This window comes from Mucilaginibacter terrae (genome assembly GCF_042679325.1).
GTDB classification, from domain to species: domain Bacteria; phylum Bacteroidota; class Bacteroidia; order Sphingobacteriales; family Sphingobacteriaceae; genus Mucilaginibacter; species Mucilaginibacter terrae.
The window spans coordinates 172,596-287,938 of sequence record NZ_JBHTMJ010000003.1; the positions used below are offsets into that span (position 1 = coordinate 172,596).

Here is a 115,343-nt window from a genome sequence, read left to right on the forward strand (position 1 = left end):
TTTTCCCCATGTGGTATTGCTATCTCCCATATCGTAAATGCTGCCATCAATAGCGTCAAAGTAATCCACATTGCCCGAGAGTACGGTTATGCTGGCGGTGCTATCGTCCACACTACCGAGTTCGCCAATGCCATAGGGGATGATCTCCATACCATCCTGCACTACTTTGGCCGCATAGCGGGTGTAAGGCAGGTTGGTAGTAAAGGCCACGTCATCGGGGTAACCTAATATTTGGCGGTTACGTTGCGTAAGCGGCAGCTTAAACTGGTTGCTGGTATTGCCCTGCTGGTTCTTCACCTCGGCCAGGTTATTAATTTGAAAGGTAAGCGCAATGGGGCTGTCGTCGGTTAAATCGACCAGGGTATCGTTGAGGAAGAGTTGAAGCATGAGTTTATTGATGTGCAAATGTGCTGGTATGCAGATGTGCAAATGATTTTTAAATAAACATTAAATTAAATAGTTAAAACATTAAAAGAGTAAGCGACTTGCCCTTATCCGCACATCCGCACATCCGCACATCCGCACATCCGCACATCCGCACATCCGCACATCCGCACATCCGCACATCCGCACATCCGCACATCCGCACATCCGCACATCCGCACATCCGCATTATTGTGTTTGTATATTCAAGCCCGGCAGGTTAAAGGTGATGCTGAAGGGGGCCTGGCCGTTACGGGTTTCGTACTCGGCAAAGGTGGCGGTGTTGAGCACTACGGTTTGCCATTTTATGGGATTATTGCTCACCAGCATTTGTACCTTGGGCGAGTATTTAATGGATTGAAGCCCCTTAATATCGGCTACCGACAGATCTTCGGCCATTACTTTCATTTTAACACCAGCACTTTTGCTGATCACGTCTTCCATGGCATCCTGGTTGGCCCAATCAATAATGTGGTTTTTAACGATCACGGCGTTCTGTACGTCTAACGTTACTTCCTGGTTATGTACAAAGCGATAATAGTTCCAGGAGCCTGTAAGGCCTATCCAGCGCAAATAAACCGATTGGAGGTTGCCCGCAGTATCCACCCTAATGGTTTGTGTTTGGGTAACAGTGTGTATGGTGTTCCCGGCATCGGCATATTTTAGTTCGATATTAAAATAATGTACGCGATTGTTAAAGGCGGTGTTGATACGCAAACGGTTCAGGCCTATGTGCTGCGCGATGCTTTGGGTAATAGGCTCATTGGTTACCGGCTGCCTAAAGATGACCAGTTTGCTATTGTCCTGGTTAAGCAGGAATGAGCTGTCCTCGTTGAGCAGGTAAGTGTTCTCCACACTATCGGGCAGGGGCTGGCGGTTAATATCCAACGGGGTAATTTCGCAGTACACGTTTTGCCCGGCCAAGTCTTCGCTGTAAATAAAACCAATATCGAATGGATAGCCTGCGCTGTAAGCAGGTTCGGCAAAGTCGGTTATCCAACGGGCACGTTTGCTGGCACCATCAACGCTTTTAAAGGGGACGAAAGCTGCCATGTTGCCGCCATGCGCATCGCCCAGTTGGCGGGCGGCGTACAAAGCGTAATAGGGTTGAGGTATATTTATATAAGCTGGTTCGGTATCGGTTCCGGTGGCTACATTTTGCCAAACCTCAGCGTAGCTAACGGTGTAGCTGGCACTCAGGTTATCATCGCGGTAATTTACCTGGGTGTTATCGCTATCGTCTTTTGCTCTTAGCAAGCTTTGTAAAAAGCTGGAAACATCGGCCTTAACCAAGCCGCTGCTGTTTGGCCTGTGTGTGGCTTTAATAGTTTCCACCTGCCCGGTAATTTTATCCTGATAAGTAATTTGCGTACGTACCTGGTAGTAGGGGCGCAATTTATTAATGTTGATATAACCTCCTGTAACCGTGCTGGCCATGTACGACATGTTGATGGTAATTGTGCTGCTGCCCAAATTAACACTTAGCACTTTGTAAACCCCGTTGTAAGCGCCGGCATTAATATAAACCCAGTCATCGGCGGCTAAAATAACTGCGCCTGCACCTAAGGCACCGTTAACTATAAAAGTTGCGTTGTGTGAGGCATCGGCATAAATGAGGGAAATACCAAAATCGCGCCGTTGATAGGTGAACACAACCGGGTTAAAGGCAGCACTCCAGCGACTAATATTACCGTTGCCAAGGTTGACGGTTGGATCGGATAGTAATAAATTTGCAACCGAAGGCAGGCTAAAGTTTTGGGCCACTATGCAACCGCGGGCATCTCTTACAGTAGCCGTGTACCCACCACCCGCTAAATTATTAAATGTAGCCCCGGGTTGGTAATCGCCGGTGTTAAGCCTGTACTCCAAAGGCCCTGCGCTGGTGCTGGCATTAATGGTAATTTGCCCGTTGTTACTACCTGTATTACTTTCTTTTTTATCAATAACGATGCTATTAATAGTAGCATCACAAACTCCCGGGGGTACGTAGGCACCGTTGTTTTCTATCACATTACCTACAATAATTACATCGAACGTGTACACAAAATCTTGCCCCGCCTCATACAATAGTGCATCGCTGAAAAGCTTGGTTTTTAAACCTATTAAAGTGGCTGTGCCTATCGGTCCGGGTACGCCATCATAATATTCCTGGTAGTTTACAGTGGCATAATTACCTGGCACTTTGGTGCCGTTTTCGTCGCGCACCTCAATGTAAACATCGGCAAACCGCTGGTAGTTATTTTGAACTTCATTGCCAAGGAATTGATTGGCTGGATTATCGTCCAAACTAACTGGCGAAGAATTATCGACACTTGGCTTTACTATACGAGTGCGTGCGTAGGTAATTTCGGCATATTTAGCCATAGGTTACAAAGGGTAGGGTGTGTAAAAAATTTAGTTATAATTTTCAAAACCCAGCGTTTGCAGGGTGAGGTTTAAGCTTACCCCGGTGGTGTTTACATCGTATTTGTTGTAAACAGGCAGGCATTTGGCCTTACTGCCGGCCATTACTTTAAAATGGCGGGCGGGGCCATCGGTATAACGCGCTGTTTTTACTAAAAATTCATTAGCTAAATGCAGGGCTTGGCTCACATAAGTTTCATTATCGGCCGTGTACTGGTCAAAGCTGGTTTTAAACAAAAATTCGAGATATACCGTAAACGTGTTGCTAACCGATCCATTAATGGCCGGCGACAGTTCGATCGACTGTAACGGGTACATAAAAATGCAAGGGTAGGCTTCATCGTCGGCCAGTTGATTGAGCTCATTGGCGGTGCCGTAAACAAAGCCCGGTGTGCTCGTTAATGTTTGGGTGATGTTGTAGATGTGATTGCGTATGGGCATGGGTAAATTAATGAGTGAATTAGTGAGTGGTGAATGAGTTAATGATGTGTAGATGCGGGGATATGCAGATGTGCAAATGCGGGGATGTGCAAATGTGCAGGTGAAGAAAAATTTTGCTGATGCTCAAACCTTATTTACAGCAGGGTATTCTTACTGACCACTGACCACTGACCACTGACCACTGACCACTACTTCTGCGCTTGTAGCAGCTCGGCGTAGCGCTTTTGAAAGGCCGATTCGGTTTTGTTGAGCAGCAGTTTGGTAAGTACGCGGTTATAAGGTAAATTGAGAATGATTTGCCATTTGGTTACATCGCCTCCGGCGAGTGCGTTCACCGTGTTAATGTACCGAAACGGTCCAAAATCTTTAATGCCCGCCCGCTGTTCCAGCGGCGAAACAGGCGATGCCAAAAGCCGGTTTTCGGCCTCGATAAGTTTGGATAGTTCAAAAAAAAATAGCGTGCTATGGGCAATACATCGGTGACCGGCAAGCGTTCTACTTCGCCTGTAAATTCGGCCGCTAATTCTTCATCGTACGGCTTGCCCGTTACCTTGCTGTAGAAATAATGAGCCAAAACCTGGCTGCAGGTTTGCAACGATGGATTGAAATTTTGCTGCCAGTTTTCATCGCCATGCAAGGCAATATGTTTGCTGATTTCCTCGGCAATAATATCCCTCGAAGCCATGAAAGCACCCGCCGGTTCAACCGATAAATTTTTCATGACTTTCACTTTTTGAGGCTTTCCATCAATAGAAAAAGTTACGGTTTGAGGGATGGCTTCACTGTTATAAAGTTCTTTAATTTCCTGGGCCAGCATCAGCACCTGATCGTTAAAAACCTGTAGCTCGGCAAAGCTTTTTACCTGCTGCAAATCATGCAGCGGCACCCCCGAAAGGATGTGGATAGCCTGCAGATCGTCCAGCTTGTCGGCCGCCTGCATGGCCATTAATTGTCCCAGTTGCAGTTCGTGTAAAGTGGTGGGTATGCTAACTTGTAATTTGCCGGTTAAGGTTTGAAGTGTTTTTTGAATCATGGGGTTTGTTCATTGGTTCAGTTGTTCATTGCTGAACATCGGGTTATGTGCATGGCTATTGTATCGGTTTTATAGATATAATCGTTCTTCGTCCCTATTTAGGGATGGGGGCGGTTGACTTGTGCAGTGGCCGGGAGGGGTTTGATGGATTGCCATGCGAGCTGGCGAAACCCCTCCCTGCCCTCCCCAGGGAGGGATGAAAACTTACTCTCCGCACCAAACCCCCCCGCCCCGCAATCAAAAACCTCGAAACCTCCTTACATCATCCCCAACGCCTCATCGCCCCAAACCGTTTGCGGTTTCCAGGGCAGGCGGGAGCGGGTTTGGCCGGTACTGCTCACTTGTAGTTTGTTTAAGGCCACGTAGCGTAGCGGATCTATCAGGTGGTTCCAGCTATCGGTAGGTACGTTGAGGGGGTTGCCCGATGCATCTACCTTCCACTGGTAACGGCCTAACTCTTTACGCAAATTGGTGCTGCTGCGGGTTACGTTAATGCGGTAACGGCGTAAAATATCTATGGATAGCTTAATGCTGTCGTTCCCTTTTTTGGCCGGTACTATATTCCAGCCCAGCCGCCGCAGTTCTTCAATGGATTTAGGTTCGGCACTGTCGGCCACCATTTCGGTGTTCTTGCTCATACGCAGGGCTGCCATGCGCTTATGGAGATCGGTGTTGGTCAATTGGGTTTCGTACAATAGTTCGTTCACCCATAGTTCACCGTTTTGCAAATAGACTTCCAGCAGGCCCGTTTCATCATTGCTGAAGCCAAAATCGAGCCCGTAGGCAATGCGTTTGGCTTGTGCAGGTACTTTTTCGCACAGCAACCAGTTGTTGAGCACCACGCCCCTTATTTTGCCGGTTAAGCCACGGGCATATACTTTCCATTGCTCCTCATCCTCGTTTCGCACTTTCTCAATCTTTTCACGGATGGCATCTTCTAAAAAAGGATTATGCCGGTGGTCGGAAATCAGCAGTTGTACGCCCTCGTGGCCTATTAGCTTATCATGCACCCAAAAGGATGCATTGGGGTTATAATCTAAAAAAATACGCTTACGCGTACGCAGGGCCAGCTCGGTGTAAATGGCGTAGGTAATGCCATTTGCTTCGTTCACAAAAAGGTAATCGCGCTTACCACTTTTGGCATCCTGCGCATCATCGTAACTTTTAAATTCCAGCAATGAGCCATTATGAAACTCATAGATCCGGTCTGATTTGTTAAACGACCTGATCATGCTTTGCAACTCGGCCGAACTGCTTACAATGCTCTGTGCATCGCGCATGGCCCCGGCTTTAAGGTTCGGTATATCCTGACTAACCACGGTAATTACCACTTTAGGCTGCTCGCAAGCCAGTGTAAACAGCACCTGTTCAATAGCATAGGTTTTGCCCGAACTGGTACCGCCCTGGTTAACCACCACCTGCGCCTTGGCATTATAATTATGTTTAAAAAGAACTGAAGTTTGCATGGTGGAAGTTGAAAGTGAAAAGTTTAAGGTTTAAAGTTTTCGGTGATTTGAAGATTAAAAGTTACGCAGAAAAATTTAGCGCGTTGTAAGGAGAATTACCACTTGCATTTAACTTTCAACTAAAGGGTCACTTCCTGTTCGCGGGCGGCAGGAGCGGGCCCGGTTTCCAGGATCTCTATCTTAATAGTTATGTCGCTTACAGGTGCATCACCGGTTGGTTTATACAGCCAGCCTAAACTTTTAAGGGCAAAAATAGCCCCGGTTGCAGGTTGCTGGTGTAACATTTTTTCGTACTCCGCTTCAATTTGGAGCCTGGCGCGTTTGAGTATGGCAGCAAAGCGTCCGTTTTTTTCGTAAGCTTCAAAGGCTTGCAAGCTTTCAAACCCCAGGTGCAGGGCCAGTCCGCTCAGGGTAGGTGGCTGCGGTTGTCGGTCCCAAACTTTTTGTTCGCGTATTTCGGGCGGACTTTTAGCCGTGGGCTTAAAAGGCAGGCTTTCGGTATGGTGCTCGCCTTGTATCCATTCAAAATAGTCGGTAATGCAATGGGTAATGTGTTCGGCCCTGTTAAATAAAATGTATTTGTTCTTCATTATGATAGGAGTGCCGGTTGGCATAAGGAGAATGTAAAAGTAAGCAAAATAATTGAGAAATGCAAATATTTTTAGCAAATAGTGAGTAGTAATGGAGGTTTGTGAGTAGTTTGCAGATAGTATTAAAATGATAACTTTGCTTAAACCGTTTACCGGTTGCAAAAGGAAATGGACAGAATATACTTATCAGAAGCTAAGCTCAAAGGTTACCGCACTATTAAAGACCTATCGGTAAAGTTCAATCCCGGGTTGAATATAATTATTGGTAAGAATGGGAGTGGAAAGACCAACTTTTTGACATATTTGGACAAAGCAATTACTTATGATTATAATGACATTTTCAATAGTATTACATATTTGAAATTTGATGGTAGAATAAATTTCGAGGTAAATGTTAGTAAAGATGCTACTTTAGGGAATTTGACTTCTCATTCTACGTTAGCACAATTAGGAAACATCAAAGCAAAATATGAGCTTAAAATCAATGGGGACGAAATTGAGCCCAACTATGCTTATCAAAATTTGACATCAAATAATGAACTCAATTTTAATTCAATATTTATAACACATGGAATTCGAAGTAACGACAACAATTTCATAATTGCATCGCCATTTTCATTCGAGTATTTAAATTTTGTCAATGAGCTATTTCCAAGTGCACTAAATAGATCTAATCCCTTTTTTTTAAGATCTGTCTTGTTTGACTTATCAATGAATCTATTCGAGTTTGAGGAAGAGAAGTTATTGTTGCATAAGAATACGGAATACATTCAGCAATTCGTTTTGAAATCATTGAATTATTATTGTGATTATATTAACGAATCGATAGGAGAGTATCTTCCAATAGAAAGAATTAGAATAAGTTCATCATTAAAAGTTTATAAAGAACAAGATTCAATAAAAGTTGATAATATAATTTTAGAATATTATGTTAACAATTTTTGGTTGCCATTCTCAAGTTTATCAGATGGAACAAAACGAATGTTTTGTATTTATTCAGATGTAATTGCTACTTTAAGCCTTGATGACACTCTTCCTGCCAATGATAAAATCATCCTCCTCGAAGAACCCGAACTCGGTATCCATCCTCACCAGTTCGAACAAATCATGACGTTCCTAAAAAAGATGTCTAAAGATGTTCAAATTATTTTAACCACGCATTCGCCGCAGGCATTAGATATTTTAAGCAAGGACGAATTGGATGCCTTGCACATTTGCGAATACCACCCCGAAACGGGTACCACCTTAACCAGTTTAAGCGAAGGGCAAATAGATAAAGCCAAAGCCTACATGGATAGCGAGATGTATTTAAGCGATTACTGGCGTTATTCAGACCTCGAAAAATAGCATGAGAATTGGCCTGGTGGGAGAAGCACCACACGATACTAATTGTATTGGCGTATTGCTTAATCAGCTTTACCCTGATATCGAATTTTTCCCGCTCATCAATCAAATTCGTGGTTCGCAACTGGATTGCCCGCAGCCTACTAAACGGTTATTGCGTGTGGAGTTTAAGTTTGAAAAGCCTGACCTGGTGATATTTATTCGCGATTTGGATGGTTTGGCACATGAAACGGATAAGATAGACCAAAAGAAAGCGTACTATGCAGAGTACCGTACTGTGGTTGACAACCGAGCCATATTGCTGCTAAATATTTATGAAATAGAGGCCTTGATATTAGCTGATATGGAAAAATTTGGCGTTATGTATAATTGTGAGGTTCCTGCTGTTGCTGATCCATCTGCCATAAAAGAGCCAAAGGAGTATTTAAAGCAATTGAGCAGGAAGTACTCAGAATCGCATAACCTTCAGGTTTTTCAAAGTTTGAACATTGAAGCAGTAGCTGCCAACTGTAACTATTTTAGTCGATTTTTAAAGGACTTTAAAACACGGGTAATTTAATTATCTTAAAAACGAAGTTTTAAAAGCCGTAACAATTACAGACCTTTGCATTATTATGAGGCCCGGAGATAAAGTAATTTGCATTAACGATAAAATAGACGCTGAAAAAGCCGAAGAAATCCGTCGTGACTTTGAGATATGGATCACTAAAGACAAGGAGTACACCATCCGCGAGATCCTGGATAATAGCGGCATTGTAACCGGTGTGCTGCTCGAAGAAGTACATAATTTCCCCAAGTTTTTTAACCTCATTAACCGCTACCAGGAACCTGCTTTTGCTATATGGCGTTTCCGTAAGCTTAACTACGCCACTGCCCAGCAAGCCGAAGAGCATACCGAAAAACTGGTAGAAGTTGGTCGCCCTGCTAAAGAAGAGGAAGTCCAAAGTCCGAAGTTTTTGGATAATAAAGTTACGAAAAATGAAACAACAATCTGTGTTGCAATTCCCTTTACTGACTACTGACTACTGACTACTGACTACTGACTACTGACTACTGACTACTGACTACTGACTACTGACTACTGACTACTGACTACTGACTTACAGACATGATGATCCGCCAAGCTACTTTACAAGATATTGATTCTATAATGGAACTTATTGCACAGGTACTGCCTATTATGCAGGCTACGGGTAATTTGCAGTGGGACCATACTTACCCTAACGCGGCGGTTTACACGAGTGATGTGGAAGCCGGGCAGCTTTGGGTAGCTGATATTGATGGTGCCATAGCCGGTGTTATAGCTGTAATTGTGAACGAGCAAGAAGCAGAGTACGCACAGGTTCCAGGCTGGGATATTACTGAACCTTGTATTGTAGCGCACAGGTTGGCAGTAAGTCCGCACATGCAGGGTAAGGGCATTGCAGCCCAGTTATTACAGCAATGCGAGGTGATAGCTATTAAAAATAACATTGGTTTGGTAAGGTTGGATACTAATACCGTTAACCGCCCCATGCAAAACCTTTTCTTAAAATTAGGCTATAAATTAGGTGGCGAAATTGAACTAAATAAACGCCCCGGTATGTTATTTATGGCCTTTGAAAAGCGTTTGGATCCGCAAATAATTAGTTAAACTAAGTTTAAAATCTGCTTTATCTATAAAATAACTGGTTTAATCTCATTTATGATTTATATACTATTCGGCATAGTTGTAATCTTAAAAATTTAGATCATGAGCGTAAGTTTCATTTTCTATTAATTGCGTGAGTATATTTTTAAGTAATGCTTCGCGGGTCCATTGTTGTTCGGCAGATGTGGCATCGTGCTGGTACCAGTGCAGGGGCGCGCTAATAGGGATGCGGGTTGTGTACAGGTATTTCTTTTTGGGGTGCATGCGTATGCCTTCGTAACTATTCATGTTTTCGGCCTTAATAAGCTTGGTTAAATGGCTTACGGTTATGTTAAGTTGCAGGCATTCGTCGAGGGTGTTCTTATAGTCCTGCTTGTCTTCCAGCCAAAGGGTTAGCGTTTGGCCGTTCAGTTCATGGTCGGCAATGGCAATGCGGCTATAGTTATAATCAACCGAAATTATGAGCCACCAAAGCTCATTGCGTGTTTTTTGATTCATTTTTATCATGTGAGTATTTTATTGCGTTGTTGTAGGGGTGTAGAAGGAATAGGGTGCACTTTACTTATAAGGGTTGATATACTATCAGTTTAAGCCTGTCGAAAACTTATGAAAGCGTACAAGTTTTCAACAGGCTCAAACTCAAATATTAAGAAAAATGTAATCACATTAATAAATCTAACTTGCACCAATTATTTAAAAGCTGGATACCAACCGGGCAGGTATTGCTGAATAGCGGTTATTTCCTGTTCATACTTTTGGCAGGCCGCCTGGTAACCAATGTAGCGTAATTTAAGTTTGCGATGTACCGTTTTGCCTGGTGTACTAACTGGCGTTACTATACCGGCATTATTTTGAAGTGCAGAGTAGGCGAGATGCATTGCTTTGGATTTGTGTTTTAATCTTTTTTTGTTGGCTAAATAGAATGATAACCGGTGAATTACCACCGGTTCTGATCATCAAAATTTCTTCAAATTTGTATAATTCAATTATTTTGTATTTCTTTGAATTATTACAGAACAAATATAAAGAAATTTCTGTATTATTGTCAAGAAAAAGTTATCCACATAATTTAAAATTTATGGAAAGCACAATTAAAGCAGGAAAAATTAAGACTATCCGTCCCGAAACATTGGAGTTTATTATTATTTATAACCAGTTAAAGGGTAAAGCATTTAGTGGTAATGCAGAGCTGGCAGAAGTGCTTGGTTTTAATTCGCCAAGTTCTATTACAGAAATAATAAAGAGCCGACAAAATATAGACACAGAAAAACTGCGTATTTTTAAAGAAAAATATCAGTCGTTTTTGGATGGTACCGCTGTTGCCACTACCCTTAACGTAACTAAGCCGTACTTGGGCATACCCATGTTTGAGGTAATTGCAACCGCATCAGGAGTGGAAGTGTACAACGATATAAACGACACGCAGCCTGTAGGACACATGTATTTTCCTGGTATTGAAGATTGTGATTTTGCTTTACCTGTTTGGGGTCACTCCATGTATCCTTATTTAGAAAACGGCTGCTGGGTGGCTTTAAAAGTTATTCATGATAAAAAGATATTGCCGGGCGAGGTATATTATATTGAATGGGGCGATTACCGGATGTACAAGCGCCTGCTGGCTACCGAAAAAGACGATGAGTTAATAGCCCACTCCGATAATACTACCGAAATGATAGCTGGTCGATTGAAGTATTCGCCCTTTGTGATCAAAAAATCGGAAATTAAAAAGCTTTGTTTGGTAAAGGATATTCACAAGAAGCACAATCATTAAATTATATTTGAGATATGAACATAGATGATGCTCCTATAGAAATTCAGAACAGCCGCACTAAACTGGCAGGGTTGTTTGTTATCTCGCTCTTATTTGTATCGGTAGGGTTATGGATGGCGCTTAAACCGCAGGGCTCTTTGTTTGGTAGTTTGACCATGGTGCGTGTTGTGGGTGTGGCGGCCATTGTGTTTTTTGGGCTGGCCTGTGCCTTTATGCTTAAACAATTAGGCAATAAAAAACCGGTAATTATCATTTCGGCCCATGGTATTACCGATCGTTCCAGTGCAACCAGCGTGGGTTTTATTCCTTGGGAAGATATAACCGATATAAGGGAGACCATGGTCATAAACCAAAGTTTTATGACCATTGATGTAAAGAACCCTGAGCATTACATAAGCCAGCAAACTAATGCTGTAAAACGTAAGTTGATGCAGCTTAATTTCGATAAGTATAATTCCTTAATCAGTATATCGGCCAACTCTTTGCAGTGCAAGCATTTTCAGCTCAGGCATTTGTTACAAAGTGAATTTAAAAGCTATCAGGCCCGGAAAAGCCAGGCCCGATAGTCCAGTATTATATCTCTTATTTGTTGCAGTCGGTTGGTTTCAACTCAATAGAAAACGGTGCCGTCATATCTGTAAACTCGCGGCCGGTAGTAACATCTGCTTTCAGTGGCTTTTGATACAAGCCGGTGTGGTTTAATTTGAAAGATACAGGAATACTATCGGTCATTCCTTCCTGCATAAATATCCAGGTAGCCTGTATGGTTTTATCAGCACGCATATTGCCGGTAAGCGTGCCTTTACGACTATCTTTTTCAAAAATAGAGCTTACCATTTTACCGCTCACCTTGTTGTTTTGTATGTGCAGTTGCACGTAAAGGGTATCTTTCATTTGCTTGCCGCTTACCTGAAGATAGCAGCCATCTTGCGTACGTTTGGAGATCTTGCCCTTTTTAACCTTGGCATTAGTAGTGTCGGCTTCGGTACCCGATTGCGACGAACTTTGGCAGGCAGATAATAAACTTAAACCTGCAAGTAATAGGGCCACGCGCTTGTAGGCCGTTTTAATAGTTTTCATGAATTAGTTTTAGCGTTGAACTTAATTTGTTATTACTTAACCTTACAACATGCTTTTTGTTGTTAAAATATGTAATATGACACTGTTAATACGCAACTAAACATTCAAGTGATACACGCTGTTGTTGGTTTACCTCCGATAGGTTAAGATGCATTCATGGATATGCTCACATTTCCCTTTTATAAGCAGGAGCAACATTCGAAGATAAATAGCTTTACAGCAAGAAGCAATGCAATTAACTTATTTGATTTTTTTCTTGTTGAATGAGCGGATCAGGTTACCGAGGGCGCTAATATTAAAAGGCTTTTCTAAAAACCCATTGGCACCGCTTTTTTTGGCTAATTGTTCGAGGTTGGGCATGGTAGACACTAACAATACGGTAATATGTTGTAAGGCAGGGTCGGCTTTAATAAATTTACACCATTCGCTGCCTCGTTTACCAGGTAGCAGCTCATCCATTAAAACCAGATCGGGTTTAATTTCATGAAATCTTTCGGCTATTGAACCGTCTTCAGATGGTATAACTTCGTAGCCGTCATCTTTAAGTATAATATCCATGATCTCGCTAATATCAGGATTATCCTCTATTACTACAATTCTCAATTTTATATTATTAATTAACTTTATTTAATTTAACACAAATATAGCTATAATTTTGAGAGGTATGTTATTAACCTTTAACTTATAATCTCTTTTAAGCAAAACTTGAGGCTATGTAATATACAAGCAATATATTGTTATTCACTAATTATGGCTTGTTACTTACAGGCTATGTTTATGGGCATAACTGGTAAGTTTTACAATATTATGGAACCAGTGTGTTACCTATTGAAACATACATGGCAAAAAACCGCAGCTGCCTGGGCAACTGCGGTTTAACATTTAAACAAACTAAACTTGATAATTATTTGGTTTCAGCTTTCTTTTTAGCAAAATCGCCGGCTTTAACAATACTAATTTTGCTGGTATCGTAATACTTTTTAGCAGCAGCGTTAATTTGCGCGGTGGTCAGTTTACTAATGGCATCATCCATTTTTTGCCAAAAGGCAATATTCTCGCCATAGTAACTGTAAGCGTTTAAGGTACCGTTCAACACATTATCCTGAGCTAAGCTTACACTACGCGATTGCAGGTAACCTTTTTTAGCTTCGGCCACTTCTGTATCAGTAAACCCATCCTTAACTACTTTTTCAATTTCCTCTTTAAAGGCAACATCCAGTCGGCTAACGTTTTCGGGTGCATAAATGGCATAAAACTGGGTGATGCCTGTATTTTGATCAAAGTAACCGGCAGATACGCCCGAACCTACACCATAGCTGATACCCTCTTTTTGACGGATACGTGAAGCCAGACGCGAGTTAAGAAAGCCACCGCCAATAATGTAATCGGCCATCAGCATGGCCGGGTAATCGGCATCTTTCATGCTTAACTTCAGCGGCTGTAGGCCAATAAAGAAAGCGTTGGCTTTATCGGGGGTTTCAATGTTTTTGTTTATGGCAGGCACATCCTTGGTTTTAGGAATTAAGCGGGCAAATGTTTGCGGGCTTTTCCAGCTACCGTACTCCTCATTAATCAGGCTTTTAGCTTGTGCGGCATCAAAATCACCGGTAATAGATATAAAGGCGTTCGAGGCACCATAAAAATCTTTATAAAAACTTTTTACATTGCTTTCGCTTACCGCTTTGGTCATGGCTATGTTTTCATCAATGGTTGAAACATAACGCGGGTCGCCTTTAGGGTAGGCGTTTAAGTAGCGTTGCAACTCGTTTATGGCAATGCTTTGTGGCTCGCTGCGGCCCTGCTCAATGCCGGCAATGCTTTGTTGTTTTAATTTCTCTAATTCATCGGCCGGGAAAGTAGCCTCTTTCAAAATTTCGTTAACCAGTTTAAATACCGGCGTAAAATTAGTTTTATCGGTAGTTATACTAACCGACAGGCTGTTAGCGCCACCACCAAAACCTACACGGGCTTTTAATTTATCCAGCTCGTCTTGTATTTGCTGACGGGTTTTGTTTTTGGTGCCCTTGTTGAGCATGGATGCGGTAAATGATGCAATAGTACCTTTGTTTTGTACAGATGCTTCGTTACCAAAATAAAATACCATGCTGGCCACTACCGCTTCGCCGCGGGTTTGCTTGGTTAACATGTTTAAAGTAACGCCACCCACTTTAGTGGTAACCAAACGTTTTTGAATGTTAGCCGGTGATGCATCAAATGCCTCACCCTGTGCAATAGTTTGCGAACCGGTGTAGCCTTTCAGCATCTTAGCCAGATCGGGCGTTGCAGGTACTTCGGTACGGTCGGGCTTTTCGGTTGGTACAAAAATACCCATTGTACGGTTCGATGGTTTAAAGTATTTATCGGCCACACGCACCACATCGCCCGGGGTAACGTTCTTTAACTGGTCGCGTTGGTAAAATAATAAGCGCCAGTCGCCCTGTGCAATATACTCGCTCAGGTTTAAGCCCACGTTTTCGGATGAGTTTAAGCCCAGGTCAATATTTTTTAATTGCTTGTTGCGTATCCGCTCTACTTCTTGCGCGGTGGGTTTCTCGGCCGAAAATGTTTCTACCGTGCTTAGTAAAATATCTTTGGCTTCATCCAGGTTTTTGTCTTTAGGTACTTCCACTTCAAACATGGCCACACCGGGGTCGGCTGTTTCGTAATCGTAACCACCCACATCAGTAGCCTTTTTGGTTTCCACCAGTTTTTTATACAAGCGGCCCGACGGCTGATCGGTCAATAGTTCAATTAAAACGTTAAGCGGCTGTGTATCGGGGTGTGGGCCCGATGGTACATGATACCCGGTTATCACATCCTGTATGTCGCCCACGCGGCGCAGGGTTACCAAACGCTCGCCATCCTGAGTTGGCTCAACGGTATAAACCGGAGGCAATACACGGGTAGGCTTAGGTATGGCGCCAAATTTTTGGTTAATGGTGGCCAAAACTTTAACCGGGTCAAATTTACCCGATACGGTTAACACCGAATTATCGGGCTGGTAATATTTATGGTAAAACGCCTGTAAACGGTCTATCGGTACTTTTTCCACATCGGCACGGTTACCTATGGTTGATTTGCCGTAATTGTGCCATAAAAACATAGTTGATAATACGCGCTCGTTCAGTACCCGGCTTGGGCTGTTTTCGCCCGACTCCATTTCGTTGCGAACCACACTGAATTCTTTATCCAGCTCGGCCTTAGCAATGTAAGAGTTTACCATACGGTCGGCCTCCAGGTCTAACGCCCAGTTCATGTTCTCGTCGGTTGCCGAAAAGGTTTCAAAATAGTTGGTACGGTCTAACCAGGTGGTGCCGTTAGGGCGGGCACCATGCGAGGTTAACTCCTGCGGAATATTAGGGTGTTTAGGCGTACCCTTAAAAACCATGTGCTCTAACAAATGTGCCATACCGGTTTCGCCGTAATTTTCAAACTTCGAACCTACCAGGTAGGTGATGTTCACCGTAGCCGTTTGTTTGGTTTGATCGGGAAATAGCAGCACGCGAAGGCCGTTAGCCAGTTTATATTCAGTAATACCCTCTACCGAGGTTACCTTAACCGGGGCGGATAAGATTTTAGTGGCTACTTTTTTTGCCGGTGCCTTTTGTGCCATAACGGGCATAGCACAAACCGCCGACAATGCGAAAGCCAGCATTGTTTTTTTGATAGTTACCATATTAATTAGCGATAATAGATTTTTTGCACCTAATATAGTTGAAAATGCACAAACTAAGTATTAAGTTAGCTGCTTTTAGTAATTATAATTGCTTATTACCGCCTTTAATTAAGTATTGACATTTAGCTATAAAAAATTTGCCGTAAATGTGTTTATATATTTTAAAAGATGGAACCGCTTTATGCTATTGATCATCTTTAACAAGAAACACTTATTAAAAATACAATTCTATCCTACTTTTTGCACTTTCTTTCTTGAATTAGTTGATTAGGAGCGGATAAGGGTTGTTATGTTTACCCAAGTTTAACGAAACCTAAAATTATTTAAAGAGAAAATTTAATCTTGAAAACCAGCTTTGAACTAGTTTTTTGTGAGTTTTTTGGCACATTTTGAAGTATTTATCTTATGTTTTAGTGATAATTAAAAATTATTTTTTTTATGCATACAATTATTCAACAAATACAGAATTTTTTATGTTAATTGCGGTGTTAAGCAACCATGCTTGAATAATGATAATTTAAAAATTGATGAACATTTTTGTAGGAAGCCTTCCTTATCGCTTAGAGGAAGCAGATTTAAAAGAACTCTTTGAAGCATACGGAGAGGTAAGCTCAGTGAAATTAATCTCTGACAGAGAAACCGGTAGAAGTAAAGGTTTTGGCTTTGTTGAAATGCCTGATGATGAAGCAGCTCAAAAAGCTATTTCTGGCCTGAATGGTGCTGAAGTTAGTGGCAGAAGCATTGCTGTAAGCCAAGCGGAAGAAAGAAAACCAAGCAGCGGTGGCGATCGTCGTGGCGGCGGTGGTGGCGGCTTCGGCGGCGGCAACCGTGGTGGCGGTGGCTATGGTGGCGGCAGCGGCGGCGGCGGAAGTCGTGGTGGCAGCGGCGGCGGTGGTTACTCAAAAGATAACAATCGTGGCGGTAGCGGCGGCGGTGGTCGTTGGAGCTAAGCCTATCATATATAAACGCCGGAAGAGGTTTTCTTTTCCGGCGTTTTCCTTGTGATTATCATCCTTTGCAAATGCTTACTCCCTTTTTATAAGCCATATTGCAGGAAAGCTTTTTTAAAATCCGAAAAATTTCGGAGGTTAAATTCTTTTACCCTAATTAGGGCATATTTTTAGAAATCTGCATTATCATCCGTACGATAATAATGCAGTTGGCAGTGTATCATCCCCGATCTCTGACATTTTACCCATCTATATTCATATTAATTTACCATTCTACCAAACAGCGTTTGCTGTATGCGTATGCCATAATCCTCATCTTGTTACTTGCTATTTTATATGAGCCGTATGCTTGGCTTATATTGCAGTGTGCATTGGCGTTTTTTTTTACGCTATACCTAACAAATTAACAATTAACAATATCAGTTCTGGCTTGTACAAGATCTGGTACTTAACTGAGTTTTCGAGACAAATTCATACAGGCATTGTAAGGTGAACGATTATTATATATAAATACATGGGCAATAATGTTACTGCCCAAATAATTTTATTTAGTCAAATAGTTTCATTTATTGAAAATATAAACAAGTTATCAGTTACCCAATTTACAATTTGAATTTTCTTTAACCCTGTTTTGTAACATAAATGTTAGGTCCGGTTTTTGGTTGTAATTAAACCATTATGGCTGTGCATCGTCTTATTCATATAACAACAATGCAATAGCATATTAATAAACTAACAAAATACGACTATGAAACGGATCACATTTTTAGCAGCATTTATAGTATCATTGGTAACTTTCGGTTCGGCCAAAGCACAGGTTAGCGCCCGTATCGGTATAAATATCGGTAACCCGGCACCGGTATATTACGCGCCCCAGCGTGTAATAGTGGCAAATAGGGCACCGGTTTATCGTTACCCGGTTCGCAGTTATTATCGTAGCAGGCCAGTAGTTGTGCGCCCTGGCTACTACTCACATCGCCCGGTTGTAGTTCAACACCGTTATTACGGTCATCCTGGCCATGGCCATGGTAGAGGACATGGAAGAAGGTAATTTGCCGGTTTAATATATATATAACCTCTTGGTTTTCACTAAGAGGTTTTTTTGTGTTCGTACATTAAACAGTGTACTTATTTAGTTAATGCAACAGGGAAATAAATTCGGCATTACAGATTGCTTTTTTTACTTTCAAACACAACAAGTTTTGCAGGAAGGACATCAAAAGCTGGAAAAAAACATTAAAAGCGTTTGTTCTGCTTAATGCAAACAAGTATTACGGCATTTATCGGCAAATTATTACCTTAGCCAGATCATCAATCAACTACACTATCATGAAGAAATATCTTTTGATCGCTGCTATCGCGTTCACTGCTGCTTTAAGCGCCTGTGAGCCATCGGGAAAGCAAAATTCTAACTCAAGCCAGGCTAATGAAACTACGGCTGGCCTCCAAACCGATACTGCTAAAGTTTACAATGCCTATTTACAGGTAAAAAATGATTTGGTTAAAACTGATGGTAACGCAGCTAAGGGTTCGGCAGGTGAATTAGCTAAAACATTGAATGCAATTAAAGGTTGTGCCGAGGCAACCAACCTGGCTAAAAATATGGCAGCCACTAATGATATAAAATCGCAGCGCATCTTGTTTTTACAGCTAAGCCAGGATGTTATTCCGTTGGTGAAGGGAATGAAGAGCAAAAAAGAGACTATTTATATAGCTTATTGCCCCATGGCCGATGAAGGAAAGGGAGGTTATTGGCTATCGGCACAAAAAGAAATCAAGAACCCATATTATGGTGATGAGATGCTGGAATGTGGTGAAGTAAAAGAAGAGATCAAGTAAACTATAAATAAATAACATTTACCTAATACTTACAGCAAATAAAAACTAAAACAAAAGGTTATATTTTGTATTAAGTTAAGGTAATATTTAAGTGATAAAACCATCTGCAACCCTAATTAATAGCATAATTATTTACATTTGTTGCAGATACAACCCATTATTTCTATGTCGGAAACAGCACAACTAAAAATTGGTGATAAAACTTATGATTTGCCTGTTATAGAAGGTACAGAGAATGAAAAAGCATTAGATATATCCAAGCTTCGCGATTTGACCGGCTATGTTACTTTAGATATTGGTTACAAAAATACCGGTGCCACCAAAAGCGCTATTACTTTTTTAGATGGTGAACTGGGTGTTTTAAAATACCGCGGTTACCCCATTGAACAGCTGGCCGAAAAATCCACGTTTATTGAAGTTGCTTACCTATTAATTTACGGCACATTGCCTACCCAGGAGAAACTGGATAAATTTCAATCGGAGATTAACCGCCATACTTTAGTGCATGAGGACATGAAGAAGTTTTTTGATGGTTTCCCGTCAAAATCGCATCCCATGGGTCAGCTGTCTTCCTTAATTGGTGCTTTGGCCGCTTTCAACCCCGAATCGTTAGAGCCGGGATTAAGCCCCGAAATAGTTGACCTGGAGATTCATAAGCTGATCGCTAAAATGAGCACTATTGTATCCTGGATATATAAAAAATCGTTAGGCCACCCGGTTAACTATCCTCAAAACAAATTTGATTACGTTACCAACTTCATGTACATGACCTTTGGTCAGCGTACCGAAGAATACCAGATAAACCCGGTAGTTATTAGTGCCATGAACAAGCTGCTCATCCTGCATGCCGATCATGAGCAAAACTGCTCGGCTTCAACCGTGCGTATAGTGGGTTCGTCAGATGCTAACCTGTACGCCTCAATTTCGGCAGGAATATCGGCCCTGTGGGGGCCGCTGCATGGCGGTGCTAACCAGGCTGTTATTGAAATGCTGGAACAAATTAAAGAAGACGGTGGGGATACAGACAAATGGATCAATAAAGCTAAAGACAAGAACGATCCGTTTCGTTTAATGGGCTTCGGCCACCGCGTGTATAAAAACTTCGACCCGCGCGCCAAGATTATTAAAAAAGCCTGCGACGATATTTTAGAGAACTTAGGTGTAGAAGACGAAGTTTTGGAAATTGCCAAACGACTGGAAGAAGTAGCCCTGAAAGATCCGTACTTTGTAGAGCGTAAATTATATCCAAACGTTGATTTTTACTCGGGTATTATTTACCGTGCGTTAGGTTTCCCAACCGATATGTTCACTGTACTGTTCGCATTAGGCCGCCTGCCGGGATGGATTGCACAGTGGAAAGAAATGAAAGAAAATAAAGAGCCCATAGGCCGCCCACGCCAAATTTATACTGGTGCAACTAATTTGGATTATAACGACATCGGCAGCCGCTAACTATTACAAGCAATTATAATAGTTAGAAATATTTTAAACGGTTAATTACGTAGCTTTTAAAGAAGATTTTTAAAAGAAAAACACTGTTTATGCATTGTGAAAATGCTATTGTTTAAAAATGCTGTAAACTACACTAATAATATTCAGATTTTAAACATCCATTAATAGTTGTTGTTAGTTACCCCGATAATTGGAACAACTTATAGTATAACAGCTCTGCAGTAAAACAGGGCTGTTATATTTTTTATAGATTTACCTATTAAAACAATCAAAGCGGGTTATTTCCAGGTTTAGGTATTATTACTTAGTTAGCGATTTTCGATATGAGGTAAAACCACCAATAGCAAATTTAACACCTACCACAAACTGCATATACATATCCTTGCGTACACCTGCTTTAATACCATCGAGCTGATCGCCCAGTACGTAATTGTATTGGTACCCTAAATCAACTTTAATATTGGGTTCGTTATAACTGTTGAAGATCTTGAATTCATATCCTACTTTCACAGGTATAAACACTTCGCTGCTGGTGTTACGCCCTGGCGATGTAAAATCGGGGATATATAATGAGGTGCGGTTAATCTCCGACATGTTGTTGTACATTACACCCACGCCAGCACTTAAATAAATATTTTTAAGTGCGTTGAAAATAGTGCGGTTTTCATAATCTAAAAACTCGCCGGCTTGTATTTGCGCCCGGAAACTAACAGCGGTATAATTATTTTTAAACTGGCGGCCCGATAAGGTAAGCAACGAATCGCCACCGGCCAACCTGCCCAACTGTACCTCAGCTATATAATTTAAGAACGGGGTGTGGTTATAAGTGAAATTTAAATGAACAGCCGGTGTGCCTTTTATGGTTTCAGCATCGGTATATGCATAATTGAGTGCGGCAGCAGCACCCACATCATATTGCGCGTAATTGTAACCTAATTGTGCCTTGGCCAACATAACCGTAAAGCAAATACCTATGGTAAAAATCAGCTTTTTCATTACGGTAAACGGTTATAAGTATATTGATACCTGGTAGAAGTGGTTATACCTGCTTCGGTAGTGGTTAAGGTTTCGTAAAGCACTAATTCATTAAGCGGGTCTAAACTATCTATAAAATATTTTAACAGCAAATCGCCGCTTTTAAAACTTAACGTTTGCGGATTGGTTAATGAGTTGGCTGAGTAGTAACCCTCAAATACCTTCGCGTATAAGGTAGAGGAGTAGGTGGCGGCATTACCAGTTTTAAATTCAAAAAAATCATTACTGGTAAAGTTGTTAATAACGGTAGATGAAGCAGGATCAGCCACCGGGATGATCTCCAATTGTTTCAGGTACCATTTGCCCAATAAATTAATGTTTTGCAGGGTGGAGGGTACTATGGCTTCGTCTTGCTTGCAGCCGCCGGTAAATAGCAGCAGCACTAATATAAATACGCCGTAAATGTTTTTCATCATATCTTTGGCCTTAAAAGTAGTATTTTATTTATAGGCCACCAATTTTTGATTACTACGTTTAAACAAAAGTTTAAGTTATAAAATTTGGCTATAGGCAAAATGTATATATTTGAGCGTTTTTAAAAAAAATAGAACTACAATAAACCCGATATGTCAAAAATTAAAGTAGAAAATCCGGTAGTTGAACTGGATGGCGATGAGATGACCCGCATCATCTGGCAATTTATCAAAGACAAACTGATTCTTCCGTACCTGGAGGTTGATCTGAAGTATTATGATTTGGGTATTGAATACCGCGACGAAACTAACGATCAGGTAACCGTTGATGCCGCCAATGCAATTAAGCAATATGGTGTAGGTGTTAAATGTGCTACCATTACGCCCGATGAAGAACGCGTTAAAGAATTTGGCCTGAAACAAATGTGGAAATCGCCAAATGGAACTATCCGTAACATTTTAGATGGTACCGTTTTTCGCGAGCCTATTTTAATGAATAATGTACCCCGATTGGTGCCAAACTGGACAGCCCCAATTTGCATTGGTCGTCATGCTTTTGGCGATCAGTATCGCGCTACCGATTTTGTAACCAAAGGCAAAGGTAAATTAACCATTACTTTTACGCCGGAAGATGGCAGCGATGTGCAATCTTTTGAAGTGTTTAACTTTAAGAGCGATGGCGTAGCTATGGCTATGTACAACACCGATGAGTCTATCCGCGGTTTTGCACATGCTTGCTTTAACCAGGCTTTAATGAAAAAATGGCCTTTATACCTATCCACTAAAAACACCATCCTTAAAAAATACGACGGCCGTTTTAAAGATATATTTGAAGAGATCTATCAGGCAGATTACAAAGCTAAGTTTACCGAAGCCGGTATTGTTTATGAGCACCGTTTAATTGACGACATGGTGGCATCGGCCTTAAAATGGAACGGTAACTTTGTTTGGGCTTGTAAGAATTATGACGGCGATGTACAGAGCGACACTGTGGCACAAGGTTTCGGTTCATTAGGTTTAATGACGTCTACCTTAATTACCCCCGATGGTACGGTTATGGAAGCCGAAGCAGCACACGGTACCGTAACCCGTCACTACCGCGAACACCAGGCCGGCCGCCCAACATCAACCAACCCAATAGCCTCTATTTTTGCCTGGACCCGTGGTTTAGAGTTTCGTGGTAAACTGGACGGTAACCAGGAGCTGATTGATTTTTGCCATGCTTTAGAGCAGGTTTGTGTTGAAACTGTAGAAAGCGGCAAAATGACCAAAGATTTAGCTATTACCGCTAAAGCTAAGGTTGAGCATGGTGTTGATTACTTGTACACCGAAGAGTTTCTGGAAGCTATCAACGAAAACCTGAAAGTTAAATTAGGTAAATAATATTATCTCACTATTTATATTATAGCCTGTGCAGCAACTGTACAGGCTTTTTTGTTTCGCAACTAATACAAACTACTTTTGTTGATATGAAGAGCCTATTTAAAATTGCGATTGTCCTCTCGAACGATAATGAGAGATCTTGTTTAGACCTGCATGTAGCCGACTTTGCAGGAGTAACAGGATTTCTCGTAACCTCGAAACGACAGATTTTTACAATTTTAAACTGCCTCTTAGTCCATATAACTGCTTAACGCACAAGCTGTAATCTATGAGGATTATTATTCACTGCTATTGTCACAACTTGCTTTCATTTTAAATAAACTAACCTCAAGCAACTTGTGTTAATTAGTTAGATTTGTAATACCAATTACCTCAGTTTCGTGCGATGAATAGGATTGCCTTTTTAATGTTAATTTCAATAGCTGTAAGTGCCAATGCACAAAACCAGCTGCAGGTTAAAACCGCTAATGGTGTATTAGAGGGTGTTGCCGAAGCAAATGGCGTTCGCTCTTATAAAGGCATTGCGTTTGCGCAACCTCCGGTTGGTAATTTGCGCTGGGTAGCTCCCCAAGCCCCTAAAAACTGGGAGGGCGTACGTAAGGCAGATCACTTTGGGCCCCGTGCTATACAGTTTAGCTTATTTAGTGATATGATATTCAGGAGCGATGGCAAAAGCGAAGATTGCCTTTACCTGAACGTATGGACGCCGGCTAAATCATCAAAAGAAAAGTTACCGGTACTGGTTTACTTTTATGGCGGAGGCTTTATAGCAGGTGATGGTTCGGAAGGGCGCTATGATGGGGAGAGCATGGCAAAAAAAGGCATTATAGCTATTACGGTGAATTACCGTTTGGGTGTGTTCGGCTTTTTCGCGCATCCCTGGTTAACTAAAGAATCATCCAACCATGCTTCGGGAAATTATGGTTTAATGGATCAGCATGAGGCTATAATTTGGGTACAAAAAAATATTGCAGCCTTTGGTGGCGACCCTAAAAAGGTAACCATTGCCGGTGAATCGGCAGGGTCTATGTCGGTTAGTGCGCAGGTGGTGTCGCCTTTATCTAAAGGATTATTTGCCGGTGCTATTGGCGAGAGCGGTGCTATATTAGGCAACTTGTCGCCTGTTACATTAGCGGATGCGGAGCAAAACGGGGTGAAATTTGCCGCTGGTGCCGGTGCCACATCATTGGCAGGTTTGCGCGAAATTCCGGCCGATAAGTTACTGAACATGTCGGCATCTTCGCGTTTTTCCATCACTGTAGACGGTTATTTTCTGCCTCAATTTCCACAAGTTATTTTTGATTCTGGCAAACAAATGAAAGTACCTTTGTTAGCCGGCTGGAACTCTGCCGAAGGCGATTACCGCGCCGTAGTAGGAGGAAATGAGCCTACACCGGAGGCTTACAAAAACGCCCTGCAGAAATTATATGGCGATAAAGCTAACGAAGTATTTCAGGAGTATCCGGCCACTACAACAGAGGAGGTGAAACGAGTGGCTACCGAATTAGCGTCTGACCGTTTTATTGCTTTCAGCACCTGGAAGTTTACCAATCTGCATAGCAAAACCAGTGGCAAGCCTGTTTACAGATATTATTATACCCGCAAGCGCGGTGATCCCGAAAAGTCATCTGGTGCCGTACACTCAGCCGAAATAGAGTACGCTTTGGGAAACCTGAATTACAATAAAGCCTATAACTGGACAGCCGATGACTTTAAAGTGTCGGAAACTATGCAAAGTTATTTTCTGAATTTCATTAAAACAGGAAACCCTAATGGGAAAGGATTACCAGCCTGGCCTGCTTTGCAAAACCGTACGCCTAATGAGGTAATGGTTATTGACGTGAACAGCAAATTGGCACCCGAAATTAACCCTAAGCGCTATTTATTACTGGATGCGATGTACAAACAAGATTCTAACAAATAACTTGACCGTTATTAATAACTACTTAATCCAATAAACTACACACTAATCAACCCGAAAATATGAAATCTATCTGTGTATTTTGCGGCGCTAATTTTAACGATGATCCTTTACTTACCCAGGCTATAGATGAGCTGTCCCAAGTAATGGTAAGTAGAGATATGACCCTGATATTTGGTGGCGGCAGGGTAGGGGTAATGGGTATGATAGCTGATGCCATTATGAAAAAAGGGGGTAAGGCCATAGGCGTAATACCAGAATTTCTTTTGAACAAAGAAGTAGGACATACCGGCTTAACCGAATTGCATGTAGTGCAAAATATGCACCAGCGCAAAAAAATGATGAACGATCTTTGTGATGGTATAATAACCCTGCCGGGCGGCTTTGGAACGCTTGAAGAGTTTTTTGAAGTATTGACCTGGCTGCAATTAGGCCTGCACCAAAAGCCAATAGGTATATTAAATGTAAACGGGTTTTACGATTTTTTACTCAAGCAAATGGATGTGATGGTGGAACAGCGTTTCCTGAAACCGATAAACCGCCAGTTGGTAATTACCTCAACCAATGCCATAGAACTGGTAACTTTGATGGAAAACTTTAACGCCCAGCCCGATGACGTGTGGTTTAAAGATCGGAATTTAATTTAGCAGAGTGAAAATGTGAGGATGTGAAAATGTGAGGATGTGCAAATATATAGATGGTGCATTTGGCTATCATTTCTCATAACTGTTTGAAGCGACAAGTTTTAAATATATAAAACAACTCGCCATGGCTGCAACTTCCCTTTACTGACTACTGACTACTGACTACTGACTACTGACTACTGACTACTGACTACTGACTACTGACTACTGACTACTGACTACTGACTACTGACTACTGACTACAAAGCCCAGTCCATTTCCATGGCGTTAAGCCACTGCTCCATGAGGTTATTGATTTGGAGGATGCGGTTGGCCAGGTATTTCATATATTCCTGCCGGTGATCTTTCGCTGTTTCAGGTTCGGTAAGCCCCAAAAGTTCTAATTGTATCTGTTCGTCAAAGGCCGATTGTTTTAAACGTTGCTCTTCTAATAATGCAGCAAAATATTGATGGTTTAAGGATTGCATAATAAGTTTAAAGTTTTTGCGCTAAGTATAAATCCGTATCAGTTAGTTCGGTAATGGGGCTGGCTACAATCACAAAGTTTTGTAGTTCGCCGGGGTGCAGTGCAAATAATTTTTCTAACAAAGCTACCTTTTCGTGCGGTATATCCCGACTGTCATTTAGTTTAATATTACGGTAATTTGCAAATGTTCTGGGGCTAACATCTAACAATTCAGGTATAAGCCGCATGGCATGGCGGTACTGCAAAACCGGAAGTTGATTCAAAAATTCATCTATCCGGTATTTAAATGTGTTTTCAACCATAAATTTCCGTAATAAGTAAAAAATTTCTAAAGTTTGTAATAAATTACAAACACTAAGCTAAATTAAAGTTTAGTAAAAATAAAATTTAATATTAACTTTTTTATATTATTTACCAGTAAATGACTTTTAAGCAATCAGATAATTTTTTTGGTATTATGGAGCGCAACATCAGGCAGCAGTCTAAAGCTTTAGGTATTACCTTGTCTGATCTGGCTAAAAATATAGAAATGACGGAGGCAGGCTTTTACAAAATGCTGTCAACCGATAGCATTAAGGTAAAAACGCTCAAAAAAATAGCAGAAGTTTTAAAACAGCCTATCCCGTTTTTTTTGGAGGAACATTTGTCTGGTTCAAACTACCAAAATATTTCGGCCCCGGCGCAACTGGCCGAACCCAATGTGGGTTATTACAATGAAAAAGAAAATCTGAAAGAACAGATAAGTATTCTAAAAAACCAGCTAAAGGATAAGGAAAAGATTATTCAGTTGTTGAGTAAGGAGTAAATACACCTTACGCTGTTACTATCGCTTTCTTAAACCAGGTTAATACGTTATAGCGCTTACATAAATATATCACCGTCATAATAATCATATTGCCTCCCTTATTTTTTTACGCTTTGTTAGTTATACTGTTTACGTGTCTATTCTCGCTTTAGTTGTACTATTTAATCAGTGTTAATAAGCAGTAATATTTATAAACGCAGTATCATAAAAGCATGGCACTCAATTGACGTTATGGTATTTGCGGTATAGGCTTTAAAAGCTTAAATTTGTAGATAAATAATTTCGCTGATGTCTCAAGATACAGAACACGTTAAATGCCTGATCATTGGTTCGGGTCCTGCCGGTTATACCGCTGCCATATATGCTGCCCGCGCAGATCTGAAACCCGTATTATACACCGGTATGATTGCCGGCGGGCAGTTAACCCAAACTACCGATGTAGAAAACTTTCCGGGTTACCCACAAGGTATAATGGGTCCGGAGATGATGGACGATTTTCGTAAGCAAGCCGAGCGTTTTGGTACCGATATTCGTTTTGGTTATGTAAGTTCTGTTGATTTTTCGAGTTTGCCGCATAAAGTAGTGGTTGATGAGGTAAAAACTATTACGGCCGATACCGTGATTATTTCAACCGGTGCATCAGCCAAATGGTTAGGGTTAGAATCTGAGCAAAAATATAACGGCTTTGGAGTTTCGGCCTGTGCTGTTTGTGATGGTTTCTTTTTCCGCGGACAGGATGTTGCCATTGTAGGTGCAGGTGATACCGCTGCCGAAGAGGCTACATACTTAGCCAAACTTTGCAGAAAAGTGTACATGCTAATTCGCCGCGATGAGTTTCGTGCTTCCAAAGCCATGGTTACCCGTGTGCAAAATACGGCTAACATCGAGATATTGTACAACACAGAGACAAAGGAGATTTTAGGTAACCAGCAGGGAGTTAACGGTATAGCTATATATAATAACAAAACAGGGCAAGATAGTGTGCTGGAAGTTACCGGTTTCTTTGTGGCTATCGGTCATCACCCTAACACCGATATTTTTAAAGGTATTATTGATATGGACGAAACCGGCTATATACAAACCAAGCCCGGTACCACCCAAACCAACGTTGAGGGCGTATTTTGCTGTGGCGATGCACAAGACAATATTTATCGCCAGGCTGTAACCGCCGCAGGTACGGGTTGTATGGCCGCTTTAGATGCCGAACGTTACTTAGCCGCCAAAGAGGCTGAAGAAGTAATGGCTCATTTATAAGCATTCAAACACCTTATTAATGAGGGTATGTGAAAACATAAAAAGCTGTCTTTTTGAAGGCAGCTTTTTATGTTTTGATGTGTTTGGTACCTGTTAAGATTTGACAGATTTTATATGGATAATTATGCATCGTAAGCCTTAGGTATAAATAAGTTATTCGTCTCATTACTTACATGTCGTATCAAGTATTATATTAACAAGGGTCGTTTTAAAACAGTATTCAACTACATTTTTTACAATTTCATTAACCGGTATCCCTCAAAATCTGCTAACTTCACCATCTGTTATTTTTAAACTGATTATGTTAAGTATGCCTCTTAAATATTGTTCCCTGTTACTTTTAGCCGTTACTATTACTACCCATGCAGCACTTGCGCAAGTACCAGTTGCCGACCCTAATTTGGGCATTATACCGGCACCGGTATCGGTACAAAAGCAGGCTGGCACCTTTACATTAAGTCAGGAAACAACCATACAGGCCGATACTGTTAATAATCAAGCTGTTCAGTTTTTAACTGCGTACCTGCAAAACAAGTATATGCTCAAAAACAAGTTGCAAACTTATACTGGCACACCTGTTGCAAATGCTATAGTTGTTACCTCAACCGGCACCGAAAACCTGCCTGCCGAAGGTTATCGTTTAACTATAGCTCCCAACCAAATCACTATTGCTGGTAAAGGAGCGGGCTTATTTTATGGTATGCAAACTTTAATACAATTAATGCCTTTAGAGCGCGCTGCTACTGCTAAATTACCTTGTGCACGTATAGAAGATTATCCGCGTTTTGGTTACCGTGGTATGCACCTGGATGTAAGCCGCCACTTTTTTTCGGTTGAATTTGTTAAACGTTATCTTGATTTGATGGCAGCTTACAAGCTCAATACCTTTCACTGGCATTTAACCGATGACCAGGGCTGGCGCATCGAGATCAAGAAATACCCTAAGTTAACTCAAGTGGGTAGCCAGCGTGCCGAAACTTTGATAGGTAACTACCACGACCGCATGCCCCAGCAATTTGACGGTACACCTTACGGCGGTTTTTACACCCAAGACCAGATCAGGGAAGTTATACAATACGCCGCCAGCAAATATATTACCATTATACCCGAAATTGAAATGCCCGGGCATGCTATGGCTGCACTGGCCGCTTACCCCGAGCTAAGCTGCGATGTGAACATGCAATACAAAGTATCGGGTACCTGGGGTGTATTCAACAATATATTTTGCCCTACCGAAAAAACGTTTACCTTTTTGCAGGATGTTTTAAGTGAGGTAATAAATCTTTTCCCCAGTAAATACATACACATTGGCGGCGATGAGGCACCCAAAGTGGTTTGGAAATCATCGGCAGAGGCACAGGCTATCATTAAAAAACTGAAGCTTAAAGATGAACACGGCCTGCAAAGCTATTTCATACAACGTATGGAAAAGTTTGTGAACAGCAAAGGGCGCAGCATTATTGGTTGGGATGAGATACTGGAAGGCGGACTGGCACCCAATGCCACTGTAATGAGCTGGCGTGGCGAGGCCGGTGGTATAGCGGCAGCCAGGCAAAACCATAATGTTATCATGACCCCAAGCAGTAGTGGTTTATATTTAGACCATGCCCAGGCCCGGTCAGATCTGGAACCGTTAGGCATAGGTGGTTTTACACCGCTTGTAAAAACATATATTTATAACCCAACACCGGCGGCATTAACTGCTGCCCAGCAAAAATATATATTGGGCGTACAGGCCAACATGTGGACAGAGTATATTGCCACCGAAGCCAAAGCCGAGTATATGCTTTTACCCCGCATGATGGCACTTTCGGAAGTGGCATGGACGCCTTTAGCCAATAAAAACTATACCGACTTTGCCGAAACCCGCCTCCCCAAACACCTGGCCTGGCTGGATGCCAACAAGTTTAACTACCGTGTACCGGTGGCTATTGGCGCAAAAGATACGTCGTATTCTGCGGCACAGCTTACCGCCAATTTAAGAACACCGGTTACAGGAGCTAAAATATATTATACTATTGATGGTTACACGCCCAGCGAAAAGGATTTGGAGTACACACGTCCTTTAAGCTTTAATATTCCGGCAGATCAATACCTGGAGTTTAAAACCATTGTAATAACACCTACCGGGAAGCGTAGCTTAATAACCACCACTAAGGTTTTTAACCGCACTCCCTTGCCGGCCATTACCTACAATGGTACAAACCCTGGGGTTAAGTATGAATTGGTTGCCGGTTTGTTTTCTAATACAGGCGAATTAGATGGTGCCCGTGTGCTTGACACAGGTGTGGTACGTACATTTAATACGGCTGCTTATAAAAAAGCCAACCGTACCTTCGGCATTACCTACGAAGGTTGTTTTACCGTAGATGCCGATGGTAAATACATCTTTTCTACCCAAAGCGATGATGGTTCTGTAATTTATATAGACGACCAATTGGTGGTTAATAACGATGGCAAGCACAGCCTGTATGAACAGGCGGGTGAGGTGTTGCTGCAAAAAGGTCAGCATAAATTTACCCTCAAATATTTTGAAGGAGGCGCATTTAGTACTTTGCGTGTGTACTTAACAATGCCGGGCAAACCCAAAGGTGAGTTTTCGGCAGAGAATATGGTGAATTAAGTAGGAAAGACTATAGAGTCGGGAGTACAACGTACAGAGACGAAAAACAAAGATTTTCAATAACTTAACAACCCAATAACTACTATTGATGATAGATATAAAGCATTATTTATACCTGTTGCTGGGCAGCATGGCCATTGTGGCAAGCTGTAGTAGCCCGGCAAAAAAAACTGAGGCTACCGCACCAATGGCCACAGCTGCACCTCAAATAATGATACCTTTCCGTTTCCATAAAACTATTGAAGTTGCGCCGGGTCAGTATTATGATGTACTGGCTTGGGGCAGGGGCTCGCAAACGGTTGGTGCTTTCGAGATTTTGCGGTCCGATTCGGCAACCATGAAATACACTACCACAACCGGTGACCTGGAAGGTAGTATTAAAGAAGTTTTGAACGCCGATATGGACACCGACGGCAACCCCGAGATATTTATACATACCCAGGCTACCGATAGTACCAATGCCGCCAAGATTTATGCGTTTGAATACAATAACGATAAGGCCCGCGAACTTGATTTTCCGAGGCTTACCCGCTCGCAAAAAAAAGGGTACCGCGGTAACGATAACTTTTTTGTAAAAGACGGCAACCTCATGCGCGAGTTTAACGTGTACGATGAAACCGACTCTTTGGCTACAAAACCTATTGATAAGCGTTCGATCAGGTATAGCTTGCGTGGTAACAATATATCGGCTAATCAAATCAGTACCGATACGGCCACTGTTAGGGAAAACAGCATTGCGCCTGTAGCGGTTGAAAGTAACCCATCCAGTTCACAAAGTGGGTCAAACTCTGGTAGCACGGGTGTGCGTAAAAAGTCTACTGTTAAAACATCAGCAAACAAAAGCCGTTCGTTACGTAAAAAGCAAGTGAGTAAAAAACGTAGGCGCCGTAGCCGTTAATACCTGGTAATTTGTAATCGTATAAATAAAAATATATTTCATACGCAGATGATAGATATACTCCGGCAGCATATTGTTGATCGTATAGGTGATGATACCAACCAACTTGAGGAAGTACTAAGTCATTTTAAGTATTTGAAAGCCAGCCGTAATCAGCAATTGGTTAAGCAGGGCCAAGTTTGCCGTTATGTGTATTTTATAGCACGCGGCTGCCTGCAAGTGTACGTGGAAAACCCGGATGCTAATGAAACTACCCGAGATATTGTTATAGAAGATAACTGGTGTTCTGATTTGATCAGCTTTGGCCAGCAGATACCCGCTACCGAAAATATAAGGGCGGTAGAGCCGTGTGATATTTTTGCCATTAACCGGCAAAGCTTTCAAACTATGATGGAAACAGTGCCCCAGTTTGATAAGGTCTACAGGCAAATTTTGGAAGCTTCTTATGCTAACTCGGTTTATCGTATTAATACTTTTGTGGCGTTAAACGCGCTTAACCGAATCAAATGGCTGATGGATTACCGGCCAAAACTCATGACGCGCTTGTCCAGTAAGCTCATTGCGTCTTATTTAGGTATCTCTAAAGAAACTTTTAGCCGGTTAAAGGGTAAACTTTAAAATGTTGACATTTGTCAACACCGTACGGTTTTAAATTGAAGATTTTTGATCTGTTGAACAATTTAAACACGTATAATTATGAACGAGTACCTTTTATTATTCCGTAATGCAAGTGGCCCGGGCGCCTATTTATCAACCACGCAGGATATGGCTGAGGATATGCCGAAGTGGCAAGCCTGGATAGGCAACATAGCCATGCAAGGTAAACTGGTATCAACAGCTCCTATTGAGTATGAGGGTGCATTTATCAGTAACGAAGGCACCACTGCCCATCCTTACAAAGAGGAAAACAGCGTTTTAATTTCCGGTTATTTGATATGCAAGGCCGATAGCCTGCAGGAAGCTGAAGCCTGGAGCAAAACATGCCCGATACTCAAGTATTTGCACAGCAGTGTGGAAATTAGGCCGTTAATTTCATTTCCAATAAATTAATATAGCCATGACAGACAAGATATTGAATACAGGCCGCTGGTTGTTCCCGCTTTCATTTATAATGTATATTGGCCTGCACCTGGGCAAGCCCGATGTGGGCGCGGCTTTCGTGCCCGATTATATTCCGTTCCCTTATTTCTTTAATTATTTTACAGCCGTTTGTATCCTGGCATTTATGGTTAGTGCATTAATTGGTAAATACGACAAACTGGCCTATGTTTTAATAGCATTTTACGTAATTTTAATGGCATTAATGGTACACTTGCCCAGGGCTATGGGGCATGAGTTAAATATGCAGGGCATGACGGGTTCTGTAGAACGTGAAAAGGAACTGGAAATGGTGAATTTTTTTCGCAACCTGATGGTGACAGGAGCTTTACTGGGTTTTGCCCGGTATGTAGCTAAAGATAAAAGGATTATACAATAAAACTTAAAAAATGGAAAAATTAAGCAAAACAACCAACGCGTTAAACTGGTTCGAAATACCGGTTACCGATGCTGCAAGAGCCAAAGCTTTTTATGAAAGTGTGTTTGACATACAAATGCAGCAATTTGAAATGATGGGTATGCAAATGATAATGTTTCCATCGCAAAGTCCTAAAACAGGAGGTGCGCTGGTGCAAAGCCCGCAACATATACCTGGTACAACAGGAGCGGTTATTTACCTCAACGGCAACCCTAACCTTCAATTAGTGTTGGATAGGATAGAAAATGCGGGTGGAAAAGTAACTATGCCCAAAACCCACATTAACCCCGAAACAGGTTATATGGCTTTTTTCATGGATACCGAGGGCAATGCGGTAGGCCTGCATTCGGGCGAGTAAAAATTAAAAAGGCAGCATTTAATTGGTGTGACCCCAAAAGTTTTTGTCTAACTTTTGGGGTTCACTTCAATATATGTTCTGCCTTTTTAAACTTTAATATAAGATAGAAGTTACCTAAATAAAGCTGTTAATATAATATTCACAGTTTTTTTTAATCTTTCCTCAAAAAGTGTCTGGCAATTATCACTATCATATAGGTTTAAACCTCCAATTTTGCATTCAATATACTATTATGTAAATAACTGTTATTATCTTTTAAAATAGTGTAATCAGGTTTATTTAATATGTCGGCTAAAATATTAATCAAGTGTTTTAGTCAGTATTACAAATCAGGTTTATCACAATAAAAAGATTATTATATATTTATATTTTTATTATTAATTATTGTTATTTTTAATGTTAATAATTTATATAATTGTTAACATTAAAAACAAATTAATAATAGAATGCTTTATTTGCCATACATAACTAAGTTTAGCATTCAATTCAGTATGCTTTAATTAGTAAATCCCGATAATTGTTACCTAATAACATTATAAAATTATATATCAAGAAGGTTTTATGCTTTCCAATATTTAGCAAAGATCTTGCTACACACCTGCTTTTTTTCGTTTTTATTTTAATACCTAATATCAGCCAGGCACAAAATTCACCAACGCATCATCCCAATATTATTGCACGTGTTGATTCTTTAAACAACAAAGCCTATCCTTTAATTAGGTTAGATGCCGGTAAGGCTTTTATTTTGCTTACCCAGGCCGAATTGCTGGCCACTGAATATCATTATACCAAAGGGTTGGCCGTAGCTTACCTTAACCAGGCTGAAGTGCTTAGTCAACGCGGTTACTCTAAACGTGCGTTAGAACTGTACTATCGTTCCATGCAATTGAGCAAACAAAATAAAGATATTTATAATGTTGCCCGTGCCGAGCAATATATAAGTGCTATAAAACGTACAAACGGAGGGCTCAATGAAACTGAAAAACTTTTATACCATACGCTCAAAATCTTTGAGTCGTTAAACAAGCCGGTTGATGTGGTAAATATTCAGTTGCGTTTAGGATTACTAAAAACCGATCAGAAAAATTACGAAGAAGCTAAACGATACTATGATGATGCATACCAGTTAAGCAGGAAAGCTAAATATACGTATGGAGAAAAAAAGAGTTTTTATAACAGGGCATTATTATATAAAAAGCTGCGTAAACCCGACTCGGCCATTTACTTTTTGCACAAAGCGTTAAAAATTGACATCTTAAATAACTATACATACGGCAAGGCATTATCTTACATTGAGCTAAGCCGGATTTATGTAAATTTGAAACAGTACGACAAAGCATTGCCTTATGCAAAACTGGCTTATAACAAAGCAGACAGTGTAGCCGCTCTGGAGTTAGTAAAAACAGCTGTCCAATTACTTTTGTATATCAGTAAGGAATCGGTTAATAAAGATGCGGTTATTGAATGGCAGGATGAACTTATTTTTATAGATAATACTATTAATGAGCGGGAAAGAAAGGAATCGAACGAGTTTATAGATGCCTTACGCATGCAGGAAGAACAACAGTTTAAAATGCAGCAGAATATCATTAACGTGCGTAAAAAAACCGAACAGCAACGTACGCTTATTATACTTTATACCGGTTTTTTACTTGTTTTTGTAATAATTGTTTTTACGCTTAGTTACAATTATAAAAAAGCCAGGCGATATTCGGCCGAACTGAAATTAAAGAACAAGCAAATTGAGCAGAATATTGATTTGCTCGATAAACTCAACGGTGAGGTTATTAGCCAGAACCAAAAGCTGGAAGACGATAATGAACTAAAAAACAAATTGCTTTCAATTATAACGCATGATTTGCGTAAGCCGTTAGCCAATACACAAAGCTTAATTCATTTAGTTAATATGGACCTGCTCTCCGAAGATGAATCTAAAGATCTGTTCGGCCAGTTAGAAGCGCAATATACCAGGGTAATGGGTTTAACCGATAACTTATTGTATTGGATAAAAGGGCAGGTAAGTAAAACTCCTACCGAATTAGTAGCTGTAAATTTACACCAGGTTGTAAGCAGTATAATTGAAGAGCAAAAAATACCTATTAGTGATAAGGATATTGAGGTAAATAATAACCTGCCTAAAGATTTGCAATGGCTCACCGAAACAGAGACACTACGTATTGTGATCAGAAACCTGCTTAACAATGCTATAAAGTTTACACCGGTTAAAGGCTGTATAGAAATATATGCCACAACAAATGAGACAGAAACCTGCATAACCCTGGAAGATAGCGGTATAGGTATGAGTAAAGAGGTAATGGAACGCATCAATAGCGAAAACTACTACACCACTAAAGGTACACAAAACGAAGAAGGCAGCGGTTTTGGGTTAATGCTCATTCGCGATCTGATTAAAAAACAGGATGGAAAACTACAAATCAATAGTACATTAGGAAAAGGTAGTGCATTTAGTATTACTTTTCCGGCTTCAACTGCCATATTACCGGTAGTGGGTTTGTAACTTAACGCCATATTGGGTTATATTTGTTACCAGCACATCAAATATAGTGCATCCTAAATTTAATGCATTTTATATACCCCGCCTTTTTATTCGCCCTGCTAACACTGGCTATCCCGGTGCTCATACACTTATTCAATTTCAGGCGGTATCAAAAAGTGTATTTTAGCAATGTACAGTTTTTAAAAGAAGTTAAAGAGCAGCAGTCATCAAGGCGTAACTTACGCGAGCTTTTAATATTAGCCAGTAGGTTACTGGCATTTACTTTCCTGGTATTGGCATTTGCCCGGCCATATATTGCTGATAGAAATACTATTAAACCGGTTAGTCAGCAAATGGTGAGTATTTTTGTGGATAATTCATATTCTATGCAAACCCTCAGCACGGAGGGTAGTTTGTTAAATGAAGCTAAACGCCGTGCCAAGGAAATAGCTTCGGCTTATTCGCTGAACGACCGTTTTCAGCTGCTTACGCACAACTTTGAAGGTAAGCATCAGCGGCTGCTTAACCGGCAGGAGTTTAACGACGCGGTAGATGCAGTGAAGATTAGTGCGCAAAGCCGCACGCTGCAACAAATAACAGCCAGGCAGCAAAGCTTATTACAGGCCGCCCAGCCGGGCAATAAGCAGTTTTCCTATATCATATCCGATTTTCAGAAACAAGCTACAGGCATTGTAACCTTAAAAACAGATACGGGTTTTAATATAAGTTTAGTACAGTTGCAAGCCAACGTATTACCCAATGTGGCGGTAGATTCGGTATGGTTGATCAGCGCGGTACACCGCCCCGGCGAAACCGAAAAGCTGGTTGTTAAGCTGCACAATTACGCAGGAGAAGATGCCAAAGGTGTTCCGCTTAAATTAACGATAAACGGCAGGCAAAAGGCGTTAGGTAGTTTCAATATTAAGGCACGGGCAACCAGGCAAGATACCTTAACCTTTTCGGGTTTGCAGGCGGGCTGGCAAGAGGGTCAAATACAGTTGCAGGATAACCCGGTGATATTTGATAATCAGTTCTATTTTACTTTTAATGTAAAGGCAAAAATGCCCATACTGCTGGTTAATGGCGGCCAGCCTAACAAATATTTGCAGGCCGCTTTTAGCGCCGATGCGTTTTTTGAACCTGTTACCACCAACGCGGGTAACGTTAATTATGGAGGCTTAGCTACGTATCCGCTTATTGTATTGAGCGATATTAAAACCCTATCAACCGGGCTGGCACAACAGTTGAAAACTTATGTAGCCAAAGGCGGTACGCTGGCCGTTTTTCCTGCCCATGAAGCAGATATGCTAAGTTACCGTTCGCTTTTGCAACCTGCCGGAGCAGCATATCCCGAAAAATTGGTTACCGGAGCTACGCGGGTAAGTTCTTTAAACTTGCAAAATGCATTATTTAAATCAGTTTTTGAGGATGTGCCGCGCAGTCCCGATCTGCCCCTGGTACAAAAGTATTACCAGCTCAATGCCGGTAGCCAGGTACGCAGCGAAACCCTGATGGAACTACCCGGTCACCAGCCTTTTTGGAGCGGCTACCGCAGCGGTGCAGGTAAAATATATGTATCGGCCGTGCCTTTGCAGGAGGATTTCAGCAACCTGCCACGCCATGCTTTGCTGCTGCCGGTTTTATACCGTATGGCACTGCTAAGCGGGCACTATCAACCTTTGTTTAACACCATAGGCAACAACACAGCAATTGAAGCTGCACCGGTGCAATTGAGCGAAAAACAGATTATGAAGCTCAGCAACGGCAATCAAATATTGATACCTGATGTACGCCAGCAAGAGGGGAGTACCCTGCTGTATATGGCCGACCAGGTACAGCAACCCGGTAACTACCAGCTCAAAAAGCAGGATAGTTTGGTAGCTGTAATTGCGTTTAACAGCGATAAGATAGAATCGGACCTGACGTATTTTGACAAAGCCGGTTTAAAACAATTATTGCCCAACAACGGCCATATATTACAGGCCGGAAAGGGAAGTTTACAAGGGGCCGTAGCCGATACAAATTTTGGACAGCAATTATGGAAACTTTGTATAATTTTGACATTGATTTTTGTGGCTGCCGAAATACTGCTCATCCGGTTTTACCGGGTAGATAAGTTGCAGTCAAGTCGGCCGGTTTCTTATTAATAATAGCGTAAGCATAAACAGTGTCCTTTACATGAACTTGCTCATTAAATCTGCTACCATATTGTACCCTGGTTCCCCGTTTCATGGGCAAATTGCCGATGTGTTGCTGGAAAACGGTGTTGTGAAGAATATTGATGCTCATATCAATTCTGATGCGGAGTTGTTAGATGCCACAGGAAGCTACCTTTCGCCCGGCTTTTTTGATTTGAACTGCAACATAGGCGAACCGGGACTGGAAACGAAGGAAGACCTGACCACCGGTTTGCAGGCCGCGGCAGCAGGCGGATTTACCGGCCTTGCTTTAATGCCCGATACCGAACCTGCCGTACACTCCAAAACTGAAGTAGAATATATCATCAATAAAACCAAAGGTAATTTAGTGGATGTATTTCCTTTAGGAACTATATCGCATAAACGCGAAGGAAAGGACCTGGCCGAAATGTACGATATGTACCTGAGCGGCGCCATAGCATTTACCGATGGCAACAGGCCTGTAAAAGATGCCGGCTTAATGGAGCGTGCCTTACTATACGCACAAGGGTTTAACGGGCTTATATTCTCCTACCCCGAAGATGTGGCCATAGCAGGTAAAGCCAAGGTACATGAAGGTGTGGTAAGCACATTACTGGGTATGAAAGGAATCCCTTCATTAGCAGAGGAACTGATGATAGCACGCGACCTGTACCTGGCCGAGTACACCGGTTCGCCAATTCATTTCAGCACCGTATCAACCCGGCGCTCGGTAGAGCTGATCCGCGAGGCTAAGCATAAAGGGTTAAAAGTAAGCTGCGATGTGGCCGCGCACCACCTCATACTTACCGATGAGGCTTTGTTAGGCTTTGATAGCCTTTACAAAGTAAAACCACCGCTGCGTACCCAAACCGATGTTGATGCCCTGCTGCAAGGCTTAACAGATGGTGCCATAGATGCCATAGTATCGCAGCATACACCGCACGAAATTGAGTTTAAGGAAATGGAATTTGAAACCTCGGCCTATGGCATGATAGGTTTGCAAACGGCATTCTCATTAGCGGTTCGGGTTGGTTTAGCGCCACAACTTATTGTAGAAAAATTAGCGGTTAATCCACGCACTATACTAAACATTGATGCACCAATATTAGAAGCCGGCCAGATAGCTAACCTGGTTATATTTAATGTAGATGCCGAATGGAAATTCGATAAACAAAACAACCGTTCAAAATCTTCTAACTCGCCTTTTATTGGGCAGAACTTAAAAGGCAAAATACTGTTAACCTGTAACAACCAACAAGTAGTTACCAACTAATCTTAAAAATTCCATGATCGATCCAACTATACAAAATGCCATCAGCGCATCATTACAGGCTTATACGGCTTACACACCGTTAAATGTGGAAGAATTAACTGCCAGGTTAACCGACGTATTTGTTTTAGATGAAGACTTTTTAGACAAGGTGGATGCGCTGGATGAGGTATTTGACGAGTATCCGCAAGCCGAATCCTTACGGGAGGTTTTCTTTGACCTGCTAATGGTTAACTTTTTTAGTGCTGATATAGAAAGACTGGAAGAAGATTATCTGGATACCCCGGAGTGGGCGGATATTGAAGAAGAAACTATTGACCGCGGTACCGAGTTGCTCAACTTGTTGCTTTACCTCAACGAGTGCCGCGATGAAGCCATCGAGCCATCGTTAGAAGATTACCTTGCCGAATTTTTACTGGTGGATGACGATGAATTTCAGGATGAGCACCAGATTTATGAACCTATTATAGCCAATCAGATCCTGGTAGAAAGCACACCCGAAGAGGTGAAAAAGATAGCGGTAAAGGTAGCTGAGGATGCTGAATTGAAAGATTTATTCTACCCCATAATGACCTTTTTTCAAAACACCAAGCCTCGCGATAATGATAAGCAAACAGTAGCTGAAAACGCGGTAGATAAAAGTTTTGATATGGCCGTATTTACCATATTGGAAACGTTTAACCAGGACTAACCGATCTGTACTGCATGGAAAATATAAATTTGGCCGTCAGAAAGCAAGGTGCGCTTCGGGGATTATTGTTTGGTGCCTTTATGCTTCTGGTAGATGTACTCAAAATCTACTACCTTGCTTACTGGGCCAAATCACCTTTAGCTACTTTTATAGTATTGTATCCGGTTTACTATATCGTGTTGTTTGCTGTAACGCTACTATTTATTAATGGTTTAAGAAATAAGGTAGGCCGTTACTGGAATTTAAAACAGGCTATTACCGGCATATTTATTATGTTGTTTATAACCACAGTTATCTGGAACAATGGTATTGCTTTATTTGCAGATAAGATAAACCCTCAACTGGCCACAAAGTCGCATGTGGCATTTATGGAAACCCGTAAACAGGCCATGATCTCTCAGAAAACACCAACTGCTAAAATTAACGAAGAGGTTGACAATATGAACAAAACCTTTGCAGCCGGCAGCAGCGTAACTGTAGCCGGTTTCTTCCGGTCGTTATTGGTATCTGTAATATTAATCTTTGCGGTATCGGCTGTATTAGGTGTATTATTTAAAAAAGAACGGCCTGCCCAAGCTATTAACAGTTAAGGTAGCATTGGTGTAGTTTGCTTTACCGATATAATGCTGTCTACCACAAAATTACTTACTCCGCGCCACGGCAGGGTGTGAATATATTCTTTATAGTGAACTTCCAAAAAGGCTCCCGCGCTACGGTTCAACTGCCCGGCCACTTTTGGGTCGGTTACCGAAAACATAAACTCGTTCGATTGTATGGCACCTTGCGTAGGAGTACGTATCCCGGTTTGTATAAGCCTGCCCTCATAAGTTTTAAACAAATAACCTTTATGCACAAAGTAGTTCATGGTACCAGCTTTGGTTCCATCACCAAAAACAAAATAGTAACGGTAATAAATTACACCAAAAACAGCCAGTAAGGCCACTAAGGATACAATGGTGATTATGCGTTTTTTCATGGGTACAGGTATAACAAGTTTATTGGCAAATTGTAAGCATAGCTGCTATTTTAAGCAGTTTGTTTAAACTTCTATCAGTTTGTTTTTAATGGCATACAATACCAGGCCTACCCTGCTTTTAATTTGCAGTTTGTCAAATAGCTGGTCGCGATAGCCGTCAACCGTACGTGCGCTGATGCACATCTGGTCGGCAATCTCTTTGTAAGTAAGCTCGGTGCCGGCCAGCTTTAAAAATTCAACTTCCCTGCTGTTCAGCTTTATTTTTCCGGGTGCGTTATTAATATTATACACCAGGTGTTTGGTTACAAATTGCGGGAAATAAACTTCATTATTGGCTACCTTATGCAGAGCCTGCTCAAACTCATGTGGCTCGGCATCTTTAAGTAAATAGCCTTTTACGCCCAGTTTAAGCATAGCCAATACCTTATCGGCATCCTCAAACATGGATAGTACAATTATTTTTACTTCAGGATAATTAGTTTTAAGCCAATGGGCGGTATCCACTCCATTCATTTGGGGCATATTAATATCCAGTAAAAGAATGTGTGGTTTAGTTTTAGATGTTAGCTTCCGGCTTAGTTCAATGCCGTTGCTGGCTTCATATATAATTTTATAGCCGGGTAAACTGTTTATTAAAGCAGCCATACCGCTTCTGAACAAGCGATGGTCATCAACCAATACGATTTGGGTAGCTTGGGTTAGCATTTGTTTTTGGTGCAAGGTGGTCAAGTATAATGCTGATAGAACAACCATTACCCACCGAACTATTAATGGTTGCTGTAGCACCAATTAAGGCTGCCCTGCTTTCCATATTTTTAAGTCCCGATCCACCTCCTTCATTTAACCTTTTGGCAACCAAAAAGCCACGTCCATCATCAGCGAGGGTTAAGGTAAAGCTTTCTGTGTGAAACTGCAAATCGATTATGAAATTACGCGCTTCTGCATGTTTTAACGCATTATTTAACGATTCCTGGAAAATTCGGAACAATACCAGTTCCTTTTGTTCGCCCAGGGTATAGGGTTCGCCTTTCACATTTAAAATTAAAAGTAATAAGCCACTTTTATTTATCCTTTCGGTTTCTATTTGTATAGCCTTAACCAGGCCCAGGTGTGCAAAATGCTGAAAACTGAGGCTTTTCGAAAGGTCTCGCAAATCGTTGATAGCTTGAGCAACCAGTGCGCGGCTATCAATCATTTTTTGCTGTAATAACTGGTGGTTACCGCCAACTGGGTTTAGGTTAAGTTTTACAAAAGACAATACCTGACCTATATTATCATGTATCTCGCGCCCCACATAAGTGAGCGTTTGCTCTTGTATTTCCAGTTGTGCTTTAAGCAGTTCCTGTTTAAAATTAGCTTGAAGGTTTAGTTTTTCGATAATATGCAGGTTACGTCTTTTACGGTACACTAGCATAATCATAATAATAAATGCGCCCAGTACTAAAAACAATATAGTTATAGCTATGATTGCAGCTTCAAAGCTGAACGGTTCTTGCTGCATACAATAATGGCTATGCTAATACATAAGTATTCAAATATAATAAGGTTATGGTTAATTATACGAAATATATGAGTCCATCGCTTTTGCAGGTGGTTTTTAACAAAGTAAGGATGCATTAAGTTGATGGTAAAATCGCCAAGGTAAAATAGAAATAAACCTGTAGCAATCCAAAACATAGGCTCCTTTAGTAAATTTACAGGTTCCATTTTGCTAAATGCTTCGTAAAAGTAAAAAAACACAAATATGATGATTAATACAGTACCCAAAAGCATGGTATTGGTGTGAAATTTATCAAAACCTTGAATAAACAACTGATTTATTACAGCAGCAACCATATAAACAGGTATAGCAAACTTTGTAATCTCTTTGCGGTAACTGCCGTTTACGTTTTTGTAGAATAAGAAAAAAAACACAACAAATTCTATCACCGTAGTAATATTAAAAAGATGCACGTTGTCTTTATAAAGCTGTTTATCTGCAAGTTGCTTACCTATAATTTCTGCAGCTACTATCATCAACATGTAGGGCAGTAACACCCAATACGGTTTTTTTATAATACTTTTATAACAGATAATGCTGGCCATAAAGGCCAGCATTTCTGCATAATGAAACAATGATAATTCCATTAACTAAAAAACATATTTAATCTTATAATTCAGAACCTTCACAGTATGTTCCGTCAGCAGAGTCAAACGGAGGACACAAGCTGCCATGGTTATAAGCTTCAAGCACATTTAACAAGTATTGATCGGTGTCTTTAGTGTCATCAAGCACATCCTGGTTTACATTGCCTACTTTAATGGTTGGAACCAGCATTACCGTAATACGATCTTTCATGTTAGCACCCGGAAATTCGGCGTTATACTCACCAAAATATATTTTGATTCCCATTTTAGATGGATCCTTCAATCTGGGATCGGCAGTAAGGCTCGTTAAATAATCCATCAGCAACTGGTATTCAAAATAAACCTGTTGCGTTTTTCCCTTATTGTTTTTGAGGTAATTGTTTCGGATAGCTTTTGCTTCTTTACGGCGGATAGGTTTGTCTAATTTCATGTGAAGTATATTATTTCTGGTAAATATAATTGTCTTCAACCAGGTTGCCGCCCCGTGTTTTCACGGTATTTATCAGGTTAAACCGCTGTAGCATCAGCACACAAATTAGCTCAATTTAGCATTTATATCATTAAGCCCAAGTTTTAGCATGTAACAACACATGCCAGTATTAAAGCTGTTTTTTGTTTGGAGTAATAGTTAGTTTTTAAAATCGAAAAAGCCCTTCGCGATGAAGGGCTTTTTGTTAAAATTAACTGAATTATGGTTTCAAACCCGTGATATAAAATTTTGTTTATTAACTTAAAATATCCGCGTAAGAGGCCAGTATAGATCCCTATTTGATCATGTGCTTATAAATATCGTTACCAAATACAAACACCATAAGGGTAACTAAAATAACAAAGCCTACAATTTGTGCGCGCTCTAAAAACTTATCGCTTAACGGCTTGCCTTTAATCATCTCTATAATGAGGAACAGGGCATGACCACCATCTAACGCCGGTATAGGCAGCAGGTTCATCAAGGCCAAGGCCATAGATAGCAAGCCTACCAGGCTCCAGAAACGTACCCAATCTACATGGCTGCCAAACAATACTGCTATACCTATTGGGCTCGATAATGCCTTGTTGGCCTTAACCTGGCCGGTAAATACCTTACCTAAACCTTTGGCGTTATCGCTGAAAGTGCCCCAAGCTTTTGATGCACCAATTGGTAAAGAACCAAAGAAACCAAACCGTAAGGTTTTTTCTTCGGGCAAATCGGTTTTTACTTTAATGCCAAAGCGGCCATCGGCAAAACCGAGCATGCCATCCTTGTTTACGGCCGCTGATAAAGACAGAGTGTTGTTGTTGCGCCTTACGGTTAAGCCTACCTGCTTATTTTTATATTGTTGCACCTGGCTAACAAATTCATCGTAGAAGCGTACAGGTACACCGTTTACGGCTATCACGCTGTCGCCTTTTTGCAAGCCTGCCTTTTGGGCATTGCTGTTAGCCACTACCGAATCTACTCGAAAGGTGGTACGCGGCATGCGGCTAATGAATTGCTCGATACCCAGATCAGATACATCGTTCAAAATATTGCCGGGTACCTTAACATTAAGCGTTTGCGTGTTACGCTGTACAGTAAGCGTACTGTTACCCATTAATACTTTAGAGCTGATAAGGTCTTCGAAGCGTTCCACTTTTTGACCGTTCACGGCAGTAATTTTATCACCAGCTTCCAAGCCAATACCTTTACCTATGCTACCCGGTACAATACCGTATTTAAGGGCATCGTTAGGGATGTAGCTTTCGCCGTATTTAATGGTGAGCACCCAAAATATAAGCACACCCAAAACAATGTTTACAAAAATGCCACCCAGCATTACAATTAAACGCTGCCAGGCTGGTTTGGAACGAAACTCCCAGGGCTGCGGAGGACCGGCCATCTGATCGGTATCCATCGACTCGTCTATCATGCCGGCAATCTTTACGTAGCCTCCTAAAGGCAACCAGCCCATGCCGTATTCAACACCTTTATAGTTGAATTTGAACAGGCTGAAATTCCAGGCATCAAAAAACAGGTAAAACTTTTCTACTTTTATTCCGAATGCACGGGCGGCAATAAAATGACCGAACTCGTGTAATATTACTAAAATTGATAGGCCCAGTATTAACTGGCCTGCCATAATCACTATATCCATTATGTATTTTACGTTCTTAAACCGTTAATGCCTTTAACGGCATTTGTTCAATTAAATTTTGTGCTAATATGCGTGTTTCTTTATCAGTATTCAAATAATCTGCTAAAGATGGCCGATCAATGGCAGTTACTTTTTGCATACATTGTTCTATAACATCGCTCATACCTAAAAAGCTCACCTTATCCGTAAGGAAACCGGCCACGGCAACTTCGTTGGCCGCATTAACAATGCAGGGCATGTTGCCACCTGTTTTAAGTGCTTCAAAAGCCAGTACCAGGTTGCGGAAGGTCTTCGTATCGGGCTTTTCAAAGTTGAGGTTAGGGTAGGCGGTAAAGTCGAAACGCGGGTAGGCGTTCTTTATCCTTTCTGGATAGCCCAAGGCATATTGTATAGGCAGCTTCATATCTGGCAAACCCATTTGGGCTTTTATCGATCCATCCTGAAACTGCACCAGCGAGTGAACAATCGACTGCGGGTGAACGATCACCTCTATTTGTTCCAGTTGCAAATCGAACAGCCATTTGGCCTCAATAACTTCCAACCCCTTGTTCATCAAAGAAGCCGAATCGATGGTGATCTTGGCTCCCATTACCCAGTTAGGGTGTTTTAAAGCCTGATGACGGGTAACGGTTTCTAAAAAGTTTTTATCCTTGCCGCGGAACGGTCCGCCTGATGCGGTGAGAATGATTTTTTCAATCGGGTTTTGTTCTTCGCCCGCCAGGCACTGAAATATAGCCGAATGTTCCGAATCTACCGGTAATAGCTTAACATTATGTTGTTTGGCTAATGCAGTGATCAGTTCTCCGGCTACTACCAGCGTTTCCTTATTAGCCAGGGCAATGTCTTTACCAGCTTTAACTGCGTTAATGGTTGGTTCTAAACCGGCGAAGCCCACCATGGCAGTGAGTACTATATCAATTTCGGGCAGGGTAACTATGCTCTTTACTTCATTGTAACCGGCTAAAACTTGTGTTTTGGTATGGGCTAACGCTTCTTTTACTGGCTGGTACAAGCTTTCATCGCATATTACCGCGTAAGCAGGTCGAAACTTTAAGGCCTGCGCAATAAGCAAGTCTGCGTTGCGATGCGCGGTAAGTACCAGCGCGTTAAAGCGGCTGGGGTTTTCGGCAATAACCTCCAGCGTTTGGGTACCAATACTGCCGGTTGAACCGAGAATGGCAATTTGCTTTACAGGAGAATCAGATAGAATATGCATTTATACTTATACGCTGTCTAAAAAATTATAACTTAAAAATCATCAGTTATGCTGAATTTAGTTCAGCATCCCATTATAAAAGTAAGCTCTTTGCATACCTTGGCTTTTGGAGTGCCGAAACAATTTCGGCATGGGTATTATCTTTAAATAATTTATGGTTCAATAACATCAATCGCCAGCGCATCCGCAATCTTACGATCGTTGGATAACCTTGGCACTTTATTTTGCCCGCCCAGTTTACCTTGCGAGCGCATAAAGTTAATAAAACTATCGGGCTGTAAACTTCTGACTACCAAAGGGCGCAAAATGTTACCTTCTATTAAATCAAAATAGTAAATATTTTTTTGCTGGAGGGCTTTATCCACTTTTTGGGCGAATGCAGGTATATCTGCAGGAGCCTTCCCAAACTCTACAAACCACTCGTGGTAGGGCAGTCCGCCTTCGGTTGGGTTAACCTGTGGGGCAACGGTAAATTCTACCACATCAATGCCTTCTTCCCGGGCAACGCTCATGAGGGCATGTTCCACTTCTTCGCCTATCACATGCTCGCCGAAGGCCGATATGTAATGTTTAATACGACCGCTTACGATGATTTTGTAAGGATTAAGCGAGGTGAATTTAACGGTATCGCCTAAGCTGTACCCCCACAAACCTGCATTGGTATTCATAATAAGCGCGTAGTTTTTGTTCAGTTTCACCTGGCTTAAACTCAGGCGGGTTGGGTTTTCGTTAAAAAACTCCTCGGTAGGAATGAACTCGTAAAATATTCCCGAGTTAACCAACAGCAACAGTCCCTTATCCTTTTGCGAATCCTGGAAAGCAATAAAGCCTTCGGATGCCGGGTAGGTTTCAATGGTATCGATACCGAAACCTATGCTTTCTTCTATCCGGGCGCGGTAAGGTTCATAATTTACGCCGCCGTAAACAAACAGCTTAAAGTTAGGAAATATGTCCTTGATTTTTTTGCCACCCGCTTTGGCCGAGAGCCTGTCAAAATACATCTGGCACCATGGCGGAATCCCTGAAATGAGGCGCATATCCTGGTTGTGGGTTTCTTCCACAATGGCATCTACCTTTTGCTCCCAATCATCAATGCAATTTACCTCGTAGCTGGGCAAGCGGTTCTTTTGCAAATATGCCGGTACATGGTGCGCCACAATACCCGAAAGGCGACCAGTAGCCACACCTGCCTTTTCGCTCATTACCGGGCTGCCTTGCAGAAATATCATTTTGCCATCCACAAAATCGGCCTTACCGGTTTCGTGGATATAGCTTAGCAATGCGTTGCGGGCCGCTTTAATATGCTCGGGCATGCTTTCATTAGAAATAGGAATATATTTCACACCTGAGGTAGTGCCCGACGTTTTAGCGAGGTAAGCAGGTTTACCCGGCCACAGTACATCAGCTTCGCCGTTAGTAACGCGGTCAATGTACGGGCGGAGGTCCTCGTAATCGCGCAGGGGGACAAAGGCTTTAAAATCTTCGTAGGTATGAATGTTGGCAAAGTGATGGTCTTTACCAAAGGCGGTATATTTAGCCTTGCTAAGGAGTTGTTGCAAGGTTTGCTGTTGCAAGGTTACCGCGTTTTGACGTATATGGTCAATATCGCGGTTTACCCAGGCGGCAAACAGTTTGCTCAGTATCGCTTTTACACCCATGCGTTACAAGGTTTCTGATACGTCATCGTCCAAATCCTTATGGCTGTAAACCAATTTGCGGTAAGTAGCCATAATCATCACCTGCACGGTAGGGAACGATATAGCGAACCAGCATATCGCAGCTATTTTAGCGATATAACTGTTGCTATCAACATCGAATAACAGGGTGATAAATAAATTAATGATGATTAGCAGTAACGCAATAAAGCCCACCACAATTAATATAAGCCCTAATACTTTAAAGAAGTTATTCCAAGTAATGTAAAAGCTTTGCTTTAACGATTCTATCGGTCCCGAATCTTCGTCTACAATAAAGCACAGACAAAATACAGAGCGGATCAATAAATATCCAATACCTAAAATCTCTAATTTATCCATTATTTGTTGAAGCAATGGATAGTTTACCAGTTTTAAATTTAAGAAAATGATGGTGCCAATAACTACAGTGTACAATATGCCCACTGTAACAAACGAAAGTGCCATTTTTAACGATGGTAATATATCCCGAAACTCAAATTCGTAATATTCCCTGTCCATAAGGGTTAATATAAGTTTATAGAAGCTGAGAACCAGGTACGATTGTACCAGCATCATGAAAAAAACAAACGCTACTTGGCTATATTGGTTATCATAAACTACAATAAAACCGGTGAAAAAACTGATGATCTCATAAAAGATCAATGAGATCATCGAGTACACAATCAGCGAGATATAATTCTTTTTGATAACATTCCATGCTGTCTTAATAGTTTCGGCAATGGAAAAAGGGTGATACATAGATGCTTACGGTTGTTTTAATACTTTGCGCTTCCAAAAATCCTGCATAAAGCCTAAGCCATAAGCAGTGAGCTGAATAAAGGCTGCGCCTATGCTCAAAAATGCAACTTTTAACGATTTGTTTTGGTACCAGGAATGAAAAAATATCAACAAAATAAATAAGGCCAAAACAAAGTTGCCCAGCAAGGCAATTGGCCACATCAGCAAATTAGCTATAAGGGTAAATAAGAAGCCCAAAGTGAAAAATGCCGGAAAAAAATGCACCGGCTTTAGTTCGGCCGGGAAGAACATGGAAATATTGATACGTGCCCTGCCAAAAAAGTGCAGCTGCTTGTAAAATTGCAGGTAACTGGTGCGCCGTTTATGGTAAACTTTGGCTTCGGGTATCAATCCTATTTTAAAACCCAATGAATGGATGCGGATACTGTACTCAATATCTTCGCCTAAGCGTGTAATTATAAAACCGCCGGCCTTTTCCCATACCTGCCGCGATACTCCCATATTAAAGCTGCGCGGATGAAACTGACCTATCCCTTTTTTATTACCGCGGATGCCGCCTGTGGTAAACGGCGAGGTCATGCTGTAACTGATGGCCTTTTGCATGGGGGTAAAGGAGTGGTGGGCATCATCGGGGCCGCCGTAGGCATCCAGGTAATTGGTGCTGAAGCGGTTGTTTACCACTTCCAGGTATGTTTCGGGGATAAGGCAGTCGGAATCGAAAATAATAAAGTAATCACCTTTGGCGCGTTCAAAGCCAAAATTGCGGCTGAAGCCCTGTCCTTCGTTGGGTTTAAAGTAATAATGAACATTTAAACGGCCTGCAAATGCGGCCACAATGTCTTTAGCTTCCTTAACCGATCCGTCCTCAATAATCAAAACCTCAAAATGCTTATAAGTTTGCAGCGTAAGGCTTTCCAGCAGTTCTTTGATTTCCTGCGGACGATTATATAAGGGTATGATGATGGAAAAAAACATTTATTAGATGTGCAGATTTAAAATGTGCAAATATGCAGATGATGAATAACATTCAAGGCAGATGTGAGGATAAAAGGGCATTCGCACATTTGCATATCTTCCCATTTGCACATCTACAATGTTTCTTCTATCTGGTAATTATTGCGCTCACTCGAGTTTCGCGATACCAGTTCGGCCACAAAACCGGTGAGGAAAAGCTGGAACCCAACGATGATAGCTACCAGCGCAAGGTAGAATAAAGGCTGATCGGTAGCGTTGCGATACTTTTCGTTATTTGAAATATGGATGAGTTTTTCGGCCAGGATCCAAACCGCCATTACCAGGCCTAAAAAGAAGCTCAGCACACCCATCGAACCGAAAAAGTGCATGGGGCGTTTACCGAACTTGCCTACAAAAAATATGGACAGCAGGTCTAAAAATCCATTAATAAAACGGCTCATACCAAATTTGGTAGTGCCGTATTTGCGGGCGCGGTGTTCTACCACCTGTTCGCCAATTTTGGTGAAGCCCGCCCATTTAGCTATTACAGGAATGTAGCGGTGCATTTCGCCGTACACCTCAATGTTTTTCACCACGGCTTTGCGGTAAGCTTTTAAACCACAGTTAAAGTCGTGCAGGTTATCAATGCCCGACATGCTGCGGGTAGCGGCATTAAACAAACGGGTAGGTATGGTTTTGCTGAGCGGATCGTACCGTTTGGCTTTCCAGCCCGATATGAGGTCGTATTTTTCTTCAATAATGCGGCGGTATAGTTCGGGTATTTCATCGGGGCTGTCTTGCAAATCAGCATCCATAGTAATAATAACATTGCCCTGTGCGGCTTCAAAGCCGGTGTTTAACGCGGCCGATTTTCCATAATTTCGTCGGAACTTAATGCCTCTTATAGCCGGATTTTGCGCATGCAGCCCGCTTATGGCCTCCCATGAACCATCGCGACTACCATCATCCACCAAAATAACCTCGTACGTAAAACGGTTGGCTTCCATTACCCGGCTTATCCATGCGGTAAGTTCGGGTAACGATTCTACTTCGTTCAATAAAGGTACAACAACTGAAATATCCATGCATTAAGCTTAAAAGCCTTAAAGGCTCTACCTGTAACAGGCAAAAATATAAAAAAAGTCGGGTATTGGAGGAGAGAAACAAGAGGCAAGAAACAAGAGCCAAGAGTTTGAATAGGGTAGGACTTTGCGAGTTTCTTATTAAGAGACAAGAGCCAGGCATGGGAGTATGTGTAAACTTATAAGGTTCTTGTTTCTTGTCTCTTACTTCTTGTTTCTATCTTTTACTGCACTCTCTTCCTCACCGTGTTTAAATAAACCGATGTGCCTGCACCCAATAATGCGCCGGTGGCTACATCGCTGGGGTAATGCAGGCCAAGGTACATGCGTGAGTAACTTACCGAGCCAGCCCATAAGGCAGCGGGTGCAATTACATACCATTTAGGATAAGCCATTGATAAGGCCGTTGCTGTGCTAAACGACGAAGCTGCATGACCCGATGGAAACGAATATTCACCAGCTATATAAACCGGGAAAATGCGGAAGTTGCCCCGAAAGGGGCGGGGGCGTTTTACCAGGCGTTTAATAATTAACACCGCCACGTACGAAAGTGCCGAACTGCTGGCCACATACAGTGCGTTTTGACGCATTTCCCTGTTATTACTGATGGTGCCGCCGATGAGCAAGCTGGCCGGAACCAGGGCGTTGCCGTACAAATTAGTTTTCGATATAAAATAGTTGAAATCGGTTTGGCGGGGGTTGCGGTTATCGGCAAAATGGATCATAATCCGGTCATCTAACGATGAGCCTGCAATACGTGTGCTCATGGCTAACTTTGGTTTAAGCAATGTGTCGTTAGCCGCGGTAACCACAACATCTTGCTGTGCTTTAGCGGTTAACTGCAGTAGCAGCAGGGTAGCAATGGTATGTAAAATGTAAAGAGTTGAGTTATGGCCGGTCATTGATACAAGCATAAGCATAAGTTGGTAAATGTGCTTATGGCAGCAAAAATAAAACGATTAATATATCCCTGTAGCGTAATAATGATAACTTAATGGCGTATTTTAATAAATTGGGAGTAATTAGTACCTTTAACAAGCGTTAGCTATAGGTAAATACCTTGCAAAAGGCTAAACTAAAATTATTTAATTTTATTATAATGCAGTACTTTAACACAGTGGCAAGGTGCCGGTTATATGAGGTTACAACCATTGTGCAACATATTCACATTCCACTATGAACTATCAAGAACTGCTGGATAAAGTAAAACAGCAGGTATTAGCTTACTTTAAGCTTCGTAAAAACGAAGACCTGCTTTACCATAACCGTAAGCATACCGAGGATGTGGTTACTGCAGCCATACAAATAGCCAACCATTACCAACTGGATGATAAAGACTTTTTTGTAGTTACAGCCTCCGCATGGTTTCATGATGCGGGCTATATGGAAAGTTTAGATAACCACGAGGAACAAAGTGCCCGCCTGGCCGAAGAGTTTTTAAATAATCAGCATATAGAAAACGCTGTAATACAAGAGGTAAAAGGCTGTATTATGGCTACCAAAATGCCGCAAAAGCCCGTAGGCTTGCTGCAAAGCATTATTTGCGATGCCGATGTATTTCACTTAGGTACCGTAGATTTTGATGATAACAATAAGCAACTGCGTAAAGAGTGTAAACTGGTTTATAAATGCGATTTCAGTAAACCCGACTGGCGTCACAAAACCATCCAATTTATGCAGGCGCACCATTACCATACCGATTATGCGCAGATGCTCCTGAACGACCAAAAGGAAAAAAACTTGCAGGGGTTGAAAGACAAAGAAGCGGAGTGGAACGAAAAAAATAAACCTACCCAGGCTATTGAAGCTTTGCCCGTACTCCCGGTAATTGAAAACAAGCCTCAAACAGTGGATGTTTATGAAGAAAAAGAGGTGAAAAAAAAGGACAGGCCCGATAAAGGTATTGAAACCATGTTTAGGGTAAGCTCGAGCAACCACCAGCGCCTGAGCGATATGGCCGATAACAAAGCACATATCATGATCACGGTAAACTCTATCATTTTGTCGGCCATCATCAGTTTGCTCTTACGCCGGCTGGAAGATTACAGCTATCTAATTGTTCCAACCTTTATTATACTGGTGGTGAGTTTAACTACTATGGTTTTTTCCATATTGGCTACCCGCCCGTCTTTGCCCGAAGGGTATTTTACCAAGGAAGATGTAGAGGCGAAAAAGGTAAACCTGCTCTTCTTCGGTAATTTTTACCGCATGAGCCTGCCCGATTATATTGCCGGGATGCGCAATGTAATGGCCGATAGGGAGTATTTATATGGCAGTTTAATCATCGACGTGTACTCACAGGGCGTAGTGCTGGGGCGTAAATACCGTTTGCTACGTATTTCGTATAATATATTTATGTTCGGGTTAATAGCATCGGTGTTGGCCTTTATAATAGCCGCCGCCCTTAATGGTAACGGAAAGCACTAAATATATGCAAACTGAATTTTTCAATCGCGATGTGAGTTGGCTCTCTTTTAACGGGCGTGTGCTGCAGGAAGCTGAGCGCGAAAGCCTGCCGGTGCTCGAAAGGATCAATTTTCTTTCGATATATTCCTCCAATCTTGATGAGTTTTACCGCGTACGCATGCCCGTGCTTCAAGCATTAAATAAGCTGCACAATCGTAAAAAACACACCAGTGGCGCCGAGGTACAAGCAGACGACCTATTGCAGGCCCAGCACCTGGTGCAACAACAGCAGGAGCAATATGGCCGTATTTTAACCGGAAGCATTTTACCGCAACTCGAATCCAAAAACATTCACCTATTGTACAATAAAGCTTTTCCGCAGCAAATTGTACAGCCAGTTACCGATTATTTTGTAAGCCAGGTAATGGCCTTTTTACAACCGGTAACATTAGCCGAGGGGAGTACATTTTTTCCGGAAAATAACAAGCTGTACTTTTTAATCCAGTTACAGCAAGAAGGTGGCAAAGAGCAATTAGTGGCTCTGAACATTCCATCGGATGATTTGCCGAGATTTTATAGTGTTACGGTACAGGATGACCTGTTCATTGTTTTTCTGGATGATATTATCCGCTATAACCTCGATAAGATATTTACCCCAAAAATAAATGGCTGCTATAGTTTTAAAATAACCCGCGATGCCGAATTTGATTTTGAAGATGAGTACACCGGCGATTTAGCCGAGCAGTTAGAGAAGCAGCTTAAAAAACGTGACTTCGGTTTAGCTACCCGCTACCTGTACCAACCCGGTTTGCCTTTGCGTATCCTGCACAATATTGCTACTTATTTAAGCTTAGATGAAGGCAGCATGATAGCGGGAGGTGTGTACCATAATTTGAAAGATTTCGCCTCATTCCCGGTAAATGATACATCGCTTAAAGTTGAAAAATGGCCTGCCCTGCGCTTTACCCAACTGCCCGAAACGCAATCGGTATTAAATAACATTGGGGTTAAAGACTACTTGCTGCATACGCCTTACCAAAGTTACGATACCATATTGCGTTTTTTTAATGAAGCCGCCATCCGGCCCGATGTGGAAGAGATCTATGTATCGTTATACCGGGTAGCCAGCGACTCTAAAATTGTTAACGCATTAATAAGTGCCGCTAAAAACGGCAAAAAGGTAAACGTACTGGTAGAACTCAAAGCCCGTTTTGATGAAGCCAACAATATTAAATGGGCTAAAAAGCTAAAAGCTGCCGGGGCTAGGCTTATTTACAGCGCCATAGCACTTAAAGTACATGCTAAAATTGCGCTGGTAAAGCTACGCAATGGTAACAGGATGCAATACCGCGGCTTATTGGCTACCGGTAATTTTAATGAGAATACGGCTCGCTTTTATACCGACCATATTTTACTAACCGGTAACCATAATTTGCTGCGCGAGATGGAACTGCTATTCATTTTCCTCTCCAAAAAGCAAAAGCCGATCAACGCTAAGGTAATGCCTTTTCAAAATCTGCTGGTAGCGCAGTTTAATTTGCAAAACCGGTTTATGGAGTTTATTGACCAGGAGATAGCCAATCAGCAGCAAGGCCTACCGGCATCCATCATTATTAAGATGAATAACCTGGAGGAAGAAAAGCTGATCAACAAACTCTATGAAGCATCAAACGCAGGTGTAAAAATTCAGCTGATAGTGCGTAGTATTTGCCGTTTGGTTCCGGGTATTGAAGGGCAAAGCGAAAATATTATGGTTACCCGTATTGTTGACCGTTACCTGGAGCATGGCCGCGTGTTTATTTTCGGCAATAACGGTAATAAGCAGGTGTATATGGGTTCGTCCGATTGGATGAACCGCAATATTTATCATCGTATTGAGGTATGTTTCCCGGTACATGATGAAGTTTTGAAACAGGAAGTATTACAGCTGATAGATCTTCAATTGAAAGATAATACACAAGCTGTACATCTCGATACACAATTAAATAATATTCCTGTTAAACAGGATAAACCGGCAGTACGGTCGCAGGAGCAGATCTATGTATTGCTGAAACAAAAAATATAGGATTATTTAACCTGCCTGAAACCGATTTTGATAATGAAAAAACAAGCATTTATTTACCTTTTTGCCTTGCTTAGCCTTTTAAGCTCTTCTTGCGTGCAAAGTCAGCAAAAAAAAACGGCCAGTCCCAAAGGTTACGACCTTAATACACCCATCAAATACCGGATGCCCGAAAATTTGCTCGAAATATCGGGCATAACGTTTAACCGTAGCAACCCCGATACTTTTTACGCCATACAGGATGAAGAAGGTAAGCTTTTTTATGGCAAGTTAGGAGCCGATAGGGTTAACCACACTAAGTTTGGCAAGCATGGTGATTACGAGGACGTTGCCGTATGCGGCAATTTGATAGTTGTGCTTAAAAGCAATGGTAAACTTTATACTTTTCCTTTAAATGAAATTAAAGAACCTGAACTAACCCATGTGCAGGAGTTAAACGGCTTGTTGCCCGGCGGCGAATATGAAAGTATGTATGCCGATGAAGATACCCGGAAACTTTACGTGCTCTGCAAAAACTGCGATGATGAAAAGACCACCAAAAGCAGCAGTGGTTATATTTTTGATATAGCAACTAATGGAACTTTAAAAGCTGCCGGTAATTTTAAGATAGATGTTAAACAGATCAAACAGCTTTCGGGCGAAAGTAAGATCAATTTCAGGCCGTCGGCTATGGCCAAAAACCCGGTAAGCAAACAGTGGTACATCATATCGTCGGTAAACGGTTTGCTTGTAGTGGCCGATGCCAACTGGAAAGTGCTTGATGCTTATGTTATAGAACATAAAACCTTTTTACAACCCGAAGGACTGGCGTTCGATTATAAAGGCAATATGTACATCTCTAACGAAGGGGATGAGTTTAGCAAAGGCACTGTATTAAAATTTAATTATTTGACTGGAAAATGATAGGCTTTGTAATAACTTTGCACCTTAAAATTAACACTGCTGTAACAATTAATTAAGCTGTGTTTTTTTAAGTAAGAAGTAGCAGTTTATACATGCAAGCAAGATCGTTCTATATTAATAAACACCTTTCTGGCCACGAACAGGTTGAAACCGCCTTATCATTTAAACCTTTTACCCAACAACTCGAAAAACGTTTACAGGAAGAGGAAACTATTAAATCGAAGTTTTACAGCTTTGTGCTCGACCATTTTAATATTGATCGAAAATTAAATGATGCGCTGGCCAAAACCGAAGCCGGTAATAACGACGAGTACGCCCTTGAACTGATCTATAGTACATTGTCGCCCGTACTCCAAAGTGAAAATGAATGCTATTGGGCGCTAAGCACGCCGGTACCTAACCAAATATTGTATAGTACCGATGCTTTTTTTAACCTCTTTAGCAGTAAGGATATCAGCGAAGCATCAGCAGTGTTAAAAGATGATGAAACTTTTTTAAGGCAGCAAAAGGAATTCATTTACCGGCTCATTTTAAAACGGCTGTACAACTTTACTACCGCGCTTAACAACAATGTTTATTATTCATACGCCAACGCCGATACTGGTCTTATGCGTTTTTATCATATTAATATCAACACCGATTTTATTGATATTGATATTAAAGGCCACCTTCCCGATCTGGATTTTGAGACCATAGAAAACTACCTGCATGAAGATGCCGGTGTAGATGTATTGGCCGATATTTTGCCTTTGAGTATTTTTAAGCTGGAGGGGTTTTCGGTGATTACTTTAGATGATGTAACCGCGCGCAAGGCTATCGAAGATGTTAGGGAAGCTATTGCCAACCCGGTTGACGATCAGAAAAAATTGTACAAAAGTGTGATCGGTTCTCTCAAAACCCTGACCCAAAATAGCGACGTAAACTTTGGATTGTTGCCGTTTTTAAAGCTTAATGGCGAACCGCTTTTTGATCTGTCATCATGTTCGGAAAGCATCCTCATCCAATCGGCCAAAAAGCATGGTATAGCCGAGGATACCTATCATGCGTTGGTGAACCGTTATGAGAAAGAACCCAAGGCCGTTTTCTTTAGCTCATTATCTGAAACCCGGCAGCAAAAATTTTCATTTCTTAAAGTGCTGCATGATGCGGGTATTAAATCGTACGCTGTTATACCTGTGTTTTATAATAAGCATATTGCAGGCGTAATGGAGGTTTACTCCAAAAAGGAACTGATTTTTTACGAAAACCTGCTTTCGCGGCTGGAGTTTGCCATCCCGTTAATTGCCCAGTTGTTACAAAATAGCATTGAGCATTTCAACCATTGCATTAATGAGGTGATCAAAGAAAAATTTACGTCGCTTCAGCCATCGGTTCAATGGAAATTTAATGAAACTGCCTGGGAACAGATCAGGGAACCCAAAAGTAAGCGCCGGTTGGTCGAAAACAATACCATTAGCTTTAAAGATGTATATCCATTATATGGAGCTATCGACATCCGTAACTCTACACTTGAACGTAACCTGGCTTTGCAGCAAGACCTGAAACGTGTAATTAAATTACTGTTGAAAATATTGCTTACACTGGATGAACAATACCCTAATGCAGAATGGCAAACCCTCATAGAAAAGGCGAATGAGTGGATGCATATAGTTAATAACCAGGTAAATACCAGCGATGAAATGCTAATAAACGAGTTTTTGGAGAGTGAGGCAGGGCTGGCATTAACAAAATACCGCGATCAAAACCCCCATAGCAGCTTGGTTGACCGTTACCTGGAAATGATGGCTTTGGATTGTGAAGGCCCGGCTTTTACGCAGCGTAACCGTTTGGAAACCTCCATGCAAATGGTTAATATAAGCGTTAATAATTACTTTACAGAAGCACAGTATAAGCTACAAAAAATATATCCTAATTATTTTGAAAAATTTAGGACCGATGGGGTAGAATACGATATATATATAGGGCAAGCCATAGCCCCCAAAATGCCGTTTACAGCACACTATCTTAAGCAGATACGTTTGTGGCAACTTACATCAATGGTTGAAGTGGCCCGCATAACCCATATTTTACTCGAAAATATGCCGGCGGCTTTGCAAACTACACAGCTGATATTTATTCACAGCATGGCTATTGACATTAGTTTCCGTAACGATGAAAGGCGGTTTGATGTAGAAGGTGCGTATAATATACGGTACGAAGTCATCAAAAAACGGATTGATAAAGTGTGTTTGCTCAACTCTGATGAACGTTTAACTCAGCCTGGCAAAATTGCCATAGTATATTTTACTGAACACGAGGCCGTTGAACAATTAACTTATATTGAACAGTTACAAGCGCAAAACATGCTGCTTCCTGAGATAGAAAAACTGGAGTTGGAAGAGTTGCAAGGCGTAATAGGCTTGAAAGCCTTACGCGTTAGTGTAAATTTTGAGGGGTAGATAAATACTGTCAACAGTCATAAAAACAACATGTTATTGCTTAGCACGTAGCTATCGAGCTTCTTAATTGTATGAAAAATTAAATTATACGAATTTACTCGCCAGCGGCCAACGCTAAAGCTCTTTGCTGACGCTGCGTCCGCTTGTTATACATTAATTTTTGCAGCTTATTAGTTAAGTAAGCGGTACCTGAACCTACCACAATACCACATAATACATCACTTGGGTAATGCGCACCACGGTACATACGCGAATAAGCCGTAGCCGATGCGAAAGCAAAACTGGGCGCTATTACATACCATTTCGGGTAAGCCAAACTTACCGAGGTAGCTACCGAAAACGCGGTAGAGGTATGGCCCGAAGGAAAAGAATAATCGGTAGGGGAGGTGTTGCCTTGCAGCATAACTTTATCGGCAAAGGTTACAAAAGGGCGTTGCCTTTGTATGCTGCTTTTTAGGCCCATGGTAATTATGGTATTACCTATTAAAGCTACGCCGGTACTGAATGCCACCTGTTTAAGTTTTTGATCGTGATTGGCCATACCAACTGCCATTAAGGCTAACGGTGTAGCGGCCGACATGTAGATAGCGTTGTTAGAAACAAATTTCCAGCCTGGGTTTTCGGCTCCTGAGTTTGGATTGAACTTGTTTAATAAGTTGATATCTATGTTTTGCGATTTAACCACTGATGCCTGTAAAATAAGCATCAAAACAAACAGTTTAAACTTCATCAATTATCAGTAAAAAGGGGTTACTAAGTATATGTACTATCGAATAACGGCTTACTTTAAATAATGAAAGGCTAAAGGTTGAATGTGTGTTTATTGCAAATATTTCAAAAATGTATTTAAAATATTCTATCGTTTTATAAAAATAGAAAAAATTAAAGTATGATGAAATTTTTTTGTTAAATATATTTTCGTTACAACCAGTTGCCTACACACTATATCTATCGCTGCAATAATCCATCATCAACATGATATGCCGTTTTTTACTATTTACGGTGTTGCTGCTGTGTTTGTTTCCTTAAAAGATTAATTACAACATAAGCACCAATAAGTGCCGGGAAAAAGAGCAGGAACGAGCGTTGTAATAATGTGAAGATCGATAGCAATCCTGCAGGAACGATCTTGCCGAACAATACCGATATGCTCACCTCGGCAAATCCGCTGCCACCGGGGCTCGGCGCAAAATAGATCATAAACTGGATCAGGATTTGAATGGAGATTACCTGTACCAAACTGGCATTTACGCCCAGGCCCAAAAGTATCACATATTGCATGCAATACTTATTCATGTAAAGCAGTGTCGTAATAACCAAACTCAGCGGAAATAAGAAAGGGTGCTGCTTAATAATTACGCTGCAGGTTTGCTGGTACTTGGCAATGCTGATGTAGGAGTTTTCGGCCCAGGCCGCCAGCTTATCTTTACGTTTAGGAAAGAGCGCGGATAACCCGTCGGCTATTTTTTTGATAGCTACGCCCACCCAAACCGGTTTCCAGAAGGCCAGCAAAAATGCTAACAAAAACAACAGGAAAAAGCTGAAACCATATTTAAGCATGGTAGGTACTATGCCGCTTACGGCGCTGGTATCCATCACCATAATGGCCACAAAACCGGCAAGGGGCATAAATATTAACGTGGCACCCATATTAATTAAGCTTACCGCAAAGGCATCAATAAAAGTAACGCCCGCGCTGGTGTAAACAAAAATTTGTGCCGGACCCGCCCCACCATGCGCCGGGGTAACCGCGCCCATAAACATATTGGCCACATTAGCCCTGAAACTTACCCAGTGCGATACCGCCGGATTAAGCTTACGGATGTAAATATGGTTACGCCAACTGCCCAGCATCAAATCAATAAACAGCATGCCCAGACAAATGGCAATGTATTTATACGAGATATGGGTTAACGCCTCAACCGTTTCGCCGGTATTGTTGTAAAAGAAAATGCCGGCAATAGTTAAAACCGTAATCAGGGCAAACCAAAGGCTGCCTTTAATAATGAGGTTTTTATTAAATACCGACTGTACTTCCTGCTTCCCCTCGGTTTCCAGTTGTTGTTCCTGTTGCTTGTTCATAACAGGCTCTTGCGCGTTTTCATCCAGCATATTTTTGGCTAATTGTGGTAGGTCTTTGAAGTAAATTAGTTTAAGGCCTTGCCCTCTGAGGGTAGGGGTTCGATGCCTTTCCATTTTAAAATGGTATTGAACAGATCGGCGGTACGGGCGGGGCGTTCGTCCCAGCCTTTTTGGTTATAAATTAACGGCACATGCAGGTGCAAGCGGTGCAAGGAGCCATGCGAGCCTAAGTGTTCGGGGTACTCCCAAAAATCTCGCAGATCATAGCCCACACAGGCGCTTACCACAATATCGCCTGCACGGCGGCTTTGCATCAGCTGATAGATCTGGAATATGGAATCAGGGTACTCGCTGTCGAACGTAGCTTCGAGCACGGCTTGTTTTCCAGTTACTTCAATTACCTTTCCTTGTTGAAGTGGGTCGGCGGTTTCGGGGCGGTAGGCAAAGGTGTTACCATCGGCCTCAATAGTGGCTTTACCTTCGGCACAATGTACCACAAAGGTATTGTCATTGTCACCTCGATAAATGACGAAATCAACAGCCGGTTCCTTCACCAGTTTATTCAGCAATGGTTCACCCATAGCGGTGAGAATCTCATTTTCGCGCAGCACATGGTCGCCCTCGTGGTTAAGCAGGTGAATGCTGCCAAAAGAATTTCCCGAGATCATGACTGCCGATTTAGGATTGCGCTTCCATATAGTAGGATAATAAACCGATTTTAAACCGTTGTTAGTCATCCATTCGCCTAAATCGAGGTGTTTGGTGGTAGGGGTAAGGCCGTGGTCGCTGGTCATGATGAAAAGCGTATCATCCCACCAGCCTTTAGCTTCTAATAGGGCGCGTACTTCGCCGAGGCTATTATCGGCAATTTTATAAGCTTCAATAGTGCGCGGGTCGCGTACGTGGTGATAGTGCGAATCCCAGTCCACACTCGGGAAAACGGCAAACAAAAAATCAAAATCCTTTCCGCTTTGCAGCATTTCCATAATGCGCTGGTGGCCCAGGTGATCTACCGGGTGGTGGCGTTTCCAGAAATGCGCGCGGGTATATAACAGCCCTTTGCCTTTCTTACCCAAATCATACTCATCGGGCACACTGCGCGTAATCATATTATACAGGTTATACGATTCGCCTAACAATTCAAAAAGGGTAGGCTTATCAGCAAGCATATCCGTGTTAAACCAGGCCGCTTCGGGGCCGCAGTACGAGCGCATTGCGTTTTTGTTCCAGCGCGTGCGTTTAAATTCCTGCTTATCAAACCAGCGGATCCCGGTTATGCCCATAGTACCCGGAAAGTGACCCGTTAAAAATGGCAAATAGGCCGGTCCGGTAGTAGAGGGAAAACAAGTGGTAGCTTTGCGGTAAGTGCCCTCGTCAATAATGCGTTTAATATGGGGGAGCTGGCCTTGGTTTATCAGTTCGGGAAGTATTTCGCTGTGGGCACCGTCAACCAGGTAAAACAAGGTTCGTTTTCTGTTCTGCATTAATTATTTCTTAACTCAATATTCGTATTAATACTGCCGGGTTAGGTCCCAAACGTTTTTTATAGTTGGTAAAGATAAATTTATTAGCAGATTAATAAAGTGAAACAATGCATATCATCTTTATTACAATGGTATATAGAGCTTCCTGCATCTTAACACATTCTAATAAATATTTCGTGCTTAATTGGGAACACTTGTTACAAAAGTTCATCTTTGCTGTTACGGCTGGAGTTTATATGCGAAATAAGCTTTAATTTACATTTACTTAACCACCGTGTACATTATTCAAATGCCATATATCAGATTATATCTCTCTTTTTCACTATTGCTAACAGGTGTTTCTCTGCTGCCATTTACTGCTTCGTCTCAAACCAAAGCTGCTGCCGATAGTATCACCATAGCTGTTGCACCCGGTTATGATAACGTAAGCGGCGTTCACCGCGTATTGTTAGGTGAAAATTACCGTAAAGAATGGGGCATTCCGGTAAAAATACGAGTATTGAACCTTAATAAAGAAAAGGGTGGCTTAACCGTGCTGCAAAAAGGCGGAGGCATGCAAAGCAAATCGTTAAGGTTAAAAGACAAAACCGGGCAGGAGTGGGTATTGCGTTCGGTTCAAAAATACCCCGAGCGTGTGTTGCCGCCCACATTAAGGTCGGGTTTAACTAAGGCTATTATACAAGATCAAACCAGTACGGCCAACCCTTTTGCGGCTTTAACCGTACCTCCGCTGGCCGATGCTTTAGGCATTACCCATTCCAACCCCGAAATAGTTTACATAGCCGATGACCCGGCTTTAGGCGAGTTTAGCAAAGATTACAAGAACAGCGTTTTCTTATTTGAAGAACGTGAGCCGCTGGAATCGGAAGATACGGACAACACCAAAAAAGTACAGAAAAAGCTGCGTGAGGATAACGACGTACGGGTTGACCAAAAACTGGTTCTGCGGGCACGCCTGTTAGATCAGGTTATTGGAGATTGGGACCGTCATGACGATCAATGGAGATGGGATAAAGATAAAAGCAAAAAAGAAACTGTTTATACCCCCATACCCCGTGACCGCGACCAGGTTTATTACAAAACATCGGGCATTTTTCCGTGGATTGTGGCGCATCAGTTTTTAAAGGCTAAGTTTCAACCTTATAAGGATGAGATACGCGACGTTGGCGCCTGGAACTTTAACGGGCGCTTTTTTGACCGCTATTTTTTAAACGAACTCACCGCGGCCGACTGGCAGGAGCAGATTGATTATGTGCAAAGCCATTTAACAGATGAGGTGGTTAACAAAGCCATGCACCTTATGCCTAAACAGGTGTATGCATTATCGGGCGAAAAGATCACCAAAACGCTCTTAGCGCGCCGTAATAACCTGGATAAATTTGGTATGGAATATTATAATTTCCTATCAGGACAGGTTGATGTACCGGCCAGTGAAAAAAATGAGGAGATCGAGATTAACCAGCAGGATAGTGGTAAAGTTAGCCTCACAGTACGTAACATAAAAAAAGACAATACATTAGGTAAAGCTGTTTACGAGCGTGTTTTTAGTCCCGATATTACCAAAGAGATACGGGTGTATGGTTTTGGCGGCGGCGACAAATTTAAGGTAACGGGTACCGGCAAATCGCCAATAACCGTACGTATGGTTGGGGCACCGGGTATAGATACCTTTGTGGTTAATAAAGAAGTGGAAAACAAGCGCCGGTTGTTTATTTACGACCGGTCCGACGAAGCCAACGTGCTGCCTGAACGTAGTTTAGCCAAAATCCGTACATCTACCGACAGTAATGTAACCAGTTACGACCGTAAAAACTTTGAGTACGACCGTCCCGAGCCCATTGTATTTGCCCGTTATAATAACGATTATGGCGTAATACTTAGCCTGGGTTACGCCTTTACCAAACATGGTTTCAGGCAGCAGCCTTATGATTGGCACCAGGAATTATTAGTGAACTATGCATTTGGCCGAAAATCTTTTCTGGTACGCTATAATGCCGATTTTAAAAACCTTGTAGGCCGAAACGATCTGATGATAAATTTTACCTCAAGAGGCCCGCACAACATCAGTAACTTTTTTGGTGTTGGTAACAATACCACCTTCGATAAAGGAAGCGATGACGATGATGGCGGTATTGATAGGAATGATGGTACAGGTATAAAATTTTACCGCAACCGCTATGAGCACCTGTATGGCGATGTACGTTTGGCGCATACCTATGGTAAATTAAAATTAAGTGCGGGGGTTACCGGACAGTTTTACTATGCTAACGCCACCGAAAACAGTAATCGCTTTTTAAGCCAGTATAATGCGGAAAATGCGTCATCTAATATATTTTCAAGCAAAACTTATGCAGGTTTAATAACCAGTGCAGAAATTGATACGCGTAACAATCCATTACGTGCTACAAAAGGGATATACTTTAATACTACCTTGAGAGGATTACAACAGCTTAATCAACAATATAACCGCTACACTGAGTTGCAAACAGAATTTAGCTATTTTGCCAACCCCGATCATGATTCGGTGCTGGTAATTGCCGCACGTTTTGGTGGCGGTACCATTTTAGGCCATGCCGAGTATTTTCAGCAGTTGAAATTAGGCGGATCAGATAACTTGCGTGGCTTCCGTACCTGGCGGTTTACCGGTAAAAGCATGGTTTACAACAATATAGAGGCACGTTTAAAAATTTTCGATTTTAATTCCTACCTATTTCCGGGTAGTTTTGGCGTAATTGGTTTTAACGATGTGGGCAGGGTATGGACGCCAGGAGAAAAATCATCCAAGTGGCACGATGGTTACGGGGGCGGTTTCTTCCTGGTACCGGCCGAACTATTGCTCATTCAGGCAACATTAGCACACTCTAACGAGGGTAAGTTTGTCTACGTAAATTTAGGATACAGGTTTTAGGTGTAGCAGGGAAGTCCGTGAGTCAGTTAGTCCGAAGAGGGTAGATAAACAGAGATTTAAAATTCATCCCTCCTTGGGGAGGGCAGGGAGGGGTTTAGTGAAGCGATATATGCATCAAACTCATCCCTGCCACCGCGCGTTCTTGCCCTGGCAATAAACGAATGTTGATTAAAATAAAGAGAACTGCGCCGTATGTGGCGCAGGGTAGTATTTTGCTATGGCAACATCGGCATATCCACCGCTTTGAATGGTATAAAGCGGTGTTTCTTCGGTACGGGTTGCTACAATAACCTGGGTACCACCGGCATGCTGGGCAAACAGTTCGCGCGCCAGTTTAGGGCAATTGTTATCTTTAGAGAGGTGTGATAGTAGCAAATGGCTCATGAAGAGTGGCTTGTGCGTTTTAAATAATTCGAGCGCCTGGGTGTTTGACAAGTGCCCGCGGCCACCGGTAATACGCCTTTTTAAGTGGTAGGGGTAGCTGCCCTGCGCCAGCATCTGTTCATCGTAATTGGCCTCTAAAAATGCGGCATGGCATTGTTTAAAATGCTTGATCAAATGTTGGCAAGGTGCGCCAATATCGGTAAACACACCAACTTTAACGTTATGGCCCGATACCACGAAGCTATGTGGTTCGGCGGCGTCATGAAACTTGGGGAATGCCGTAACCGAAAGATCACCAATGTTCACCGGCTCGTACCCGCTAAAGGTTTTAATCAAATGCTCTTCTAAAAACAACCGGCCATATTGCATGGTGACAGGGGTAATGTACACCGGTAACTGGTATTTTTTGGCTATTAGCGGTAAACCTCGGATATGATCAGAGTGCTCGTGCGAGATAAAAATAGCTTTCACTTTTTGCATGCTCAACCCAAGGCGTTGCATACGCTTTTCAATTTCCCGGCAGGAGATGCCTACATCAACCAATACAGCTTCGCGGTGGTTACCTACGTAGTAGCAATTACCATTACTGCCCGAATTAAGTGATGTTATAAACAATGCCATATCCCGGTACAAATTAACCGGTTTTTGGGCACAATATTTAAGGATTGATTAAATTTATTTCAAATTAAATTTAGTAATTAGTAGGAGGTTTATCTTTTAAATTCTAATAGAATTAGTAAAATAATATCACTTAATTTGCGGTATCAATATTCAATCACCAATATTATGTATAGCAGCATTACCGAATTTTTAAACGATTGGCAACAAGAAGGCACCAACAGCGCATTAGTGTTTAATAATGTAACCGACGATACCAAAACCATAAAGATTCACCCAAACATCCGCTCGCTCGAAAGACTGGCCTGGCACATTACTCAAACCATAACCGAAATGGGCACTAAGGCAGGTTTATTTGATGAAGACGCGTTGGAACATGCACCTACCCCAACCACTTTTGCCGAAATTGCAGCGGTTCATCAAAAATATAACGCACAACTGGCACTGGCCGTTAGCAGCCGCTGGATGGATAGCAACCTGGCCGAAAATGTAAATATGTACGGGCAGGAGTGGACAAAAGGCCATATTTTAAAAGTGCTTGTAGGGCACGAAGCTCACCATCGCAGCCAAATGACGGTTATTATGCGTTTTGTAGGCTTGCCTGTACCCGGTTTGTATGGCCCTGCTCAAGAAGATTGGGCTGCAATGGGTATGCCTGCTATGGAGTAATTTATTGCCTGGGCTGCTTCTTTTTTAAATGCAAAAGAAGCAGCCCTCCTTTATTACATTATTAAACCATCCTGCCCTGCCCCTAACTGGGAGTATATAAATTAAACAGGGTAAATTTCTATATTTACCATTAGCCAATTAATAAACCAGTTAGCATGAAATTTAAGTTTGTCGTTTACCTGAATGCCATAGCCTTGCTTAATTTGCCTGCTGTTATGGCGCAAAAAGCCAAAAGAGCAGTTAAGAAACCCAATATTGTTATCATTTTGGCCGATGATATGGGCTACTCGGATATGGGCTGCTTTGGTTCGAACACACAAACTCCTAACCTGGATGGCATGGCCAAAACCGGTTTGGTAATGACCAATTTTTATAACGCCTCGCGCTGCTGCCCCTCCAGGGCATCGTTGCTTACCGGCTTATACCAGCACCAGGCAGGTGTGGGCGATATGGTGAACACCCGCAAAGAACCCGCTTACCAGGGTTACCTTAATAATAACTGTGTAACCATTGCCGAGGCTTTAAAAGGAAGTGGTTACAATACTTACATGGCCGGTAAATGGCATGTGGGCACCGCGCCCGATAAATGGCCGGTAAAACGTGGTTTCGATCATTATTTTGGTTTGATAGACGGGGCGGGGAGCTATTTTAATCCCACTAACCCGTACCGCCCAAACCAGCGGTTAACCATTGCTTTGGATGATAAGTCTTACACTCCTGAAAAAGATTTTTATGCTACCGATGCTTATGCGGGTTACGCGGTAAAATATATTAAAGACAATAGAGCCACAGGCAAACCTTTCTTTTTATACATGGCCTTTACGGCACCCCACTGGCCGTTAAATGCCCTGCCTAATGATATTGCCAAGTACAAAGGCAAGTACATGGCCGGTTGGGACAAACTGCGCCAAGAACGCTTTAACCGAATGAAGAAGTTAGGTATTATTAATAATAGTACGCAGCTGTCGCCACGAGATAAAAATGTGCCTGAATGGAACTCTTTAACCGATGCCGAAAAGCAAATATGGGACGAAAAAATGGCCGTTTATGCCGCCATGATCGACCGTATGGATCAAAATGTAGGTCGCATACGTCAGGCACTAAAAGAAACCGGCCAAGATCAAAACACGGTGATTATGTTCCTGTCGGATAATGGGGCCAGCAGCGAGAGCATTAAAGGCCCCGGCTTTACGCCCGAAATTACGGCCGCCAACTTAAAACCCGCCAGCGATCCATCGTCATTTACGGCTTATGGTTTTACCGGTGCAAATGTAAGTAACACGCCGTTAACCCTGTTTAAGCACTGGGTGTACGAAGGTGGCATAGCTACACCTTTTATTGTAAGTTATCCGGCTGTTATTAAAAAGCACTTACAAAATAATCAGCCAGCCCACATTGTTGATTTGATGGCTACGTGCCTGGATCTGGCAGGTGCAAAATATCCTGAAACTTATAACGGTAATACCATTACACCCACTGAGGGAATAAGCCTGTTGCAGGTAATTCAATACAAAAAATGGGAGGGACATAATGCGCTGTTTTTTGAGCACGAGGGTAACCGGGCAGTACGTCAGGGTGCCTGGAAACTGGTATCGCAATACCCCGAAAACCAGTGGCAATTGTACAACGTGGAGCAAGACCGCTCGGAACAAAACAACCTGGCTGCCCAATACCCCGATAAGGTAAAAACTTTAGAAACCCTATACCAGCAATGGGCCAACCGCATTGGCGTTATCCCGTTTGCACAGTTAAGTAAAGGTAAAGGCGATCTGTAAACGGTATTGAAGCGAGTTGTATTTCGGGCGTTGCCTCCGGCCCGCGCTTTACACTGCAAGTCCTCATTCCGCTACGCTGCATTCCGGGCTTTCCGTTGCAATCGCTAACGCTTTTTTTAGGTTGAATAGTTGATCGGTTAAGTAGTTGATTGGTTGAATCTTTTAATCACCGACGACATTGGCGGTTGTCATGAATTCTGCCAATCCTATAAATTCCTCAAATTCCGGTTCAGACAACGTTAGGGATAGAAGCGGATACCGGCCAATGTCATTAAGTTAAGGTAAAAAGAGCAGTGCAAATAATATCGAATAATGAATTTCGAATTTCCAACACCGAATTTCCCCTTCATCATTCAATATTGGGCATTCAGTGTTCAATATTAAATAAACACTAATCTCTTAACTTAATGACATTGGGATACTGGCCAAGCGGCTAAGGCCCGCGCAGTATAAGCGGATAGCCCGACCCGATAGGGAAACGCCAACAAAAAATTACAAACGTCAATATAATTTAAAATAAACTTTCAATAAGTTTTGAAAGTTTAAAATATTGTGTACATTTGTACATGGAATTAGCAGAAGCCAAGCAAAAGTTTATTGAAGCCTGGGGTAAGCTGGGATCGGAGTGGGGCATAAACCGAACCATGGCGCAGGTACATGCGTTGCTGCTAATGTCGCCTGAGGCATTAACCACCGAAGAAGTGATGGAACAACTAAGCATATCGCGTGGCAATGCCAACATGACCCTGCGCGATCTGATGAGCTGGGGCCTGGTAGAAAAACAACACAAACCCGGCGAGCGCAAAGAATATTTTTTTGCCGAAAAAGATACCTGGAATATTGCCCGCCAGGTAGCTCAGGAACGTAAGAAACGTGAACTGGACCCGGTGATTAAGATTTTAAACGAACTATCTACCGTGGAAGGTAACGAGAAAGACCCGGCGTATAAAACCTTCAAAAAATCGATCACTGACATTAACAAGCTGGCTAAAAACGTGAACAGAACCTTAGATACCATGCTGAAGGCTGATGAAAATTGGTTTTGGGGTTCTATTTTTAAGATTTTTAAATAGATACTTTTTTTAAACTAAAGTTTCATATTTTACTGAAAATTCAATATTAATTATATATTAACTTAAACAATCAACGTCATGAATTATTTTATTGTAACCTACGCTATTTATTTGCTGGTTAGCATAGCCTTAACGGTATGGGTAGCCAAAGTGCTGTTTAATAACGGTCGCATCTTTTTAATTGATATTTTCCATGGCAATACGCCACTTGCCGATTCTGTCAACAAACTACTGGTGGTGGGTTTTTACCTAATTAACATTGGCTATATAAGTTTGGCACTTAAATACGCCAATACGCTTGTCAATGCACAAATGGTTATTGAGGTGTTAAGTTACAAACTGGGTACTATTATTATTGTGCTGGGAGCCATGCATTTTTTGAACCTCGTTGTGTTCTTCAAATTACGTAACCGGGCACAGTTGAGCAAACCTGTTAATTAGTAAGTTAAATCTATTTGTCTGTTATGCCGACGAATATCGGCATCACACAAGCCAAGTAAGCGGCTTCCCTATCCGCTGAAACGAGAATAGGTAGTTGTCATGCTGAGCCTGTCGAAGCATTTGCCGCTTTGCTAAGTCTTCGACAGGCTCAGACAGACATTTTGATAAGTTAAACTTCACACTATGAAGACCCTGAAAAACCATATTATATTGTACGATGCCGAATGCCCCATGTGCCAGTTTTACACCAAAGCATTTACCAAAAGCGGTATGCTCGATGCCAAAGGAAGGGCCAGTTACCAAAACATGCCGCAGGAGGCTTGTCTGTTGGTAGACCGCCAGCGTGCCGTAAATGAAATTGCGTTGGTGAACACCCCAACCGGTGAAGTAAGTTATGGCATTGATAGTTTGTTTAAGGTATTTGGCAATGCTTTGCCGCTGCTTAAACCGCTATTGGGTTTTGGTCCGTTTGTTTGGATCATGCGTAAGGTGTATGCTTTTATTTCTTACAATCGCCGGATAATAATTCCGGCTGTGCATGAGCAGGAGAACAGTATTCAGCCTACGTTCAGGTTAAGCTACAGGTTACTGTATTTGTTTTTTACATGGTTGATAGTATCCGTAATATTAACCAATTACGCCGGGCATTTAACCCCGTTGGTACCGCTGGGCAATGCCTACCGCGAATATTTAATTTGCGGCGGACAAATACTTTTTCAGGGCCTTATCATCAGCTGGTACGCACCCGCCAAACGATGGAATTATTTAGGCAACATGATGACCATCTCCTTAGCCGGATCTTTATTACTATTGCCGGTATTACTGCTTGCTAAATTTGCAGACCTTAATGCCGTAATCTGCATCTTCTGTTTTATGGGCGTGGCCGGTTTAATGTTTTTAGAGCATGTTAGGCGTACTAAATTACTTCAATTAGGTTGGTTGCTCACCATTACCTGGGCGGTATATCGCTTCATAGTTTTAATGTTCATTTATCAATTTAACTAAATAAAAATCATGAAATATCATAAGATCGTATTGGCTGGTGGTAATGGTTATTTAGGTACCGTGCTGGCTAATTATTATAAAGAACTGGCTCATGAAGTTATTATATTAAGCCGTAAAGCAGCACCCGCCAAAGGCAATATTAAAACCTTGGTTTGGGATGGCCAAACCGAAGGCGAGTGGGGCCAGTATTTAGAAGATGCCGATGTACTGATTAATCTTTGCGGTAAAAATGTGAACTGCCGGTACACCGGGCAAAATAAACAAGCAATCATTCAATCAAGGGTAGTGCCAACCCGTTTGCTGGGCAAGGTGCTTAATACGCTTGCCAATCCCCCCAAATTATGGATCAACGTAACTTCGGCCACCATTTACCGCCACGCCGAAGATTATGCCCAGGATGAAACCACCGGCGAAATCGGTTACGGTTTTTCTATAGACGTGTGCAAGCAATGGGAGCAAACTTTTTTTGATACACCAACCCCGGCTACCCGTAAACTGGCCCTGCGTATGGGTATTGTGCTGGGACGCGATGATGGGGTATTTCCACGCTTATTAAACCTCGTAAAACTGGGCATGGGAGGGCAACAAGGAGATGGAAAACAATACGTAGCCTGGGTACACCAGCAGGATGTGGCCCGTATAACCGAGTGGCTGATGCAACACCCCGAACTGGAGGGTGTAGTGAACTGCACCGCCCCTGAAGCCGTTAAAAACCAAGATCTCATGCGCATCATCCGCAAAGCTTACGGTATGCCTTTTGGCCTGCCCGCACCCCAATGGCTGCTCGAAATTGGTGCCCGCCTCATAGGTACCGAAACCGAACTTATTTTAAAAAGCCGCTGGGTTGCACCACAGCGCTTATTAGATAACGGTTTTACTTTCCAGTTTCCTAAGGCCGAACATGCAGTGCACGATATTTTGAGTATTAAAAATTAATTAAATATGCCGGTTGTTAAGCTACAAACCCACATTAACGCCCCGGTTGAACAATGCTTTAACCTGGCGCGCAATATAGATTTGCATTTGACCTCTATGCAGCAAAACCACGAGGAGGCCGTAGCCGGTATAACCACGGGCTTAATTAACCTGCATGAAACTGTTACCTGGAAAGCCCGTCACTTTGGCTTCCCTTTTATAATGAAGGTACAGATAACCGAAATGCAGTATGCCAATTACTTTGTTGACCAAATGGTAAGCGGTCCGTTCAAATGGTTCAGGCATTACCATGCTTTTTTGCCTCAGGGTAATGGTACTTTAATGGTTGATGAGTTTGTTTTCCGTTCGCCGTTGGGCTGGCTGGGTAAACTGGCCGATAATTGGCTATTAAAAGCCCATTTGCACAAGCTTTTAACACAACGCAATGAAGCTATTAAACAGGTGGCCGAAGGAGGGCAGCTTTATTAATTTAAACCGCGATGCCGAAGAACATCGGCATGTCAGGATAATATAAATCACTAATACCAACATTATGAAACCGCTTACCAGACAACTCCTCCTCACCCGTATCAAAATTTATATCTGGATTATTATTGCCGGCCTGTTCATTAGCGGCATTACCGCTTTTCCTTTAGAAACCGAGCTGCTTATTTTCATCAGCACATCAGCATTTTCCCTTCAATAATGCAAAACTGGTTAAGCACCATTTATTTCGCCATCACCAATACCAATGCCCATTACCCTTATCTCAGTTACGGTACAGACTGGCTGGCTTTTGCGCACATAGTATTAGCTATACTGTTTTTTGGCCCATTGAAAGATCCTGTAAAAAACATTTGGGTCGTCCAGTTTGGTATGATCGCCTGTGCGATCATTTTTCCGCTGGCTTTTGTAGCGGGAAGTATTCGTCATATCCCGGTTTTTTGGCAGTTTATCGATTGTTCTTTCGGTGTAATAGGTATTGTACCACTATGGCTGGCTTATAAAAATACCCGCAGGTTACAAGAACAAAATAATTAGTGTTACCCCCCAATAAGTAATGGCATAAAGCTGTACTTTTATAATGCCGACATTTATCATTAAAACCTGCACCGGTTCTACCAATTACAACCACCATGAAATCCTTTGTTTCGCTATTGTTTTTAATGGGTGCTTTTAGTACCGGTTTGTATGCCCAGGATACCGGCAATGTGCTTAAAGGTGATCTGAAAGTTCACGATCCGGTGATGATCAAACAAAAAGGTACTTACTATATATTTTCGACAGGTAAGGGTGTGCCCATTAAAACATCAAAAGACAAGATTACCTGGCAAAACAGCGGTAACGTGTTTGCCTCGCCGTTAACCTGGTTTAAGCAGGATATTCCAAACCAGGATGGGGCTTTATGGGCACCCGATATCCATTACCGTAACGGCCAGTTCCATTTATATTATTCCGTTTCGGGCTGGATGAACTTTAATTCGAGCATTGGTTACGCTACAAATGCTACGTTAGACCAAAGCAGTCCGCTTTATAAATGGATAGATCATGGCCAAATCATCAGCTACAAAAATGGGGGCGAAAAGGTGAATGTAATAGACCCTAATATCGTGGTAGAAAAAAATGGTACCGTATGGATGCTCTACGGATCGTACCAGGGTGGTTTGCGTTTGGTGGAACTAGATGCCAAAACCGGTAAATTAAAAAGCGATAAACCCGAACTGACCACCATTACTACATCATTAGGGGAGGGTAGTTATATTATAAGGGGGGCCGGCTACTATTACATTTTCGCATCGCGCGGTATTTGTTGCAAAGGGATACAAAGTAATTACCAGGTGGTTATGGGTCGTTCAAAAAATATAAGAGGCCCTTATCTCACTAAAAAAGGGGAAAGCTGGGTTAATAATAAATACACCCTGTTTTTAGAAGGAAATTATGCCGAGCCCGGCCGCGGCCACAATGGTTTCTTTACCGAAAAAGACACTACCTTTATTGTTTACCATGCCTATACCCGTTCGGCTGGTGGCACTTCCATGCTTAACATTAAACCCGTTTATGTGGATGCCGACGGCTGGCCAACTATAAATGTAACTAAAAAACTGTTTAAGCTGAATGGTGATAAAAAGGCGCAGGTGATAGGTAAATGATTTCCACGTATGAGATGACGGAGACACAAAGTGTTGTGTCTCTACGTATAATTATATTTGTAGAGACACAACACTTGTGTCTTTAATCAACACATTATTCTATTCCTTCCAAACAATAACCTCGGCCGGTTTCAATAACTTTTGTCCCACTAAAACCTTTGCTTTGGCCGGTAAATTAACCAGGTAAGGTTTGCCCGAATAATTTACACCTACCCAAAATCCATCGCGCCATTCCAGTATCACCCCTTCGGGTAAATTTTTTACCGGGATATTGGCTTGCAGGTAAACACGGGTAAGCACCGCTTTTTCCAACGCCCCGTCATCTGTATCGGGGCCCACATAAGTAATCGAACCCTTGCCCAGTTTGCGCGATATAACGGCCGGTTTGCCCGCGTAAAACTGGTTAGTGTACGTCGCCCATATTTGGGTGCTGGCATCGGGTTCAATCACATCGGCCCAGTTGTTCCAGTTGTAGGTTTGGTTGTTCATTAAAATGGTGCCTTTCACCGTATCGGGCATCAGATCGTAAAACGGGATCTTGGCACCTATCAGCTTATAAACAGGCTCTGCCCATTTCATTTCCCAAAGCTTGCCGTTGCGGTTTTTTTGCCCGGTGCGGCTGGTTAATACTAAATGTCCGCCATTTTCTACGTATTGGGTCCAGCGTTTTACCAGCTTGGCATCAAGCAACTGGTAGGCAGGGGCTACCATAACCGGGTATTTAGAAAAATCTTTGTCTTCAGTTATCACATCAACCGGTGCGTTCAATTGTTTAAGGCTGCCATAGTAGCGCATCAGGTGCTGCAGGTAATCCCACTGGTAGGTTTGCGGCTGGTTATCCTGTTCCCAGCGGTTATCTGGGCTGTACAAAACGGCAGTTAAACGTGCGGCATAGTCAGCCGGCATTTTATCGGCAGGGTTATATAGGCTTTTAATACTTTTAAGCTCTTTAATAACTTTAGTGTACTCGGCACCACTGGTACTTAATAATACGCCATCGGTGCCAATAATGCCGTAATGATACTGTTCGCCGCCGGTTAAGGGCTGTTTAAAACGGTAATTGCACACAAACCGGTTACCACCTGCAAAGGCATGCCATATCCACATACGAACTACGCCGGGCATGGGTTGCGGGTTAAACTTGCCCCAGTTTACCTGGCCGGGTTGCAATTCCATAACGCCGGTAGTGCCGTTAATAGAGCGAAACAGGTCATTGGCGAAAGCAATGCTGGTGGGCGACCCCATCCTGAAACCCTGCGGACCTAAACCTTTATCATACCCGGCCACGAGGTATTTGGTATAGGTTACAAAATCGAGATTGGTCATGCGGGTAGGGTCAACAGGGGCATGATCGGGCATCAGGTTGGTGGTAATCCATTGGTTGGCAGCAATATGCTTACGCAAAATTTTGTACTGCATGCCTAAAAAATCGGTCACCTCATCGGCGCTAAAGCGCTTAAAATCCAGCACGGCATGCGGGTTGGGCTGGGCAATGAGCTCTTTACCATTGGGGATACGCACCTGGTCGAAATTATTATATTTAATACTCCAGAAGGCAGTACCCCACGTAGCATTAAGCGAATCGATAACCTGGTACTTGGTTTTCAACCATTTGCGAAAACTCTCCTGAGCGGCCTCGCTGTAATCATACTGGCCGTAGTGTGAGGGTTCGTTATCCAGTTGCCAGCCCCAAATGCGCTTATCGGTAGCGTAATGTTTGGCAATGGCTTCTACCATCTTAGTAACATACTGCCTGTACACCGGGCTCGACCATGAAATTTGCTGGCGCGAACCATGTTGCATGGTTACACCGGTTTCGTTCACCATCATTATTTCGGGATGTTTTTGGGCCAGCCAAGCCGGTGGAGTAGGGCTGGAAGTACACATAATAACCTTGATCCCGTTTTTATGGGCCAGTTCAACAGCTTCGTCAAGCCAGGTAAAGTCAAATTTGCCTTCCTCGGGTTCAATAAAGGCCCAGGCAAATTCTCCGTAATGGGTAAAGTCAAAACCCAGTTCTGCCATCTTTTTAAGGTCGCGCTCCCAATAGGCGTGGGGCCATTGCTCCGGGTAATAATACGAGCCAATGGTCATCAAATCTTTTTTAGGGAAAAAGTGATCGGCACTTTGTGCTAATGCAAGTTTATTGGTTGAGGTAGACAGCAAAAGCAGGATGAGCAGTATTTTATAAGCAGGTTTAAACATATTAAGGAAATTGGTAGTACCAAAGTAGTACTTATTTTGTAATAAGCCTTCTTGTTTATCAATTAAGAGGTATTGTAACAAGGAAGCCTTCCCTGTTACAGAAAGGCTTGTCTTTGGTTTCATATTTTTATTGTACATGTTCCGGGTCCATCCAGAAGTACTCCCACGTATGTCCGTCCAAATCCTCAAAATCGTACCCATACATAAAACCATGATCTTGCGGTGGCCGGGGTGTGGTAGCTCCCGCCTCTACAGCTTTGCTCACTATAGCGTCTACAGCGTCGCGGCTATCGGCCGATAAGGCTATTATAGCTTTAATTGTTTTAGAATCGGCTATATCTTTATCTGTAAACGTTTTAAAAAAAGGCTCTACCAGTAGCATTACATATATAGTATCACTAATAATCATGCAGGTTGCGTTCTCATTGGTAAACTGTTGGTTAAAAGTATAGCCAAGTTTAGTAAAAAATTCAATCGATTTGTTAAGATCCTTTACAGGTAGATTTAAAAACATTTGTGTTGCCATGTATCTGTTGTTAATGTTCATACAAATGTACCGGATGTAATTGAATAGCACAATGTGTACCAACGACAACTTAGGGGGTAGTTTACGACAATCTTTTTCTAACGATAACTGTAATTCGGACATATCACTTCTCAGATATATCATTTCTGGCGGGCTATACTTTACCACTGAACCAGGCTTATTTATTGCCGGTATCCGCTTTCATCGCTTATGTGAAAATTTGGCACGGGTGTGAAGTGCTAATAGTATGCAAATTGTTCTGACACCGATTACTTCAGATCTGTTGAATGCAGGAATTTTATTTTCCACAAACCGGCTTGCTTTACCAATACGGCGCTTTCCAGCCATTTAATGGTGCGTTGTTTATCATTCATGCGCATATCGGCAGTATTGTAATATATTACCCAAGCTATGTTACCCTGTTGCTCTGTTTTACTAAAATCAAGCTTATTAATTCTTTTAACATTCATACCCTTCATTGGTCTTAAATTGTTTATCAACGAATCGGCATTCCAAATCAAGCCGTGCTCAACTAATGTAAAATCAGGTGTTACTTCGGCTTTAAGTGCCGCTTCATTTAAGGCCGAAATAGCATCAAAAAATTCAGTAACAGTTGCCTGTATCTTTTCTTCTTCAGTTTTAGTTTGGGCGATACAAATTATGCCGATAAATGAGAATAGGATAACGCATACAGTTGTTTTCATGATAGCTTGTTAATTAATATTTAAAGCTAAGCATTTAAATGCTAATGTATTACTGCTTGCTTTTTAAAGATATTAACACCATCGGTATTTTATATATTTTGTGTAGTAATGCGGTCAAATAAATACAATAATATTTGTTAAGTCGATTAAAATCAATTTACTTTGTATTTGAAAGTACTTTGTATATTATTAAAATTCATCTTATGAACTCAAGTAAAATCTGGATTGAGCATTTTAAAACAAATGCCACTAAAAAGAGAGTTGACTGGAATTTAAAACCGGTTATAGCCGAACAAGAGCTGCTGGCCGTTTTACCGTCGTTACAGGCCTGGCAACTGGGCGAAACATCCGAAGGGGAGAACCTCATTCGCGCCTCAACCCGTTATGCCTGGCGCATAAGCGACCCCAATTACGTAGACGCCGTAAAGCTGTTTATTAAGGAAGAGCAAAAGCACGGCAACAACCTGGGCATGTACCTGGATGCTATTGGCCAGCCACGTATTAAAAAAGACTGGGGCGACTCGCTTTTTCGGCGTATGCGTTATTTCAGTAATAGCATGGAAGCCTGGACGCTGGCCGTTATTGCGGTGGAAAGTACCGCGCAGATCTTTTATCAATCTTTAAAGGATGCCACCCAATGCCAGTTGCTGAAACAGATCTGCACCGATATTTTGATCGATGAAGTCTATCACATTACGTTTCAAACCGAGCGGCTGGCCGTGATATTTGATAACCGCAGTGAAAGCGGCCGGGCATGGCGCAGGTGGTTTTATCAGTGCTTTTTTTACGGCACATCGGTCGTAGTATGGTTTGCGCACAAAAGGTTATTTAAGGCCGGTGGCAATACGTTTACCGGTTTTATGAAAAAGATGCATTACAAATACCTGCGTACCCTGAACCAGATCACCAGCACCGCATTGTTTGAAATGGTGTAAACCGTCATATTATCTAAGGAACTATTTTGTATTGGTTAACGTTAATTATATGATGAAATATTTTGTAAAAGAAGACTCCATTGTGAGGCAGATATGGGGCAAGGCCGATACGGTGCTCTTTATTTTTGCAGGTGCCGCGGCGGAGTTTGCGCTTAACAAGGCGGTAGATTGGCTTTACTTTACGGGTCGTTTGCCTGCCGACCCATTAGCCAGGCTGTTTTCAACTGTTGAATATTCGAGCAAGATTATTTTTTCGGAACATGATAAGGCCTTGGCTGCTATTGATAAGATCGCCGCCATACATCAGGGTGTTGAAATGGCCCGTGGCGCGCAAATACCCGACTGGGCTTACCGCGATGTATTGTTCATGCTCATCGATTATTCTATCCGCTCGTTTGAGTTGCTGGAACGTAAGCTTACCATTGCCGAAAAGGAAGAAGTGTTTAATACCTTTTATCGCCTGGGCGAAAGGATGAAGTTGACCGGCTTGCCGCAAACTTATACCGAATGGCTGGTTATGCGCAAAACGCATCTGCAAGCTAATTTTTCGAAAAGTAATTACACCATCGACTTGTACAAAAAGTACCGGGAGCACCTGGGTTTTGTGCGTTACCAGTTGTTAAAACAAGTACAAACAATACTGGTACCCAAAAGCGTAAGAACTATGCTGACGCTCGGCAATGCCCCATTGTTAAAGCCCATACTATGGCTCTACAAGTTAACCCGCCTCATAAAACTGGACTGGCTGCTCAAAGAAGCCATATTACCTAACGAATACAAGGCACAGGTACGTGGGTTGGATGTGGCTTTGTAGTTGGTATAACTTTATAACTTTTGCATACACCAGGTGGTCATGCAACGCAAATTTTGTACGTTGGTGGTTTTAATAGGTTCATGCAGGTAGCCGTTCAATTCCTGGGTATAGTTCAATAGGGTAGCATGGTTGACTAAAAAACGTTCAGAATCATCGGGTAACCAATAGCGGCCATTGCCTGTTGGGAGTACTAACTCTTCAATGCCAATATCAGAAGCCAGGCGCGCAAACATATAACCGCCCGGTTTAAGTACCCGCCAAACGGAGCGCAGCATCCTGTCGAAATGCTCCTGGCTTTGCGCAAAATGTAATACGGCACTGCAAATAATCAGATCGAAGGATGCATCAGCATAAGGCATGTTCTCTGCTGAAGCCACCATGAAGTTATCTGAAGAATTGTCGGGAGCTAAGGCGGCCGATAACTGCCTCACCGCTTCTACGGCTTCGGGGTTAGGGTCTACACCATATACATCAAAATCGTTTTGTAAAAGATATACCAGGTTACGGCCACCGCCGCAACCCACATCGAGCACCTTACGGCACTGGTCATAAGTGCCTTTCAGTAACTGGTCGAACAGGTAGATATCAATATCGCCGTACAACTGCTGTAATTTGTTCATATAGTTAGGCGTTTACCCTCCCTCCCGGGGAGGGCCGGGGAGGGGCTTTACTGTACTTTATAACGGTAAATAAGGCGACCTAAATTCCCATCTTTATCCAAGCCCTCAATTACCGCACGGTACGAACCCTTGCCATCGGCGTTGTAAAACTCAAGCGATGTGGCACCGGTTTTATCGGTAACAACCCGTGGGTTCCAGTAAATAGTACTGCGCAGATCCATCCCAACCGGCTTAGGCACATCATATTTAGGTGAATAAAATTCACGGGTAAAGTTGTAACCTTTAGGGGTAAAGTTTACAACGCTTGGTTGCGGTAATAAATCCTGCAATTCGGCTAAACTTATTTTAGTACCTACTGGTTTCTTTTTGCTGTTAATTACTAATATACCATTGGCTTGGTACGAACTGCTTACCAAACCCAAATCATCCTTTAAAAATACCTCAACCGATTCCACATCGGCAGGCATCACGCTGTTCAGGTAATTGGCATCTACCGGCATGCCGGTCACAAAAACTTGCATAGGTACCCGCTTCCCTGCATTATAATCGCGCATTACATAAAAACTATTGGTGCTCATATCAAAAGTAACACCCGGAATACCGCTTTGTAAGCAAAGAAACATATTGGCACAGGCACTAAAGCGGTTGGCGGCAAGCAGATGATCGGGTATGTTGCTTAACCCGGTTAGTGCAGGATAATCGGCATGGCTCACCGTCATTGAGGGTTTGTTGGCGCGTACTATAACTTCTTTTAACACGTGCATGCTGTTAAACTGTTTTTTATTGTTCAACAGGTAAGGGCGCAGCGTACTGTCAATATTGGTAACCTCATCCGGGTATAATTGATTTTTAACTATTGCAGGGTAGGTCATGCCATCCAGCATCAGCATCAGGTTTTTTGAATTGTAATTATTTTTAGCGGTAGCAACCACCTTGGCCGAATCGGGGAATACCAGGTTGGTAAACTTAAACCTTCCCTCAGGATCGCTCACGGCATTGGCCGAAAAATATTTGTCGGGGATAAGCAAACGCACATTACCGCCCTTAAACGGCATGCCGGTATTGGTGCGCAGCGTACCGGCAATTTCAATACCCTGCTCAGGTAAAAAGCTAATGGTAGGGTAACGGCCAGCAATTAAATCGGTATAGTTAAAGCGGCGGTAGCCTTGGGTCATCATCAGCAGGTCCAGGTCGGCCGCGGTTTTATCGTTGAGTTTGGCGAAGTAATAATTCGGTTTTTCAATGAAACCCTTTAAGTCGGAAGTGAGCAACAAACTCGACATAATGGTGATCTCGTCATCGTCGTTTACGGGTACCTTGGTTTCGTCAATTACAGAAACCGAAAAATTACCTTCAACCGGTGCTGTTTTATTTTTGGCGCTAATGCTTAGTTTAACCTTTTGGCGCGCGGTATAGCTTGGTTTATCGCTAACCATGCTCATGGTCAATTGATCGTTACGCTGAACAAATACGATGCGCTCGCTCAGCGGTACTCCACCCGAAGAAAACAACGTGAACTGTACTATACCGGTAGGAAACTTGTTTTTTGGAATAGTGGCCGAATAGATCTGATCTTTTAAAACGGTTTGAGCCGCAAAGCAAACAGTACCTACGCTTTGCGCCACTATATAATAAGATTTGCCCTTGTTAGCTTCAAAGTAGGCTGATGTAGCAGCCAGTTTAAGGCCAATATTATCGGCTTCGTTATTATTTACGTTGATATTGAAGCCGGTTGCCTGCGCTTTTGGCAGGTTATAAGTTCCCTTACTACCATCGGCAAACGTAAGATCGGCTTTGTAAGTTTTATCAGCTTCTGGCGTAATAACAAACAAACCCATACCCGCATGCTGGGAAGTAATATTGGCAACCAATGCTCCTGCGTTATCGGTTAAGGTTCCGGTAAAATTGAAGCCTAAACCGTTTGCGCCCAATGCCTTTATAGCTACTTTAGATCGTACGCCGGCTAATAGTGGGCCGCCTTCGGGAAAGAACTGTACATCGGCAGTGCCCAGCACCGGTTTTAATGAAAAGGTACGACCGGCACTTTTTTTACCACCGAGGTCTATAAAAGCCACCACCGATGCGCCTGTTAAATCGGTGCCTTTGCTGTTGGTGAAACTAATGTTCATGGCGCCGCTGGCATCGGTATTGCCTTTGCCTTTGGCTACATCATCCAGGCTGCTCATTACTTCCCAGGTTACGCGCTTATTAGCCTGAGGGTTGCCGTCTAAGTCTTTATATACCACCCGCAGGCTAATTTTTTCGTTTTTACCACTGCCTGTTTTGCTGTAAGTTACATGTGAGTTTATCTGCTTATCAATAGCGTTACCTACCGGCAAGGTCTTGGTGAAAAAGTATTCGGGACCAAAATTGGTCATCCATTTGGTATAGGCGCGTATATGGTAGTTATCCTGGCGGTAATTCAATTCATTAAGAGCAATGTGGCCGTAGGCCATGCCGTTACGCACGGGCAGTTTCAGGTTGTCCACAATCGAATCGCGGCTGTTGGTGATCTCTACATAAATGATTTTGCTCAGCTGCGAAGGCTGGCGAAAGTTATCGATTAAGTAAGCCTTAAACCAAACGGTATCGTCAATGGCGTAATAAGGCTTGTCGAAGTGCAGGTATATTTTTTCCAGCGGCCTGTCTGCCGATAGCTTGTTGGTTTTTTCTATAATGGTGTTGAGCGGAACACTGTCGCGCTGAGCCCGTGCAGGCAATATAGAAGCGGCAAACAGTAAAAAGGTAATAACGTAACGGTATATCATTTAAACACTTGGTATAGTTGCGGTAAATATACTATGCTTGGTGTAGCATGCCATAGCTTTGCCGCTATGTTTAACACTTTTTTACATTTAACCTTAAAAGCAACTTGTTTATTGTGGTGTAAATAGAATTCGCCCAACGGAAAGAGGGTTGAAAGTATTAAATAAGCTAATTCAGAGCCTGTTTAATTTTATAAAAATCTTGTCATTTCGAGGTTACGAGAAATCCTGTTACCGCTGCAAAGTCGGCTACATGCAGGTCTAAGCAAGATCTCTCACTATCGGTCGAGATGACAAATTACCGTTTGTAAACAGATAAACAATTCTTAAAAAATTTTTATTCGGAAAATTTTAATAAATGTATATTTCCACTTTATCTTATTTAAAAAATCAGATCTCAGCCGATAATGGATAACCCATCTCATCAACCGGACCAATATTGCATTGTTATTGTATCGCCCAGAATTTTCAGCAGCAAGGTAGATCTTGCGGTTGATTTTGGCCGCGACACCAATGCCGCCAACCCGCTCCTGCAAAACGAAATTGAAACCATAAAAGAAATAGGCTCACTGGTAGACGCGTTAAACTATATGGCCAAAAAAGGCTGGCAAATGGTGAATGGCTACAGCGTAAGCAATTCGCAAACGGCCCTTAACGAGCAGCACTATTTAATGCGGAAGGCGGGCAGGTAACCATACTAACAGCAACGGTATGTTATCATAAATTTTAAGATGAATAATTATTTTTTTCATTTTATGGAAAACTTAGGCTTCATGCATCTGTAAGTTATGAAGCCAATCAACGTTATACACTCCGCCTTTATTTTACTACCTTACCCGCATAAACCTATACTTTTCAGTATGCTTTTCAAATGCCTTAAACCCTTTTTGTTAGTGGTGCTACTCTTGTTCGCCTTTAACCAGGTTCGAGCACAAAGCACTTACACGCAAATAACCGGGCGTATTGATAGCCTGGCTCAGCTGGGCCTGCCAAAATCGGCCCTGGCAGAGATAGACAAACTGGATAAGCTGGCGAGGCAAAATAATAATACCCCTCAAATCATCAGGGCGGTTATTTACCGCATTACCTTTCAATCATACCTGGAAGAGAACGCCCTGGTAGCGGTTATTAATAGCCTAAAGGCTGATATTAAGCAATCTGCTTTCCCGGTGAAGCCGGTACTGCAATCCATGCTGGCTAATATGTACTGGCGTTACTATCAGCAAAATAGGTGGCAGTTCGGCCAGCGTACCCGCCTCAACAAACCCGATCCTGATTTTACCCGCTGGGATCTGCAAACCATTGTAAATGAAACCGGCAAATTATACCAGCAATCCTTACAAAATACCAAAGCACTCCAAACTACGCCTGTTGGTGTTTTAGACGGCGTACTTACCGGCGACAAAATAACCCGCTACCTGCGCCCAAGCCTTTACGATATGCTTTTACACCGTGCCTTCGAATTTTACCTGGCCGATGAAGCAGCACTCACCAAACCCCGCAACCCTTTCAGTTTAACCGACGCCCGCCTGTTTGGCGATAGCCGGTCGTTTGCTAATTTAACCATTACCACAACCGATACGGCATCGGTACTTTACCGGGGTGTTAAATACCTGCAACAGGCTACCGCTTACCATTTGGCTCAAAATAATACCGAAGCCCTGGCCGATCTGGACCTTAAAAGGCTGCAGTTTTTGTACAGCAAAAGCAGCCTGGCTCAAAAGGATTCGCTCTACCTGCAAGCTTTAAACCAAACTGCCCGAGCCTTTGCCAGCAAACCCATCAGCGCCGATGCCTGGAACTTGCTGGGTAATTACTATAAGGGTAAAGACAGTTTGACTACGGCTTATCGGGCATTTGAAAAAGCCGTAGCTACCTATCCGCAAAGTTTGGGAGGGCAAAACGCCGCCATAGCGCTCGAACAATTAAGCCAGTTAAGCCTTTCGGCAACAGTGGAACAGGTAAATGTACCGGGCAAACCTGTGCTGGCTCAATTGCAATATAAAAATTTATCAACTGCACAAGTGTTGGTTTATAAACTCAACTATGCCCAGCTTAAACGTTACCAAAAGTTGTATGCCGAGACCATGAAACAACGCTGGCAATCGGTATTAGTGCCCAGGGAAAGTGTAGCGTCGTTGATGAACTTTTTACAGGCTTTAAAAACCGCGCAGCAGCAAACGCTTAACCTGCCCAACCTGCACGACTACCGCAATCATAATACCGAATTTAAGATAGACGCCCTGCCTGCAGGTAACTATGTGCTGCTGATCAAAAAAGGTGATGGTAAAGACACTTCCTTAACGCAGATAGTTAATTTCGCTGTAAGCCAGCTGGCTTATACTACTCGTTTAAACCCCAATGAGGATGTGGAGCTGCGGGTAATGGACCGCCAAACTGGCAAGCCTTTAAAAGGGGTAAATGTGTTGCTCAGCTCTACAACTAACCGGTATAATTCAAACACTAAAAAAAATGAAGAAATTATTGTAGAGCGGAAAGGGTTGAGCGATGCAAACGGCTTATTTAAAACAACGTCTATAGACCGCGGTAATATTAATGCCCGACTGATTTTTAACGGCGATACCCTACAGCATGACCAGGGTTACCTAACCGGTGAAACCAGAGACGATGAGGACAATGAGGCTAAAGAAAAAACCATTTTATTTACCGACAGGCAGATCTATCGTCCGGGGCAAACCATTTATTTCAAGGGGTTGCAAGTACAAACGCTTAAAGGAAAAAGCACAGTGTTACCCAACAAAGTAATGGATTTGGAGATCTACGATAGTAACGATAAGCTTTTAACTACCAAAAGTTTTACCACCAACGAATTCGGGAGTTTCAATGGCAGTTATATTATCCCGCAAAATGTGCTTAACGGTAATATAAAATTAGCCACGAGCGATGGGCAAATTTATGTTAAAGCAGAAGAATACAAACGTCCTACTTTTAAAGTGGAACTGGCCGATGTAAAAGAAACCTTCCGTTTTAACGATAGCGTGAAGGTAAAGGGTATGGTTACGGCGTTTTCGGGATATGGCTTGTCGCAAGCCAGGGTGGCTTACCATGTTACACGTAACGTAAACCAGGTGTATAATGCTTATGCTTCCGGCTACAACAACCGGTACGCTTATGAGCCCTCTGCCGAAATAGCTGCCGATACCGTTATGGCCGATAGCCAGGGCAACTTCACTATATCGTTTAAAGCCATACCCGGTAATCAGCTTGGCGATCAAATCAGGTATCAATACCAGGTAAACGTTGATGCTAACGATGCCAGCGGCGAAACCCATACGGGTAATACTATGGTCACCATCGGCAAGCGCGATATCCAATTAACGGCACAGGTGCCCGCTTATCAGTTCGCTGCCGATTCAGCCAAAATTGGTGTATTGTTAACTACACTTAACCGTCAGCAATTAAAAGGAAACATAAAGGTGCAGGTTTATGCCTTGCAAAGCCCGGGCAGGTTGTTTAAAAAACGGTTGTGGCAAAACCCCGATCAGTACCTGCTAAGCAAGGCCCAATACGAAAGCGAGTTCCCCGATTTTACTTATAAAAACGAGGATCAGTATGTAAACTGGCCACAAGGCGCTCAAATTATCAATACCGAAGCTCAATCGGTGCCTGGAAAAAATACTGTAGTTGATTTGGATGCCTTGCGTAAACAAGCCTCGGGCGTGTACCAGGTGATTATTAAAGCCAATGCTGCCAACGGCGATACCGCATCAGTGATAAATTATATTACCCTGATTAATAAACCGGCGGCACCATCCAGCATAACCAATTGGGTAATGCCTGTAACTACTAATATAGCGCCGGGCCAAAGCGCGCGTTTCCTGGTAGGGATTGGTGCCGATGCTCATATCCTGGCCGAGCAATATCAGGGAGAGAATCTTACGTCATCGCAGTGGATGAAAGTTGATGCACAGCGCGATCTTAAAATATCTGTAACAGCCGCCAATGCCGGTAACACCGCGGTGCAGTACCTCATGCTCTATCATAATCGCCTATACACCAGCTATCAGCCCATATATGTGCAGCAGCCAGAAAAGAAGCTAAATGTTAAGCTAACCTCGTTCCGCAATAAATTACAGTCAGGGGATAAAGAGGAATGGGCATTACAGGTATCGGGATATCGAAACGATAAGCCCGCAGCCGAAATGGTAGCCGCCATGTACGATGCTTCGTTAGATGATATTGTGCAACCTCAAAGCTGGGACGGCATTCAGAATATAATGGGTGGCAGGCAATACCGTTATTATACCTGGCAAGAGTATGGCTTTATACAGCAACTGCAAACCCAAACTTTTTTTAATATTAACAATTACAAGAACCCAATAGTACGCCGGTATGAGGAACTGAACCTGTTTGGCTACAGCTATTTTGGCGGGTACAATTATGGCTACCTTAACTATTTAAAAGAGGTGCGCATTGCAGCTAATCAGGCCCGTATTCGTAACGAGCAACTGGAAGCTGCTTATAAAAAGAATGCCCTACTAGTAAAAAACGGCTACGATATTAGCGGGAAGTTAGTAGACGAGGAAGGCATGAGCTTACCCGGGGTAAATATTATGATAAAAGGTACGGGGATTAGCACCAGCACCAATAAAAGTGGCAACTTTAAAATAAAGGTGCCGGTTAACGGCGTATTGGTTTTCTCTTATATTGGTTACTTTACCCAGGAAAAAGCCACTAAGAAAGCCGAACAGTTGCGCATCGTACTTAAAGCCGATGAAAAGGCTTTAAGTGAAATGGTTGTAGTAGGGTATGGTGTACAAAGAAAGCAAAGTTTAACCGGGTCGGTAACCGAATCTAATCCTAACGAAATAGGAGTATTGCAAGGCAGGGTAGCGGGTGTAACGATCAATGATTCGGGCAATCAATCAAGAATAATGCTCAGAGGAAGCAGATCTCTATCCGGGAATAACGAGAGTTTAATAATTGTTGATGGAGTGCCCGGTAGAATGGATACTGTTAATTATAATAATATTAGTTCTATTGAGATATTGAAAGATGCTTCGGCCACGTCCCTATATGGTGCACGTGCGGCTAACGGGGTAATTATCATTACTACCAAAGGTGCCTTGGGCGGTCAAAAGCAGCCTATGGTTATCCGCAAAAACTTTAACGAAACTGCTTTTTTTTACCCGCAATTGCGCACCAACGAGCAGGGGCAGATCCTCATTAACTTTACCATGCCCGAGTCGCTCACCAAATGGCGCTTCAGGGCCTTTGCACATACCAAAGATTTAGCAGGCGGCTATGTACAGCAGGATGTGGTTACCCAAAAGCAACTGATGGTCACAGCCAACATGCCGCGCTTTTTACGGGAAGGCGATACCATCAGCGTATCGGCCAGGGTGGCTAACTTAACGGCTCAGGTGCTCAAAGGCAAAGTGCAGCTGCAGTTGTTCAACGCGTTGAATATGCAGCCTGTGAATCTGCTGGTTAATCCCGCAGAGGCTGACCAGGCTTTTGATGTAGTCGCTAACACCAACAAAGCGGTATCGTTTAAACTGGTGATACCGGCCGGATTAGATGCGCTTACTTACCGTTTAACTGCCGTAAGCGACCGCTACAGCGATGGGGAAGAGAACACCCTGCCGGTGCTACCAAACCGTATGCTGGTCACCGAAAGCATGCCCATGATGGTGCGGTCGGGCCAAACCAAGGCGTTCACGTTCGATAAGCTGGTTAACAATAAGAGCAATACGCTGGTCAGCAAATCCCTTACGCTGGAATATACTCAAAACCCGGCCTGGTATGCGGTGCAGGCTTTGCCTTACTTAATGGAGTTTCCGTACGAATGTTCGGAGCAGATTTTCAGCCGGTATTATGCCAACAGTTTATCAGCATCTATTATAACCCATAACCCTCAAATTAAAACCGTATTTGAGCGATGGAAAACTACCGACAGTAAAGAGCTTTTAAGCAACCTGCAAAAGAACCCCGAGCTTAAAGCTACGCTGATAGAGGAAACGCCCTGGCTGCAGGATGCCGTTAGCGAGGCCGAACAAAAGAAACGGATAGCGTTATTATACGACCTGAATAAGTTAGGCTACGAGCAAGACCAAACGCTGGACAAATTACAAAGAAAGCAGCTCCCTAACGGTGGTTTCCCGTGGTTTGGCGGCACTGAGGCCGACCGGTTTATTACGCAGCATATTATAGCCGGTATAGGTCAGTTGTACCGGTCGAAAACGGTTAACGCGACTAATGAAAAGCTGGGCAGTATCCGTAACAACGCTCTGCAATATTTGGATGCCGAATTGTTGAAGAGCGATGCCCTTAACCAACTTTCAAAAGCATACAAAATCCATAGTCTGGGTATATATGAAATTCATGCCTGGTATGCCCGAAGCTATTTTACCGATGTTAAGTTGAGCAATGAGCTAAAAAAGGCGCAGTCGTTGTATTTTGACAGGGCTGCCAAACAATGGATATCGCAAGATATTTATGAGCAGGCATTGATAGCCCTTACCTTACACCGCAACGGCAAGGTGGAAGTTGCCAAAGCCATTATCCGTTCGTTGATGGAAACCGCTCAGCAAAATGATGATATGGGCATGTATTGGGCTAAGAACCACTTGGGCTGGTACTGGTACCAATCGCCGGTAGAAACGCAGGCTTTAATGATAGAGCTGTTTACCGAAGCGGGCAACCAACCCCAAGCTGTTGAGGAAATGAAGGTATGGCTGTTGCGCAATAAACAAACTACCAACTGGCGTACCACTAAAGCCACTGCCGCCGCCTGTTACGCGTTATTAATGCGTGGCGATAGTTTGCTTACAGGAACTGCTAAATCAGAGATCAGGTTGGACGGTAAATTACTAACCGAACTAAAGCCGGATGTAAAAGCGGAGGCTGGTACCGGCTACCTCAAAACCAATTGGGTTGATGAGCAAATTAAACCCGCTTTAGGCAAGGTGCAGGTGATAAATAGTGGCAAAACTATTAGCTGGGGAGCGCTGCACTGGCAATATACCGAGCAGCTCGATAAGATCACGCCATCATTAACCGATATTGTTTTAGAGCGTAAATACTTTATAGAGAAACAGGATGCCGCAGGAGCGGTGCTTACCGCGGTGGATGCCAAGCATCAGCCCAAAACTGGTGATGTGCTAAAGGTGGTAGTGTACCTTAAAGCTGGCCGTACTTACGAATACATTCACCTGAAAGATATGCGCCCCGCCGGTACCGAACCGGTTGATGTACTATCGTCCTTTAAATACCAGGATGGCTTGAGCTATTACCAGGTGACTAAAGATGTAGCCACTAACTTCTTTATCAGCACGCTAAATAAGGGTAATTACGTATTTGAATACCGTTTAAGGGTAGCCCAGCCGGGTAACTTTTCTACCGGCATAAGCACGGTACAAAGCATGTACGCGCCCGAGTTTAATGCGCATAGCGAGGGTAGGAGAATGGAGATCGTTAAATAGATATACAAGGCCTCACTACTACTGAAACAGATACGATTATTTTATAACTAAAATAGTAACTGCAGGAAACGGTCTTCAAAAATAAGGCTAAGCTGTAAATAACAAAAGGCTTGAGCAAATATGCCCAAGCCTTTTGTTTACTTATAGTTTATAAACTATTTTACCGCAAACATAACCATCTTATCGCCCCAGGCAAAGCCAGCTTTGCCAGTAGGTTCTATCATAAATTTAAGTTGTTCAACCAATTCTTTTGATTTTCCGGGTTTTACGGTTACGCGTAAAACGTCTTCATCTTCTTTGTAAACGGTACCCCAGTTTTTAATGCCTTTATTAAATATAACCACCCACTCTTGCTCACCGGGGATGGTATATATCGCATATTTACCTGCTGCTAAAGTTTTACCTTCCACTTTAGCATCTTTACTTAGCTCAATAGTAGTAGCTTCATTTGCGCCGGTACGCCATATTTTACCATAAGTGGCAATATCGGTACCAATGGTACGGCCTTTAACCGATGGTTGGCTATAGGCTATTTCGATAGCTACACCGCTTTTAGTAGTGGCTTTAACCGTATCGGCCGGGCTTGGGCGCGGTTTTTTAGGGGTTTGTGCCGAAGCCGTAAAAGCAGTAAAAATAAGGCCTGTGATCAGGCTTAATTTGAATAGTTGTTTCATGATTTTTATTTTCAATTGATAGATAAAAGTACATTTATTTATTGAGGTTTACCGGCAAATGCATCAATGATTTTCATGAGCGTTACGGCTTCTTCAATGGAGCAGGGATTTGCCTGTTCACCGTTAATATAAGCTACAACGCTGGTAATCATGGGGTATTGTATATTTTCGGGCTGTTCAAAGTTAAAAGTTTGAAAACCTTGCTCATTCTTCAAGGTAACTGTATTTCCAAAAACAGCAAAGCTGATTTTGCCTTTACTGCCAATGATCTCACAACTGTCTGTATTCTCCGTATCGGCTACGTTAAAGCACCACGAACCATTAAGCACCACATTGTTTTCAAACAATACAGACCCCGTTACATGATCGTCGGCCCCGGTAGCATGCGATTGGTTAAGCCCGAAGCCCTGGTAGTGTACCGGGTCGCCAAAAAAGTACAACATCAGATCTAACTGATGAGGCGATAGGTCATGAAAATACCCACCACCCGATAATTCGGGCCGGGTACGCCAGTTTGGCGAGCCGTTGGTTACCAATGCGGGTTTGCGGCTTTGCCATAAGCGCATTTGAACCGTGCGCACATCACCAATGGCCTGTTGCTCCAATAACTCTTTTACCTTTAAAAACATAGGCAAACGGCGGCGGTAATGAGCCACTGTTAATTTGCCGTTGTATTGCTTTACCGCATCAGCCAGTTGCTGTGCTTCGGCAGCGTTCAAAGTCACCGGCTTTTCCACGTAAACCGGGTAGCCTTTTTGCAGGGCAGCTATAGCATATTCCAGGTGCGATGAGGGAGGGGTAGCCACATATATAGCATTAACTTCGGCGGCATTAATCAACTCATTAGCATCACTATACCATTGGTTAACCTGGTGGCGGCGGGCATAATCGGCAGCTTTACCGGCGTCGCGTCGCATTACGGCAACCAGTTTACTTCCGGGCACTTTGTTAAATGCCGGTCCGCTCTTTTTTTCGGTGACATCGCCGCAGCCTATAATTCCCCAGTTAATGGTTTGCATTAGGGTTTGTTTTGTAAAATGGTTTCTATCTGGCTAATTTCTTCGGTTGTAAAGCTGGTGTTTTGCAGGCATTTTAACGAATCGGCTAATTGCTCGGGCTTGCTGGCTCCTATGAGTACCGATGTTACCCGTGCATCTTTCATTAACCAGGCCAATGCCATTTGTGCTAAAGTTTGCTCGCGTTTTATAGCCACATCGTTCAGTTGCCTGATTTGATTGAGCATGTCATCGGTAATAGCATTAGTTTGCAGGTGCCCACTTGATTTGGCCGCTCTCGAATCATCGGGGATGCCATGCAGGTATTTGTTAGTTAGCATGCCCTGCGCCAACGGCGAAAATGGGATGCAGCCCACGCCTTCCTGTTCCAGTACATCTAATAAGCCACCTTCTACCCAACGCTCAAACATAGAGTATTTAGGTTGGTGGATGAGGCAAGGCGTACCCAGATCTTTTAATAGGGCAATAGCTTTTTTGGCCTCATCGGCTTTATAGTTGGATATACCTACATACAAAGCTTTACCCTGGCGAACAATCAGGTCTAAAGTTCGCATGGTTTCTTCCAAAGGTGTATGAGGATCGGGCCGGTGATGATAAAAAATATCCACGTAATCCAGCCCCATGCGTTTCAAGCTTTGATCTAAACTGGCTACCAGGTACTTTTTAGAACCCCAGTTACCGTAAGGGCCAGGCCACATATCGTAGCCTGCCTTGCTCGAAATGATCAGTTCATCCCGATGGCTGCTGAAATCTTTTTTGAGCAGATACCCGAAATTTTCTTCGGCAGAGCCATAAGGCGGACCGTAGTTGTTTGCCAGATCGAAATGGGTAATTCCGCTGTCGAAGGCGAGGTGAAGGATCTTGCGGTAATTTTCAAACACATCCACACCGCCGAAATTATGCCATAAGCCCAATGAAAGGGCAGGCAATAATATACCGCTATTGCCACAGCGGCGGTAAGGCATGGTTTCGTAACGGTTGGCCGAAGGCAAGTAGGTCATAAGTTGGTTATTGAATTATTAGTTGTTAGTTATTGGTTCATTGATCATGGCCGGATTGCAAGTTGTACTATTAAATTTAAATCGCTCTGTATGTTCCTGCAATGAACCTTGAGCCATCCCACATGAACCAACAGCAGTAAATATATTAAACTATTTCGGCCACTACAAAGGTGCTGCCACCTGCAAATACCAAATCATTGTCCCCGGCTTTGCTTTGTGCTGCTTTTAATGCGTTTATTACCGATGAATAGGTTTGGCCATGCAGGTTTAAAGCCATGGCTTGTTCCTGTAATATAGAAGCTTCCAATCCGCGGGGAATATCGGGTTTGCAAAAATAATAAGTGGCGTTTTGAGGAAGCATTTGCAGTACTTTGGTAATGTCCTTGTCGTTCACCATCCCTATTACAAAATGGAGCTGCTGATGCGGTACGGCTGCTATATTTTTTAATACTTCCTGTATGCCATCGGGGTTGTGGCCGGTATCGCAAATGGTGAGCGGGTGGGTACTTAGCGTTTGCCAGCGACCAGCCAAACCGGTTAGTGTTTTAACTTGTGCAAGTGCATTGGTTACCTGTTCATTAGTAATGGTAAATCCCTGTTTACGCAGTTCATCTACAGCAGAAAGTACCGTTTTAACATTCTTTAATTGATAGTTGCCTGTAAGATCGAGCTGGAGATAGTGAGTGGTGAATGGTGAATGGTGAGTGGTTTTTTGCAGCGATACTGTTAGCATTTCACTGCATTTTGTAACGTCTTCGCTATCACCTCTTGTCTCTTGTTTCTTGTCTCTTGTTTCTACTTTTATCACCCATTGATCAGATGCAAATAATAACTCCGAATTTTCAGTTGTTGCTTTGGTTGTGAAAACGCTTGCAACCTCGTCCTGGTATTCGCCAATAATTACCGGAATATCAAGTTTTATAATGCCCGCTTTTTCGGTAGCAATCTCAGGCAGGGTATTGCCCAGCATGTTCATGTGGTCCCAGCCTATGTTGGTGATGATAGATAGGAGAGGTGTGATAATATTGGTAGAATCCAGGCGGCCCCCTAAACCGACTTCTATGATGGCAATATCTACCTGGTGCCGGGCAAAAGCATCAAAAGCCAGTGCTACGGTCATCTCAAAAAAGGAAGGCTGAATTTCTTCAAAATCGGGTTGATGAATGGCTACAAAATCTACTACCTCCTGCTCGCTGATCATTTCTCCGTTAATACGGATGCGCTCCCTGAAATCTTTTAAATGCGGCGAAGTATATAAGCCGGTTTTATAACCTGCTGTTTGCAGCACTGCCGCCAGCATGTGCGAAGTTGAACCTTTACCATTAGTACCTCCCACATGAATGCTCTTGAATTTATGCTGCGGATTATCCAGCCTTTCACAAAGTTCAATAGTATTGGTCAAATCCTTTTTAAAAGCCGACGCGCCCACCCGGGTAAACATGGGGAGCTGGGTGTAAAGGTAATTGAGGGTTTGAGAGTAGTTCATGTTAATGGTTCATAGCCATAAGCGGCGTATGGATTGTAAGCTAAAAACTATGTTATTGCGAGGAGTGATTGCGACGTGTACAACCGACCTTAGGGAGCTCATTAGTACTATTAAAAATTAACAACATAATAATTCTGTTTAGACAAGTATGCTTGCGGTTGCCACGCTATCGCTCGCAATGACATAAATTAAAGTTGTAAAACTATAAACTTAAAAGGGAAATTCTAACAACAGGCAACAGAAAACCGGCAACCAACTATTGTACCTTAAACACAAATATCACCGTACCTTCTTGGGTATCTGGTGCAGATTCTGAAGCATTTAATCTCACATTTTTAACTGCAGCTTCGCACTTACTAAAAATGCTGGAATCAAATAAATTAGTGCCTCTTCCACCGGCTCTTGCAGAAATCACATTGCCTTGCTTGTCTACTTTAATATCCACAACAACTTTGCCTACACGTCCACTATTGTCACTTACTGAAGGCTTACTTATAAAGCTTCGTTGAGTCATGTTTAGATTACCGCCGTTGCCCGAACCAGTACCCGTATAATCATTAGTTAGGGTACTACCTGTAGGCTTTCCCTGGTTACCGGGCTTGTTACCTGTTCCATCACCCTCGCCGGTGCCGTTATTGGTTTTGCCTTTATACAAGGCATTTTGATTGATAACTTCCTTGGGTGGTTCTTTAGTGGGCTTTTGCTGGGTAGCTACCGTTTGCGATGGCTTTTTATCATTGCTGATCTCGGGCGCATCTTCGTTGGTTTGCGTAACTACAGCTTTACTGCTGTTTTCGGTGGGCGTAACTTCTTCCGTAGGTGGGGTAGGTGTAACTTTATCGGGTTTGGATTGATTGGCGTTTTCGGCTACCGATGGTTCTTCGGTGCTCATGTAATCATCACCCATCCCTTCGTCAACGGTACCATAGTTAACTAAGATACCGCCGGTACCATCCTCTTCTTTAGCCGGATGCTGAAAAACAATGAAATAACTTAAACCGATCAGCAAAGCCATAATAATAGCGGTTGCTAAAAATGCTTTGGGGTAATTATTGTCTTGCCGGCGGTAATCCATCATGTATTACTTGGGCTCGGTGGCCAGTACCAGTTTAATATTCAGTTTTTGGGCAATATCCATTACCTGCACCACATCCTGTATGGCAACGGTGCGGTCTACATGCAGCACAATCGTCAGATCGGTTGCCAACGACTTGTAGCTGTTAAGGGTAGCTTGCAAAGCATCAACCGTAACCTCTTTCTTTTCTACATAATACCGCAGATCCTGCGTTACCGATACGGTAATGGTTTTTTTAGATACCGCCTGGCCCGATGCCGATTTAGGTAGCATCAGCTTTATTACGTTAGGATTGGTAACGGTTGAAGCTATCAGAAAGAACAGCAATAAAAAGAACATAATATCATTCATGGCCGAGGTATGTACTTCGGCAGATGCGCGGTTATGTTTTTTTCTCAGGTTCATTATCGGCTGGGTTCTTCTAACAGGTCAATAAACTCAATAGCATCGGTTTCCAGTTTAAGGATCACCTTGTCCACCATCATTTGCAAAACATGGTAACAAACGTAAGCTACAATACCTACAAACAATCCGGCTGCCGAAGTAACCATTTTAACGTATAAACCGCCCGAAATAACACCCATGCTGATGTTATCAGTTTTCGATATATCGTAAAAAATCTTAATTACACCGGCAATGGTACCCAGGAAACCAAACATGGGGGCAATACCGGCTACAATACCTAATATGCCGATATTCTTTTCCAGTTTCGACACCTCAATTTTGCCTATGTTTTCTATAGCACCTTCAATATCTTTTATAGGGCGGCCAATACGCAGCAAACCTTTTTGCAGCATACGGCCCAAGGGTGAATTACTATTACGCGCCACCGCTATGGCCGAATCTAATTTACCCGAGGTAATATTACTGCGGATCTGAGCCATTAAGTCCGATTCGTCTTTGGCGGCCTTACGGATAGTAAAAAAACGCTCAAAAAATATAACCAATCCTAACACCGCTAATATGGCAATAGGTATCATCACCCATCCGCCTTTAATGAGCAGGTCGCCGAAGCGCAGATCGTCAACCACGGGGGCGGCGGCAGTAGTAACGGGCTGTATGGCTTGGTTAACAGTATCGGTAACATTTTGAGCTGTATCCTGTAACAGCATGAATAGCATCATTTTTTCTTTCTTTTTAAAGTTTCTACATACAGGTCGTGCTCACGCAAGTGCTTATCTTTAATAAGCTTTATTTTGGCGGCCTTTCCTTCGGCAAATGTTTTAAAGAAACCTAAAGTAACTTTAAAGTATTTGCTCCGGCTAATATTTTTAATAATGGCGGCTTCCACCTTAATTGATTTGTAACGCCTAACCACTCTTTCGGCCGCTTTTTCGGTGCTAAACGCGCCACTCATTAACGCAAAACGGTAGTTATTGGTATTTACCAGTACAGGTTTAGCGGGTTGTGGCGGTGTTTCTACCTCGGGTGCAAACTCGGTTGAGGCCGGCAAAGGTTTATTGGGTAAGGCAATAACAGTTTCGGCCGGCAAGGTTTTAGTAACCGTATTTGGTTGAACAATGGTAGAACCAGGCGATTTTTTGAGCACAACCGAATCCATACTTGGCGCTGGTGCCAATGCAATAGCTTCTTTGGTACTTTTACCCTCGGGATTCGGGTAAAAAATAATGATCAATGCCGTTACTACCACAGCTGCTACCAATGCAAAAAACCAAGGCCTGGCATAAAAAGGATGCTTTGGTTCGGCTTGGTTGGTTATAAGGGGTATATCAAAAGTTGGTGCCGGTGTATTAGGAGTTGATGTTGGGGTATTAAAACTGCTTTGTTGCCTTAAAAGGGTGGATGAACTTCCTGTTGTGCCGGTTGCAGAAGTTATGGTGGGCACATTGGTTTTTTCAACCGAATATACTGGTAGTGAAACAGGTTCGGTTGGTGAAACAAAGGCTGTTTCGGCTACCGTTTCGGGTAATTTTTTTTCGGGTTCTGGTTCGGCATTAATACTAACAGGAGCAAAGCCAAACGCAGCAGTATTAGCTGTAACGGCAGGTGCAGGCCTAAACTGTAGTAGCTCTCCTTCTTTCGAGATCCAGCCAATTCTACCTAACAAAACCTCTCCAATTTCGGCCTGCTGAAGTATATTGTGTAAGTAGCGGTCTAAAAAATACTTAGCTGAATTGGGTGAAACCTTGCTTTTTTGGGTAATATAGTGCAACAGTGAATCGTCATCAACCGGTTTAAACTCAAAATCTGTTTGATAGTAAGGAGGATACAGCTTGCCTTCATCAGCATTATAGTGTCCCCTCATGCGAACTTGCTTAAACACACCAATTTGTGGAATGCTTATAGTGCCGTGTTCGTTAAGTAGCTCACTGATGTAAACTGATAGATCCATTTTTGTGACCGAAATTTAAATTGACAGAGCGGCAAATATAATTAAAAACTGAAGCCCGCACCGCCAAATATATTAAAACTGTAGTTGCGGTAATACTGGTAGGTTTGATAATTTTGGTTAAGGATGTTGTTAGCCTGTACAAAAACCGAAATTTGTTTGGTGGCTTTGTAGTTTATGCCCCCGTTTAAATCGGCAAATGCTTTCAGGCTAACTACCTGACCGGCACTATTAACATCTTTTACAGCACCACGGAATAACAATGAGCCGTTAATATCAACCTTGTTACTAATATGGATGGCTGTACCGGCCGTTAATTTAAATTTAGGCAAGTTCCAGGCCTCAGTTTGGGTAGCTAATTTATAGTCCCTGAACTCGGCACGGCCAAAAATGTTCAAATTATCTGATGCCTTGTAGTCCAGTTCGCCGTTAAAACCGGTTACCCGGGCCTTGCCATTATCATAAACAACGTTAAAACGGTTATTTCCGGTTGGTATAGCGGGGTTAGCCACCATAGGTTGTATGGCACTCAGGAACAAAGGCAGATCGGAAACGCTATTGCGGAATACCGACGCTTTAAAGCCGAGGCCGGCAAATAAGCGGCCCTTTAAACCTACGGCTACATCCAGTTTATCTACCGAATTTTTAATGTTGATGTTTTGGTTCAAAAATGGATTGATTTCAGACAAACTGCGCAGCGAAGTGCGGTTTACATCTCCCTTAGCTTCGGCAAACAAGCGGACATACTCGGGCACTACCTGATATTCCAGCTTAACTGCCGGAAATATGAAAAAGCGACTTGAAAAACCAAACTCTTTAACCATGTTTACGCCTGCATCGATCTTATAATTATCGCCCTGAAACTTTAAGTAAGGGTTTAAGCGTAAAAAACTGTTGTTTAGCGAGTATGCCACATCTTTTTGCGATGCCACATCTAACGAGGCTCCTAAGCCAGCATAAAACTGGTTAATGGTTTGGTTTAAATAGCCCGATACGATCACGTTATTCTCTTTTGCACTGTAAGCGTTGCTAAACAGGTAGCCGTTTGCTTTCAACGCATAGGTAAGTACCCGGGTGGTATCCTGAAAGTTGCGGGCCAGTTCGCCTTCGGCACTCAGGGTATTAAAATATTGTTTGGCCGGATCAATTGGCGCAGTGACCAAAGCATTATCGTAGCCATAAAAATAATTGTTACGGCGGGTATAGTTTACGCGGCCGGTAAGCGTATTACGTTCGCCTATAGTTTTGCCGAATATGCCCGCCTCGGTACGGCTTTCATTTTGCTTGGCCAGATCGGAGCCCTGCTGGCTCAGGTGTTTGGCAAATGCGCCAACCTGAAGGGCTTCATCGGCACCGTTATTAATGTAAGCCTCGCCAAATAACGTACGTAAGCTTCCGAAACCTGCACGTACAAAGTTGTTAGCCAGTATGGAGTCGCGTTCCAGAGGCATTTTCATGGCATCTAACTGGCGGATACTGGTATTTTGTTCTACCCGCTTATCTAAAGTGGTATAGGTAACCGGTGCTTTGTAAGGCTGTGTATCATCCAAATTAGGGTTACGACGGATCTTTACAGCATCGGCCAGTACAGGTTTGTAAATGGTGGTCACCACAATTTCTTCGGATAGGCTGCCATTATTGGGGGCGGTATTAGCCTGGCCACCTTTTTTGGTAGTATCCTGTTTTACTTTAGCTGCTGCTTCACCCAATTTTTTAGCCGATGATTTTGCAGCAGCGGCTTTGGCCGTATTTTTAACAACCGGTTTAGTTACGCTAGTTTTAACAGTGGTTTTATTTGTAGATGGTTTTATGACCGGTTTTTGGGCTGGCTGCCTGGTTTGTGCCCGGGCAGGCGCTACACCAAACGCCAGGGTTGTTAGGAGTAATATATAAATAAATCTGGTTATCATAACTATGGGTTTGGTGTTGCTTAATTATCCTTTTTAGGTTCGGTGCTTGTTGCCGGTGCCGGGCTGGCATCGTTTAGTTTTTGCAATTTTGCTTTTGCTTCGGGCAAAATATCATCATCACCTTTATAGCCTTCAATCACACTTTGTAAAGTGGCTTTGGCCTGAAACGGATCTTTAAGTGCCACATAATTATCGGCCAGCAAAATAAAGGTTTTAGTTACCCAATAATCATAATTAGCCAGTTTGTTTATAATATCGAAACATGTTTTTTGCGATGCCTTGTAATTGCCTTTCTCATATTCAATTTTGGCAATATGGTACTTAGCTTCTGCCGCAGCTATGGTTTTAGTGTTGTTTACCGTATAGTTAAGTTCTTTGATGGCCGCAGTGGTATCGCCTTTTTGCAGGTAGGCTTTGCCGGCATATAACCCGGTTTTAAACTTATCTTCCTCGGCCGATTTTTCGTTCTCGCGTACCAGTTGTACATAATGTAAGGCATCATCAGCCATTTCCATTTCGGCATAGCAAAGCAACAGGTTGTTAATGGCGAAGTTGTAATCGGCTTTATATTCCGAATTGGTTTCTAAACGTTTTAAGAACACCACGGCTTCGTTATAACGCTTTTGGTTCATATATAATTTGGACATGCTAATGAGCGATTTTTCGGTGTAAGCACTGGTCCAGTCATTCAGGATCACATTATAATCGGCAATAGCCTCGGTAGCACGGTTGAGGTTCACCAAACTTTGCGCCCTGATGAAACGCATTTGCTTGTCGTAAATTGGACGCTTGGCCTTATCATAATAAGCGCTAACCGCAGCTACAGTACCCGCCCAATCTCCTTTTAAGTATAGGTTGTTGGCAGCGGTAGCCATAATGCTTTCCTGCTCGGCAGCACTGTAATTGCCAATTGGAGTAGTAGTGGCGTAGCTAATAAAGGTTTGCGCGTCGCCTTTATCGGTGTAGATCTTTTCAATTTGTTTCAAGGCCTGCTTGGCTTCATCCGAAGCAGGGTAGGTTTGCACTACCTTTTTAAACGACTCTACGGCCAGATCATCCTGGTTATTATTGTAGTCTATTAAACCCATAGTAACCAACGCACGTGGCATATAGCTACTGTTAGGGTATTTCTGTGTCATGGCTTGCAGGTCGGCCTTGGCTCGCTCGTTTTCATTTTTAAGGAAATAAGTGTAAGCGATCTCAAATGCTGCATCATCTGCAAAATCCGAATTCGGGTAGCGGCTCAGTACATTGTTCAGCGTGCTGATCTTGGCATCGGGCGATGATTGCAGACCCTGGATCATTCCGCGCTGAAACAAGGCGTAGTCCTGGCTTTTACTACCGCTTGTTATTAGCTTATCGTAATAATTTAGTGCCGAGTTATAATTTTTCAGCACAAAGTAACTGTCGGCTAAGCGGGCAAGGGCATCATTAATGGTATTTTTATCGGTGGGTTGCCCATCTAAAAAGCGCTCAAAGTAAGTAGCTGCTTTTTTATATTGTTCATCGCCAAAGGCCGCGTAGCCCAGGCCGTAGTTCGCATAATTATACACGCCCGATGCTTTAGCCTCCGGGTTGGCCAAAAACTCTTCAAACTGCTCCACCGATTCGCCGTATTTACGAACCTCGTACATAGATTCTGCCAGCCAATAGGTGGTTAAGGCCACTATTTTTTCATCGCGCGGGCGTTGCAGCGAACGCAGGAAAATGCCTATAGCATTTTCAAAAGCACGCTCGTTATAAAACTCCAGTCCGCGGTAGTAAGTTACCTTTTGATAGGCCTCTGCCGCGTTAGGCGAAGTTGCGATGATGGGCTCCAATGTTTCAACGGCCTCTTTATAGTTTTTTGAGTTGAGTAAGGCTTCGCCTAATAAAGTTTTTACCTCATCCAGGCGTTTGGAGCGCGGGTAAGTGCGCAGGTACTGGCGCGATGCTTCCAGGGCCTGGTTATTAAAATCCAGTTCGTAGGATAGCTTGGCGTATTCAAACAAGGCGTCTTCCTGTAATTGCTTGTCAAAATCAAGTCGGGATGCTATTTGGAAAGCGTTGCGGGCCGATTGTTTATTGTTAAGCTTTAAAAAAATGGTACCTAAAGTATAGTTGCCGTTTTGGCTGTACACATCATTTTTTCCAACCAGTTTTTCCAATTCGGTAATGGCTCTGGCATCATTGCCCGTTTTATAATAGGCATAGCCAATTTGATAGCTATCCTGTGTGTTTTGGGTTTTGTCCAGGTCGCGGTCCTGGAAACGGCTATAGTAGGATACGGCATTTGCATAATCGGCTTTAGCAAAGTAAGATGCTCCTACAATGCGCAGCATTTCGGTTTCGTGCTGCTGTTTGGTTACATTTAAAATTGGAACGGCATAACTTATCACATCATCATACCGTTTATCTAAAAAGTACACAGCCGAAATATAATAGGGATAACTGTTTTCGTATTTTTTCGAATTCTTTAACTTCTCGAAGTTTTGCAGCGCTACCGGGTATTCTTTATTTAAATAGGAAATATAGGCATAGTAATAGGTAGCATCCTCACTAAAGGGCGAATTTTTATCTTTCACTTCACCAAAAAGGTCTTTAGCATACGGGTAGTCTCCTGTTTCAAAATAGGCATAACCCTTACGGAATTTGTATTCGGTGTACTCTTTTCCGTTAAGCTCGTTGGCGTTTAGTTTGTTGAACCACAATAAGGCATCGCCATATTTTTGCTGCTTGGAATAGGATTTGCCTATTTGAAAATAAGCCAGCTTAGATAATGGGTTTTCGGGGTGCTCTTTAATAAAATGCTGAAACATGCCCAGCGCATCGTCATTGTTAAGTTCCAGTGCACATAATGCCTCGTAGTATTGCGCGTTTTCTTTAATGAGCGAAAACCCGGTTTCAAATTGCGGCTGATTGGCAGCCTTTAAGCCCGATTGCTCAATTAGCCTGAACTGTTCGGCAGCGGCCACATATTTCCCGCTTTTAAGCAGGTTGGTAGCTGTATGGTAAGTATTGTATATATTGAAAGAAGCATTTTGCTGGGCATAAACAGAGGCAGTGCCTAACAATAATGCACACGCAACAATAAGTTTTAGTTTAATCATAGAGGGCGGTTAACAATAGCAAATGCAAAAATGCAACCCGTAACAGGTTTTAACAAACCCGGATTGCATAAATTTTAACGAAAGTAACTATTAGATGGTATATGTGGGTAAATTTTATAGAACAAACCCTTTACCCTCAAACAAATAATTTAATAGGAGTTAGCCATAAATATTAATAGCTGTGCAATTATGCGGCTAACTGACGTTGAATTTTACTAAGAAGAATGTCAATATCAAATGGTTTAGCTAAAAAATCATCGGGAGCACATTCTTGTTTTAACACGTCGGACAGGTTATGGCTTGCCGAAATCATGATAACCGGAATTCCGTTGGTATTAATGTTAAGCTTTACGTTTTTGCAAAGGTCACGACCATCAAGACCGTTCAGCATAATATCCATTAAAATAAGATCTGGCTGTTGTTTATATATCGAATCAAATAACTGATGCCCGTCGGAAAGTGTGTTTACCTGGTAGCCTGATTCTTCTAAAATAATTTGAAGTACCTCCAATATGTCTTTATCATCGTCTACTGCTAATATTCTGCTCATAAATGCTTTATGTAATACATCGTATCTGTCTAAAAAATACTGTGGTGGCTTAAAACTCAATAACATTTTTTACCACAATTACATAACTGTTTGCAATATGTAAGCCAAATTTATAAAAGATCTTCTTAACATATCTTAATAATTTACATTGGGGATGTGCTATGATATGATGTTTTATAAAATCTATCACACAATATAATTATTTAGTAATATTATATATTATAAAGATAATGATGGCTGTAAACAATAGTTAATTAACTGTGAGTAATAGCATAGGAGATGATTTAATAAAAAATTTAAATTTTTATTAACATGCTTTACAATGTAACCCCATTTATATTGATTAAATGTTATAAGACACACTTTTGCGCCCTTTTTTCAAGACATTGTACTGTTTAAAAATATTACAATACAAAGAACCGGTTTTTTTGAAGTTCAGTTTAAAAGTTTTATCAAGCAAATATTATCTTCTTATAAACTCGAAAAGTCCGCTCGGGTCAATACGCATAATGGTAGAGGGTTTTTTAACTGTTAGGTCGTGCTGATCCATATCTACCACATAATCTACCCCGTTAGTTATTTCAACCGCTATTTGCGAAAAGTTTTGTGGCGATGGTTGCCCGCTAATATTGGCCGATGTTGATACTAATGGCTTACGTAAACGTTGTATTAGCTGCTGGCAAAACGGATGTTTGCTCACCCGTACACCAATGCTCCCATCGGCAGCGATTAATGCCGGCGATATATTTTTGGCACCAGGCATTACCAGTGTTAAAGGATTTTCGGTAAACTCGATGAGATCGTAAGCTATGACAGGTACATCGCGTACATAGCCTTCCAACTTGTTTTCGGTATCCAGCAAAATAATCATGCTTTTTTCTTCGGCGCGTTGTTTAAGGGCGAAGATCTTTTTAACAGCCTCTGTATTAGTGGCATCGCACCCTATGCCCCATATAGTATCGGTAGGGTACAGGATAATACCGCCTTGTTGTACAATATCGAAAGCTTTTTTTACCTCGTCTTTAAGCATGGTTTAACGTATTTTGGTAAAGCTGCATGAGTTGCGCAGCCAGTTTTTCATCATCAAAATTATGGGCATACTCAAAGCCTTTATCAATCATTTGTTGCCTCAATGCAGGGGTGTTCCATATCTTGTTGATTTTCTTAGCCAGATCTTGTTCGTCATTTGGGTTCACATAAAGACTATCAGGCCCTCCTGCTTCTTCCAGGCACGAGCCCGTGGCCGCAATGACCGGCACTCCTGAGTTTAAGGCCTCCAATACCGGGATACCGAAACCCTCATAGCGCGATGGATACACAAAAATAGTGGCTAATTGGTAAAAGGAGGCTAATTCAACAAAACTGACATTGTGCAAAAAAGTAATGCGGTCGGTTAATTTATTAGCGATAATAAACTCCTTTACCTGCTCCAAATATTTGGCAGGCTTTCCAATTATAAATAAAGGGATGCTGCTCTTGGTGTACAATAAAGATTTAACCAGCAATAACAGGTTCTTACGTTCTTCGATAGTGCCAACACTTAGTAAAAAACGTTTAGGCAGCTTATATTTTTTTTTGATGGATGCCCGCTGTGCATCGCTTTGGTAGAGCGTAAATGCTTTGTCGCAACCTTGATAAATTACTTCAATTTTATGGGAATCAACCTGCAATAGTTCCACCAGGTCATCTTTGGTTTTCTGGCTAATGGCTATAATTTTATCGGCAGCTTTACAGGCGTATTTAAGCTTGGTGGTATAAATCATGCGGTTAATCCACCCGTAATATTGCGGGTAGCGCATAAAAATAAGGTCGTGTACGGTGAGTACGCTTTTAACACCGCTTTGCTTAATGCCCAAAGGCAGTTCGTGGCTCAGGCCGTGGTAAAGTTCCACGCCATCCTTTTGCAAATTTTTAACCATACCCTTGGTACGCCACCACGATAATAACATTTTACTATATGGCGTAATGGTTTGGGTATGGGAAAGTTTGCTTAATAAAATTAAGTGCTGATTATCCTTAGTTTTTGGCGTGTACAGCCTGTAGTGCTCAGCCGGATAAAACGTTGCCATAGCCTTAATTAACCACCGGCTATAATTACCCAGGCCGGTGTTGTTTAAAAAAGCTCGTTTGGCATCGTACCCGATGATCATTTGGGAGGTTAGTTATTGGGTTATTGAGTTATTAGGTTGTTGTTGGGCTTGTTTAGCCTTTTTCAGGTAAGCAATATAGCCGTTTAATAACTTTAAGCAATTATCGTACTTATTTCTATAAACTTGGAGTTGTTCATTGGTAACATAGCCGCAATCATTCGCACAAATTAAATGATCTAGTATCTCAATTAGGGAGCCACGAGCCATCCGGCAAAACTGAATATTTTCCTGATGGTGGAAACGCCCAAGCCCCTCGGCAATATTAGCAGTAATTGAGCGTGAAGCGCGGATAATTTGATCGGTTAACCTGTATGTTTCTTCTTTTGGGAATTTGGAGGCGGTTTCATGTATTGCATTTCTAAAAAGCCTCGCATGTTTCCAAACCTCCAAATCCTCAAATGAGTTCAACCTAATAACCTAATAACCTAATAACCTAATAACTAACCAACACCCTACACCGCTACATTATTCTCCCGCAATGCATCGTTTAAGGAGGTCTTTTTATCGGTTGAAGCTTTACGTTTGCCAATGATGAGGGCGCAGGGTACCTGGTATTCGCCGGCCGGGAACTTTTTGGTGTACGAACCAGGTATAACTACCGAGCGGGCAGGTACGCGGCCTTTGTATTCAACGGGCTCTGGGCCGGTTATATCAATTATTTTTGTTGATGCCGTTAGTACCACGTTGGCACCCAATACGGCCTCGCTTTCTACATATACACCTTCTACCACAATAGCGCGTGAACCAATAAAGCAATTATCTTCAATAATAACCGGTGCAGCTTGTACGGGTTCTAACACGCCGCCAATACCTACACCACCACTTAAGTGGCAATGTTTACCAATTTGCGCACAAGAGCCTACCGTGGCCCAGGTATCAACCATGGTGCCTTCATCTACATAGGCGCCGATGTTTACGTACGATGGCATCATGATTACCCCTTTAGCTAAATAAGCGCCATAACGGGCAATAGCATGAGGAACAACACGTACGCCTGTTTTTTTATAATCGGTTTTGAGTTTCATTTTATCATGAAACACAAACGGACCAACTCTTACTTCTTCCATCTGGCGGATAGGGAAGTACAGGATCACCGCTTTTTTAATCCAGTCGTTTACGTGCCAGCGGTTGGAAATCAGTTCCGCAACGCGAATTTCGCCCTTGTCCAGGCGCTCAATAACGGTTTCAACCGCATTGATATATTCGTTCATGTTAAGCAAGCCCCGGTCTTCCCAGGCATCCTCGATCATTTTTTTTAATGTAGCAGCCATGTATAAACTTTTCGCAAATAAAGGGAATTTTAAGCAGATTTGGCAAAGGATAGTTACATAAGCATAACGATTAAACTTACAAGTGAATAAATGAAATTTTTGAAAGCCGAATATCTGTTTTTGCTTAGCGGTTTGTGCCTGCTGATAATAGGTTTTTTTAATCTGGCAAAAGAAGTTGACATCAATATGCATGACACTTACTTTGTAGTTGCTGGATCCCATTTAATGTATTTAACAAGTGCTTTCTTTATATTAATTGCATTAATATACTTCCTATTTACTAAGCTATTGAGACCCCTGAATCTTGCAATAGGTCTGTTGCATTATACATTAACCTTGATATTTGCTATTTCATTTTGGCTGATTTATAATCCACTTACTTATTATTCTTACGGCACTTCATCTTCATTCATTGAAAGTGGTAGGTTACTGCTTATAGCAACCGGAGGTTTTATTATTGCCCAGATACTTTTTTTAGGAGATATAATTTGGTCATTGATTAAAAGTCGTATTCCCAAAGATTAAAACTATGCTTAATAAGATTAAGTATTCAAGATTAGCATTTACTATATCAATACTATTATTCATTGCATTCTTAGGCTATTTCGTAGCTTTTGCAAATGTAGAAAGTGGTGACAGTAATAATTTTTTCATCCGTATTATCGTTGCAACTATTGTATTAATCTTTAAGATCATAGCCTTGCCCGGATTACTCTTTCTTGAAAAATTGGGTATATCCATGAGTTGGTTTTATATTGCAGCTGTTGTCATTGACTGTGTGATTTATGGATTTATTGCAGAAATACTTTTTATAAAATTTAGAAATAAGCCACAAAAAGCGTCGGCTTAATAATATAACTATAAATGCCTGAAAAAGAAAAACTCCGAATAGATAAATACCTATGGTCCATACGCCTGTTTAAAACACGTACGCTGGCATCTGATGCCTGTAAGGCCGGGCGTGTAAAGCTGAACGGTACCAATATCAAACCATCGCACGAAGTGAAAGTAGGCGAGGTGTACAATGTATCGAAAGGACTGGAACGAAAAGTACTTAAAGTAACCGGCCTATTGGAAAGCCGTACCGATGCTAAAACCGCTGTAATGTTTTACGAAGATATTACCCCGCTGGAGCAAACTACGGCTTACAAAAGCATGTTTCATGCGCCGGTGCTAAGCCGCGACCGTGGTGCGGGCCGACCTACCAAGCGCGACCGACGTGAAATTGATGATTTGCAGGGCGGTTTTTTTACAGCCCCCCAGCCCCCTGAAGGGGGAGCAGAAGATGAAAGTGCAGGGAAAGATACCTTATGAAGCCCACCATCAGCATAGAGTATTGCCCTAAATGTGGCTGGATGCTGCGTGCGGCTTACATGGCGCAGGAGTTATTAACTACTTTTACCGATGAACTACATGGCGTATTGCTGCAACCGAGTGAGATAAGCGGCAGTTACATTATATATGTGGATGGTCAGGAGATCTTCAACCGAAAACAAGCGGGCCGTTTCCCGGAAATCAAAGAGTTAAAGCAACTGGTACGCGATGTGGTAGCGCCGGAAAAAAGCCTGGGACATTCGGAAGGCAAAAAGTAAATATAAGAAACAAGAGCCAAGATAGGCATCTATCCAAATCTTGGCTCTTGTTTCTTATATCTTGTTTCTTTCTTAATAATGCGTCTTTCTTTCGTGCGCTCCCCAGGCCCTGAAAGCTCCCAGTGCTTCGTCGCGCAGCAGCTCCACTACCGGTAGCTTGCGTTCGTCAATTGGGAGGTCTAACTCGTCATAAATAAAATGATCGTCGAACCCTATTGCGGCGGCATCGGCTTTGGTATTGGCGTAATAGATCTTATCTAACCGGGCCCAGTAAATGGCACCAAAGCACATGGGGCAGGGTTCGCAACTGGTGTATATTACACAGCCTTCCAAACTATAGGTGTTCAATTGCTGGCAGGCCAGGCGTATGGCCGACACTTCCGCGTGCGCAGTAGGGTCATTGGTAGGTACTACTGTATTTGCACTGGCGGCAATTACCTGGTCTCCTTTTACTATAACGGCACCAAACGGACCGCCCAGACCCTCGGCCACATTTTTTTCAGACAGCGCAATGGCCATGCGCATAAATTTATAATCGTTTTCCATAAAAGAAGCCCCTCCCAACCCTCCCCAGGAGGGAGGGCTTGATTTTTATCATAAACAAAAAATGTCATTTCGAGTGATAACGAGAAATCTTGTTTTGGGTGACAGGTAAGCTGTAGTCCGTTCAAACAAGATCTCTCACTATCGTTCGAGATGACAAATTATTTTAGTCTTGAATCTTGACTCTCTATTCTTGACTCTTTATTATTACTTCTTGTCCTTAGCGTAAGCTTCGTTCAATTTTTTAACCACATCGCTGGTAATATCCAAACTGGCATCGCCGTATAAAATACCGCTGTTACCTTTTTGGTAGGTCATTACCATTTTGTAGCCTTTATCTTTAGCATATACTTTTAAAAACTCGGCCACTTTTTCGTAAAGCTTAGCTTGCTCTCCGGCCTGCTCATTTTGTACCTGGGCACCTGCGTTTTGCTGGTAGGCCTGTAACTCTTGTTGCTTGCGTTGCAAACGTTGTTCGGTAGTTTGGCGCTGGTCGGCAGGCATGGTAGCAGCGGCTTTCTGGTATTCGGCCACCTCGCGCTGAAAAGCCTGGCCTTTACTTACCAGGTCGGCCTGTGCCTGTTTGCCTTTTTTCTCCAGGCGCGAACTCATGTCTTTAAAGTAATCATACTTGGTTAGTAACGAGTCCGAATTTACAAATACAATTTCTTCGGCTTTAACGCCATTAACGGTGGTTGCTGCAGTAGTTGTAGCCGGAGCTGCCTTATCTGCGGATTTGTTTTGGTTGCAGGCGGCTAAGCTTCCTGCCAGCAATAAGCCTAAAGTAATTTTCGATATCATCGAAGCCGGGGTTTTCATCTTAATCAATTAAAAAATTTCACAAATATATAATTTCGTTACCACTATCCTAATGTTTTTCCTGACTGGTTAATGACCCGTCAAGTTATCAACACCACTGGCTATATGCTTAATTATGCGTACATTTGTTAGTTATTTTTAAACTTAAACATGAGCGAAGAAATTCAGGACAGATCAAATTATTCAGCAGATAATATTCAGGTTTTGGAAGGACTGGAAGCAGTACGCAAAAGACCTTCCATGTATATTGGTGATACGGGTGTTAAAGGCTTGCACCACCTGGTTTATGAGGTGGTTGATAACTCCATTGACGAGGCGCTTGCCGGTCATTGCGATGATATAAAGGTTTTCATCAAACCCGACAATTCAATTGAAGTGCAGGATAACGGCCGTGGGATACCTACGGCCATGCATACTAAAGAAAAACGCTCGGCATTAGAGGTGGTAATGACCGTGCTGCACGCCGGTGGTAAATTCGACAAGGATACCTACAAGGTATCGGGCGGTTTGCACGGTGTGGGTGTAAGTTGCGTTAACGCTTTATCCATTCACTTACAGGCTATTGTACGCCGCGAAGGCAAGATCTTTTCCCAGGAGTACGTGCAAGGTAAGCCGCAATACGATGTAAAGGTGATTGGTGAGGCCGACACTACCGGCACAACCATTATTTTTACGCCCGATGCCGAGATTTTTACTACTACTACCGAGTACAAGTACGAAACCCTGGCAGGTCGTTTACGCGAGCTGGCTTTCTTAAATAAAGGTATTAAGCTTTCCTTGTGTGATGAGCGTTATCCTGAAGAAGACGGCTCTTTTCTGACCGAGCAATTTTATTCGGAAGGTGGTTTAAAGGAGTTTGTTAAATTTTTAGATGCAACCCGTACACCCATTATTCCCGAGCCTATTTATGTAGAGGGTAATAAGCAAGGTATCCCGGTTGAACTGGCTTTGCAGTATAACGATACCTATACCGAAAACGTACACTCTTACGTAAACAATATTAATACTGTTGAAGGCGGTACACACGTAGCCGGTTTTAGGATGGGCTTAACCCGTACTTTAAAGGCTTACGCCGATAAATCGGGTTTGCTGAAGAATGTTAAGATCGATATTACGGGTGATGACTTCCGGGAAGGCTTAACCGCTATTATATCGGTTAAAGTGGCCGAGCCGCAGTTTGAAGGTCAAACTAAAACCAAGCTGGGTAACAGTGAGGTGAGTGGCGCCGTTAACGTTGCGGTAGGCGAAATTTTGAGCATGTACCTGGAAGAAAATCCCAAAGAGGCGAGATTGATCGTTAATAAGGTGATTTTAGCGGCTACCGCCCGTGCGGCTGCCCGTAAAGCCCGCGAAATGGTTCAGCGTAAAAGCGTCATGAGCGGTTCGGGCTTGCCGGGTAAACTGGCCGATTGTGCCAACAGCGATCCTAAGGTTTGTGAACTTTACCTGGTAGAGGGCGATTCGGCAGGTGGTACGGCTAAACAAGGTCGTGCACGTGAGTTTCAAGCCATTTTGCCATTGAGGGGTAAAATCCTGAACGTGGAAAAAGCCATGGAGCATAAAATTTACGAAAACGAGGAGATCAAGAATATGTTTACCGCCCTGGGCGTGAGCATAGGTACTCCTGAAGATGATAAGGCGCTGAACATTACCAAGCTGCGTTACCATAAAATTGTGATTATGACGGATGCGGATGTGGATGGTTCACACATTACCACGCTGATCCTTACTTTCTTTTACCGTTATATGCGTGCATTGGTGGAAAACGGTTATGTGTATATTGCATCGCCGCCGCTTTACCTGGTTAAAAAGGGTAAGGAGTTTGAATATTGCTGGACAGACGAGCAACGTGTTGCCGCTGTAAACCGTATTAAAGGTGCCGGTAAAGAAGACAGCGTACACGTGCAGCGTTACAAAGGTTTGGGTGAAATGAACGATGTACAGCTTTGGGACACTACCATGAACCCGGCTACCCGTACCCTGCGCCAGGCCACTATTGAAAGTGCTGCCGACTGCGACCATACGTTCAGCATGCTAATGGGTGATGAAGTTGCCCCGCGCCGTGAGTTTATTGAGAAGAACGCTAAGTACGCGCGTATTGATGCGTAAGTGACATTGATTGCTGTCTGATTTTGCATTTTTGCGAGGCAAGAAGCGATATTTGTATAAATGATATACTAAGCCCTGAGCAATCGGGGCTTTTATTTTTAAAAAATTATATACATAGTTTTCTTATGTATATAAAATTATTATAAATTTGCTTCCATGAGCACAAGTCCATTATTAAAAGGAACCTTGCAAACTATTATCCTCAAGTTACTGGAGGATAACGAGCAGATGTACGGTTATGAAATTACCCAAAAAGTAAAAGAGCTAACCGCTGGTGAAATGAAACTGACCGAAGGTGCGTTATACCCGGCTCTGCACAAATTGGAGGCTGAAGGTTTGCTGGAAACTTTTAACGAAATTGTGGATAACCGGGTACGTAAATATTACCGCCTAACCGAGCAGGGAGGGCAACAAGTCGTCACCAAGTTACAGGAAGCTCAGGATTTTATTCAACAATTGCAATCCTTATTAAACCTTAAACCGCACACCTCATGATCATTACAGCAGAACAGCAGGAAGAACTAAAGCTAATTTTAACTGATTATACCAAATACCAGGAAACCTATAGCGAAGTTTACGATCATGTGATAACTGCACTGGAAGTGCAACATGATAGTTTGAATATGGCCTTTGCAGATAAGGTGCGCGCCATACTCGATGCCGATTTTGGTGGCTTATCTCAATTACCTGTAATGGAAAAAAAGCGGGCAAAAATCATTCATGATCAAATCTCCAAAAAGCAATTATATTTTGCAACAGCGTTTTTTAAGTTTCCTTTAAGTATTTATACGGCCATTACCGCGGTTGCTGTTTATAATTTGGCCAGCACTAAGTTGTTGAGTGTTGTATTATTAATTGCCATTTGCATTATGCTGGCACCTACGCTGATAGTTGGTTTTCGTATGCTCCATAACGCTTATGGAAAAGCAGGAAAGCCTTCCATTAAAAACAACATGTTTAACCTGATAGGTATTTATGGCGTAATACTCTACAATGCTATCAATCCTCATTTAATCACCGATCGTCTACGTTTAAAAGCACCCGACACCTTGCACCTGTTATTGATAACTGCCTTAGTTATGTTCTATCTCGTTTTCGGGTTAAGTTTTATCAGGCTCTACCGTATGGAAAGCAAATTAAAGGTAGCGTTATGAAGGTAACTGATGAGGAAAAAGCGTTTGTAAGAAACTTGATTTGGCGTAAAGTAAAATATCAGGAGACGTTTGAAGAAGTGTACGACCACATAATAACGGCTTTAGAGCATCATGAAGAAAGTGATTTGCCGTTCGAAATCCTTGCTTTGCAAACCCTTAATGAAAGCTTTATGAGTTTTAAATCACTAAGGGCTACAGAAAGGCAAAGGGCAGGTATGCTAATATGGAATTTAACCAGTAAATATTATTCTGGCCTATTATCTCTGTTTAAGTTTCCTGTTATTTTTATTACTATTGTAGCATATGCTTTAATAACCTACTTATCTATAGGCAAAACTGAGTTCCTCATACGTGCGGTTTTCCCGGCTTTTATTGGTTTGTTGCCGCTGATATTAATATCCATACATCATCTATATCTAATTTATAAAGGGAAAAAACGTTCTGTTAAAATCACTTTCTTTGTTGTAAAAGCCAGTTTTATTATCCCTGTATGTTTTAATGGCTTTTCAAACGTTAATTCTAAACACTTATGCACATTAAATGCAGTAAGCGCCATACTTAGTACTTTCATGATCATGATGCTTCTGATTAATACAGTTAATTTCATCAGGCTGTATAGCCAAGAGTTTTTTACCAATCCAAGTGCCTTGAGTAGGATTCTCTTTTAGTAATTGTAGATGTAAAGCAAAGTCAGTTTTAATCGACGGATATTTTTTAGCCAGGCGTTTTAGTTCTTTCTCAAATTTGGGAAGAAACTTGACGTTATAACTCATTTAGTAATTCGTTTGCATTACGGGCATTTAATTTGCCTGATATTACTAAATTAAGTTCATCAACAGCTTCTTTAACATCTTCTAAAACTTTGGCTTTATAGGAAGTTAAAGGCTTTGTTTTAACATAGGGAAGGTCATTCAATAACGAAATTAGAGTTGACACTTTACTTTTCTCAATATCTATTACAAACTTCATAGTAATCAAGTTTAACAAATATTTTTATAAGTTTATTAAGAACTTAATAGCATACATAGTTGTTTCAAATTAGTATTTTGCACCATAAACTGTAGCCGTATTAACCAATTACAGGCTTTAAGAAGTTTGCCAATAAGTAATACTGCTAACACTGTGAACGATTACCTGCTCTTTATTGATACCGAAGCTTCGGGCTTACCGGTTAACTGGCATCAGCCCTATTCGGTAGAGGGCAACTGGCCGTCGGCAGTACAGGTAAGCTGGTTGATTTATACACGCGATGGCAGGGAAGTAAAGCGGGAAGATCATTTCATCCTGAACACGGATTTTGTGATAACGCCCAAAGCCATGGAAATTCATGGTATCAATCCTGGGATACTGGCGGTAAATGGCAAGCCTCGTAAACAGATCATGCAGCTTTTAGCCGATGACCTCAACCAGTACCAGCCCATGGTTATAGGGCATTTTATTCAGTTGGATTACCATATTTTGGGTGCCGATTTTTATCGCGCAAGTATCGATAACCCCTTGCTTAACCTGCCTGTATTTTGTACCATGTTAGCTACCACGCAACTCATCTGGACGCCCATGCCCAAAAGCCTTTTACTGGGCGATCTGTACGCTTTTCTGTTTTATAAACCCCTGCTAAATCAGCACAATGCCCTTACCGATGCCGAGGCTGCCGGGCAGTGCTTTTTTGAATTGATGAAACGTGGCGAGATCAGTGAAAAAGTGATAGCGAAACAGCAGAAAAATGCAGGTATCAAGAATTTAAAAACATCACCCGTTAAATTTTTTGAATTGTTTGTGCCGTTGCCTATTTTCATACTCCTCATATTTTTAACATACCATTTATGAATGAGCGTGTAAAATATCTGCAAAGTATAAATCCATTCAGCCTGTTGCCTGTTGAGGTGCTGCAGGTTGTGGCCGGGCAACTGGAAGAGGTAACGTACCATAAAGACAAGATCATTTACCAGCAGGAAGTAAGCAAGTTAAAAGGGGTAGATATTATTGTAGAAGGCGAATACGAATCTTTTTTTTACGATAGTGTACAAAATAAACGTTTAACTGAACATCACGAACCCGGCTTTTGTTACGGCGGGGTATCGGTGTTGCTAAACAGGCGTCAATCGCTGCGCACGGTAATAGCCAAAAAAGGTACCGTTATTTACTTTTTGCACCGTCGTCATTTCAGGTTGTTGTGTAAAGAATATGAAGACTTCTTTTTGTATTTCACTACCGAATTTGGTAAACGTATGCAAAACGAGGAGTTTGTGCATTTTTTTAAACGCCCCGCCGCATTGGAAGAAAACTACCTCG

General features: G+C 42.3%; 111 protein-coding genes (2 of these 111 cut by a window edge). 56 read left to right on the plus strand and 55 right to left on the minus strand.

What is annotated here, in order from left to right:
- Window positions 1-387, minus strand: partial view of a hypothetical protein gene (locus tag ACFQ3S_RS02820; RefSeq protein ID WP_377161024.1) — the 5' portion only. 1,677 nt of this gene lie to the left of the window's left edge; the window shows 387 of its 2,064 coding nt (coding positions 1-387); it begins with the start codon at window positions 385-387; the stop codon falls past the left edge of the window.
- Window positions 388-485: 98 nt separating this feature from the next.
- Here ACFQ3S_RS02820 and ACFQ3S_RS02825 point away from each other — a divergent pair, with 98 nt between their 5' ends.
- Window positions 486-647, plus strand: a complete 162-nt coding sequence (locus ACFQ3S_RS02825) for a hypothetical protein (RefSeq protein ID WP_377161025.1) — start codon at window positions 486-488, stop codon at window positions 645-647.
- Here the strand turns inward: ACFQ3S_RS02825 and ACFQ3S_RS02830 are convergent.
- The 6 genes from ACFQ3S_RS02830 to ACFQ3S_RS02855 all read right to left on the minus strand — a co-directional run bounded on the left by ACFQ3S_RS02830 (window position 613) and on the right by ACFQ3S_RS02855 (window position 6,380).
- Window positions 613-2,787 carry a hypothetical protein gene (locus ACFQ3S_RS02830; RefSeq protein ID WP_377161027.1) on the minus strand — a complete coding sequence of 725 codons (2,175 nt, stop codon included), beginning with the start codon at window positions 2,785-2,787 and terminating at the stop codon, window positions 613-615. The two genes, ACFQ3S_RS02825 and ACFQ3S_RS02830, sit on opposite strands and share 35 nt — an antisense overlap.
- A gap of 30 nt (window positions 2,788-2,817) precedes the next feature.
- Complete coding sequence (locus tag ACFQ3S_RS02835) at window positions 2,818-3,267, minus strand: hypothetical protein (RefSeq protein WP_377161029.1); 450 nt, start codon at window positions 3,265-3,267, stop codon at window positions 2,818-2,820.
- Between the two features lie 188 nt (window positions 3,268-3,455).
- Window positions 3,456-3,602, minus strand: a complete 147-nt coding sequence (locus ACFQ3S_RS02840; RefSeq protein WP_377161030.1) for a hypothetical protein — start codon at window positions 3,600-3,602, stop codon at window positions 3,456-3,458.
- Window positions 3,599-4,300: a hypothetical protein gene (locus ACFQ3S_RS02845; protein ID WP_377161032.1), complete on the minus strand. Its 702-nt coding sequence runs from the start codon at window positions 4,298-4,300 to the stop codon at window positions 3,599-3,601. The genes ACFQ3S_RS02840 and ACFQ3S_RS02845 overlap by 4 nt, the downstream gene beginning before the upstream one ends.
- Before the next feature lie 257 nt (window positions 4,301-4,557).
- Complete coding sequence (locus ACFQ3S_RS02850) at window positions 4,558-5,766, minus strand: PBSX family phage terminase large subunit (protein WP_377161034.1); 1,209 nt, start codon at window positions 5,764-5,766, stop codon at window positions 4,558-4,560.
- A gap of 119 nt (window positions 5,767-5,885) precedes the next feature.
- Entirely contained in the window at window positions 5,886-6,380 is a 495-nt protein-coding gene (locus tag ACFQ3S_RS02855) for a terminase small subunit (RefSeq protein ID WP_377161036.1), read from the minus strand.
- Window positions 6,381-6,524: 144 nt separating this feature from the next.
- Here ACFQ3S_RS02855 and ACFQ3S_RS02860 point away from each other — a divergent pair, with 144 nt between their 5' ends.
- The 4 genes from ACFQ3S_RS02860 to ACFQ3S_RS02875 all read left to right on the plus strand — a co-directional run bounded on the left by ACFQ3S_RS02860 (window position 6,525) and on the right by ACFQ3S_RS02875 (window position 9,333).
- Window positions 6,525-7,703, plus strand: a complete 1,179-nt coding sequence (locus ACFQ3S_RS02860; protein WP_377161038.1) for an AAA family ATPase — start codon at window positions 6,525-6,527, stop codon at window positions 7,701-7,703.
- A gap of 1 nt (window position 7,704) precedes the next feature.
- Entirely contained in the window at window positions 7,705-8,259 is a 555-nt protein-coding gene (locus tag ACFQ3S_RS02865) for a DUF4276 family protein (RefSeq protein WP_377161040.1), read from the plus strand.
- 55 nt (window positions 8,260-8,314) lie between these two features.
- Window positions 8,315-8,722 (plus strand): hypothetical protein, encoded by a 408-nt coding sequence (locus tag ACFQ3S_RS02870; protein ID WP_377161042.1) that lies wholly within the window; start codon window positions 8,315-8,317, stop codon window positions 8,720-8,722.
- Window positions 8,723-8,808: 86 nt separating this feature from the next.
- Window positions 8,809-9,333: a GNAT family N-acetyltransferase gene (locus tag ACFQ3S_RS02875; protein ID WP_377161044.1), complete on the plus strand. Its 525-nt coding sequence runs from the start codon at window positions 8,809-8,811 to the stop codon at window positions 9,331-9,333.
- Window positions 9,334-9,417: 84 nt separating this feature from the next.
- Here the strand turns inward: ACFQ3S_RS02875 and ACFQ3S_RS02880 are convergent, their stop codons facing one another.
- Together ACFQ3S_RS02880 and ACFQ3S_RS02885 are read right to left on the minus strand one after the other, a co-directional pair.
- Window positions 9,418-9,828, minus strand: coding sequence for a hypothetical protein (locus tag ACFQ3S_RS02880; RefSeq protein ID WP_377161046.1), 411 nt, complete (start codon window positions 9,826-9,828; stop codon window positions 9,418-9,420).
- Between the two features lie 191 nt (window positions 9,829-10,019).
- A complete protein-coding gene (locus ACFQ3S_RS02885; protein WP_377161048.1) occupies window positions 10,020-10,208 on the minus strand; it encodes a hypothetical protein in 189 nt (62 codons plus the stop codon).
- 200 nt (window positions 10,209-10,408) lie between these two features.
- Between ACFQ3S_RS02885 and ACFQ3S_RS02890 the strand changes: the two genes are divergently transcribed.
- Together ACFQ3S_RS02890 and ACFQ3S_RS02895 are read left to right on the plus strand one after the other, a co-directional pair.
- Complete coding sequence (locus tag ACFQ3S_RS02890) at window positions 10,409-11,101, plus strand: S24 family peptidase (protein WP_377161050.1); 693 nt, start codon at window positions 10,409-10,411, stop codon at window positions 11,099-11,101.
- A 14-nt stretch (window positions 11,102-11,115) separates the two neighbouring features.
- Entirely contained in the window at window positions 11,116-11,667 is a 552-nt protein-coding gene (locus tag ACFQ3S_RS02895; protein WP_377161052.1) for an STM3941 family protein, read from the plus strand.
- A gap of 16 nt (window positions 11,668-11,683) precedes the next feature.
- On the opposite strand, the gene ACFQ3S_RS02900 is transcribed toward ACFQ3S_RS02895, so the two are convergent.
- The 3 genes from ACFQ3S_RS02900 to ACFQ3S_RS02910 all read right to left on the minus strand — a co-directional run bounded on the left by ACFQ3S_RS02900 (window position 11,684) and on the right by ACFQ3S_RS02910 (window position 15,857).
- Window positions 11,684-12,181 carry a hypothetical protein gene (locus ACFQ3S_RS02900; RefSeq protein WP_377161054.1) on the minus strand — a complete coding sequence of 166 codons (498 nt, stop codon included), beginning with the start codon at window positions 12,179-12,181 and terminating at the stop codon, window positions 11,684-11,686.
- Window positions 12,182-12,421: 240 nt separating this feature from the next.
- Window positions 12,422-12,784: a response regulator gene (locus tag ACFQ3S_RS02905; protein WP_377161056.1), complete on the minus strand. Its 363-nt coding sequence runs from the start codon at window positions 12,782-12,784 to the stop codon at window positions 12,422-12,424.
- A 301-nt stretch (window positions 12,785-13,085) separates the two neighbouring features.
- Window positions 13,086-15,857: a M16 family metallopeptidase gene (locus tag ACFQ3S_RS02910; RefSeq protein ID WP_377161058.1), complete on the minus strand. Its 2,772-nt coding sequence runs from the start codon at window positions 15,855-15,857 to the stop codon at window positions 13,086-13,088.
- 527 nt (window positions 15,858-16,384) lie between these two features.
- Here ACFQ3S_RS02910 and ACFQ3S_RS02915 point away from each other — a divergent pair.
- From ACFQ3S_RS02915 to ACFQ3S_RS02930, 4 genes are all read left to right on the plus strand, one after another.
- The gene (locus ACFQ3S_RS02915) at window positions 16,385-16,807 is read left to right on the plus strand and encodes an RNA recognition motif domain-containing protein (RefSeq protein WP_377161060.1); all 423 of its coding nucleotides are present in this window, start codon (window positions 16,385-16,387) and stop codon (window positions 16,805-16,807) included.
- 748 nt (window positions 16,808-17,555) lie between these two features.
- Complete coding sequence (locus ACFQ3S_RS02920; protein WP_377161062.1) at window positions 17,556-17,858, plus strand: hypothetical protein; 303 nt, start codon at window positions 17,556-17,558, stop codon at window positions 17,856-17,858.
- Between the two features lie 278 nt (window positions 17,859-18,136).
- Window positions 18,137-18,646, plus strand: a complete 510-nt coding sequence (locus tag ACFQ3S_RS02925; protein WP_377161064.1) for a DUF3347 domain-containing protein — start codon at window positions 18,137-18,139, stop codon at window positions 18,644-18,646.
- 165 nt (window positions 18,647-18,811) lie between these two features.
- Window positions 18,812-20,098 (plus strand): citrate synthase, encoded by a 1,287-nt coding sequence (locus ACFQ3S_RS02930; RefSeq protein WP_377161066.1) that lies wholly within the window; start codon window positions 18,812-18,814, stop codon window positions 20,096-20,098.
- A 300-nt stretch (window positions 20,099-20,398) separates the two neighbouring features.
- Here ACFQ3S_RS02930 and ACFQ3S_RS02935 read toward each other — a convergent pair whose 3' ends face one another.
- Complete coding sequence (locus ACFQ3S_RS02935) at window positions 20,399-21,094, minus strand: hypothetical protein (protein WP_377161068.1); 696 nt, start codon at window positions 21,092-21,094, stop codon at window positions 20,399-20,401.
- The gene (locus ACFQ3S_RS02940; protein ID WP_377161069.1) at window positions 21,094-21,549 is read right to left on the minus strand and encodes a hypothetical protein; all 456 of its coding nucleotides are present in this window, start codon (window positions 21,547-21,549) and stop codon (window positions 21,094-21,096) included. The genes ACFQ3S_RS02935 and ACFQ3S_RS02940 overlap by 1 nt, the downstream gene beginning before the upstream one ends.
- Before the next feature lie 150 nt (window positions 21,550-21,699).
- Here ACFQ3S_RS02940 and ACFQ3S_RS02945 point away from each other — a divergent pair, with 150 nt between their 5' ends.
- The 3 genes from ACFQ3S_RS02945 (at window position 21,700) to ACFQ3S_RS02955 (ending at window position 25,497) form a co-directional block, all read left to right on the plus strand.
- On the plus strand, window positions 21,700-22,929 hold the full coding sequence (locus ACFQ3S_RS02945) for an NADP-dependent isocitrate dehydrogenase (RefSeq protein WP_377161071.1): 1,230 nt from the start codon (window positions 21,700-21,702) through the stop codon (window positions 22,927-22,929).
- A 406-nt stretch (window positions 22,930-23,335) separates the two neighbouring features.
- A complete protein-coding gene (locus ACFQ3S_RS02950; protein WP_377161073.1) occupies window positions 23,336-24,853 on the plus strand; it encodes a carboxylesterase/lipase family protein in 1,518 nt (505 codons plus the stop codon).
- 59 nt (window positions 24,854-24,912) lie between these two features.
- Complete coding sequence (locus ACFQ3S_RS02955) at window positions 24,913-25,497, plus strand: LOG family protein (RefSeq protein ID WP_377161075.1); 585 nt, start codon at window positions 24,913-24,915, stop codon at window positions 25,495-25,497.
- Window positions 25,498-25,733: 236 nt separating this feature from the next.
- Here ACFQ3S_RS02955 and ACFQ3S_RS02960 read toward each other — a convergent pair whose 3' ends face one another.
- Together ACFQ3S_RS02960 and ACFQ3S_RS02965 are read right to left on the minus strand one after the other, a co-directional pair.
- Window positions 25,734-25,961, minus strand: coding sequence for a hypothetical protein (locus ACFQ3S_RS02960; protein WP_377161077.1), 228 nt, complete (start codon window positions 25,959-25,961; stop codon window positions 25,734-25,736).
- A gap of 7 nt (window positions 25,962-25,968) precedes the next feature.
- The gene (locus ACFQ3S_RS02965) at window positions 25,969-26,262 is read right to left on the minus strand and encodes a hypothetical protein (protein ID WP_377161079.1); all 294 of its coding nucleotides are present in this window, start codon (window positions 26,260-26,262) and stop codon (window positions 25,969-25,971) included.
- A gap of 119 nt (window positions 26,263-26,381) precedes the next feature.
- Between ACFQ3S_RS02965 and ACFQ3S_RS02970 the strand changes: the two genes are divergently transcribed.
- The 13 genes from ACFQ3S_RS02970 to ACFQ3S_RS03030 all read left to right on the plus strand — a co-directional run bounded on the left by ACFQ3S_RS02970 (window position 26,382) and on the right by ACFQ3S_RS03030 (window position 40,621).
- Entirely contained in the window at window positions 26,382-26,765 is a 384-nt protein-coding gene (locus ACFQ3S_RS02970; RefSeq protein ID WP_377161081.1) for a helix-turn-helix domain-containing protein, read from the plus strand.
- Window positions 26,766-27,053: 288 nt separating this feature from the next.
- Complete coding sequence (gene trxB / locus ACFQ3S_RS02975; RefSeq protein WP_377161083.1) at window positions 27,054-28,019, plus strand: thioredoxin-disulfide reductase; 966 nt, start codon at window positions 27,054-27,056, stop codon at window positions 28,017-28,019.
- A 310-nt stretch (window positions 28,020-28,329) separates the two neighbouring features.
- Window positions 28,330-30,642 (plus strand): family 20 glycosylhydrolase, encoded by a 2,313-nt coding sequence (locus ACFQ3S_RS02980; RefSeq protein WP_377161085.1) that lies wholly within the window; start codon window positions 28,330-28,332, stop codon window positions 30,640-30,642.
- An 88-nt stretch (window positions 30,643-30,730) separates the two neighbouring features.
- The gene (locus ACFQ3S_RS02985) at window positions 30,731-31,540 is read left to right on the plus strand and encodes a hypothetical protein (protein ID WP_377161087.1); all 810 of its coding nucleotides are present in this window, start codon (window positions 30,731-30,733) and stop codon (window positions 31,538-31,540) included.
- Window positions 31,541-31,588: 48 nt separating this feature from the next.
- On the plus strand, window positions 31,589-32,158 hold the full coding sequence (locus ACFQ3S_RS02990; protein WP_377161089.1) for a Crp/Fnr family transcriptional regulator: 570 nt from the start codon (window positions 31,589-31,591) through the stop codon (window positions 32,156-32,158).
- A 78-nt stretch (window positions 32,159-32,236) separates the two neighbouring features.
- On the plus strand, window positions 32,237-32,590 hold the full coding sequence (locus ACFQ3S_RS02995) for a YciI family protein (protein ID WP_377161091.1): 354 nt from the start codon (window positions 32,237-32,239) through the stop codon (window positions 32,588-32,590).
- 7 nt (window positions 32,591-32,597) lie between these two features.
- Entirely contained in the window at window positions 32,598-33,017 is a 420-nt protein-coding gene (locus tag ACFQ3S_RS03000; protein ID WP_377161093.1) for a hypothetical protein, read from the plus strand.
- Window positions 33,018-33,027: 10 nt separating this feature from the next.
- The gene (locus ACFQ3S_RS03005) at window positions 33,028-33,414 is read left to right on the plus strand and encodes a VOC family protein (protein WP_377161095.1); all 387 of its coding nucleotides are present in this window, start codon (window positions 33,028-33,030) and stop codon (window positions 33,412-33,414) included.
- A 517-nt stretch (window positions 33,415-33,931) separates the two neighbouring features.
- Entirely contained in the window at window positions 33,932-35,932 is a 2,001-nt protein-coding gene (locus ACFQ3S_RS03010; RefSeq protein WP_377161097.1) for a tetratricopeptide repeat-containing sensor histidine kinase, read from the plus strand.
- A gap of 62 nt (window positions 35,933-35,994) precedes the next feature.
- Window positions 35,995-38,058, plus strand: a complete 2,064-nt coding sequence (locus ACFQ3S_RS03015) for a BatA domain-containing protein (protein WP_377161099.1) — start codon at window positions 35,995-35,997, stop codon at window positions 38,056-38,058.
- A 31-nt stretch (window positions 38,059-38,089) separates the two neighbouring features.
- On the plus strand, window positions 38,090-39,343 hold the full coding sequence (locus ACFQ3S_RS03020; protein ID WP_377161101.1) for a dihydroorotase: 1,254 nt from the start codon (window positions 38,090-38,092) through the stop codon (window positions 39,341-39,343).
- A gap of 13 nt (window positions 39,344-39,356) precedes the next feature.
- Window positions 39,357-40,031, plus strand: a complete 675-nt coding sequence (locus ACFQ3S_RS03025; RefSeq protein ID WP_377161103.1) for a hypothetical protein — start codon at window positions 39,357-39,359, stop codon at window positions 40,029-40,031.
- A 14-nt stretch (window positions 40,032-40,045) separates the two neighbouring features.
- Complete coding sequence (locus ACFQ3S_RS03030) at window positions 40,046-40,621, plus strand: DUF4199 family protein (protein WP_377161105.1); 576 nt, start codon at window positions 40,046-40,048, stop codon at window positions 40,619-40,621.
- On the opposite strand, the gene ACFQ3S_RS03035 is transcribed toward ACFQ3S_RS03030, so the two are convergent.
- The 12 genes from ACFQ3S_RS03035 to ACFQ3S_RS03090 all read right to left on the minus strand — a co-directional run bounded on the left by ACFQ3S_RS03035 (window position 40,618) and on the right by ACFQ3S_RS03090 (window position 51,855).
- On the minus strand, window positions 40,618-41,007 hold the full coding sequence (locus tag ACFQ3S_RS03035) for a hypothetical protein (protein ID WP_377161107.1): 390 nt from the start codon (window positions 41,005-41,007) through the stop codon (window positions 40,618-40,620). The two genes, ACFQ3S_RS03030 and ACFQ3S_RS03035, sit on opposite strands and share 4 nt — an antisense overlap.
- Before the next feature lie 63 nt (window positions 41,008-41,070).
- Window positions 41,071-41,712 (minus strand): response regulator, encoded by a 642-nt coding sequence (locus tag ACFQ3S_RS03040; protein ID WP_377161109.1) that lies wholly within the window; start codon window positions 41,710-41,712, stop codon window positions 41,071-41,073.
- On the minus strand, window positions 41,678-42,508 hold the full coding sequence (locus tag ACFQ3S_RS03045) for a sensor histidine kinase (protein WP_377161111.1): 831 nt from the start codon (window positions 42,506-42,508) through the stop codon (window positions 41,678-41,680). The genes ACFQ3S_RS03040 and ACFQ3S_RS03045 overlap by 35 nt, the downstream gene beginning before the upstream one ends.
- Window positions 42,469-43,134 carry a hypothetical protein gene (locus ACFQ3S_RS03050; RefSeq protein ID WP_377161113.1) on the minus strand — a complete coding sequence of 222 codons (666 nt, stop codon included), beginning with the start codon at window positions 43,132-43,134 and terminating at the stop codon, window positions 42,469-42,471. Before ACFQ3S_RS03050 ends, ACFQ3S_RS03045 begins: the two co-directional genes overlap by 40 nt.
- Window positions 43,135-43,156: 22 nt before the next feature.
- Complete coding sequence (locus ACFQ3S_RS03055; protein ID WP_377161115.1) at window positions 43,157-43,564, minus strand: hypothetical protein; 408 nt, start codon at window positions 43,562-43,564, stop codon at window positions 43,157-43,159.
- Window positions 43,565-43,898: 334 nt separating this feature from the next.
- On the minus strand, window positions 43,899-45,248 hold the full coding sequence (gene rseP / locus ACFQ3S_RS03060) for an RIP metalloprotease RseP (protein ID WP_377161117.1): 1,350 nt from the start codon (window positions 45,246-45,248) through the stop codon (window positions 43,899-43,901).
- A 16-nt stretch (window positions 45,249-45,264) separates the two neighbouring features.
- On the minus strand, window positions 45,265-46,464 hold the full coding sequence (locus ACFQ3S_RS03065) for a 1-deoxy-D-xylulose-5-phosphate reductoisomerase (protein ID WP_377161119.1): 1,200 nt from the start codon (window positions 46,462-46,464) through the stop codon (window positions 45,265-45,267).
- 152 nt (window positions 46,465-46,616) lie between these two features.
- Window positions 46,617-48,122, minus strand: coding sequence for a GH3 auxin-responsive promoter family protein (locus ACFQ3S_RS03070; RefSeq protein WP_377161121.1), 1,506 nt, complete (start codon window positions 48,120-48,122; stop codon window positions 46,617-46,619).
- A 3-nt stretch (window positions 48,123-48,125) separates the two neighbouring features.
- Entirely contained in the window at window positions 48,126-48,899 is a 774-nt protein-coding gene (locus ACFQ3S_RS03075; protein ID WP_377161123.1) for a hypothetical protein, read from the minus strand.
- A gap of 6 nt (window positions 48,900-48,905) precedes the next feature.
- Window positions 48,906-49,874: a glycosyltransferase gene (locus ACFQ3S_RS03080; RefSeq protein ID WP_377161125.1), complete on the minus strand. Its 969-nt coding sequence runs from the start codon at window positions 49,872-49,874 to the stop codon at window positions 48,906-48,908.
- A gap of 113 nt (window positions 49,875-49,987) precedes the next feature.
- Entirely contained in the window at window positions 49,988-50,938 is a 951-nt protein-coding gene (locus ACFQ3S_RS03085; protein WP_377161127.1) for a glycosyltransferase family 2 protein, read from the minus strand.
- A gap of 221 nt (window positions 50,939-51,159) precedes the next feature.
- Window positions 51,160-51,855 (minus strand): phosphatase PAP2 family protein, encoded by a 696-nt coding sequence (locus tag ACFQ3S_RS03090; RefSeq protein ID WP_377161129.1) that lies wholly within the window; start codon window positions 51,853-51,855, stop codon window positions 51,160-51,162.
- Between the two features lie 256 nt (window positions 51,856-52,111).
- On the opposite strand from ACFQ3S_RS03090, the gene ACFQ3S_RS03095 reads away from it, so the two are divergent.
- From ACFQ3S_RS03095 to ACFQ3S_RS03110, 4 genes are all read left to right on the plus strand, one after another.
- Window positions 52,112-53,362, plus strand: coding sequence for a Pycsar system effector family protein (locus tag ACFQ3S_RS03095; RefSeq protein ID WP_377161131.1), 1,251 nt, complete (start codon window positions 52,112-52,114; stop codon window positions 53,360-53,362).
- Between the two features lie 4 nt (window positions 53,363-53,366).
- The gene (gene ppk1, locus ACFQ3S_RS03100; RefSeq protein WP_377161133.1) at window positions 53,367-55,406 is read left to right on the plus strand and encodes a polyphosphate kinase 1; all 2,040 of its coding nucleotides are present in this window, start codon (window positions 53,367-53,369) and stop codon (window positions 55,404-55,406) included.
- Between the two features lie 33 nt (window positions 55,407-55,439).
- A complete protein-coding gene (locus ACFQ3S_RS03105; RefSeq protein ID WP_377161135.1) occupies window positions 55,440-56,306 on the plus strand; it encodes an SdiA-regulated family protein in 867 nt (288 codons plus the stop codon).
- Between the two features lie 92 nt (window positions 56,307-56,398).
- Entirely contained in the window at window positions 56,399-58,744 is a 2,346-nt protein-coding gene (locus tag ACFQ3S_RS03110; protein WP_377161137.1) for a hypothetical protein, read from the plus strand.
- 94 nt (window positions 58,745-58,838) lie between these two features.
- On the opposite strand, the gene ACFQ3S_RS03115 is transcribed toward ACFQ3S_RS03110, so the two are convergent.
- The 3 genes from ACFQ3S_RS03115 to ACFQ3S_RS03125 all read right to left on the minus strand — a co-directional run bounded on the left by ACFQ3S_RS03115 (window position 58,839) and on the right by ACFQ3S_RS03125 (window position 62,310).
- Window positions 58,839-59,474: a phosphatase PAP2 family protein gene (locus ACFQ3S_RS03115; protein ID WP_377161139.1), complete on the minus strand. Its 636-nt coding sequence runs from the start codon at window positions 59,472-59,474 to the stop codon at window positions 58,839-58,841.
- Between the two features lie 263 nt (window positions 59,475-59,737).
- Window positions 59,738-60,940: a lysylphosphatidylglycerol synthase transmembrane domain-containing protein gene (locus ACFQ3S_RS03120; RefSeq protein WP_377161141.1), complete on the minus strand. Its 1,203-nt coding sequence runs from the start codon at window positions 60,938-60,940 to the stop codon at window positions 59,738-59,740.
- On the minus strand, window positions 60,892-62,310 hold the full coding sequence (locus ACFQ3S_RS03125) for an alkaline phosphatase family protein (protein ID WP_377161143.1): 1,419 nt from the start codon (window positions 62,308-62,310) through the stop codon (window positions 60,892-60,894). The genes ACFQ3S_RS03120 and ACFQ3S_RS03125 overlap by 49 nt, the downstream gene beginning before the upstream one ends.
- 289 nt (window positions 62,311-62,599) lie before the next feature.
- Between ACFQ3S_RS03125 and ACFQ3S_RS03130 the strand changes: the two genes are divergently transcribed.
- Complete coding sequence (locus ACFQ3S_RS03130) at window positions 62,600-65,218, plus strand: BamA/TamA family outer membrane protein (RefSeq protein ID WP_377161145.1); 2,619 nt, start codon at window positions 62,600-62,602, stop codon at window positions 65,216-65,218.
- Window positions 65,219-65,386: 168 nt separating this feature from the next.
- Here the strand turns inward: ACFQ3S_RS03130 and ACFQ3S_RS03135 are convergent, their stop codons facing one another.
- The gene (locus ACFQ3S_RS03135; protein ID WP_377161147.1) at window positions 65,387-66,223 is read right to left on the minus strand and encodes an MBL fold metallo-hydrolase; all 837 of its coding nucleotides are present in this window, start codon (window positions 66,221-66,223) and stop codon (window positions 65,387-65,389) included.
- 165 nt (window positions 66,224-66,388) lie between these two features.
- On the opposite strand from ACFQ3S_RS03135, the gene ACFQ3S_RS03140 reads away from it, so the two are divergent.
- The 10 genes from ACFQ3S_RS03140 (at window position 66,389) to ACFQ3S_RS03185 (ending at window position 74,248) form a co-directional block, all read left to right on the plus strand.
- A complete protein-coding gene (locus tag ACFQ3S_RS03140) occupies window positions 66,389-66,889 on the plus strand; it encodes a DinB family protein (RefSeq protein WP_377161149.1) in 501 nt (166 codons plus the stop codon).
- Between the two features lie 155 nt (window positions 66,890-67,044).
- Entirely contained in the window at window positions 67,045-68,664 is a 1,620-nt protein-coding gene (locus tag ACFQ3S_RS03145; RefSeq protein WP_377161151.1) for an arylsulfatase, read from the plus strand.
- A gap of 566 nt (window positions 68,665-69,230) precedes the next feature.
- Entirely contained in the window at window positions 69,231-69,737 is a 507-nt protein-coding gene (locus ACFQ3S_RS03150; RefSeq protein ID WP_377161153.1) for a GbsR/MarR family transcriptional regulator, read from the plus strand.
- A 78-nt stretch (window positions 69,738-69,815) separates the two neighbouring features.
- Window positions 69,816-70,178, plus strand: coding sequence for a hypothetical protein (locus tag ACFQ3S_RS03155; RefSeq protein ID WP_377161155.1), 363 nt, complete (start codon window positions 69,816-69,818; stop codon window positions 70,176-70,178).
- A gap of 183 nt (window positions 70,179-70,361) precedes the next feature.
- Window positions 70,362-71,183 (plus strand): DUF393 domain-containing protein, encoded by an 822-nt coding sequence (locus ACFQ3S_RS03160; protein WP_377161157.1) that lies wholly within the window; start codon window positions 70,362-70,364, stop codon window positions 71,181-71,183.
- 9 nt (window positions 71,184-71,192) lie between these two features.
- On the plus strand, window positions 71,193-72,119 hold the full coding sequence (locus tag ACFQ3S_RS03165; RefSeq protein ID WP_377161159.1) for a TIGR01777 family oxidoreductase: 927 nt from the start codon (window positions 71,193-71,195) through the stop codon (window positions 72,117-72,119).
- Window positions 72,120-72,125: 6 nt separating this feature from the next.
- The gene (locus ACFQ3S_RS03170) at window positions 72,126-72,587 is read left to right on the plus strand and encodes an SRPBCC family protein (RefSeq protein WP_377161161.1); all 462 of its coding nucleotides are present in this window, start codon (window positions 72,126-72,128) and stop codon (window positions 72,585-72,587) included.
- Between the two features lie 64 nt (window positions 72,588-72,651).
- A complete protein-coding gene (locus ACFQ3S_RS03175; RefSeq protein WP_377161163.1) occupies window positions 72,652-72,804 on the plus strand; it encodes a hypothetical protein in 153 nt (50 codons plus the stop codon).
- Window positions 72,804-73,139, plus strand: coding sequence for a hypothetical protein (locus tag ACFQ3S_RS03180; protein ID WP_377161165.1), 336 nt, complete (start codon window positions 72,804-72,806; stop codon window positions 73,137-73,139). The genes ACFQ3S_RS03175 and ACFQ3S_RS03180 overlap by 1 nt, the downstream gene beginning before the upstream one ends.
- A 95-nt stretch (window positions 73,140-73,234) precedes the next feature.
- Window positions 73,235-74,248 (plus strand): arabinan endo-1,5-alpha-L-arabinosidase, encoded by a 1,014-nt coding sequence (locus ACFQ3S_RS03185; RefSeq protein ID WP_377161167.1) that lies wholly within the window; start codon window positions 73,235-73,237, stop codon window positions 74,246-74,248.
- A gap of 99 nt (window positions 74,249-74,347) precedes the next feature.
- Here the strand turns inward: ACFQ3S_RS03185 and ACFQ3S_RS03190 are convergent, their stop codons facing one another.
- From ACFQ3S_RS03190 to ACFQ3S_RS03200, 3 genes are all read right to left on the minus strand, one after another.
- The gene (locus ACFQ3S_RS03190; RefSeq protein WP_377161169.1) at window positions 74,348-76,576 is read right to left on the minus strand and encodes a beta-galactosidase; all 2,229 of its coding nucleotides are present in this window, start codon (window positions 76,574-76,576) and stop codon (window positions 74,348-74,350) included.
- Between the two features lie 4 nt (window positions 76,577-76,580).
- Entirely contained in the window at window positions 76,581-77,123 is a 543-nt protein-coding gene (locus ACFQ3S_RS03195) for a VOC family protein (RefSeq protein WP_377161171.1), read from the minus strand.
- A 125-nt stretch (window positions 77,124-77,248) separates the two neighbouring features.
- Window positions 77,249-77,683 carry a nuclear transport factor 2 family protein gene (locus ACFQ3S_RS03200; RefSeq protein ID WP_377161173.1) on the minus strand — a complete coding sequence of 145 codons (435 nt, stop codon included), beginning with the start codon at window positions 77,681-77,683 and terminating at the stop codon, window positions 77,249-77,251.
- Window positions 77,684-77,886: 203 nt separating this feature from the next.
- On the opposite strand from ACFQ3S_RS03200, the gene ACFQ3S_RS03205 reads away from it, so the two are divergent.
- Window positions 77,887-78,618 (plus strand): ferritin-like domain-containing protein, encoded by a 732-nt coding sequence (locus ACFQ3S_RS03205; RefSeq protein ID WP_377161175.1) that lies wholly within the window; start codon window positions 77,887-77,889, stop codon window positions 78,616-78,618.
- A 49-nt stretch (window positions 78,619-78,667) separates the two neighbouring features.
- Complete coding sequence (locus ACFQ3S_RS03210) at window positions 78,668-79,432, plus strand: oxygenase MpaB family protein (RefSeq protein ID WP_377161177.1); 765 nt, start codon at window positions 78,668-78,670, stop codon at window positions 79,430-79,432.
- An 11-nt stretch (window positions 79,433-79,443) separates the two neighbouring features.
- Here ACFQ3S_RS03210 and ACFQ3S_RS03215 read toward each other — a convergent pair whose 3' ends face one another.
- Both ACFQ3S_RS03215 and ACFQ3S_RS03220 read right to left on the minus strand, forming a co-directional pair.
- Window positions 79,444-80,052, minus strand: coding sequence for a class I SAM-dependent methyltransferase (locus ACFQ3S_RS03215; RefSeq protein WP_377161179.1), 609 nt, complete (start codon window positions 80,050-80,052; stop codon window positions 79,444-79,446).
- 47 nt (window positions 80,053-80,099) lie between these two features.
- The gene (locus tag ACFQ3S_RS03220) at window positions 80,100-82,820 is read right to left on the minus strand and encodes a carboxypeptidase regulatory-like domain-containing protein (RefSeq protein WP_377161181.1); all 2,721 of its coding nucleotides are present in this window, start codon (window positions 82,818-82,820) and stop codon (window positions 80,100-80,102) included.
- 404 nt (window positions 82,821-83,224) lie between these two features.
- On the opposite strand from ACFQ3S_RS03220, the gene ACFQ3S_RS03225 reads away from it, so the two are divergent.
- Together ACFQ3S_RS03225 and ACFQ3S_RS03230 are read left to right on the plus strand one after the other, a co-directional pair.
- Complete coding sequence (locus ACFQ3S_RS03225) at window positions 83,225-83,509, plus strand: hypothetical protein (RefSeq protein WP_377161183.1); 285 nt, start codon at window positions 83,225-83,227, stop codon at window positions 83,507-83,509.
- 168 nt (window positions 83,510-83,677) lie between these two features.
- Window positions 83,678-90,262: an alpha-2-macroglobulin family protein gene (locus ACFQ3S_RS03230; RefSeq protein WP_377161185.1), complete on the plus strand. Its 6,585-nt coding sequence runs from the start codon at window positions 83,678-83,680 to the stop codon at window positions 90,260-90,262.
- 155 nt (window positions 90,263-90,417) lie between these two features.
- On the opposite strand, the gene ACFQ3S_RS03235 is transcribed toward ACFQ3S_RS03230, so the two are convergent.
- The 15 genes from ACFQ3S_RS03235 to ACFQ3S_RS03305 all read right to left on the minus strand — a co-directional run bounded on the left by ACFQ3S_RS03235 (window position 90,418) and on the right by ACFQ3S_RS03305 (window position 106,834).
- Complete coding sequence (locus ACFQ3S_RS03235) at window positions 90,418-90,936, minus strand: DUF2911 domain-containing protein (RefSeq protein WP_377161187.1); 519 nt, start codon at window positions 90,934-90,936, stop codon at window positions 90,418-90,420.
- Window positions 90,937-90,974: 38 nt separating this feature from the next.
- The gene (locus ACFQ3S_RS03240) at window positions 90,975-91,955 is read right to left on the minus strand and encodes a Gfo/Idh/MocA family protein (protein ID WP_377161189.1); all 981 of its coding nucleotides are present in this window, start codon (window positions 91,953-91,955) and stop codon (window positions 90,975-90,977) included.
- Window positions 91,955-92,953, minus strand: a complete 999-nt coding sequence (mgrA, locus tag ACFQ3S_RS03245) for an L-glyceraldehyde 3-phosphate reductase (RefSeq protein ID WP_377161191.1) — start codon at window positions 92,951-92,953, stop codon at window positions 91,955-91,957. Before mgrA ends, ACFQ3S_RS03240 begins: the two co-directional genes overlap by 1 nt.
- A 145-nt stretch (window positions 92,954-93,098) precedes the next feature.
- Window positions 93,099-94,439 carry a bifunctional folylpolyglutamate synthase/dihydrofolate synthase gene (locus ACFQ3S_RS03250; RefSeq protein WP_377161193.1) on the minus strand — a complete coding sequence of 447 codons (1,341 nt, stop codon included), beginning with the start codon at window positions 94,437-94,439 and terminating at the stop codon, window positions 93,099-93,101.
- 256 nt (window positions 94,440-94,695) lie between these two features.
- Window positions 94,696-95,517 carry an energy transducer TonB family protein gene (locus tag ACFQ3S_RS03255; RefSeq protein WP_377161195.1) on the minus strand — a complete coding sequence of 274 codons (822 nt, stop codon included), beginning with the start codon at window positions 95,515-95,517 and terminating at the stop codon, window positions 94,696-94,698.
- Between the two features lie 3 nt (window positions 95,518-95,520).
- On the minus strand, window positions 95,521-95,919 hold the full coding sequence (locus ACFQ3S_RS03260) for an ExbD/TolR family protein (RefSeq protein WP_377161197.1): 399 nt from the start codon (window positions 95,917-95,919) through the stop codon (window positions 95,521-95,523).
- Complete coding sequence (locus ACFQ3S_RS03265) at window positions 95,919-96,635, minus strand: MotA/TolQ/ExbB proton channel family protein (RefSeq protein ID WP_377161842.1); 717 nt, start codon at window positions 96,633-96,635, stop codon at window positions 95,919-95,921. Before ACFQ3S_RS03265 ends, ACFQ3S_RS03260 begins: the two co-directional genes overlap by 1 nt.
- Window positions 96,635-97,867, minus strand: coding sequence for an SPOR domain-containing protein (locus ACFQ3S_RS03270; protein ID WP_377161199.1), 1,233 nt, complete (start codon window positions 97,865-97,867; stop codon window positions 96,635-96,637). The genes ACFQ3S_RS03265 and ACFQ3S_RS03270 overlap by 1 nt, the downstream gene beginning before the upstream one ends.
- A 41-nt stretch (window positions 97,868-97,908) precedes the next feature.
- A complete protein-coding gene (locus ACFQ3S_RS03275; protein WP_377161201.1) occupies window positions 97,909-99,774 on the minus strand; it encodes a hypothetical protein in 1,866 nt (621 codons plus the stop codon).
- Between the two features lie 20 nt (window positions 99,775-99,794).
- A complete protein-coding gene (locus tag ACFQ3S_RS03280) occupies window positions 99,795-102,863 on the minus strand; it encodes a tetratricopeptide repeat protein (RefSeq protein WP_377161203.1) in 3,069 nt (1,022 codons plus the stop codon).
- 187 nt (window positions 102,864-103,050) lie between these two features.
- Window positions 103,051-103,413, minus strand: a complete 363-nt coding sequence (locus ACFQ3S_RS03285; RefSeq protein WP_377161205.1) for a response regulator transcription factor — start codon at window positions 103,411-103,413, stop codon at window positions 103,051-103,053.
- 463 nt (window positions 103,414-103,876) lie between these two features.
- Window positions 103,877-104,443: an L-threonylcarbamoyladenylate synthase gene (locus tag ACFQ3S_RS03290; protein WP_377161207.1), complete on the minus strand. Its 567-nt coding sequence runs from the start codon at window positions 104,441-104,443 to the stop codon at window positions 103,877-103,879.
- A complete protein-coding gene (locus ACFQ3S_RS03295; RefSeq protein WP_377161209.1) occupies window positions 104,436-105,563 on the minus strand; it encodes a glycosyltransferase family 4 protein in 1,128 nt (375 codons plus the stop codon). The genes ACFQ3S_RS03290 and ACFQ3S_RS03295 overlap by 8 nt, the downstream gene beginning before the upstream one ends.
- 12 nt (window positions 105,564-105,575) lie before the next feature.
- Window positions 105,576-105,971, minus strand: a complete 396-nt coding sequence (locus tag ACFQ3S_RS03300; RefSeq protein WP_377161211.1) for a four helix bundle protein — start codon at window positions 105,969-105,971, stop codon at window positions 105,576-105,578.
- A 44-nt stretch (window positions 105,972-106,015) separates the two neighbouring features.
- Window positions 106,016-106,834: a 2,3,4,5-tetrahydropyridine-2,6-dicarboxylate N-succinyltransferase gene (locus tag ACFQ3S_RS03305; RefSeq protein WP_377161213.1), complete on the minus strand. Its 819-nt coding sequence runs from the start codon at window positions 106,832-106,834 to the stop codon at window positions 106,016-106,018.
- A 90-nt stretch (window positions 106,835-106,924) separates the two neighbouring features.
- Here ACFQ3S_RS03305 and ACFQ3S_RS03310 point away from each other — a divergent pair, with 90 nt between their 5' ends.
- The 4 genes from ACFQ3S_RS03310 to ACFQ3S_RS03325 are packed head-to-tail and all read left to right on the plus strand — an operon-like array spanning window position 106,925 to window position 108,426.
- The gene (locus ACFQ3S_RS03310) at window positions 106,925-107,359 is read left to right on the plus strand and encodes a hypothetical protein (protein WP_377161215.1); all 435 of its coding nucleotides are present in this window, start codon (window positions 106,925-106,927) and stop codon (window positions 107,357-107,359) included.
- Window positions 107,360-107,363: 4 nt separating this feature from the next.
- Entirely contained in the window at window positions 107,364-107,684 is a 321-nt protein-coding gene (locus ACFQ3S_RS03315) for a hypothetical protein (protein ID WP_377161217.1), read from the plus strand.
- Window positions 107,685-107,698: 14 nt separating this feature from the next.
- Window positions 107,699-108,148 carry an RNA-binding S4 domain-containing protein gene (locus ACFQ3S_RS03320; protein ID WP_377161219.1) on the plus strand — a complete coding sequence of 150 codons (450 nt, stop codon included), beginning with the start codon at window positions 107,699-107,701 and terminating at the stop codon, window positions 108,146-108,148.
- Window positions 108,145-108,426, plus strand: coding sequence for a SelT/SelW/SelH family protein (locus tag ACFQ3S_RS03325; RefSeq protein WP_377161221.1), 282 nt, complete (start codon window positions 108,145-108,147; stop codon window positions 108,424-108,426). Before ACFQ3S_RS03320 ends, ACFQ3S_RS03325 begins: the two co-directional genes overlap by 4 nt.
- A gap of 72 nt (window positions 108,427-108,498) precedes the next feature.
- Here the strand turns inward: ACFQ3S_RS03325 and ACFQ3S_RS03330 are convergent, their stop codons facing one another.
- Both ACFQ3S_RS03330 and ACFQ3S_RS03335 read right to left on the minus strand, forming a co-directional pair.
- Window positions 108,499-108,972, minus strand: coding sequence for a nucleoside deaminase (locus ACFQ3S_RS03330; RefSeq protein WP_377161223.1), 474 nt, complete (start codon window positions 108,970-108,972; stop codon window positions 108,499-108,501).
- A gap of 204 nt (window positions 108,973-109,176) precedes the next feature.
- Window positions 109,177-109,788 (minus strand): OmpH family outer membrane protein, encoded by a 612-nt coding sequence (locus ACFQ3S_RS03335; protein ID WP_377161225.1) that lies wholly within the window; start codon window positions 109,786-109,788, stop codon window positions 109,177-109,179.
- A 150-nt stretch (window positions 109,789-109,938) separates the two neighbouring features.
- Here ACFQ3S_RS03335 and gyrB point away from each other — a divergent pair, with 150 nt between their 5' ends.
- The 4 genes from gyrB (at window position 109,939) to ACFQ3S_RS03355 (ending at window position 113,719) form a co-directional block, all read left to right on the plus strand.
- Entirely contained in the window at window positions 109,939-111,897 is a 1,959-nt protein-coding gene (gene gyrB / locus ACFQ3S_RS03340; RefSeq protein ID WP_377161227.1) for a DNA topoisomerase (ATP-hydrolyzing) subunit B, read from the plus strand.
- Window positions 111,898-112,053: 156 nt separating this feature from the next.
- Window positions 112,054-112,392: a PadR family transcriptional regulator gene (locus tag ACFQ3S_RS03345; protein ID WP_377161229.1), complete on the plus strand. Its 339-nt coding sequence runs from the start codon at window positions 112,054-112,056 to the stop codon at window positions 112,390-112,392.
- Window positions 112,389-113,051 carry a hypothetical protein gene (locus ACFQ3S_RS03350; protein WP_377161231.1) on the plus strand — a complete coding sequence of 221 codons (663 nt, stop codon included), beginning with the start codon at window positions 112,389-112,391 and terminating at the stop codon, window positions 113,049-113,051. The genes ACFQ3S_RS03345 and ACFQ3S_RS03350 overlap by 4 nt, the downstream gene beginning before the upstream one ends.
- A complete protein-coding gene (locus ACFQ3S_RS03355; protein WP_377161233.1) occupies window positions 113,048-113,719 on the plus strand; it encodes a hypothetical protein in 672 nt (223 codons plus the stop codon). The genes ACFQ3S_RS03350 and ACFQ3S_RS03355 overlap by 4 nt, the downstream gene beginning before the upstream one ends.
- 94 nt (window positions 113,720-113,813) lie before the next feature.
- On the opposite strand, the gene ACFQ3S_RS03360 is transcribed toward ACFQ3S_RS03355, so the two are convergent.
- Window positions 113,814-114,020, minus strand: a complete 207-nt coding sequence (locus ACFQ3S_RS03360; protein ID WP_377161235.1) for a hypothetical protein — start codon at window positions 114,018-114,020, stop codon at window positions 113,814-113,816.
- A gap of 153 nt (window positions 114,021-114,173) precedes the next feature.
- Here ACFQ3S_RS03360 and ACFQ3S_RS03365 point away from each other — a divergent pair, with 153 nt between their 5' ends.
- Both ACFQ3S_RS03365 and ACFQ3S_RS03370 read left to right on the plus strand, forming a co-directional pair.
- Window positions 114,174-114,878 carry a 3'-5' exonuclease gene (locus ACFQ3S_RS03365; protein WP_377161237.1) on the plus strand — a complete coding sequence of 235 codons (705 nt, stop codon included), beginning with the start codon at window positions 114,174-114,176 and terminating at the stop codon, window positions 114,876-114,878.
- Window positions 114,875-115,343, plus strand: the 5' portion of a protein-coding gene (locus tag ACFQ3S_RS03370; RefSeq protein ID WP_377161239.1) for a DUF294 nucleotidyltransferase-like domain-containing protein. The gene runs 1,433 nt beyond the window's last position; 469 of the gene's 1,902 nt are visible here — the first part of the coding sequence; its start codon is at window positions 114,875-114,877; its stop codon lies beyond the right edge, outside the window. The genes ACFQ3S_RS03365 and ACFQ3S_RS03370 overlap by 4 nt, the downstream gene beginning before the upstream one ends.

Excerpts from the sequence above, each read along its gene's own strand:
- ACFQ3S_RS02830 (WP_377161027.1), bottom strand. The coding sequence starts at position 2,787 with ATGGCTAAATATGCCGAAATTACCTACGCACGCACTCGTATAGTAAAG.
- ACFQ3S_RS02835 (WP_377161029.1), bottom strand. The coding sequence starts at position 3,267 with ATGCCCATACGCAATCACATCTACAACATCACCCAAACATTAACGAGC.
- ACFQ3S_RS02845 (WP_377161032.1), bottom strand. The coding sequence starts at position 4,300 with ATGATTCAAAAAACACTTCAAACCTTAACCGGCAAATTACAAGTTAGC.
- ACFQ3S_RS02850 (WP_377161034.1), bottom strand. The coding sequence starts at position 5,766 with ATGCAAACTTCAGTTCTTTTTAAACATAATTATAATGCCAAGGCGCAG.
- ACFQ3S_RS02855 (WP_377161036.1), bottom strand. The coding sequence starts at position 6,380 with ATGCCAACCGGCACTCCTATCATAATGAAGAACAAATACATTTTATTT.
- ACFQ3S_RS02860 (WP_377161038.1), top strand. The coding sequence starts at position 6,525 with ATGGACAGAATATACTTATCAGAAGCTAAGCTCAAAGGTTACCGCACT.
- ACFQ3S_RS02865 (WP_377161040.1), top strand. The coding sequence starts at position 7,705 with ATGAGAATTGGCCTGGTGGGAGAAGCACCACACGATACTAATTGTATT.
- ACFQ3S_RS02870 (WP_377161042.1), top strand. The coding sequence starts at position 8,315 with ATGAGGCCCGGAGATAAAGTAATTTGCATTAACGATAAAATAGACGCT.
- ACFQ3S_RS02875 (WP_377161044.1), top strand. The coding sequence starts at position 8,809 with ATGATGATCCGCCAAGCTACTTTACAAGATATTGATTCTATAATGGAA.
- ACFQ3S_RS02880 (WP_377161046.1), bottom strand. The coding sequence starts at position 9,828 with ATGAATCAAAAAACACGCAATGAGCTTTGGTGGCTCATAATTTCGGTT.
- ACFQ3S_RS02885 (WP_377161048.1), bottom strand. The coding sequence starts at position 10,208 with ATGCATCTCGCCTACTCTGCACTTCAAAATAATGCCGGTATAGTAACG.
- ACFQ3S_RS02890 (WP_377161050.1), top strand. The coding sequence starts at position 10,409 with ATGGAAAGCACAATTAAAGCAGGAAAAATTAAGACTATCCGTCCCGAA.
- ACFQ3S_RS02895 (WP_377161052.1), top strand. The coding sequence starts at position 11,116 with ATGAACATAGATGATGCTCCTATAGAAATTCAGAACAGCCGCACTAAA.
- ACFQ3S_RS02900 (WP_377161054.1), bottom strand. The coding sequence starts at position 12,181 with ATGAAAACTATTAAAACGGCCTACAAGCGCGTGGCCCTATTACTTGCA.
- ACFQ3S_RS02910 (WP_377161058.1), bottom strand. The coding sequence starts at position 15,857 with ATGGTAACTATCAAAAAAACAATGCTGGCTTTCGCATTGTCGGCGGTT.
- ACFQ3S_RS02915 (WP_377161060.1), top strand. The coding sequence starts at position 16,385 with ATGAACATTTTTGTAGGAAGCCTTCCTTATCGCTTAGAGGAAGCAGAT.
- ACFQ3S_RS02920 (WP_377161062.1), top strand. The coding sequence starts at position 17,556 with ATGAAACGGATCACATTTTTAGCAGCATTTATAGTATCATTGGTAACT.
- ACFQ3S_RS02925 (WP_377161064.1), top strand. The coding sequence starts at position 18,137 with ATGAAGAAATATCTTTTGATCGCTGCTATCGCGTTCACTGCTGCTTTA.
- ACFQ3S_RS02930 (WP_377161066.1), top strand. The coding sequence starts at position 18,812 with ATGTCGGAAACAGCACAACTAAAAATTGGTGATAAAACTTATGATTTG.
- ACFQ3S_RS02935 (WP_377161068.1), bottom strand. The coding sequence starts at position 21,094 with ATGAAAAAGCTGATTTTTACCATAGGTATTTGCTTTACGGTTATGTTG.
- ACFQ3S_RS02940 (WP_377161069.1), bottom strand. The coding sequence starts at position 21,549 with ATGATGAAAAACATTTACGGCGTATTTATATTAGTGCTGCTGCTATTT.
- ACFQ3S_RS02945 (WP_377161071.1), top strand. The coding sequence starts at position 21,700 with ATGTCAAAAATTAAAGTAGAAAATCCGGTAGTTGAACTGGATGGCGAT.
- ACFQ3S_RS02950 (WP_377161073.1), top strand. The coding sequence starts at position 23,336 with ATGTTAATTTCAATAGCTGTAAGTGCCAATGCACAAAACCAGCTGCAG.
- ACFQ3S_RS02955 (WP_377161075.1), top strand. The coding sequence starts at position 24,913 with ATGAAATCTATCTGTGTATTTTGCGGCGCTAATTTTAACGATGATCCT.
- ACFQ3S_RS02960 (WP_377161077.1), bottom strand. The coding sequence starts at position 25,961 with ATGCAATCCTTAAACCATCAATATTTTGCTGCATTATTAGAAGAGCAA.
- ACFQ3S_RS02965 (WP_377161079.1), bottom strand. The coding sequence starts at position 26,262 with ATGGTTGAAAACACATTTAAATACCGGATAGATGAATTTTTGAATCAA.
- ACFQ3S_RS02970 (WP_377161081.1), top strand. The coding sequence starts at position 26,382 with ATGACTTTTAAGCAATCAGATAATTTTTTTGGTATTATGGAGCGCAAC.
- trxB (WP_377161083.1), top strand. The coding sequence starts at position 27,054 with ATGTCTCAAGATACAGAACACGTTAAATGCCTGATCATTGGTTCGGGT.
- ACFQ3S_RS02980 (WP_377161085.1), top strand. The coding sequence starts at position 28,330 with ATGCCTCTTAAATATTGTTCCCTGTTACTTTTAGCCGTTACTATTACT.
- ACFQ3S_RS02985 (WP_377161087.1), top strand. The coding sequence starts at position 30,731 with ATGATAGATATAAAGCATTATTTATACCTGTTGCTGGGCAGCATGGCC.
- ACFQ3S_RS02990 (WP_377161089.1), top strand. The coding sequence starts at position 31,589 with ATGATAGATATACTCCGGCAGCATATTGTTGATCGTATAGGTGATGAT.
- ACFQ3S_RS02995 (WP_377161091.1), top strand. The coding sequence starts at position 32,237 with ATGAACGAGTACCTTTTATTATTCCGTAATGCAAGTGGCCCGGGCGCC.
- ACFQ3S_RS03000 (WP_377161093.1), top strand. The coding sequence starts at position 32,598 with ATGACAGACAAGATATTGAATACAGGCCGCTGGTTGTTCCCGCTTTCA.
- ACFQ3S_RS03005 (WP_377161095.1), top strand. The coding sequence starts at position 33,028 with ATGGAAAAATTAAGCAAAACAACCAACGCGTTAAACTGGTTCGAAATA.
- ACFQ3S_RS03015 (WP_377161099.1), top strand. The coding sequence starts at position 35,995 with ATGCATTTTATATACCCCGCCTTTTTATTCGCCCTGCTAACACTGGCT.
- ACFQ3S_RS03020 (WP_377161101.1), top strand. The coding sequence starts at position 38,090 with ATGAACTTGCTCATTAAATCTGCTACCATATTGTACCCTGGTTCCCCG.
- ACFQ3S_RS03025 (WP_377161103.1), top strand. The coding sequence starts at position 39,357 with ATGATCGATCCAACTATACAAAATGCCATCAGCGCATCATTACAGGCT.
- ACFQ3S_RS03030 (WP_377161105.1), top strand. The coding sequence starts at position 40,046 with ATGGAAAATATAAATTTGGCCGTCAGAAAGCAAGGTGCGCTTCGGGGA.
- ACFQ3S_RS03035 (WP_377161107.1), bottom strand. The coding sequence starts at position 41,007 with ATGAAAAAACGCATAATCACCATTGTATCCTTAGTGGCCTTACTGGCT.
- ACFQ3S_RS03040 (WP_377161109.1), bottom strand. The coding sequence starts at position 41,712 with ATGCTAACCCAAGCTACCCAAATCGTATTGGTTGATGACCATCGCTTG.
- ACFQ3S_RS03045 (WP_377161111.1), bottom strand. The coding sequence starts at position 42,508 with ATGCAGCAAGAACCGTTCAGCTTTGAAGCTGCAATCATAGCTATAACT.
- ACFQ3S_RS03050 (WP_377161113.1), bottom strand. The coding sequence starts at position 43,134 with ATGGAATTATCATTGTTTCATTATGCAGAAATGCTGGCCTTTATGGCC.
- ACFQ3S_RS03055 (WP_377161115.1), bottom strand. The coding sequence starts at position 43,564 with ATGAAATTAGACAAACCTATCCGCCGTAAAGAAGCAAAAGCTATCCGA.
- rseP (WP_377161117.1), bottom strand. The coding sequence starts at position 45,248 with ATGGATATAGTGATTATGGCAGGCCAGTTAATACTGGGCCTATCAATT.
- ACFQ3S_RS03065 (WP_377161119.1), bottom strand. The coding sequence starts at position 46,464 with ATGCATATTCTATCTGATTCTCCTGTAAAGCAAATTGCCATTCTCGGT.
- ACFQ3S_RS03070 (WP_377161121.1), bottom strand. The coding sequence starts at position 48,122 with ATGGGTGTAAAAGCGATACTGAGCAAACTGTTTGCCGCCTGGGTAAAC.
- ACFQ3S_RS03075 (WP_377161123.1), bottom strand. The coding sequence starts at position 48,899 with ATGTATCACCCTTTTTCCATTGCCGAAACTATTAAGACAGCATGGAAT.
- ACFQ3S_RS03080 (WP_377161125.1), bottom strand. The coding sequence starts at position 49,874 with ATGTTTTTTTCCATCATCATACCCTTATATAATCGTCCGCAGGAAATC.
- ACFQ3S_RS03085 (WP_377161127.1), bottom strand. The coding sequence starts at position 50,938 with ATGGATATTTCAGTTGTTGTACCTTTATTGAACGAAGTAGAATCGTTA.
- ACFQ3S_RS03090 (WP_377161129.1), bottom strand. The coding sequence starts at position 51,855 with ATGCTTATGCTTGTATCAATGACCGGCCATAACTCAACTCTTTACATT.
- ACFQ3S_RS03095 (WP_377161131.1), top strand. The coding sequence starts at position 52,112 with ATGAACTATCAAGAACTGCTGGATAAAGTAAAACAGCAGGTATTAGCT.
- ppk1 (WP_377161133.1), top strand. The coding sequence starts at position 53,367 with ATGCAAACTGAATTTTTCAATCGCGATGTGAGTTGGCTCTCTTTTAAC.
- ACFQ3S_RS03105 (WP_377161135.1), top strand. The coding sequence starts at position 55,440 with ATGAAAAAACAAGCATTTATTTACCTTTTTGCCTTGCTTAGCCTTTTA.
- ACFQ3S_RS03110 (WP_377161137.1), top strand. The coding sequence starts at position 56,399 with ATGCAAGCAAGATCGTTCTATATTAATAAACACCTTTCTGGCCACGAA.
- ACFQ3S_RS03115 (WP_377161139.1), bottom strand. The coding sequence starts at position 59,474 with ATGAAGTTTAAACTGTTTGTTTTGATGCTTATTTTACAGGCATCAGTG.
- ACFQ3S_RS03120 (WP_377161141.1), bottom strand. The coding sequence starts at position 60,940 with ATGGAAAGGCATCGAACCCCTACCCTCAGAGGGCAAGGCCTTAAACTA.
- ACFQ3S_RS03125 (WP_377161143.1), bottom strand. The coding sequence starts at position 62,310 with ATGCAGAACAGAAAACGAACCTTGTTTTACCTGGTTGACGGTGCCCAC.
- ACFQ3S_RS03130 (WP_377161145.1), top strand. The coding sequence starts at position 62,600 with ATGCCATATATCAGATTATATCTCTCTTTTTCACTATTGCTAACAGGT.
- ACFQ3S_RS03135 (WP_377161147.1), bottom strand. The coding sequence starts at position 66,223 with ATGGCATTGTTTATAACATCACTTAATTCGGGCAGTAATGGTAATTGC.
- ACFQ3S_RS03140 (WP_377161149.1), top strand. The coding sequence starts at position 66,389 with ATGTATAGCAGCATTACCGAATTTTTAAACGATTGGCAACAAGAAGGC.
- ACFQ3S_RS03145 (WP_377161151.1), top strand. The coding sequence starts at position 67,045 with ATGAAATTTAAGTTTGTCGTTTACCTGAATGCCATAGCCTTGCTTAAT.
- ACFQ3S_RS03150 (WP_377161153.1), top strand. The coding sequence starts at position 69,231 with ATGGAATTAGCAGAAGCCAAGCAAAAGTTTATTGAAGCCTGGGGTAAG.
- ACFQ3S_RS03155 (WP_377161155.1), top strand. The coding sequence starts at position 69,816 with ATGAATTATTTTATTGTAACCTACGCTATTTATTTGCTGGTTAGCATA.
- ACFQ3S_RS03160 (WP_377161157.1), top strand. The coding sequence starts at position 70,362 with ATGAAGACCCTGAAAAACCATATTATATTGTACGATGCCGAATGCCCC.
- ACFQ3S_RS03165 (WP_377161159.1), top strand. The coding sequence starts at position 71,193 with ATGAAATATCATAAGATCGTATTGGCTGGTGGTAATGGTTATTTAGGT.
- ACFQ3S_RS03170 (WP_377161161.1), top strand. The coding sequence starts at position 72,126 with ATGCCGGTTGTTAAGCTACAAACCCACATTAACGCCCCGGTTGAACAA.
- ACFQ3S_RS03175 (WP_377161163.1), top strand. The coding sequence starts at position 72,652 with ATGAAACCGCTTACCAGACAACTCCTCCTCACCCGTATCAAAATTTAT.
- ACFQ3S_RS03180 (WP_377161165.1), top strand. The coding sequence starts at position 72,804 with ATGCAAAACTGGTTAAGCACCATTTATTTCGCCATCACCAATACCAAT.
- ACFQ3S_RS03185 (WP_377161167.1), top strand. The coding sequence starts at position 73,235 with ATGAAATCCTTTGTTTCGCTATTGTTTTTAATGGGTGCTTTTAGTACC.
- ACFQ3S_RS03190 (WP_377161169.1), bottom strand. The coding sequence starts at position 76,576 with ATGAAACCAAAGACAAGCCTTTCTGTAACAGGGAAGGCTTCCTTGTTA.
- ACFQ3S_RS03195 (WP_377161171.1), bottom strand. The coding sequence starts at position 77,123 with ATGATATATCTGAGAAGTGATATGTCCGAATTACAGTTATCGTTAGAA.
- ACFQ3S_RS03200 (WP_377161173.1), bottom strand. The coding sequence starts at position 77,683 with ATGAAAACAACTGTATGCGTTATCCTATTCTCATTTATCGGCATAATT.
- ACFQ3S_RS03205 (WP_377161175.1), top strand. The coding sequence starts at position 77,887 with ATGAACTCAAGTAAAATCTGGATTGAGCATTTTAAAACAAATGCCACT.
- ACFQ3S_RS03210 (WP_377161177.1), top strand. The coding sequence starts at position 78,668 with ATGATGAAATATTTTGTAAAAGAAGACTCCATTGTGAGGCAGATATGG.
- ACFQ3S_RS03215 (WP_377161179.1), bottom strand. The coding sequence starts at position 80,052 with ATGAACAAATTACAGCAGTTGTACGGCGATATTGATATCTACCTGTTC.
- ACFQ3S_RS03220 (WP_377161181.1), bottom strand. The coding sequence starts at position 82,820 with ATGATATACCGTTACGTTATTACCTTTTTACTGTTTGCCGCTTCTATA.
- ACFQ3S_RS03225 (WP_377161183.1), top strand. The coding sequence starts at position 83,225 with ATGGATAACCCATCTCATCAACCGGACCAATATTGCATTGTTATTGTA.
- ACFQ3S_RS03230 (WP_377161185.1), top strand. The coding sequence starts at position 83,678 with ATGCTTTTCAAATGCCTTAAACCCTTTTTGTTAGTGGTGCTACTCTTG.
- ACFQ3S_RS03235 (WP_377161187.1), bottom strand. The coding sequence starts at position 90,936 with ATGAAACAACTATTCAAATTAAGCCTGATCACAGGCCTTATTTTTACT.
- ACFQ3S_RS03240 (WP_377161189.1), bottom strand. The coding sequence starts at position 91,955 with ATGCAAACCATTAACTGGGGAATTATAGGCTGCGGCGATGTCACCGAA.
- mgrA (WP_377161191.1), bottom strand. The coding sequence starts at position 92,953 with ATGACCTACTTGCCTTCGGCCAACCGTTACGAAACCATGCCTTACCGC.
- ACFQ3S_RS03250 (WP_377161193.1), bottom strand. The coding sequence starts at position 94,439 with ATGAACTACTCTCAAACCCTCAATTACCTTTACACCCAGCTCCCCATG.
- ACFQ3S_RS03255 (WP_377161195.1), bottom strand. The coding sequence starts at position 95,517 with ATGATGGATTACCGCCGGCAAGACAATAATTACCCCAAAGCATTTTTA.
- ACFQ3S_RS03260 (WP_377161197.1), bottom strand. The coding sequence starts at position 95,919 with ATGAACCTGAGAAAAAAACATAACCGCGCATCTGCCGAAGTACATACC.
- ACFQ3S_RS03265 (WP_377161842.1), bottom strand. The coding sequence starts at position 96,635 with ATGCTATTCATGCTGTTACAGGATACAGCTCAAAATGTTACCGATACT.
- ACFQ3S_RS03270 (WP_377161199.1), bottom strand. The coding sequence starts at position 97,867 with ATGGATCTATCAGTTTACATCAGTGAGCTACTTAACGAACACGGCACT.
- ACFQ3S_RS03275 (WP_377161201.1), bottom strand. The coding sequence starts at position 99,774 with ATGATAACCAGATTTATTTATATATTACTCCTAACAACCCTGGCGTTT.
- ACFQ3S_RS03280 (WP_377161203.1), bottom strand. The coding sequence starts at position 102,863 with ATGATTAAACTAAAACTTATTGTTGCGTGTGCATTATTGTTAGGCACT.
- ACFQ3S_RS03285 (WP_377161205.1), bottom strand. The coding sequence starts at position 103,413 with ATGAGCAGAATATTAGCAGTAGACGATGATAAAGACATATTGGAGGTA.
- ACFQ3S_RS03290 (WP_377161207.1), bottom strand. The coding sequence starts at position 104,443 with ATGCTTAAAGACGAGGTAAAAAAAGCTTTCGATATTGTACAACAAGGC.
- ACFQ3S_RS03295 (WP_377161209.1), bottom strand. The coding sequence starts at position 105,563 with ATGATCATCGGGTACGATGCCAAACGAGCTTTTTTAAACAACACCGGC.
- ACFQ3S_RS03305 (WP_377161213.1), bottom strand. The coding sequence starts at position 106,834 with ATGGCTGCTACATTAAAAAAAATGATCGAGGATGCCTGGGAAGACCGG.
- ACFQ3S_RS03310 (WP_377161215.1), top strand. The coding sequence starts at position 106,925 with ATGAAATTTTTGAAAGCCGAATATCTGTTTTTGCTTAGCGGTTTGTGC.
- ACFQ3S_RS03315 (WP_377161217.1), top strand. The coding sequence starts at position 107,364 with ATGCTTAATAAGATTAAGTATTCAAGATTAGCATTTACTATATCAATA.
- ACFQ3S_RS03320 (WP_377161219.1), top strand. The coding sequence starts at position 107,699 with ATGCCTGAAAAAGAAAAACTCCGAATAGATAAATACCTATGGTCCATA.
- ACFQ3S_RS03325 (WP_377161221.1), top strand. The coding sequence starts at position 108,145 with ATGAAGCCCACCATCAGCATAGAGTATTGCCCTAAATGTGGCTGGATG.
- ACFQ3S_RS03330 (WP_377161223.1), bottom strand. The coding sequence starts at position 108,972 with ATGGAAAACGATTATAAATTTATGCGCATGGCCATTGCGCTGTCTGAA.
- ACFQ3S_RS03335 (WP_377161225.1), bottom strand. The coding sequence starts at position 109,788 with ATGAAAACCCCGGCTTCGATGATATCGAAAATTACTTTAGGCTTATTG.
- gyrB (WP_377161227.1), top strand. The coding sequence starts at position 109,939 with ATGAGCGAAGAAATTCAGGACAGATCAAATTATTCAGCAGATAATATT.
- ACFQ3S_RS03345 (WP_377161229.1), top strand. The coding sequence starts at position 112,054 with ATGAGCACAAGTCCATTATTAAAAGGAACCTTGCAAACTATTATCCTC.
- ACFQ3S_RS03350 (WP_377161231.1), top strand. The coding sequence starts at position 112,389 with ATGATCATTACAGCAGAACAGCAGGAAGAACTAAAGCTAATTTTAACT.
- ACFQ3S_RS03355 (WP_377161233.1), top strand. The coding sequence starts at position 113,048 with ATGAAGGTAACTGATGAGGAAAAAGCGTTTGTAAGAAACTTGATTTGG.
- ACFQ3S_RS03360 (WP_377161235.1), bottom strand. The coding sequence starts at position 114,020 with ATGAAGTTTGTAATAGATATTGAGAAAAGTAAAGTGTCAACTCTAATT.